Annotated in this window: 104 protein-coding genes (2 of these 104 only partly in view); 52 read left to right on the top strand and 52 right to left on the bottom strand. The window is 61.5% G+C overall.

The window, feature by feature from the left end; translation table 11 throughout:
- From kdpB to ACODTD_RS20545, 5 genes are all read left to right on the top strand, one after another.
- On the top strand, nt 1–987 hold the end of the coding sequence (kdpB, locus tag ACODTD_RS20525; protein ID WP_011335329.1) for a potassium-transporting ATPase subunit KdpB. It extends 1,080 nt beyond the left edge of the window; 987 of the gene's 2,067 nt are visible here — the last part of the coding sequence; its start codon lies off the left edge, out of view; it ends in the stop codon at nt 985–987.
- A 57-nt stretch (nt 988–1,044) separates the two neighbouring features.
- Entirely contained in the window at nt 1,045–1,590 is a 546-nt protein-coding gene (kdpC, locus tag ACODTD_RS20530; protein WP_134021228.1) for a potassium-transporting ATPase subunit KdpC, read from the top strand.
- 78 nt (nt 1,591–1,668) lie between these two features.
- Entirely contained in the window at nt 1,669–4,320 is a 2,652-nt protein-coding gene (locus tag ACODTD_RS20535; RefSeq protein ID WP_489105138.1) for a DUF4118 domain-containing protein, read from the top strand.
- A gap of 48 nt (nt 4,321–4,368) precedes the next feature.
- On the top strand, nt 4,369–5,094 hold the full coding sequence (locus tag ACODTD_RS20540) for a response regulator (protein ID WP_221616042.1): 726 nt from the start codon (nt 4,369–4,371) through the stop codon (nt 5,092–5,094).
- Between the two features lie 153 nt (nt 5,095–5,247).
- Nucleotides 5,248–5,844, top strand: a complete 597-nt coding sequence (locus ACODTD_RS20545) for an Ig-like domain-containing protein (RefSeq protein ID WP_221616043.1) — start codon at nt 5,248–5,250, stop codon at nt 5,842–5,844.
- Nucleotides 5,845–5,922: 78 nt separating this feature from the next.
- Here ACODTD_RS20545 and ACODTD_RS20550 read toward each other — a convergent pair whose 3' ends face one another.
- Entirely contained in the window at nt 5,923–6,960 is a 1,038-nt protein-coding gene (locus tag ACODTD_RS20550) for a patatin-like phospholipase family protein (RefSeq protein WP_064383337.1), read from the bottom strand.
- Between the two features lie 217 nt (nt 6,961–7,177).
- On the opposite strand from ACODTD_RS20550, the gene ACODTD_RS20555 reads away from it, so the two are divergent.
- The 3 genes from ACODTD_RS20555 to ACODTD_RS20565 all read left to right on the top strand — a co-directional run bounded on the left by ACODTD_RS20555 (nt 7,178) and on the right by ACODTD_RS20565 (nt 9,216).
- Nucleotides 7,178–7,456 carry a hypothetical protein gene (locus ACODTD_RS20555; RefSeq protein ID WP_201815737.1) on the top strand — a complete coding sequence of 93 codons (279 nt, stop codon included), beginning with the start codon at nt 7,178–7,180 and terminating at the stop codon, nt 7,454–7,456.
- Between the two features lie 76 nt (nt 7,457–7,532).
- Complete coding sequence (locus ACODTD_RS20560; RefSeq protein ID WP_489105139.1) at nt 7,533–8,300, top strand: CHAD domain-containing protein; 768 nt, start codon at nt 7,533–7,535, stop codon at nt 8,298–8,300.
- Between the two features lie 121 nt (nt 8,301–8,421).
- Complete coding sequence (locus ACODTD_RS20565) at nt 8,422–9,216, top strand: acyl-CoA thioesterase (RefSeq protein WP_011335321.1); 795 nt, start codon at nt 8,422–8,424, stop codon at nt 9,214–9,216.
- A gap of 1 nt (nt 9,217) precedes the next feature.
- On the opposite strand, the gene ACODTD_RS20570 is transcribed toward ACODTD_RS20565, so the two are convergent.
- From ACODTD_RS20570 to ACODTD_RS20580, 3 genes are all read right to left on the bottom strand, one after another.
- A complete protein-coding gene (locus ACODTD_RS20570; protein ID WP_007950951.1) occupies nt 9,218–9,583 on the bottom strand; it encodes an Mpo1-like protein in 366 nt (121 codons plus the stop codon).
- 120 nt (nt 9,584–9,703) lie between these two features.
- Nucleotides 9,704–11,185, bottom strand: coding sequence for a methyl-accepting chemotaxis protein (locus ACODTD_RS20575; RefSeq protein ID WP_011335320.1), 1,482 nt, complete (start codon nt 11,183–11,185; stop codon nt 9,704–9,706).
- A 108-nt stretch (nt 11,186–11,293) separates the two neighbouring features.
- The gene (locus ACODTD_RS20580) at nt 11,294–12,100 is read right to left on the bottom strand and encodes a TatD family hydrolase (RefSeq protein WP_011335319.1); all 807 of its coding nucleotides are present in this window, start codon (nt 12,098–12,100) and stop codon (nt 11,294–11,296) included.
- A gap of 236 nt (nt 12,101–12,336) precedes the next feature.
- On the opposite strand from ACODTD_RS20580, the gene ACODTD_RS20585 reads away from it, so the two are divergent.
- From ACODTD_RS20585 to ACODTD_RS20595, 3 genes are all read left to right on the top strand, one after another.
- Nucleotides 12,337–13,758 (top strand): MltF family protein, encoded by a 1,422-nt coding sequence (locus tag ACODTD_RS20585; RefSeq protein WP_236197128.1) that lies wholly within the window; start codon nt 12,337–12,339, stop codon nt 13,756–13,758.
- A 107-nt stretch (nt 13,759–13,865) separates the two neighbouring features.
- Complete coding sequence (locus ACODTD_RS20590; protein ID WP_007950955.1) at nt 13,866–14,300, top strand: DoxX family protein; 435 nt, start codon at nt 13,866–13,868, stop codon at nt 14,298–14,300.
- Nucleotides 14,301–14,550: 250 nt separating this feature from the next.
- Entirely contained in the window at nt 14,551–14,859 is a 309-nt protein-coding gene (locus ACODTD_RS20595; protein ID WP_011335317.1) for a hypothetical protein, read from the top strand.
- Between the two features lie 3 nt (nt 14,860–14,862).
- Here ACODTD_RS20595 and greB read toward each other — a convergent pair whose 3' ends face one another.
- Genes greB through ACODTD_RS20610 form a run of 3 tightly spaced genes read right to left on the bottom strand, consistent with a single transcriptional unit; the run spans nt 14,863 to nt 18,582 of the window.
- A complete protein-coding gene (gene greB / locus ACODTD_RS20600) occupies nt 14,863–15,360 on the bottom strand; it encodes a transcription elongation factor GreB (protein WP_064383324.1) in 498 nt (165 codons plus the stop codon).
- A gap of 34 nt (nt 15,361–15,394) precedes the next feature.
- Nucleotides 15,395–17,899 (bottom strand): ABC transporter permease, encoded by a 2,505-nt coding sequence (locus tag ACODTD_RS20605; protein ID WP_221616044.1) that lies wholly within the window; start codon nt 17,897–17,899, stop codon nt 15,395–15,397.
- Complete coding sequence (locus ACODTD_RS20610) at nt 17,899–18,582, bottom strand: ABC transporter ATP-binding protein (RefSeq protein WP_489105140.1); 684 nt, start codon at nt 18,580–18,582, stop codon at nt 17,899–17,901. The genes ACODTD_RS20605 and ACODTD_RS20610 overlap by 1 nt, the downstream gene beginning before the upstream one ends.
- A gap of 10 nt (nt 18,583–18,592) precedes the next feature.
- On the opposite strand from ACODTD_RS20610, the gene ACODTD_RS20615 reads away from it, so the two are divergent.
- The 3 genes from ACODTD_RS20615 to ACODTD_RS20625 all read left to right on the top strand — a co-directional run bounded on the left by ACODTD_RS20615 (nt 18,593) and on the right by ACODTD_RS20625 (nt 20,673).
- The gene (locus ACODTD_RS20615) at nt 18,593–19,198 is read left to right on the top strand and encodes an arylesterase (RefSeq protein ID WP_011335313.1); all 606 of its coding nucleotides are present in this window, start codon (nt 18,593–18,595) and stop codon (nt 19,196–19,198) included.
- A gap of 57 nt (nt 19,199–19,255) precedes the next feature.
- Entirely contained in the window at nt 19,256–19,549 is a 294-nt protein-coding gene (locus ACODTD_RS20620) for a hypothetical protein (RefSeq protein ID WP_003226812.1), read from the top strand.
- Nucleotides 19,550–19,701: 152 nt separating this feature from the next.
- A complete protein-coding gene (locus ACODTD_RS20625) occupies nt 19,702–20,673 on the top strand; it encodes a L,D-transpeptidase family protein (RefSeq protein ID WP_011335312.1) in 972 nt (323 codons plus the stop codon).
- A gap of 123 nt (nt 20,674–20,796) precedes the next feature.
- Here the strand turns inward: ACODTD_RS20625 and oprI are convergent, their stop codons facing one another.
- Nucleotides 20,797–21,048, bottom strand: a complete 252-nt coding sequence (gene oprI, locus ACODTD_RS20630; RefSeq protein WP_011335311.1) for an outer membrane lipoprotei OprI — start codon at nt 21,046–21,048, stop codon at nt 20,797–20,799.
- 637 nt (nt 21,049–21,685) lie between these two features.
- On the opposite strand from oprI, the gene ACODTD_RS20635 reads away from it, so the two are divergent.
- Complete coding sequence (locus tag ACODTD_RS20635; protein ID WP_007955658.1) at nt 21,686–21,967, top strand: GNAT family N-acetyltransferase; 282 nt, start codon at nt 21,686–21,688, stop codon at nt 21,965–21,967.
- Nucleotides 21,968–22,034: 67 nt separating this feature from the next.
- Here ACODTD_RS20635 and ACODTD_RS20640 read toward each other — a convergent pair whose 3' ends face one another.
- On the bottom strand, nt 22,035–23,111 hold the full coding sequence (locus tag ACODTD_RS20640) for a 3-deoxy-7-phosphoheptulonate synthase (RefSeq protein WP_007908583.1): 1,077 nt from the start codon (nt 23,109–23,111) through the stop codon (nt 22,035–22,037).
- A gap of 130 nt (nt 23,112–23,241) precedes the next feature.
- Nucleotides 23,242–23,685 (bottom strand): PilZ domain-containing protein, encoded by a 444-nt coding sequence (locus ACODTD_RS20645; protein ID WP_011335308.1) that lies wholly within the window; start codon nt 23,683–23,685, stop codon nt 23,242–23,244.
- Here ACODTD_RS20645 and ACODTD_RS20650 point away from each other — a divergent pair.
- From ACODTD_RS20650 to cysB, 5 genes are all read left to right on the top strand, one after another.
- The gene (locus tag ACODTD_RS20650; protein ID WP_011335307.1) at nt 23,684–24,070 is read left to right on the top strand and encodes a thioredoxin family protein; all 387 of its coding nucleotides are present in this window, start codon (nt 23,684–23,686) and stop codon (nt 24,068–24,070) included. The genes ACODTD_RS20645 and ACODTD_RS20650 overlap by 2 nt on opposite strands.
- A complete protein-coding gene (locus ACODTD_RS20655) occupies nt 24,067–25,023 on the top strand; it encodes a putative 2-dehydropantoate 2-reductase (protein ID WP_181457892.1) in 957 nt (318 codons plus the stop codon). The genes ACODTD_RS20650 and ACODTD_RS20655 overlap by 4 nt, the downstream gene beginning before the upstream one ends.
- A gap of 23 nt (nt 25,024–25,046) precedes the next feature.
- Nucleotides 25,047–25,952: a 5'-nucleotidase gene (locus tag ACODTD_RS20660; RefSeq protein ID WP_007955682.1), complete on the top strand. Its 906-nt coding sequence runs from the start codon at nt 25,047–25,049 to the stop codon at nt 25,950–25,952.
- Between the two features lie 98 nt (nt 25,953–26,050).
- A complete protein-coding gene (locus tag ACODTD_RS20665; RefSeq protein ID WP_007955683.1) occupies nt 26,051–26,554 on the top strand; it encodes a universal stress protein in 504 nt (167 codons plus the stop codon).
- Nucleotides 26,555–26,667: 113 nt separating this feature from the next.
- Nucleotides 26,668–27,642, top strand: a complete 975-nt coding sequence (cysB, locus tag ACODTD_RS20670; protein WP_007955684.1) for an HTH-type transcriptional regulator CysB — start codon at nt 26,668–26,670, stop codon at nt 27,640–27,642.
- 8 nt (nt 27,643–27,650) lie between these two features.
- On the opposite strand, the gene ACODTD_RS20675 is transcribed toward cysB, so the two are convergent.
- Both ACODTD_RS20675 and ACODTD_RS20680 read right to left on the bottom strand, forming a co-directional pair.
- A complete protein-coding gene (locus ACODTD_RS20675) occupies nt 27,651–28,133 on the bottom strand; it encodes a GreA/GreB family elongation factor (RefSeq protein ID WP_011335305.1) in 483 nt (160 codons plus the stop codon).
- 2 nt (nt 28,134–28,135) lie between these two features.
- Entirely contained in the window at nt 28,136–28,543 is a 408-nt protein-coding gene (locus ACODTD_RS20680; RefSeq protein ID WP_011335304.1) for a hypothetical protein, read from the bottom strand.
- 124 nt (nt 28,544–28,667) lie between these two features.
- Between ACODTD_RS20680 and earP the strand changes: the two genes are divergently transcribed.
- Entirely contained in the window at nt 28,668–29,810 is a 1,143-nt protein-coding gene (earP, locus tag ACODTD_RS20685; protein WP_011335303.1) for an elongation factor P maturation arginine rhamnosyltransferase EarP, read from the top strand.
- 48 nt (nt 29,811–29,858) lie between these two features.
- Complete coding sequence (locus tag ACODTD_RS20690) at nt 29,859–30,428, top strand: elongation factor P (RefSeq protein ID WP_007955690.1); 570 nt, start codon at nt 29,859–29,861, stop codon at nt 30,426–30,428.
- Nucleotides 30,429–30,493: 65 nt separating this feature from the next.
- Here ACODTD_RS20690 and ACODTD_RS20695 read toward each other — a convergent pair whose 3' ends face one another.
- From ACODTD_RS20695 to ACODTD_RS20710, 4 genes are all read right to left on the bottom strand, one after another.
- Complete coding sequence (locus ACODTD_RS20695) at nt 30,494–31,507, bottom strand: alpha/beta hydrolase (RefSeq protein ID WP_011335302.1); 1,014 nt, start codon at nt 31,505–31,507, stop codon at nt 30,494–30,496.
- 33 nt (nt 31,508–31,540) lie between these two features.
- A complete protein-coding gene (locus ACODTD_RS20700; protein ID WP_201815721.1) occupies nt 31,541–31,960 on the bottom strand; it encodes an organic hydroperoxide resistance protein in 420 nt (139 codons plus the stop codon).
- Between the two features lie 273 nt (nt 31,961–32,233).
- Complete coding sequence (locus ACODTD_RS20705) at nt 32,234–32,698, bottom strand: MarR family winged helix-turn-helix transcriptional regulator (RefSeq protein WP_011335301.1); 465 nt, start codon at nt 32,696–32,698, stop codon at nt 32,234–32,236.
- Between the two features lie 83 nt (nt 32,699–32,781).
- The gene (locus ACODTD_RS20710) at nt 32,782–33,738 is read right to left on the bottom strand and encodes a LysR family transcriptional regulator (protein ID WP_201815719.1); all 957 of its coding nucleotides are present in this window, start codon (nt 33,736–33,738) and stop codon (nt 32,782–32,784) included.
- A gap of 112 nt (nt 33,739–33,850) precedes the next feature.
- Between ACODTD_RS20710 and ACODTD_RS20715 the strand changes: the two genes are divergently transcribed.
- Nucleotides 33,851–34,600, top strand: a complete 750-nt coding sequence (locus tag ACODTD_RS20715) for a sulfite exporter TauE/SafE family protein (RefSeq protein WP_201815717.1) — start codon at nt 33,851–33,853, stop codon at nt 34,598–34,600.
- Here ACODTD_RS20715 and ACODTD_RS20720 read toward each other — a convergent pair.
- Nucleotides 34,590–35,444 carry a LysR substrate-binding domain-containing protein gene (locus tag ACODTD_RS20720; protein ID WP_489105158.1) on the bottom strand — a complete coding sequence of 285 codons (855 nt, stop codon included), beginning with the start codon at nt 35,442–35,444 and terminating at the stop codon, nt 34,590–34,592. The two genes, ACODTD_RS20715 and ACODTD_RS20720, sit on opposite strands and share 11 nt — an antisense overlap.
- Before the next feature lie 97 nt (nt 35,445–35,541).
- Between ACODTD_RS20720 and ACODTD_RS20725 the strand changes: the two genes are divergently transcribed.
- Nucleotides 35,542–35,757 carry a DUF1127 domain-containing protein gene (locus ACODTD_RS20725; RefSeq protein ID WP_007955702.1) on the top strand — a complete coding sequence of 72 codons (216 nt, stop codon included), beginning with the start codon at nt 35,542–35,544 and terminating at the stop codon, nt 35,755–35,757.
- Nucleotides 35,758–35,821: 64 nt separating this feature from the next.
- Nucleotides 35,822–37,042, top strand: a complete 1,221-nt coding sequence (locus tag ACODTD_RS20730) for a winged helix-turn-helix domain-containing protein (RefSeq protein WP_489105141.1) — start codon at nt 35,822–35,824, stop codon at nt 37,040–37,042.
- Nucleotides 37,043–37,059: 17 nt separating this feature from the next.
- Here ACODTD_RS20730 and ACODTD_RS20735 read toward each other — a convergent pair whose 3' ends face one another.
- Nucleotides 37,060–38,406: a class II 3-deoxy-7-phosphoheptulonate synthase gene (locus tag ACODTD_RS20735; RefSeq protein ID WP_221616046.1), complete on the bottom strand. Its 1,347-nt coding sequence runs from the start codon at nt 38,404–38,406 to the stop codon at nt 37,060–37,062.
- Nucleotides 38,407–38,556: 150 nt separating this feature from the next.
- On the opposite strand from ACODTD_RS20735, the gene ACODTD_RS20740 reads away from it, so the two are divergent.
- Nucleotides 38,557–39,312 carry a spermidine synthase gene (locus ACODTD_RS20740; protein WP_007955705.1) on the top strand — a complete coding sequence of 252 codons (756 nt, stop codon included), beginning with the start codon at nt 38,557–38,559 and terminating at the stop codon, nt 39,310–39,312.
- Between the two features lie 3 nt (nt 39,313–39,315).
- Here ACODTD_RS20740 and ACODTD_RS20745 read toward each other — a convergent pair whose 3' ends face one another.
- Entirely contained in the window at nt 39,316–40,107 is a 792-nt protein-coding gene (locus tag ACODTD_RS20745; protein ID WP_285354936.1) for a crotonase/enoyl-CoA hydratase family protein, read from the bottom strand.
- A 422-nt stretch (nt 40,108–40,529) separates the two neighbouring features.
- Here ACODTD_RS20745 and ACODTD_RS20750 point away from each other — a divergent pair, with 422 nt between their 5' ends.
- A complete protein-coding gene (locus ACODTD_RS20750; protein ID WP_285354938.1) occupies nt 40,530–42,203 on the top strand; it encodes a DEAD/DEAH box helicase in 1,674 nt (557 codons plus the stop codon).
- A 76-nt stretch (nt 42,204–42,279) separates the two neighbouring features.
- On the opposite strand, the gene ACODTD_RS20755 is transcribed toward ACODTD_RS20750, so the two are convergent.
- Nucleotides 42,280–43,047 carry a DODA-type extradiol aromatic ring-opening family dioxygenase gene (locus tag ACODTD_RS20755; protein ID WP_285354940.1) on the bottom strand — a complete coding sequence of 256 codons (768 nt, stop codon included), beginning with the start codon at nt 43,045–43,047 and terminating at the stop codon, nt 42,280–42,282.
- Nucleotides 43,048–43,149: 102 nt separating this feature from the next.
- On the opposite strand from ACODTD_RS20755, the gene ACODTD_RS20760 reads away from it, so the two are divergent.
- Nucleotides 43,150–43,803, top strand: coding sequence for a thiopurine S-methyltransferase (locus tag ACODTD_RS20760; RefSeq protein WP_011335293.1), 654 nt, complete (start codon nt 43,150–43,152; stop codon nt 43,801–43,803).
- Nucleotides 43,804–43,862: 59 nt separating this feature from the next.
- Here ACODTD_RS20760 and htpX read toward each other — a convergent pair whose 3' ends face one another.
- A complete protein-coding gene (gene htpX / locus ACODTD_RS20765; RefSeq protein WP_011335292.1) occupies nt 43,863–44,750 on the bottom strand; it encodes a protease HtpX in 888 nt (295 codons plus the stop codon).
- A gap of 304 nt (nt 44,751–45,054) precedes the next feature.
- The gene (locus ACODTD_RS20770) at nt 45,055–46,266 is read right to left on the bottom strand and encodes a pyridoxal phosphate-dependent aminotransferase (RefSeq protein ID WP_007955711.1); all 1,212 of its coding nucleotides are present in this window, start codon (nt 46,264–46,266) and stop codon (nt 45,055–45,057) included.
- Between the two features lie 225 nt (nt 46,267–46,491).
- Between ACODTD_RS20770 and msrB the strand changes: the two genes are divergently transcribed.
- The 3 genes from msrB to ACODTD_RS20785 all read left to right on the top strand — a co-directional run bounded on the left by msrB (nt 46,492) and on the right by ACODTD_RS20785 (nt 47,933).
- Nucleotides 46,492–46,887, top strand: a complete 396-nt coding sequence (gene msrB, locus ACODTD_RS20775) for a peptide-methionine (R)-S-oxide reductase MsrB (protein ID WP_011335291.1) — start codon at nt 46,492–46,494, stop codon at nt 46,885–46,887.
- A 102-nt stretch (nt 46,888–46,989) separates the two neighbouring features.
- A complete protein-coding gene (locus ACODTD_RS20780; RefSeq protein WP_011335290.1) occupies nt 46,990–47,475 on the top strand; it encodes a glutathione peroxidase in 486 nt (161 codons plus the stop codon).
- Nucleotides 47,472–47,933: a MarR family winged helix-turn-helix transcriptional regulator gene (locus ACODTD_RS20785; RefSeq protein WP_221616049.1), complete on the top strand. Its 462-nt coding sequence runs from the start codon at nt 47,472–47,474 to the stop codon at nt 47,931–47,933. Before ACODTD_RS20780 ends, ACODTD_RS20785 begins: the two co-directional genes overlap by 4 nt.
- On the opposite strand, the gene ACODTD_RS20790 is transcribed toward ACODTD_RS20785, so the two are convergent.
- Nucleotides 47,917–50,238: a hybrid sensor histidine kinase/response regulator gene (locus ACODTD_RS20790; protein ID WP_201815711.1), complete on the bottom strand. Its 2,322-nt coding sequence runs from the start codon at nt 50,236–50,238 to the stop codon at nt 47,917–47,919. The genes ACODTD_RS20785 and ACODTD_RS20790 overlap by 17 nt on opposite strands.
- Before the next feature lie 166 nt (nt 50,239–50,404).
- Here ACODTD_RS20790 and ACODTD_RS20795 point away from each other — a divergent pair, with 166 nt between their 5' ends.
- Together ACODTD_RS20795 and ACODTD_RS20800 are read left to right on the top strand one after the other, a co-directional pair.
- A complete protein-coding gene (locus ACODTD_RS20795) occupies nt 50,405–51,295 on the top strand; it encodes an ATP-binding protein (RefSeq protein WP_201815709.1) in 891 nt (296 codons plus the stop codon).
- On the top strand, nt 51,292–51,774 hold the full coding sequence (locus tag ACODTD_RS20800) for a GAF domain-containing protein (RefSeq protein ID WP_011335287.1): 483 nt from the start codon (nt 51,292–51,294) through the stop codon (nt 51,772–51,774). The genes ACODTD_RS20795 and ACODTD_RS20800 overlap by 4 nt, the downstream gene beginning before the upstream one ends.
- Here the strand turns inward: ACODTD_RS20800 and ACODTD_RS20805 are convergent, their stop codons facing one another.
- From ACODTD_RS20805 to ACODTD_RS20840, 8 genes are all read right to left on the bottom strand, one after another.
- The gene (locus ACODTD_RS20805) at nt 51,775–54,717 is read right to left on the bottom strand and encodes an HD domain-containing phosphohydrolase (protein WP_201815707.1); all 2,943 of its coding nucleotides are present in this window, start codon (nt 54,715–54,717) and stop codon (nt 51,775–51,777) included.
- 48 nt (nt 54,718–54,765) lie between these two features.
- Nucleotides 54,766–58,410, bottom strand: a complete 3,645-nt coding sequence (locus ACODTD_RS20810) for a transporter substrate-binding domain-containing protein (protein ID WP_489105142.1) — start codon at nt 58,408–58,410, stop codon at nt 54,766–54,768.
- A gap of 8 nt (nt 58,411–58,418) precedes the next feature.
- Nucleotides 58,419–59,045: a response regulator transcription factor gene (locus tag ACODTD_RS20815; protein ID WP_011335284.1), complete on the bottom strand. Its 627-nt coding sequence runs from the start codon at nt 59,043–59,045 to the stop codon at nt 58,419–58,421.
- Between the two features lie 348 nt (nt 59,046–59,393).
- On the bottom strand, nt 59,394–60,722 hold the full coding sequence (locus tag ACODTD_RS20820; RefSeq protein WP_011335283.1) for a deoxyguanosinetriphosphate triphosphohydrolase: 1,329 nt from the start codon (nt 60,720–60,722) through the stop codon (nt 59,394–59,396).
- Nucleotides 60,723–60,790: 68 nt separating this feature from the next.
- Nucleotides 60,791–61,954, bottom strand: coding sequence for an EAL domain-containing protein (locus ACODTD_RS20825; RefSeq protein ID WP_011335282.1), 1,164 nt, complete (start codon nt 61,952–61,954; stop codon nt 60,791–60,793).
- A 124-nt stretch (nt 61,955–62,078) separates the two neighbouring features.
- Complete coding sequence (locus tag ACODTD_RS20830) at nt 62,079–62,417, bottom strand: hypothetical protein (protein ID WP_011335281.1); 339 nt, start codon at nt 62,415–62,417, stop codon at nt 62,079–62,081.
- Nucleotides 62,414–62,800 carry a phage holin family protein gene (locus ACODTD_RS20835; protein WP_011335280.1) on the bottom strand — a complete coding sequence of 129 codons (387 nt, stop codon included), beginning with the start codon at nt 62,798–62,800 and terminating at the stop codon, nt 62,414–62,416. Before ACODTD_RS20835 ends, ACODTD_RS20830 begins: the two co-directional genes overlap by 4 nt.
- Nucleotides 62,801–62,802: 2 nt before the next feature.
- Nucleotides 62,803–63,117, bottom strand: coding sequence for an ElaB/YgaM/YqjD family protein (locus ACODTD_RS20840; RefSeq protein WP_007955729.1), 315 nt, complete (start codon nt 63,115–63,117; stop codon nt 62,803–62,805).
- Nucleotides 63,118–63,435: 318 nt separating this feature from the next.
- Here ACODTD_RS20840 and ACODTD_RS20845 point away from each other — a divergent pair, with 318 nt between their 5' ends.
- Nucleotides 63,436–64,644, top strand: a complete 1,209-nt coding sequence (locus ACODTD_RS20845) for an ammonium transporter (protein WP_201815703.1) — start codon at nt 63,436–63,438, stop codon at nt 64,642–64,644.
- Here ACODTD_RS20845 and ACODTD_RS20850 read toward each other — a convergent pair.
- Nucleotides 64,641–66,353 carry a cation:proton antiporter gene (locus ACODTD_RS20850; protein ID WP_221616054.1) on the bottom strand — a complete coding sequence of 571 codons (1,713 nt, stop codon included), beginning with the start codon at nt 66,351–66,353 and terminating at the stop codon, nt 64,641–64,643. The two genes, ACODTD_RS20845 and ACODTD_RS20850, sit on opposite strands and share 4 nt — an antisense overlap.
- A 190-nt stretch (nt 66,354–66,543) precedes the next feature.
- Between ACODTD_RS20850 and ACODTD_RS20855 the strand changes: the two genes are divergently transcribed.
- From ACODTD_RS20855 to ACODTD_RS20865, 3 genes are all read left to right on the top strand, one after another.
- Entirely contained in the window at nt 66,544–66,780 is a 237-nt protein-coding gene (locus ACODTD_RS20855; protein ID WP_011335277.1) for a glutaredoxin family protein, read from the top strand.
- 165 nt (nt 66,781–66,945) lie between these two features.
- Entirely contained in the window at nt 66,946–67,263 is a 318-nt protein-coding gene (locus tag ACODTD_RS20860; RefSeq protein WP_007955735.1) for a hypothetical protein, read from the top strand.
- A 69-nt stretch (nt 67,264–67,332) separates the two neighbouring features.
- Complete coding sequence (locus tag ACODTD_RS20865) at nt 67,333–68,226, top strand: pseudouridine synthase (RefSeq protein ID WP_221616055.1); 894 nt, start codon at nt 67,333–67,335, stop codon at nt 68,224–68,226.
- Nucleotides 68,227–68,308: 82 nt separating this feature from the next.
- On the opposite strand, the gene ACODTD_RS20870 is transcribed toward ACODTD_RS20865, so the two are convergent.
- Both ACODTD_RS20870 and mobA read right to left on the bottom strand, forming a co-directional pair.
- Entirely contained in the window at nt 68,309–68,530 is a 222-nt protein-coding gene (locus tag ACODTD_RS20870) for a YgdI/YgdR family lipoprotein (RefSeq protein WP_007955739.1), read from the bottom strand.
- Between the two features lie 78 nt (nt 68,531–68,608).
- The gene (mobA, locus tag ACODTD_RS20875) at nt 68,609–69,211 is read right to left on the bottom strand and encodes a molybdenum cofactor guanylyltransferase MobA (RefSeq protein ID WP_489105143.1); all 603 of its coding nucleotides are present in this window, start codon (nt 69,209–69,211) and stop codon (nt 68,609–68,611) included.
- A gap of 81 nt (nt 69,212–69,292) precedes the next feature.
- Here mobA and moaB point away from each other — a divergent pair, with 81 nt between their 5' ends.
- On the top strand, nt 69,293–69,832 hold the full coding sequence (moaB, locus tag ACODTD_RS20880) for a molybdenum cofactor biosynthesis protein B (protein WP_489105144.1): 540 nt from the start codon (nt 69,293–69,295) through the stop codon (nt 69,830–69,832).
- Complete coding sequence (locus ACODTD_RS20885) at nt 69,816–71,042, top strand: molybdopterin molybdotransferase MoeA (protein WP_041475386.1); 1,227 nt, start codon at nt 69,816–69,818, stop codon at nt 71,040–71,042. Before moaB ends, ACODTD_RS20885 begins: the two co-directional genes overlap by 17 nt.
- Nucleotides 71,043–71,098: 56 nt before the next feature.
- On the opposite strand, the gene ACODTD_RS20890 is transcribed toward ACODTD_RS20885, so the two are convergent.
- Nucleotides 71,099–71,407, bottom strand: coding sequence for a hypothetical protein (locus tag ACODTD_RS20890; protein ID WP_011335271.1), 309 nt, complete (start codon nt 71,405–71,407; stop codon nt 71,099–71,101).
- A 314-nt stretch (nt 71,408–71,721) separates the two neighbouring features.
- Here ACODTD_RS20890 and yegS point away from each other — a divergent pair, with 314 nt between their 5' ends.
- A complete protein-coding gene (gene yegS, locus ACODTD_RS20895) occupies nt 71,722–72,639 on the top strand; it encodes a lipid kinase YegS (RefSeq protein ID WP_489105145.1) in 918 nt (305 codons plus the stop codon).
- Here the strand turns inward: yegS and ACODTD_RS20900 are convergent.
- From ACODTD_RS20900 to ACODTD_RS20910, 3 genes are all read right to left on the bottom strand, one after another.
- Nucleotides 72,623–73,282, bottom strand: coding sequence for a response regulator (locus ACODTD_RS20900; protein ID WP_007955750.1), 660 nt, complete (start codon nt 73,280–73,282; stop codon nt 72,623–72,625). The two genes, yegS and ACODTD_RS20900, sit on opposite strands and share 17 nt — an antisense overlap.
- Nucleotides 73,279–74,172 (bottom strand): sensor histidine kinase, encoded by an 894-nt coding sequence (locus tag ACODTD_RS20905; protein ID WP_041475383.1) that lies wholly within the window; start codon nt 74,170–74,172, stop codon nt 73,279–73,281. Before ACODTD_RS20905 ends, ACODTD_RS20900 begins: the two co-directional genes overlap by 4 nt.
- 481 nt (nt 74,173–74,653) lie before the next feature.
- Nucleotides 74,654–75,124, bottom strand: coding sequence for a hypothetical protein (locus ACODTD_RS20910; RefSeq protein WP_011335268.1), 471 nt, complete (start codon nt 75,122–75,124; stop codon nt 74,654–74,656).
- A gap of 452 nt (nt 75,125–75,576) precedes the next feature.
- Between ACODTD_RS20910 and ACODTD_RS20915 the strand changes: the two genes are divergently transcribed.
- Together ACODTD_RS20915 and ACODTD_RS20920 are read left to right on the top strand one after the other, a co-directional pair.
- Nucleotides 75,577–76,512 (top strand): chemotaxis protein CheV, encoded by a 936-nt coding sequence (locus ACODTD_RS20915; RefSeq protein WP_003226705.1) that lies wholly within the window; start codon nt 75,577–75,579, stop codon nt 76,510–76,512.
- A gap of 90 nt (nt 76,513–76,602) precedes the next feature.
- On the top strand, nt 76,603–77,409 hold the full coding sequence (locus ACODTD_RS20920) for an MOSC domain-containing protein (protein ID WP_011335267.1): 807 nt from the start codon (nt 76,603–76,605) through the stop codon (nt 77,407–77,409).
- 71 nt (nt 77,410–77,480) lie between these two features.
- Here ACODTD_RS20920 and ppnP read toward each other — a convergent pair whose 3' ends face one another.
- From ppnP to ACODTD_RS20960, 8 genes are all read right to left on the bottom strand, one after another.
- Complete coding sequence (gene ppnP / locus ACODTD_RS20925) at nt 77,481–77,765, bottom strand: pyrimidine/purine nucleoside phosphorylase (RefSeq protein WP_007940055.1); 285 nt, start codon at nt 77,763–77,765, stop codon at nt 77,481–77,483.
- Nucleotides 77,766–77,846: 81 nt separating this feature from the next.
- Nucleotides 77,847–78,389, bottom strand: a complete 543-nt coding sequence (locus tag ACODTD_RS20930; RefSeq protein WP_011335265.1) for a 3'-5' exonuclease — start codon at nt 78,387–78,389, stop codon at nt 77,847–77,849.
- A 69-nt stretch (nt 78,390–78,458) separates the two neighbouring features.
- Nucleotides 78,459–80,420 (bottom strand): acetyl/propionyl/methylcrotonyl-CoA carboxylase subunit alpha, encoded by a 1,962-nt coding sequence (locus ACODTD_RS20935; protein ID WP_489105146.1) that lies wholly within the window; start codon nt 80,418–80,420, stop codon nt 78,459–78,461.
- Nucleotides 80,421–80,537: 117 nt separating this feature from the next.
- Nucleotides 80,538–81,335, bottom strand: a complete 798-nt coding sequence (locus ACODTD_RS20940; protein ID WP_011335263.1) for an enoyl-CoA hydratase/isomerase family protein — start codon at nt 81,333–81,335, stop codon at nt 80,538–80,540.
- The gene (atuD, locus tag ACODTD_RS20945; protein ID WP_221616059.1) at nt 81,332–82,489 is read right to left on the bottom strand and encodes a citronellyl-CoA dehydrogenase; all 1,158 of its coding nucleotides are present in this window, start codon (nt 82,487–82,489) and stop codon (nt 81,332–81,334) included. Before atuD ends, ACODTD_RS20940 begins: the two co-directional genes overlap by 4 nt.
- Before the next feature lie 29 nt (nt 82,490–82,518).
- On the bottom strand, nt 82,519–84,135 hold the full coding sequence (gene atuC / locus ACODTD_RS20950) for a geranyl-CoA carboxylase subunit beta (RefSeq protein WP_489105147.1): 1,617 nt from the start codon (nt 84,133–84,135) through the stop codon (nt 82,519–82,521).
- A 3-nt stretch (nt 84,136–84,138) separates the two neighbouring features.
- Complete coding sequence (locus ACODTD_RS20955) at nt 84,139–85,008, bottom strand: SDR family oxidoreductase (RefSeq protein ID WP_011335261.1); 870 nt, start codon at nt 85,006–85,008, stop codon at nt 84,139–84,141.
- Between the two features lie 12 nt (nt 85,009–85,020).
- Nucleotides 85,021–86,811: an acyclic terpene utilization AtuA family protein gene (locus ACODTD_RS20960; RefSeq protein ID WP_489105148.1), complete on the bottom strand. Its 1,791-nt coding sequence runs from the start codon at nt 86,809–86,811 to the stop codon at nt 85,021–85,023.
- Between the two features lie 194 nt (nt 86,812–87,005).
- On the opposite strand from ACODTD_RS20960, the gene ACODTD_RS20965 reads away from it, so the two are divergent.
- The 3 genes from ACODTD_RS20965 (at nt 87,006) to ACODTD_RS20975 (ending at nt 89,618) form a co-directional block, all read left to right on the top strand.
- On the top strand, nt 87,006–87,629 hold the full coding sequence (locus ACODTD_RS20965) for a TetR/AcrR family transcriptional regulator (RefSeq protein WP_041475382.1): 624 nt from the start codon (nt 87,006–87,008) through the stop codon (nt 87,627–87,629).
- Nucleotides 87,630–87,719: 90 nt separating this feature from the next.
- A complete protein-coding gene (locus ACODTD_RS20970) occupies nt 87,720–88,517 on the top strand; it encodes a substrate-binding periplasmic protein (RefSeq protein WP_080511040.1) in 798 nt (265 codons plus the stop codon).
- A gap of 87 nt (nt 88,518–88,604) precedes the next feature.
- Complete coding sequence (locus ACODTD_RS20975; RefSeq protein WP_489105149.1) at nt 88,605–89,618, top strand: GNAT family N-acetyltransferase; 1,014 nt, start codon at nt 88,605–88,607, stop codon at nt 89,616–89,618.
- Nucleotides 89,619–89,690: 72 nt separating this feature from the next.
- On the opposite strand, the gene ACODTD_RS20980 is transcribed toward ACODTD_RS20975, so the two are convergent.
- A complete protein-coding gene (locus ACODTD_RS20980; RefSeq protein ID WP_007955779.1) occupies nt 89,691–90,245 on the bottom strand; it encodes an RNA polymerase factor sigma-70 in 555 nt (184 codons plus the stop codon).
- 379 nt (nt 90,246–90,624) lie between these two features.
- Between ACODTD_RS20980 and ACODTD_RS20985 the strand changes: the two genes are divergently transcribed.
- Together ACODTD_RS20985 and ACODTD_RS20990 are read left to right on the top strand one after the other, a co-directional pair.
- A complete protein-coding gene (locus ACODTD_RS20985) occupies nt 90,625–103,623 on the top strand; it encodes a non-ribosomal peptide synthetase (protein ID WP_489105150.1) in 12,999 nt (4,332 codons plus the stop codon).
- Nucleotides 103,624–103,769: 146 nt separating this feature from the next.
- Nucleotides 103,770–104,582 carry an alpha/beta fold hydrolase gene (locus ACODTD_RS20990; protein ID WP_201815697.1) on the top strand — a complete coding sequence of 271 codons (813 nt, stop codon included), beginning with the start codon at nt 103,770–103,772 and terminating at the stop codon, nt 104,580–104,582.
- Between the two features lie 31 nt (nt 104,583–104,613).
- Here ACODTD_RS20990 and dsbG read toward each other — a convergent pair whose 3' ends face one another.
- Genes dsbG through dsbD form a run of 3 tightly spaced genes read right to left on the bottom strand, consistent with a single transcriptional unit; the run spans nt 104,614 to nt 107,962 of the window.
- Nucleotides 104,614–105,384, bottom strand: coding sequence for a thiol:disulfide interchange protein DsbG (gene dsbG / locus ACODTD_RS20995; RefSeq protein ID WP_085655122.1), 771 nt, complete (start codon nt 105,382–105,384; stop codon nt 104,614–104,616).
- Nucleotides 105,360–106,232 (bottom strand): TlpA family protein disulfide reductase, encoded by an 873-nt coding sequence (locus ACODTD_RS21000; RefSeq protein WP_489105151.1) that lies wholly within the window; start codon nt 106,230–106,232, stop codon nt 105,360–105,362. Before ACODTD_RS21000 ends, dsbG begins: the two co-directional genes overlap by 25 nt.
- The gene (gene dsbD, locus ACODTD_RS21005) at nt 106,232–107,962 is read right to left on the bottom strand and encodes a protein-disulfide reductase DsbD (RefSeq protein WP_489105152.1); all 1,731 of its coding nucleotides are present in this window, start codon (nt 107,960–107,962) and stop codon (nt 106,232–106,234) included. The genes ACODTD_RS21000 and dsbD overlap by 1 nt, the downstream gene beginning before the upstream one ends.
- 153 nt (nt 107,963–108,115) lie before the next feature.
- On the opposite strand from dsbD, the gene ACODTD_RS21010 reads away from it, so the two are divergent.
- The 5 genes from ACODTD_RS21010 (at nt 108,116) to ACODTD_RS21030 (ending at nt 112,574) form a co-directional block, all read left to right on the top strand.
- Nucleotides 108,116–108,796, top strand: coding sequence for a response regulator (locus ACODTD_RS21010; protein WP_201815693.1), 681 nt, complete (start codon nt 108,116–108,118; stop codon nt 108,794–108,796).
- Entirely contained in the window at nt 108,796–110,118 is a 1,323-nt protein-coding gene (locus tag ACODTD_RS21015) for an ATP-binding protein (RefSeq protein ID WP_201815692.1), read from the top strand. Before ACODTD_RS21010 ends, ACODTD_RS21015 begins: the two co-directional genes overlap by 1 nt.
- Before the next feature lie 107 nt (nt 110,119–110,225).
- Nucleotides 110,226–110,711, top strand: coding sequence for a GNAT family N-acetyltransferase (locus ACODTD_RS21020; protein WP_285354998.1), 486 nt, complete (start codon nt 110,226–110,228; stop codon nt 110,709–110,711).
- A gap of 142 nt (nt 110,712–110,853) precedes the next feature.
- Entirely contained in the window at nt 110,854–112,266 is a 1,413-nt protein-coding gene (locus ACODTD_RS21025) for an aspartate aminotransferase family protein (RefSeq protein WP_285355000.1), read from the top strand.
- Nucleotides 112,267–112,349: 83 nt separating this feature from the next.
- On the top strand, nt 112,350–112,574 hold the full coding sequence (locus tag ACODTD_RS21030) for an MbtH family protein (protein WP_011335246.1): 225 nt from the start codon (nt 112,350–112,352) through the stop codon (nt 112,572–112,574).
- Between the two features lie 70 nt (nt 112,575–112,644).
- Here ACODTD_RS21030 and ACODTD_RS21035 read toward each other — a convergent pair whose 3' ends face one another.
- Entirely contained in the window at nt 112,645–113,544 is a 900-nt protein-coding gene (locus ACODTD_RS21035) for a metal ABC transporter substrate-binding protein (protein WP_285355002.1), read from the bottom strand.
- A protein-coding gene (locus ACODTD_RS21040; RefSeq protein WP_011335244.1) for a metal ABC transporter permease crosses the window boundary here: on the bottom strand, nt 113,545–113,935 show its final stretch. The gene runs 509 nt beyond the window's last position; the window shows 391 of its 900 coding nt (coding positions 510–900); its start codon lies off the right edge, out of view — the gene reads right to left on this strand; the stop codon is at nt 113,545–113,547.

The raw sequence follows: 113,935 nt of genomic DNA on the forward strand, positions 1-113,935 counted from the left end.
GTCGAGTACCTGCGCGGCTCCAATCCGCAGCCTGAACCTTCGCCGGAAACCCTGACCGCCGTACCGTTCAGTGCGGAAACCCGCTTGTCCGGTGTCGACTATCAGGGCCGTGTGTTCCGCAAGGGCGCGGTGGATTCGCTGCTGGCCTTCCTCGGTCAACAACGCAAGGATCTGGCCCCGGCGCTGTCCCGGGAAATCGACAAGATCGCCCAGAGCGGCGGCACCCCGTTGCTGGTCTGCGCCGACGGCAAACTGCTTGGTGCGATCCACCTCAAAGACGTGGTCAAGCCGGGCATCCGCGAGCGCTTCGCCGAGCTGCGCAAACTGGGGATTCGCACGGTGATGGTGACTGGCGACAACCCGCTGACCGCTGCCGCGATTGCCGCTGAAGCGGGCGTCGATGACGTACTGGCCGAAGCCACACCGGAGAAAAAACTGGCGCGTATCCGTCACGAGCAGAACGACGGTCGTCTGGTCGCGATGTGCGGCGACGGCGCCAACGATGCTCCGGCGCTGGCCCAGGCTGACGTCGGCATGGCGATGAACGACGGCACACAAGCCGCGCGTGAGGCGGCCAACATGGTCGACCTCGACAGCGACCCGACCAAGTTGCTGGACGTGGTGCAGATCGGCAAGGAATTGCTGGTGACTCGCGGTGCGCTGACGACCTTTTCCATCGCCAACGACGTGGCCAAGTACTTTGCGATCCTGCCGGCACTGTTTGCTGCGATCTACCCGCAACTGGGTGTGCTGAACATCATGCAGTTGAGCAGCCCGCAGAGCGCGATCCTGTCAGCCATCGTGTTCAACGCTTTGATCATCGTGGTGCTGATTCCGTTGGCCCTGCGTGGTGTGCGGGTGCAGGCGGCGAGCGCGGCGGCGCTGCTGCGTCGCAATCTGCTGATCTATGGCCTGGGCGGGATTCTGGTGCCGTTCGTGGGGATCAAGGCGATCGACATGCTGTTGACGGCGTTGCATCTGGTTTGAACCTGAACAGCGGTGTGCCGGGCACACCGCTTCAAGCATGAATTCGAGGATTTTGAAATGTCCACAATGTTACGTCCGGCCCTGAGCTTGCTGGTGCTGATGACCTTGGTCACCGGCGTTGCCTATCCGCTGGTAGTTACGGGCGTCGCGCAAGTTGCCTTCCCCGAGCAGGCCAACGGCAGTCTGGTGCGCGACGCCGAAGGCAAGGTGCGTGGCTCGTCGCTGATCGCTCAGGATTTTGTCGGCGATGCCTGGTTCCATCCGCGTCCATCGGCCGGTGCCTTTGCCACCGTGTCGAGCAGCGCGAGCAACCTGTCGCCAAGCAATCCGGCGTTGGCCACTCGGGTGATCGATGACGCCAACAAGCTACAGGTGCCCGGTCAGGGTCCGGTGCCGCTGGCGCTGGTGACCACCTCCGGCAGTGGCCTCGATCCGCACTTGCCACCGGCGGCGATTGCCTATCAACTGGCGCGTGTTGCGGCAGCGCGCAATCTGCCGGTGGCGACCTTGCAGCAGTTGCTCGACGCGCACATCGAACAGCCGCTGGTGGGTCCGCCGGTGGTGAATGTGCTGGCGCTGAACATGGCGCTGGAAAAGTTGTAATGGATGGGACGCAGAGCGTCCCGGGCTGCATTCCCACGCAGAGCGTGGGAACGATCACAGGAAGAGAGAGCTTCAAGCATGAGTGACTCCGGCCGCGCCGACGCGCTGTTAGCAGAACTGCCCCGCGACGGACGCGGCCGGCTCAAGGTTTTTCTCGGCGCAGCGCCAGGCGTGGGCAAGACCTACGCGATGCTGCAGGCCGCCCACAGCCAGCTGCGCCAAGGCGTGAAAGTCATCGCCGGGGTGGTCGAAACCCACGGCCGCGCCGAAACCGAAGCGCTGCTCGGCGGCCTGCCGCAACTGCCGCTGGTGCGCTCGGAATACCGTGGCGTGACGCTCGAAGAAATGGACCTCGACGGCCTGCTCGCCGCCAGGCCGAAACTGGTGCTGGTCGACGAACTCGCCCACAGCAACGCCCCCGGCAGCCGTCACGCGAAACGCTGGCAGGACATTCAGGAGCTGCTCGCCGCCGGCATTGACGTCTACACCACGGTCAACGTCCAGCACCTGGAAAGTCTCAACGATCAGGTGCGCGGCATTACCGGCGTGCAGGTGCGCGAAACCCTGCCGGACTGGGTACTGCAAGAAGCCTACGAACTGCTGCTGATCGACCTGCCGCCCCGCGAACTGCTCGAGCGCCTGCGCGAAGGCAAGGTCTACGTGCCGGAACAGGCGCGGGCGGCGATCGATGCATTTTTCACCCAGACCAACCTCACGGCGCTGCGCGAACTGGCGATGCAGACCGCTGCCGCGCAGGTCGATAACGATCTCGCTCAGGGCTATCGCCAGCTCGGTCAGGCGGCGCCAGCGGTGCGCGGGCGCTTGCTGGTTGGGGTCGACGGCGATGCCCAGGCCGAACGGCTGGTGCGCCATGCCAGCCGGGTCGCCCAGCGTCGGCATTTGCCGTGGAGTCTGGTGCACGTCGACAACGGCAGCGTGCGCGACGAGCAATCGCGCCTGCGCCTGCAAAGCGCCCAGCAACTGGCCGAACGCCTCGGCGGCGAAGTGGTGCTGCTGCGGGCCGGTGAGGTGGCGAAAACCCTGATCCAGCATGCCGCTGAACGGCGGGCAAGTCTGGTGCTGGTCGGCCAGTCGCGACCGCGCCTGCGCAGGCGTCTGTTCGGTGGTGGGCTGGCGGCGCGCTTGCTGCGTCAGGCCCACGGTCTGGAAATCAACGTGCTGGACAGCGATCAGCAACAGCATCAACCGCGCCCGCGTTCAGCACCGACGCTGGTGTGGTTCGACTATGCGCTGGCGCTGGTCGCCACGGTATTGGCCAGTGCGCTGGCGTGGGCGGTGTCCAGCGTGCTGCCGCTGCCGAACATCTCGCTGGTGTTTCTGGCGGCGGTGTTGCTGGTGGCGGTGCGCAGCAGTCTCGGCCCGGCGCTGGCCTGTGCGGCGCTGTCGTTTCTGACCTATGACTTTCTGTTCATCCCGCCGAATTTCTCCTTCAGCATCCAGCGCGAAGAAGACGTGCTGACCTTGCTGTTCTTCTTGTTGATGGCGGCGCTCACCGGCAACCTCGCGGCCCGCCAGCGCCGGCAATTGCAGGCGTTGCGCGACACCCAGGAAGAAACCACCGAACTGCTCGACCTGTCGCGCAAACTCACTGCCGCCACTGACCGTCAGGCCGTGGTCAGCGCCGCCGCGCAGCACCTCAATGGCTGGAGCGATCTGCAACTGTGCCTGCTCAATCGCGACGGGCAGGGCGGCTGGAAAGTCGAAACCGGCGGGCCGCTGCAATTCACTGAATCCGAACGCGCTGCTGCCGACTGGGCCTGGCAACACGATCAACCGGCGGGCATGGGCACCGGCACGTTGCCGTTCGGGCGCTGGTGGTGGTGGCCGCTGTCGGTGGAAGACGGGCCGCTGGCGCTGCTCGGTGTGTGTGCCAAAGAGGGCCAGACCTTGAGCGGTCAACGCCGTCGTTTGCTGACCGCGTTGAGTCAGCCGCTGGCTCAAGCATTGGCCCGGGCGCAACTCGCCGATGACCTGGAAGCCGCGCGCCTGCACGGCGAAACCGAACAACTGCGCAGTGCCTTGCTGGCCTCGGTGTCCCACGATCTGCGCACGCCGCTGACTTCGATGCGCGGCAGCATCGACAGCCTGCTGGCGCTCGGTGAAGCGATCCCGCTGGAGGATCGCCGCGAGCTGCTCGAAGGCACCCGCGATGAAGCCGAGCGTCTCGACCGCTACATCCAGAACCTGCTGGACATGACCCGTCTCGGCCACGGCGCCCTGAAGCTGGCGCGGGACTGGGTGTCGCCGGCGGACATCGTCGGCAGTGCGCTCAATCGTCTGCGGGCGGTGTTGTCGTCGTTGCAAGTGAGCACCGATGTACCGGCCGAGTTGCCGCTGTTGTACGTGCATGCCGCGTTGATCGAGCAGGCGCTGGTGAACGTGCTGGAAAACGCCGCCCGCTTCTCGCCATCCCACGGCCGTCTGCAATTGCGCGCCGGGGCGGATGACAGCGAGGTGTTTTTCTCGGTCAGCGATGAAGGGCCGGGGATTCCGGTCGATGAGCGAGCGAAGATTTTCGACATGTTCTACACCGCCGCCCGAGGGGATCGGGGCGGGCAGGGCACGGGGCTGGGGCTGGCGATCTGTCAGGGCATGGTCGGCGCCCACGGCGGGCGGATCAGTGTCGGCGACGGCATCGACGGACGCGGCACCTGCATCACCCTGCACCTGCCCCTGCAGACGCAACCGGGGATGGACGATGAAGCCTGATCCACGCTGCGCTACTCTCTTGCCACTCTTTTGTGTTGATGTGAATTCATGAGCCAGACCGCGACCATTTTGGTCATCGATGACGAACCGCAGATCCGCAAGTTCCTGCGCATCAGCCTCGCTTCCCAGGGCTACAAAGTGCTGGAGGCCGGCACCGGCGCCGAGGGCCTGGCCCAGGCGGCGCTGAACAAACCGGACCTGCTGGTGCTCGACCTCGGCCTGCCGGACATGGACGGCCAGCAGGTACTGCGCGAGTTTCGCGAATGGGCCACGGCGCCGGTGCTGGTGCTGTCCGTGCGCGCCAGCGAAGGGCAGAAAGTCCAGGCGCTGGATGGCGGCGCCAATGACTACGTGACCAAGCCGTTCGGCATTCAGGAGTTTCTCGCCCGGGTGCGCGCGTTGCTGCGCCAGGCACCAGCGGGGGAAGCGCAGCAGGCCGCGTTGAATTTCGGCCCGCTGACCGTGGATCTGGCGTATCGGCGGGTGCTGCTCGACGGTGTCGAAGTCGCCCTGACTCGCAAGGAGTACGCGGTGCTGGCGCAACTGGCGCGGCATCCGGGGCGTGTGATCACCCAGCAGCAATTGCTCAAAGACATCTGGGGCCCGACTCACACCGAGGACAGCCACTACCTGCGGATCGTGGTCGGGCATCTGCGGCAGAAGCTGGCAGACGATCCGACCCGGCCCCGGTTTATCGTGACCGAGGCGGGTGTGGGGTATCGGTTGTTGGATAATCAGGTTCCATCGACAATCGAAATATCCGATGGGATCTGAGTGCTCTTTACCGGGTTACCGTTCATCGTGACTGTCAGTTCTGTCAGGTGCGATGCGTGAGTTGCCAGCTGTAAGTTCTCTATCGAATGATCAGGGCCATTGGTTCGGTTATTCGTTCGATCAACCTGGCGGGCCTATCGCATCGGAGTGCTTATGGACACTGATAAAAGATTTGAAATGGACGAATCGGATGTCTCGATATTGGGGACAGTTCACTGGTTGCAGGCGCATTCCGATTTGATGCCGGAAGCTTCTGCCTATACGTGTTATCAGCGACAGCCTAAGGGTGGCGAAAAACCGTACACGTACGATGTGAGCAATACCCGACGTGCTAAAGTCGACGGTTACGGCCTTGTCGTTGCGTTGAGTGCAGGTCGGGACCCGATTACTGTGACAGTTACCGAAGCAGGAGGTCAGTCGAAAAGCTACCGCTTGTTTATCCCCAACGGACATGCCTTCTTTGCCTTCGGTTCGGGCCGATTGGGCTCCTTGATTCAGGACGCGAACCGGGAACAAGTCAGGTTGGCCACTCTTGAAGATTTAAGGGTTCTGCATCAGCGTTTTGGTCGTGTGTGGCCATTGGGGGCCGGACAGTTCTGGTCGACGACGGGCTCGGCGGAGAAGCCCGAGCCTCCACCTCCACCGCCACACGAGACCGGAGTCAATTACTACACCAAGGACATGGAGAGCGGGGGTGAGCAGACCAACGACAGCGGGCATGTGTTCACCGCTTTGGGTAGGAACCTGTAGAGACTCGCCTGCGAGGACCGCAGTTGGCTTCGGGAGCTGACACCCGCTCCCGGAGCCGACTCATGCCCTTCACGCTCCTCAGTTCTGCTCGCTCTCGTAGCGATCCAGCGTATCCCTGGCAATCTCGCGACCCAGCGCAATCAGCTCCGGCGCCTTGTAGAACTCGAAGAACCGGCACACCCGCTTCGGCACGTTGATCAGGATGTCCGGCGGATACCCGGCGATCTTGTACTGCGCCAGAGAGGTCTGCATCACCTCGAAACTCTGGTTGATCAGATCAAGCAATGAAGCCGGCCCGACGTTATCGACGATGAATGATCCGGTGGCGGATTTCGGTGCGCCGTCGCGCTCTGGCGCGGCGGCCGGTTGCTGGGCTTCCGGTTCGGCGCCTTCGACCCATGGATTGATCTCCGCCGCTTCGGCACGCAGCGCTTCCTGTTCCAGCATCAGCAGTTGCTCGGCCTGTTTGCGGCGAAACGGCATCTTTGAACCCAGCGAAGTGATCAGGCTGTCGAAGCGCGTACGGAACGCGGCAGGACGCTGGATCACCGGCAGTTTGTAATGGCGCTGGTTGGTCGAGTTGAGATTGACCGCGATGATCAGATCGCAATGGCTCGACACCACCGGCACGATCGGCAACGGGTTGAGAATGCCGCCGTCCACCAGCATCCGGTTGCCCTGCATCACCGGGGTGAACAGGCTGGGAATCGCCGCCGAAGCTCGCATGGCCTGATGCAGGCAGCCTTCCTGGAACCAGATTTCCTGTTGGTTGGTGAGGTCGGCGGCTACGGCGGTGTAGGGAATGCGCAGGTCTTCGATGTTGATCTCGCCGACGATCTTGCGGATCTGGCCGAAGACTTTTTCGCCACGGATCGCACCGAGGCGGAAGCTGACGTCCACCAGACGCAGCACGTCGAGATAATCCAGGCTTTCGATCCAGTTGCGGTACTCGTCGAGCTTGCCGGCGGCGTAGATTCCGCCGACCACGGCCCCCATTGAACAGCCGGCAATACAACTGATGTCATAGCCCCGTCGTTCGATCTCTTCAATGACCCCGATATGGGCATAGCCCCGGGCGCCACCGGAGCCCAGCACCAGTGCGACACGCTTTTTCATCCAACTTCCTCCCGACAAGGTTGCACAATGCACCCATCGAGGGCCGGGCTTCAATCGGCGGGGTCGCTCGGGGCGGCGATGGCGTCGTTTTTTCGATACTTCATGACCCGTCGGCGTTATCTTTTGCAGTGCGGCGCAATGGCGGGGCCCAAGGCACTTTTTCGCTGGCGCACCGTCTTACCTGCACGACTGTTGACCTATCTCTGAGGTGTGAGTGATGAAAGCCTGGATCTGTGTGCCGTTGATTGCTTTGGCATTGGCCGGTTGCGCCGGCAAGACCGCTTATCGCGACAGCTGTGGCAGCCAGCTCGACGCGGCGTGGCATGAACTGGATCTGGCCAAGGCCGAGGGTTTCGCCGGCACGGTCAGTTACTCCAAGGCGTTGTCGTTGCTGACAGCCGCCAAGACCCAGCAGCAATTCGAGGGATTCGAAGGTTGCACCAGGAAAGCCGAAAAAGCGCGTTTCTACATTCGCGAATCCCGCGCCGGACGCTAAGCTGCTGACGTGGCGCAAGGCACCTCGTTTGCGCAAGTGCACACTCGTGCAAAGCCATTGAATTCAGGAGCAAGCGATGTCTGCGTGGGTTGATCGGCTGGTGGCTCATGTCCTGAGCCTGGAAGTGCGGCTGCTGGCCTGTCAGGCGCGTCTGTCCGCGCGGACCGACCCAGAAGCGTTGCACGATCTGCGCACCACCGTACGGCGTTTGCGCAGTCTGTTGCGACCGTTGCGCGGCTTGCCAGGTGTCGAACAGTTGGAAAGCGCGGCGGCCAGCGTCGGACAACTGACCACGCCGTGGCGCGACCGCGAGGTGCTGGCGGCGTGGTTGATCAAGCATGATCAGCCCGAAGCCGCGCAGCGCCGCATGGTGCAGATGGCCGAGGCGTACCCGACGCTGGCGGCCAGTGCCGAAGTGGCGTCGCTGCTGATGATCCTCGATGCCTTTCCGCGTTTTCTGCGCGCGTCCCAGCGCCAGGGATTGCTCAAGCGCCTGGACAAACGTATCGAAAAACGTCTGGGCAAACAATGGAAGCACCTTGACGTGGCGCTGCACGACCCGGCCCACGACCGCCATCGCCTGCGCCTGCTGATCAAGCGTGTGCGTTACGGCATTGAGGCTTACCCGGAACTCGATCGACTGCCCGAAGCCGCCTTACCCCGATTGAAATCCGCACAAGGCGCCCTCGGTGACTGGCACGATTGCTGGCAATGGCTGGCCCGCGCCGAGCTGGAGCAGGATCTGCAACCCTGCGTCGCCACGTGGCAGGCGACCATGGCCAAGGCCGAAATCAAGGCCGACCGGGTGCTGGAAAAACTCAGCGCGACCTGCTTCAAGTCCTGAAACCCGCTGGCGCGCAGCAGCGCTGTCTTATCTGTCAGTCTCTTTGACCGGAATGGACGCTGCGCCGCTCTGCCGCGCTGGTTAAGATCCGCTCATTCCCTTTTTCGTGTCCGAGGTTTCCATGCGCTTTTGCGATCTGATCGATGCTGTCCGTCGTCAACCGGAGGTCACGATTCCGGCGGAGTGGGGCCAGGGCCGGGCCAGTTTTGGCGGGCTGGTGGCCGCGCTGCAATTTGAAGTGATGCGCACCAAGGTTCCGACCGATCGGCCGGTACGTTCGCTGGCGATCACCTTCGTCGGCCCGGTCGAGCCCGAAGTGCCGGTGAGTTTTGAAGTCGAGGTACTACGCGAAGGCAAAGCGGTCAGCCAGGTGCTGGGGCGTGCTGTGCAGAACGGTCAGGTGGTGACGATGGTGCAAGGCAGCTTCGGGGCTTCGCGGCCATCGGAAGTGGCGGTTGAAGCCTATCCCGCGCCGGAAATGAAGCACTGGGACGATTGCCAGGAACTGCCGTACATCAAAGGCGTAACCCCCGAGTTCATGCGTCATCTGGCGATGCGCTGGAGCGTTGGCGGGATGCCGTTCACCGGCAATCAATCGCGGCTGATGGGTGGCTGGGTGCGTTTGCGGGGTGATGTGAAGGAAGAGTCGGTCAACGAAGCGCACCTGCTGGCGCTGGTCGATGCCTGGCCACCAGCGCTGTTGCCGTACCTGAAGAAACCGGCACCGGGCAGTACGCTGACCTGGACCATCGAATTCGTTCAGCCGTTACGCGATTTGAGTACGCTGGATTTTTGCCAATACCTGGCGGACATCGAGTATGCCGCCGACGGTTACGGCCACGTCGCCGCCAAGCTGTGGAGTGCGAAGGGTGAACTAATTGCCATGAGTCGGCAGACGGTGACGATCTTCGCCTGACTCAATGCCGGCGATGGCGTTCACGCCAAGCGCGAAACCAGCCGCCACTGAGGAAGAACCGCGGAAACGTCAGGAACTGCTCGACCAGCAGACGCGAGACGGCGTCCTTGCGATCACTGAACGGCTCGGAGGCTTGCGCCTCCAGGCTGTGGCCGTGACGCTGCAGACCCAGCGCCGCGATGATGCCGATCACGCCGATCGCCACGCTGGCCAGACTCAGGCTGAACACGCCCGAGACGATCAACAGAAACGCGACGATGAACAGCGGCACGGCAATCAGGTGCAGCACCAGATTGGTCGGGTGCTGATGGTTGTTCGGGTACGCGCGCCATTGCCACGCGGGAAGGTTGGGGTGACGTTTGCCCATGTTGCTGCTCCTCGATCCATGTTCAGTACATGGTTGAAGAATAGGCCCGGGCAGCGAGGGCGGCGAATCAAGGTTGGCTATTGAAGTGATAGGGACAATGGCCAATCTCGATGTTGCCCCCTAGAGCTTCAACTGACCGATCGCCTTGTTCAGCTCCCCGGCTAGCGTCGCCAGTTCATTGCTCGTGGTCGCCGAATCCACGGTCTGTTGCACAGTGTTTTCGGTCACGTCGCGAATGCTCACCACCGCGCGGTTCATCTCTTCGGCCACCTGACTTTGCTGTTCCGCCGCCACCGCAATTTGCGTGTTGCTCTCGCGCATTTGCGCTACCGCTCCGGTGATTTCCGCCAGCGCTTCACCGGCCTCCTGCGCCTGCTGCACGCAGTCGTCGGCCTTGTACGAACTCTCCTGCATGAAGTCCACCGCATCACGGGTGCCAGCCTGCAACGCCGAGACCATGGTGGTGATTTCATCGGTGGAGGTCTGCACACGTTTGGCGAGGTTGCGTACCTCGTCGGCGACTACCGCGAACCCGCGACCCATTTCCCCGGCACGCGCCGCTTCGATCGCGGCGTTGAGTGCCAGCAAATTGGTCTGTTCGGCGATGCTGTGGATCACGCTGACCACACCGTTGATCTTCTGGCTGTCCTCGGCCAGACGCTGGATCATCTCGGCAGTCTGCTGCACGCCGCTGGACAGGCCGGCAATCGACGTCTGCACCCGGCTCACCACTTGCTGGCCGCTGCCGGCCAGGCCGTCGGCGGTCTGCGACAGATCGCGAGTGGCGCCGGCGTGCTGGGCGATGTGGTAGACAGTCGCGGTCATTTCGTTGATCGCCGTGGCGGCCTGATCGGTTTCACTCTGCTGGCCAAGCATGCCGTGACGCACCTCGTTCATGCTCGACGCCAGTCGCGCAGCGCCGACGTCGAGTTGCCGCGCGGTGTTGGCCACGGTGGTCACCACTCGCTGATAACCGGCCTGCATCGCATTGAACGCGTTGGCCATTTGCCCGACTTCGTCCTTGCAGGCCAGCGGCACCCGGGCGGCGAGGTCGCCGGTTTTCTCCACGTGCAGCATCACGTCCTTGAGCGTATTGAGCTGGCTGAGCAGAAAGCGGATCAGTAGCTGCGAGGCACCGAGCATCGCCAGCATCAGGATGAACACCGCCACCGCGTAGTTGGCGAAGCGCTCGCTGAACACCTGGCTGAGGCTGGGGGCGTAGGCGATCACGGCGACCTGCTGGCCATCGGCACGGCTGAAGACTTCGGCGCCGAGCAGCGGATTTTCGCCGAACAACGGCAAATGACTGATCTCGATCCAGCCGCTGCTGTCGGTTATCTCCAGCAGCGGTTGATCGTTGAGGCGCGGCGCTTCACCGCGTTTAAACGTCAGTACCTGATCGGATTTGGGCAGCGCCTGCCCGACCGGCCAGGCCTTGAGCAATTGCGCCTGGGCCTGGGCCGAGGTTTGCGCGGCGTGGCTGCGGGCCTGTTGTTCGAGCTGCACGGCGTACAGCACCAGCAACAGGGTGGTGACAAAGGCGACCGCGTTGACCGCCCAGAATTTGTATTTCAGCGAGATATTGCTAAGCCAGGCACCCATGGAGGTCTTCTCTGATAGCGGAAACAGTTTTGGCAAGGTGCCATTATTGTGCCGCTACCCAGGCGTCCGGTTCTTGATATGCATCAACAACCGATGCATCTGCCTCTTTCAGGGCAGGATAGGTAAACCGTAGAACGCCCGTGCGCACGCGGTTGTGTGGGCGGCCAGGTCTGCTTCGGTTTCGCCTCGATGCAACGCGACTTCACGCAACACTTCGGTCAGGTACGCTGGCTCGTTGCGCCCGTTTTTCGGCTTTGGCCGCAGTGTGCGCGGCAGCAGATATGGCGCATCGCTTTCGAGCATCAGTCGACCGCGCTTGATCTCCTTCACCAGCGGATGCAAATGGGTGCCGCGACGCTCGTCGCAGATCCAGCCGGTGATGCCGATGTGCAGGTCCAGGTCGAGGTAACTGAACAGCGCTTTCTGTTCGCCGGTAAAGCAATGCACCACGGCGGCCGGCAACTGATCGCGGAAGTCACGGAGGATTTCCAGCAGGCGCTGGCTTGCATCACGTTCATGCAGGAACACCGGCAGTTGCAGTTCGGCAGCCAGCGCCAGATGCTCTTCGAGGACTTTTTCCTGCTGCGGGCGCGGCGAGAAATCGCGGTTGAAATCCAGTCCGCATTCGCCCACCGCCACCACGTTCGATTCCTGCAACAGACTGCGCAGACGCCTTGCGCTGTCGGCGTTCCAGTCACTGGCCGAATGCGGGTGAATGCCGGCGGTAGCAAACAGTCGCTGACCGTCCGGATCCAGTTGCTGGCACAGCTCCAGCGCCTGTTCGCTGCCCTCGACGCTGGTGCCGGTCAGCACCAGTTGGCAGACCCCGGCAGCGTAGGCGCGGTCGAGCACGGCCTGGTGTTTGTCGGCGAAACTGGGGTTGGTCAGGTTGACGCCGATATCGATGAGTTGCATGGTGCTACCTCGGGCCGAAGGCCGGAAAGCATATCAGAGCTGTAGATTTATAAGAAAAGCCAAGAACTACAACGGCTTATGGCTGTCTGTTGAGGCCGCGAGGCAGGCTGGGCTGGCAGAGTTGCCATCACTGTGCCAGTCTCTCGCACTTTATCAGCGCTCCAGGCGCTCTGTTTTCGTCGGTGTTTTGCGACCGCTCGGCGGTGAAAACGCCCCGTATTCTTTCCGGAGAGTGGATGGTTCGTCCCTCGGTTTTGCTCCTGCTGTGTGGTTCGCTGCTGCTGCCGATGACGGCGGTCGCGCGGCTGCCCGGACCGCTGCAAGCCGTGCCGGCGGCCAAGGTTCGCGACTTGACCGAAATCCGCAGCAGCCGCGTGCTGCGGGTGCTGGTCAACCAGAGCCGCAACAGCTCCGGCGAAGTCCAGGGCCAGGCCATCGGCATCGAATACCACCGGCTGCGCGCCTTCGAGCAATACCTCAATGGCCACGCCCGCGACGGCCAGGAAATCACCCTCAAGATCATCCCCAAAGCCAAGGATCAATTGCTCGGCGCGCTGCAGCGTGGCGAAGGCGATCTTGTGGCGCCGGGCGAACTGCTCGAGCTGCAACCGGGCCACGCGGTTGCCAGCAGCGAGCCGATCGCCAGCAACGTGCCGCTGGTGCTGGTCGGCATCAAGGGTGAAAAACGCTACACCAAGGTCGAGCAACTGGCCGGCAAAACCCTGGCATTGCCCACCGGCAGTGCGGCGGGGGAGGCGGTCAGCCAGCTCAACCAGAAACTGGCGCTGCACAAACTGGCGCCGATCAAGATCGAATGGGTTGATCCAACGCTGGCGGTCGAGGATGTGCTGGAAATGGTTCAGGGCGGGATCTTCCACCTGACCATCGTCGAGCAACCGATTGCCGAGCGGTGGGGCAAGATCCTGCCCAAGCTGCGTTTCGACCGTCAGGTGATGATCAGCGAACCGGGCGAGGAATACTGGTTCGTGCGCCGTGATGCGTCGATGTTGCGGGCCAGCATCGACCGCTTTCTGACCGGCTACAAAAAGCCGTCGAACGAAGATGCGGCGTTTCTGCGGATCTACCGCCGCCTCTATCAAGTGCACTATCCGTTGGCCAAGGCTGACCGTCAGCGTCTGGAAAAGCTGCGCCCGACCCTGCAGAAGCACGCCGAAGCGCAAAACATGGACTGGCTCAACCTGGCGGCGCTGGCGTTCAAGGAGTCAGCACTGCAACCCGGCGCGCGCAGTGGCAGCGGCCCGACCGGGCTGATGCAGATCACCCCGTCGGCGGCACAGCGAGTCGGCGTCAACAATATCCAGAATCTCGATGCGAATGTGCAGGCCGGGGCCAAGTACCTGGCGATGATCCGCCGCAAGTTCTTCAACAGCCCCAAGCTCAACGAGCGTGAACGCATGGCGTTCACCCTGGCCGCTTACAACATCGGCCCGGAGCGGGTGCAGGGCATGCGTGCCGAGGCGCGGCGTCGCGGCCTGAATCCCAACCAATGGTTCTTTCAGGTCGAGCGCATCGCCATGGAGCAGGTGGGAATGGGCGCCGTCAGCTATGTTAATAGCGTGAACAAGTATTACTTGGCGTTCGACCGGGAGCGGGAGTCGTTGGAGCCCGGGGGGCAGAAAGTTGTCTCACGCAAATGATCAAATAAGTTGATTGTTATGGCGGAATTTTTGCGCTTTTAACATGAAAATAACTGATTAATATAGCGGCCAACCAATAAGCACTTCTGACAACAAGGAAACGCAACATGAGCTCTCTGATCAACAAGGTTCTGTTCACCCGCGCCGGCTACGGTCTGACCATTCTGCGCATTGCCGTCGGCGTGATCTTCGCCGCCCACGGTTCGCAGAAACTCTTCGGCCTGTTCGGTGGCTACGGTCTGGCAGGCACCGCGCAATACATGGAAAGCATCGGCCTGACCCCGGGTTACCTGATGGCTACCCTCGCCGGCGGCACCGAGTTCTTCGCCGGTCTGGCGCTGATCATCGGCCTGCTGGTTCGCCCGGCGGCGCTGGGTCTGACCTTCCTGTCGCTGGTGGCGATCTTCACCGTGCATATCAGCAACGGTCTGTTCATGGCCAACAACGGTTACGAGTTCGCTCTGGCCCTGCTCGGCGGCAGCCTTGCGGTGCTGATCGAAGGCGCCGGCAAGCTCTCGGTGGATCGCGCCATCGCCGGTTGACCGCTCTGGCTCAAGCAAAAGGCCCGCATTGTGCGGGCCTTTTTTGTTGCGGCTGATTCTTGACACTGGCCGGTCACGTTCTCTAGGATGCCGCTCATGCGCCGATTTAAACAGCTACTTGCGGGGCGCCAGGTGACTATTCTTCAGTTGCCGTCAGAAGCCGGAACAGGGCTTCGAAATACCGCTAAAGCGCTGGTTCGGTGTTGCCTCTCACCTGCCATGCAGACTTTTGAGGCAGAGACACGACACGATGAATGCACTACGCCCTCCAGCACGTCCCGCGCCGATCACGGCACACATCACCCAGCGCAATCCGAAAATCCTGCTTGGCGGCAAACATCAGCCGACGCTGTTGCGTTATCTCGATGGCTGGCCACGTCGCAGCGGTGGTCCTGCCGCGTTCCTGATCCAGTTCGTTGAAGACGGTGAGTCGCTGGCGCGTTTTGCCGATGACAGTTTCGATCTGGCCGTCATTCAGGCCCCGAGCCGTGAAGAGGCGCCGGAAATGATTCGCCAACTGACCCGCGTCGCACGCCAGGGCCTGATCACCCGGCGCTGAGCGTCAGGGATATTCGATCGCCACGATGTAGACGAACTGTTCGCCGGTCGGCGTCTGTACCCGAACTTCTGCATCCAGCGCCTTGCCGATAAGGGCGCGGGCCAGCGGTGAGTCGATGCTGATCAGGCCGAGCTTCAGATCCAGTTCGTCCGGGCCGACGATACGATAGCGCGACTGTTTGCCGTCCTCGTCTTCGATGGTCACCCAGGCACCGAAATAGACCTTGTTCGGATCACTGGGTTTTTCGCTGACCACTTTCAACGCCTCAAGGCGTTTGGTGAGAAAGCGCACGCGGCTGTCGATCTCGCGCAGCATTTTCTTGCCGTAGGTGTACTCGGCATTTTCCGAACGATCACCCTGAGCCGCCGCCTCGCTGACTGACTGCGTCACCTGCGGGCGGCGCACGTGCCACAGCTCATGGAGTTCGGCGCGCATCCGCGCTTCACCTTCAGGGGTGATCAGCGCAGTGCCGGCGGTGCGGGGAGGGCGATAACGGCTCATGGCAACTTCTTTTGATCAAGACGGCTGGAGTCTATCAACCCTCGCGCAACACTGTCAGCGGGCTGGCGTTCAGCGCACGCCGTGTGCCGAATACCCCGGCGCCACCAATCAGCGCCGCGCCGATCAACGGCAACAGCAGCAACCACGGATGGGGATGCCATGGCAGGTCGAAGGCGAAGCGATACAGCAACAGACTCACCACTTCCGAACCGATCGCCGCGAGCAATCCGCTGACCGCGCCGAGCAAACCGAACTCGATGCGTCGCGCCTTGATCAACAACTGCCGCTCGGCACCCAGCGCACGCAACAGTGCGCCCTGGCGAATGCGTTCATCCAGCGTTGCCTGCAAACCGGAAAACAGCACCGCCATCCCCGCCGCCAACACAAACAACAACACATACTCCACCGCCAGGGTGACCTGGGCGAGGATGCTGCGCAGCTGTTCGAGCAAGGCTTCGACCTGCAGAATGGTCACTGCCGGGAATGCTCGCGACAGCTCGACAATCTGCTGATCGTGACCGGGCGCCAGATAGAAGCTGGTCAGGTAAGTCGCCGGCAGATCCTTCAAGGTGCCGGGCTGGAAGATCATGAAGAAGTTCGGCTGGAAGTTGTCCCAGTTGATCTCCCGCAGGCTGGTGACCTTCGCTTCACGATTGACCCCGCCGACGCTGAACACCATGTGATCGCCCAGCTTGAGCTTGAGACTCTCGGCCACCTTGCCTTCAACCGAGACGCCCGGAACGTCGTCCGAAGGTTGCCCGGCCCACCACGAACCGGCGGTGATCTTGTTGCCGGCCGGCAGGTCGGCCGCCCATGTCAGGCTCAGGTCGCGCTGGATGGCGCGGTCGCCGGCCGAATCCTTACTGACGATTTGCTGCACCGCTTCGCCATTGATGCTGATCAACCGTCCCGGCACCACCGGATACAAAGGAGCGGCCTGGGCCGAGACATTGATCAGGTGATCGGTAAAGGCCTGTTTGTCCGCCGGCAGGATGTTCAGGGCGAAATAGTTGGGGGCGTTTTTCGGCAGCTGGTTTTGCCAGGTGTCGAGCAGTTCGCCACGCAGCAAGGCGATCAGCGCCATGGACAGCAGGATCAGCCCGAAGGCCAATGACTGGCCGGCGGCCGCCAAAGGATGACGCAACAACTGACCCAACCCGAGACGCCACGGCAAGGACGCGCGCGCCAGCAGACGACGCAGGCTTTGCAGCAGCAACAGCAGCAAACCGCCGAGCACCAGCGCGGCGACCACACCGCCGCCGAGCAGGGCGAATGTCAGCAGCAGATCCAGACTCAGGCGCCACATGATCAGCCCGAGCGCACCGAGTGCCGCGCCGTAGACCATCCAGGTGCTCGATGGAATCGGCAGCATGTCCCGGCGCAATACTCGCAATGGCGGAACCCGGCCCAGTGCGGCGAGCGGTGGCAGGGCGAAACCTGCCAGAGCGACCAGTCCGGTGCCGATTCCGGCGAGCGCCGGCAGCAAGCCTCCCGGCGGTACGTCGGTCGGCAGCAGATCATGCAGCAGCGCGAACAATCCCAATTGCGCGAGCCAGCCGAGCAGGGCACCGCTGAGGCTGGCGAGCAGGCCGAGTACCGTCAGTTGCAGACTGAACAGCACCAGGGTTTCCCGGCGCGACAGACCCAGGCAACGGAGCAGGGCGCTGGCATCGAAACGCCGACTGGCGAAGCGGTTGGCCGACAACGCGACCGCCACACCGGCCAGAAGCACGGCGACCAGGCTGGCCATGTTCAGATAGCGTTCGGCCTTGCCCAGTGCGCCGCCGATCTGCCGGTTGCCATCGCGGGCATCCTGAATTCGCTGGTTGGCGGCAAGGCCCGGTTTGATCAGTTGGCGATAGGTTTCCAGCGCCTGCGGCTCACCGCGCCACAGTTCGCGGTAGCTCACCCGGCTGCCGGGTTGTACCACGCCGGTCGCGGCGAGGTCGTCAAGGTTGATCAGTACTCGTGGCGTGAGGCTGTAGAAGTTGCCGGCGCGATCCGGTTCGTAAGTCAGCACTCGCGTCAGTTTCAATGTCTTCATGCCGACGTCGATGCTGTCGCCGATCTTCAGGTCCAGCGCCGTCAGCAGGCGCGCTTCGACCCAGGCTTCACCGGGCTGCGGCTCGCCTCCGGCTTCCTCTGTCGCGTAAGGAGCGGGAGCGCTTTTCAGTTCGCCGCGCAGCGGATAGGCGCGGTCGACGGCTTTGATACTGGAGAGCTGAATGCCGTTGTCCGTGGCGATGACGCTGGAAAACTCCACCACCTGCGCATGATCCAGGCGCAGCTCGGTGCCGCTCCGGATCTGTTCCGGGCGGGCCGGCGAGCTGCCTTCGAGCGACAGGTCGGCGCCTAAAAACTCGGTCGCACGCAGCATCATCGCGCCGTTGAGACGGGCACCGAAATAGCCGATCGCGGTACTCGCCGCGACCGCCACGACCAAGGCGAAAAACAGCACCCGCAGTTCACCGGCGCGGGCATCGCGCAGCAGTTGGCGCAGGGCGAGACTGAACAGACGCAACAGCGGCAGACGTGCCATCAAGGCTCCAGAGGGGCGACCAACAGGCCGGCTTCAAGACGGATCAGGCGCCGGCAACGATGGGCCAGGCGTTCGTCGTGGGTCACCAGCACCAGGGTGGTGCCGCGTTCCTTGTTCAATTCAAACAGCAAGTCGCTGATGCGCTCGCCGGTGTGGCTGTCGAGGTTGCCGGTGGGTTCGTCGGCGAACAGCACATCGGGCTCGGCGGCGAACGCCCGGGCAATCGCCACACGCTGCTGTTCACCGCCGGAGAGCTGACGTGGCGAGTGCGTCAGGCGCTGGCCGAGTCCGACCCGTTGCAGTAACTCGGTGGCGCGGCTTCGCGCGTCTTTGCGGCCGTCGAGTTCCAGCGGCAGCATGACGTTTTCCAGCGCGTTGAGGCTGTCGAGCAGCTGGAAAGATTGAAAGACGAAACCCACGTGTTCGGCGCGAATGCGTGCGCGCTGGTCTTCGTCGAGATGACTCAGGGCTTGTCCGGCGAGCGTCACTTCGCCGCTGCTTGGCAGATCAAGGCCGGCGAGCAGGCCGAGCAGGGTGGATTTGCCGGAACCGGACGCGCCGACGATGGCCAGGCTGTCGCCCTTGTTCAGTTCCAGGCTGAGTTCGTGCAGGATGGCCAGTTCACCTTCCGCGCTGGGAACCACTTTGCTAAGGTTCTTCGCGGTGAGAATGCTTGCGCCCATGGAGAATCCGATGCGTGTGTGGTTTTTGAGTGCTGGCCTGGCCTTGATGTGCATGGCCCAGAACGCAGCGGCGGGTACAGTCCTGATCGTTGGCGATAGTATCAGCGCCGGTTTCGGACTGGATACCCGGCTGGGGTGGGTGTCGTTGCTCGAACAGCGGCTCAAGAGCGAAGGTTTTGACGACAAAGTGGTCAATGCGTCCATCAGCGGTGACACCAGTGCCGGAGGCCAGGCGCGGCTGCCGGCGCTGCTTGCAGAGCACAAGCCGGAACTGGTGATCCTCGAATTGGGCGGCAACGATGGCCTGCGCGGAATGCCGCCGACGCAATTGCAACAAAATCTTGCTTCGATGATCGACAGCTCCCGTCAAAGCGGTGCCAAGGTGCTGTTGCTCGGCATGCAGTTGCCGCCCAATTACGGCAAGCGCTACACCGATGCCTTCGCCGAGGTCTACGGCAAACTCGCCGAGGAGAAAAAAATCCCGCTGGTGCCGTTTTTTCTCGACGGTGTGGGCGGGCATCCGGACTTGATGCAGGCCGACGGTCTGCACCCGGCGGCCGGGGCTCAGGGCAAGTTGCTGGAAAATGTCTGGCCGACGCTAAAACCGCTGTTATGAGGCTTTTCTAGCGGCAGGCTTTCGGCTAATGTGGCGCCCCCTAATTTGGAGCCCCCGATGCCGCGCCCTGCCTGGTCCCTGTTCGCCTACCAACTGATCGAGCCTGACGAACAGCTGGATCTGTTCGCCTGCCAGGAAGTGCGGGTGCATCTGGTGACCCGTCAGCTGGAACTCGGTGGTTCGGCTGACCGAACCCTGTGCGGCAGTCTGCTGCCGGCGCAACCGCGCTGGTCCAGCGTGGATCGCCGGGTGTTCCAGGATCAGCGCCTGTGCTCGCTGTGCCGGGCGATCCTCGAATCGCAGAAGCGCGGCACCTCGCCGATCTGGCCTGAGCTGCGTTTCGAACTTTAAACGCAACCGTTCTTTCGAATGCAGTTTGGGCGAGCGGCAGCTTCAACCATGAAGAGTGATGCCAGCCCATCGGCGCATCTCCCCGAATTCTCTGGGCGCGGTGTACAATCGCGTTCTTATTACCCTTGTCGATCTTGCGAAGGATTCTCCGGATGTTGCCGCGTTTTCCTGCCGTCACCCGCTGCCTGTCTCTTGCCGCCCTGTGTGTGGCCGGTCCCGTTGCCGCACTGGAGTTTCCACTGCCACCGCCTGGTGAAGACATCATCGGCCAGGTGCAGGTGATCAAGGCCAAGTACGAAGACACCTTTGCCGATCTGGGCACCACCTACGATCTGGGTTATTCGGAAATGGTCGCGGCCAACCCGGGCGTCGATGCCTGGTTGCCGGGCGCCGGCACCGAAGTGGTCCTGCCGACCCGTTTCATCCTGCCGCCGGGGCCGCGTGAAGGCATCGTGATCAACCTGGCCGAGTACCGCCTCTATTACTACCCGAAAGGCCGGAACGTGGTGTACACCTTCCCGCTGGGTATCGGCCGTGAAGGCTGGGGCTCGCCGATCGCTCACACCACGATTACCGCGAAGACGCCGAACCCGACCTGGACGCCGCCAGCTTCGATCAAGGCTGAACATGCTGCCGATGGCGATCCGCTGCCGAACGTGGTGCCGGCCGGTCCGGACAACCCGCTGGGGCCGTTCAAGTTCACCCTGGGCACGCCGGGCTACCTGATCCACGGCTCGAACAAGAAGTTCGGTATCGGCATGCGCACCAGTCACGGCTGCTTCCGCATGTTCAACAACAACGTGCTGGAAATGGCCAGCATGGTTCCGGTGGGGACTTCGGTACGGATTCTCAACGACGCCTACAAGTTCGGTCGCAGTGGCGGCAAGATCTATCTGGAGGCGCACACGCCGATCGATGACAAAGGCAACCCGTCGGTGGTCGACAAGCACACCGCCGTGATCAACGCGATGCTCAAGCGCGAAGACATCACCAACAACCTTCGCATGAACTGGGATGTGGTGCGTGATGTGGTGGCGGCCGAAGATGGCCTGCCAACCGAAATCGGCACACCGAACACCTCGGCGCCGATGGTCTCCAGCGCACCGATCGACCTGCAGCAATAAGCTGGAAGACAAAACCCGCCGAGGCTTGCGCCGTGGCGGGTTTTTTATTGCCCGCAGAAAACTGCAGGCACAAAAAAGCCGACCCGAAAAACGGGTCGGCTTGATAACAATCCCGAAGGACTATTACTTGCGGCTAGCTTTTTCCAGCATGCGCAGAGCACGCTCGTTAGCTTCGTCAGCAGTCTGTTGTGCTTTTTGAGCAGCAGCCAGAGCTTCATCAGCTTTACGGTAAGCTTCGTCTGCACGAGCCTGGGCGCGAGCAGCTGCGTCTTCAGTAGCGGTCAGACGTGCTTCGGTTTCTTTCGATGCGCTGCTGCAACCGGTAGCCAGAACTGCGGCCAGAGCCAGAGCAGAGAATTTCAGAACGTTGTTCATCGTGTTCCCCTTCAAGGACTTTCAATTAAGTGGCTGTCTCCTCCGATTGAGGAAATAGCCGGCGTACATACTACCCATTACTTGTAGTAAGTAAACTGACGTGAGGCAAGAAGCAAAAAAAATTGTAGGCGTTGATTCTTTTTCGAGCAACTTTTAACTGGGCTGTATAAAAAATATCCAGCTGTAAGCCCCGAGATGAGCGAGTTAATGAGAAAAAGTTCCCGTTGCTGTGCGCTGTTTTGCAGGTAGTGGCCGAAGTCTGTCTATATGGATTCGTCCACACTTTTGTTGCGAATCTGCGCAGCGCCTCGCATATCTTTGTCCATGTTGAGGTGACTTTAAAACAGGCGGCTCGTCTTAAGTCTCAACATCCGGCGATGTTCAGCCTTTCGGCTCGGGAAGATCGTCTCCCGAACCGGCCCTGAGTCCACCGGAACTGCCCCGTCAATCCGCATGTTGACGAGCGTACCTTGAGCATTTTCGCCAATGGTGCCTACTATTTGATACGTGCTCGGGTTGCGCGAGATCGGTGCAGTTCTTCTCGGTGTCCATCAGGCACGGGGTGGCGTAGATGTTCCTTCGCCGGGAAAACATCGGTAAGGTAGGGGTCAGAATTCGAGACCCGCGAGGAGTAGTGATGAGCGAGGCGTTGTCCATCCACCATGACCAGGCTGGTCATCAGTTCGAGACCAATGTGGACGGTCATCGTGCCTACCTGACCTATATGGATCTGGGGAAACAGACCCTGGATATCTACCGCACCTTCGTGCCCAACGCCTTGCGTGGCCGAGGCATCGCGGCAGCCCTGACCGAGCGGGCGTTGCAGTACGCCGATGAAATGGGCTACACAGTCATTCCATCGTGCTCCTACGTGGAGCGCTACATGGAGCGTCATCAGCGGCGCACCGCCAAGATCTGACTGACCTCACCGCACACACAAAAACGCCGGGCAATGCCCGGCGTTTTTTATGCCTGTGAAACGCCTGTCAGCTGCGCTGACGTTTCGGCAGGACATCCTTGAGCTTGGCGTGCATGCTGCGCAAGGTGTTTTCGGTAGCGGACCAGTCGATGCACGCATCGGTGATCGACACGCCGTATTGCAGGTCGGCGAGGTCTTTCGGGATCGCCTGGCAGCCCCAGTTCAGGTGACTTTCGACCATCAGGCCGATGATCGACTGGTTGCCTTCGAGGATCTGGTTGGCGACGTTCTCCATCACCAACGGTTGCAGGGCCGGATCCTTGTTGGAGTTGGCGTGGCTGCAGTCGACCATGATGTTCGGCTTGATCTTCGCCTTGTTCAGCGCCTGCTCGCACAGGGCGACGCTGACCGAGTCGTAGTTCGGCTTGCCGTTGCCGCCGCGCAGCACCACATGACCGTAGGCGTTGCCTTTGGTGGTGACGATCGACACGCCACCTTCCTGGTTGATACCCAGGAAACGGTGCGGGCTGGAAACCGACTGCAAGGCGTTGATCGCCACAGTCAGGCCGCCGTCGGTGCCGTTCTTGAAGCCGACCGCCGAAGACAGGCCGGAAGCCATCTCGCGGTGGGTCTGGGATTCGGTGGTACGGGCGCCGATGGCCGACCAGCTGATCAGGTCCTGCAGATACTGCGGGGAGATCGGGTCGAGGGCTTCGGTTGCGGTCGGCAGGCCTTTCTCGGCCAGGTCCAGCAGCAACTGGCGACCGATGTGCAGACCGTCCTGGATTTTGAACGAGTCATCCAGGTACGGGTCGTTGATCAGGCCTTTCCAGCCGACGGTGGTCCGTGGTTTCTCGAAATACACGCGCATGACCAGATACAGGGTGTCCGAGACTTCTGCCGCCAGCACCTTCAGGCGATCGGCATATTCGTGGGCAGCCTTGATGTCGTGGATCGAGCAGGGGCCGATCACCACGAACAGACGATGGTCGGTGCCATCGAGAATGTTGCGGATGACCTCGCGACCCTTTGTGACGGTGCGCAGGGCAGCGTCGCTCAGAGGGATATCACGCTTGAGCTGATCGGGAGTGATCAGGGTCTCGTTGGAAGCGACGTTCAGGTCGTTGATCGGTAAATCAGCCATCGTTTACTCGTCAGGTCACGGGTGCCGGCCGCCAGCGATCCCCGCGCGGCGGAGCACAGCGGATTTAAGCGCGTCGGGGAGCCGAACCTTATCGCGTTAGACGCCTGCTAGACAATGGGCAAGTCACTGTTCAGTCCAGCACAGGCTGCGCAAACGCCTTGCGAACGGTGTCGTGGGAGAACTCGTCGGCGTGTTGTTCGACCCATTGCAGGGCCAGGGCCTGAATATCCTGGAGGTCGTCGTGGGCGTCGTTGAGTCGGCAATAGCGTTCGATCTGACACACCTGCTCACCCATTCGCGCGCTGAACAGCGTCTGTTCGTCGGTGAAGGCGATGCCCACCAGATAGCCTTTCTTGCGACGCAGGCACCAGGCCACGTAGCCCGGATAACAGATGTCGGCATTGAGAGTCGGCATGCGCACCTGCAGCGCGGTGCCATGGCGCCAGGCACGGTGGTAATTGCAAGCGATGCCGCCGAGGCTGATAGTGTGCAGCCGTTGACGCGAAATACACTCCGGTGTGAGCAAGGTCAATTCAACGGGCACATCATCCGGATGAGGAATAAACCGTCCCATGAGCACAGACTCCCTGTGTCGGCCATTTGACATTGTTTCCCCCAGTATAGTGGTCGAATCGCAACTGACCGATTTTGACGCCGACCAACGGCTGCTGGCGATGAATGGCGTTTCGCTGGTGATCTTCACCAGCGTCGGCTGCGCCAGTTGCCGCTATGCCCGCGAAGTGTTGCCGGGACTTGATCTTGCCGTCGATCGCGTGTGCTGGATCGATGCCGGTGACAACGGCGGACTGGTCGAGCGTTATCAGGTCTTTCATTTGCCGGCGCTGTTTGTGGTGCGTGACGGCGAGTTCTTTGGGGCTGTGCACACGCGTCTGAATGTCGATGAGCTGAATGCAGCCGTGACGCAGGCGCTAGGTCGAATTGCAGAGGAGTTGCCGTGATGGGAGCAGTGAAAAAACCGGTGGTGGGGATTATCGGCACCGGCGCCATCGGAGGGTTCTACGGGGTGATGCTGGCCCGGGCCGGGTTCGATGTGCACTTTTTGTTGCGCAGTGAATTTTCCGCAGTCGCCGAGCGCGGCTTGCAAGTGGACAGTGCTGTGCATGGCGCATTGGCGCTGAACCCGGTGCAGGCTTATTCGTCGGCTGAAGACATGCCGCCCTGCGACTGGCTGCTGGTTGGCGCCAAGACCACCAGCAATGCCGGGTTGGCGCCGTCGATCATTCAGGCGGCGAAGCCCGACGCGAAAGTGCTGGTGCTGCAAAACGGCCTCGACGTCGAAGACAGTTTGCGTGCGTTGCTGCCCGATTCCCTGCATTTGCTGGGCGGCTTGTGCCTGATTTGCGTTCATCGCGAGGGGCCGGGCCAGATCACCCACCAGGCGCTGGGCGCAGTGAACGTCGGCTATCACAGCGGCCCGGCAGCGGATGACGCGGCGCGCATGGCAATCGTCGAAGAGGGCGCCAGCCTGTTCCGCGCCGCCGGTCTTGATTCCCAGGCGATGCCGAACCTGCATCAGGCGCGCTGGCAGAAACTGGTGTGGAACATTCCCTACAACGGCCTTTCGGTGTTGCTAGGCGCCGGCACCACGCCGTTGATGGCCGACACGGACAGCCGCGCATTGATTCAGGCGCTGATGGCTGAAGTGGTGCAGGGCGCCAAGGCCTGCGGCCACGACATGCCACCCGGTTACGCCGAATACCTGTTCATGATGACCGAGAAAATGCCCGATTATTGGCCGAGCATGTACCACGACTTTTTACACAAGCGACCGCTGGAGCTGGAGGCGATCTACGCTCGTCCTTTGGCGGCGGCGAAAGCGGCAGGCTGCGAGTTGCCGCGAATCGAATCGTTGTATCGCACATTGAGCTTTATCGACCGGCGCAACGTTTAAACCGGTCGCACTGGGGGAAAGGCATGGCCAAGAACATCGATGACAAACTGGTGCTGGCGATCTCGTCCCGTGCCCTGTTCGACCTGAGCGAAAGCCACAAGGTGTATGAGTCGAGCGGCGTCGAAGCCTACCGGCAATATCAGATCGATCACGAAGACGAAATTCTCGCGCCGGGCGATGCCTTTCCGCTGGTGGAAAAACTCCTCAACCTGAACAGTCGTCTCGGCCGCGCCCGGGTCGAGGTGATTCTGGTGTCGCGCAACAGCGCCGACACCGGCCTGCGTGTTTTCAACTCCATTGGTCACTACGGCCTGGCGATCTCCCGTGCGGCGTTCGTTGGCGGCCGCAGTCCTTATCCGTATCTGAAGGCTTTCGGTTGCGACCTGTTTCTCTCCACCCATGCCGAAGATGTGCGCGCTGCGCTGGATGCCGGTTTCGCGGCGGCGACCATTCTGTCCGGCGGCGCCAGTCGCGCGGCCAGCGATGAATTGCGTATTGCCTTCGACGGTGACGCAGTGCTGTTTTCCGATGAGTCGGAGCGCGTCTATCAATCCGGTGGCCTCGAAGCCTTCCAGGCCAAGGAGCGTGAATCCGCTCGCGAACCGTTGCGCGGCGGACCGTTCAAGGGCTTTCTTGCGGCGCTCAACCTGTTGCAGCGCGAGTTCTCCGATGAGGAGTGCCCGATCCGCACCGCCCTGGTCACCGCGCGTTCGGCGCCGGCCCACGAGCGGGTGATCCGCACCTTGCGCGAATGGGACATTCGTCTGGACGAGTCGCTGTTTCTCGGTGGCCTGACCAAGTCGGCATTCCTCGAAGCCTTTGCGGCCGATGTGTTTTTCGATGATCAGGCCGGCCACTGCGAGCTGGCCCGGGAGGTTGTGGCAACCGGTCACGTGCCCCACGGCATCAGCAACGAACCGGCGGTCTAAAGCCCTCGTGGTTCAAGACGTTGCGTCGCACGTCGTACTCGCCAAGGCACTGCTAAGCTGAATCAAATCTCCGCCATGTTGGCTTGCGAGGAGGTCATATGATTCGTTCGATGCTGTATGCCACTGACCTCGGTCTGTACGCACCGTTAGTGATGCAGCATGCCCTGGCGATGGCGCGAACGTTCAATGCCGACCTGTACGTAGTGCACGCAGTGGAACCCATGGGGCTGTTCGCCGAATCGGTGTTGCAGAGCTATCTCGACGAACAGGCATTGAACGAATTTCACAGTCAGGGTCTGAAAACGGTCATTGCCAATATCGAGCAGCGGGTGCTCGACAGTTTTCGCGAAGAACTGGGGGATGAGGGCGAGCAGGACCTGCAGCGGATACGCGCGGTGCGGGTGCTGCAGGGCGATCCGTCACAGGTGATTCTCGATCAGGTGCAGAAACTCTCTGTCGATTTGCTGATCGTAGGAAGTCACAGCCACGGGGTCGGGGCGGAAACACCTTTGGGGCGAACGGCGGCCCGGCTGCTGCAATTGTCCAAGGTGCCGGTTTATCTGGTGCCGCTGGTGGAGCGTCGCCGTCGGGAGGATCGCTGAAGCGGGAATAATGGCACTTTGATAAAAAAGTTCTAGATTTATTCTTCAAACCATTAATATAGTTATATACCGTCGCTGATGCCCGTGGCGTCTACCTGCTTTGAGGGATTCATATGAAGCTTCAACAACTGCGCTACATCTGGGAAGTGGCGCACCACGACCTCAACGTTTCCGCTACAGCCCAAAGCCTCTACACCTCGCAACCGGGCATCAGTAAACAGATCCGTCTGCTGGAAGACGAACTGGGCGTCGAAGTGTTCGCCCGCAGCGGCAAGCACTTGACCCGCGTCACTCCGGCCGGCGAGCGTATCATCACCACTGCCGGTGAGATTCTGCGCAAGGTCGAAAGCATCAAGCAGATCGCCCAGGAATTCTCCAATGAGAAGAAAGGCACCCTGTCGATCGCCACCACCCATACCCAGGCACGTTATGCACTGCCGCCGGTGATCAGCAATTTCATCAAGCAATACCCGGACGTGGCGCTGCATATGCACCAGGGTTCGCCGATGCAGATCGCCGAAATGGCCGCTGACGGCACCGTCGATTTCGCCATCGCCACCGAAGCGCTGGAGCTGTTCGGCGATCTGGTAATGATGCCGTGCTATCGCTGGAACCGTTGCGTGGTCGTGCCTCAGGGCCACCCGCTGACCAAGCTGCCGAAACTGACCCTCGAAGCGCTGGCCGAATACCCGATCGTGACTTACGTGTTCGGTTTCACCGGCCGTTCGAAACTCGACGAAGCCTTCAGCCATCGCGGCCTGACGCCGAAAGTGGTGTTCACCGCTGCCGACGCCGACGTGATCAAAACCTACGTGCGTCTGGGCCTGGGTGTCGGCATCGTGGCGAAAATGGCGGTCGACACCAAGCTGGATAACGATCTGGTGGTGCTCGATGCCAGCGAACTGTTCGAGTCCAGCGTGACCAAGATCGGTTTCCGTCGCGGTACTTTCCTGCGCGGCTTCATGTGCGACTTCATCGAGAAGTTCGCGCCGCACCTGACCCGCGAAGTCATGGCCAAGGCCATTCAGTGCCACAACAAGCAGGAGCTGGAAGAGCTGTTCGAAGGCGTCGAACTGCCGGTTCACTAAGCCCCTGTCTACAGCACCTCGGTGACAGCAAACTGTTGCCGGGTGCCCGCCACCAGAATCTCCACCTCGTCCCCCTCAAACTTGCCCAGCAGGCTTTTGCCCAGCGGCGAGCGGGGGGTGATGACGGTAATCGGCTGGCCCACCACGTCGACTTTCACGCCCGCCGCATCCGGCGCCAGAAACAGCCATTGCTCGCGACCCTTTTCATCCTCCAGACCGAGCAGGGCGCCGACTTCAATCCCTCGTTGAGCGTCATACGCGCGCAGCGTCAGGTTCTGGCACAGCGCCAGTGACTGTCGAATTTCCTCGACCCGTTTCGCCTGGCCTGCCGCCAGGTACGACGCCTCGAGTCCCAGGGTGTCGTACTTGTTTTCGGCGATGTTCTCTTCGTGGGTCGCGGTTTCGTAAGCGGTTTGCGCCGCGCGTTCGGCGATGTCGAGATCGACGCGCAGCTTGTCGAGAATCAGTTGGTGAACCGTCTGTTTATTCATGATCAATCGCAGAATTGCAGGACATTGGCGCGGCTCTTTTCGCTAGGGGCCGTCTGATCCTGTTGCAGCCAGAACTGGCATTTGGGGTTCGACAGGTTGCGTGTGCTGCCACGGGCCTGATCCAGGCGTGCCTGTTGCTCGTTCTTGCGCAGGTTTTCTTCGTACTGCTCGAACAGGCGGTTTTGTGGTTCAGGTTCTGGCTGTGGCTGGGCGGCCACCGGAGGCTTGCTCAGTTGTTGCACCGCCTCCGCCACGGGTTGCAACTGACGGCTGAAGAGTAAAGAAGCGAGCCAGCATGTCAGCGCGATGGCCAGGAAACCCAGCCACACACCCAGGGCAATGCTGCCGGTCAATTGCAGCGCGCTAAGCTGAACAGGCAAGGGGCGACGCGGGTTGGGACGATAGGGCATGACTGCCTCCTGGCGGATGAGTGCGGGCGGGAGTCGATTGTCGCACGAAGATTAATTGTCGTCGGCTCTTCTGCATGGAGGGATTTATGCGGACAATCGGTGCTTTTGCCAACGGGAGCCTTGAATGCCGCAACTGAACACCCGCTGGGACATTTTTTGTACGGTCGTCGACAACTACGGCGACATCGGCGTGACCTGGCGTCTGGCCCGACAACTGGTCAGCGAGCACGCAGTGGCGGTGCGACTGTGGGTCGATGATCTGCGCGCTTTCGAACGCATTTGTCCCGAAATCGACATCGGCCTCGATCAGCAATGGCAGCAGGGCGTCGAAGTCCGGCACTGGCCAGCCGAGTGGCAGGAGGCCGATGCGGCCGACGTGGTGATCGCTGCGTTTGCCTGCCAGTTGCCAAGCGTCTACATGGACGCCATGGCCGCAAGGGAAGAACCGCCGTTGTGGATGAACCTCGACTACCTCAGTGCCGAAGACTGGGTGGTCGGGTGTCACGGACTGCCGTCGGTGAAGTACAAGTCGGTGCAGAAGTACTTTTTCTTTCCGGGATTTCAGCCTGGAACTGGCGGCTTGTTGCGTGAAAGGGGTTTGCTGGAGCGGCGTCAGCAGTTTCAGCAGGATCCCAAGGTGCAGCGACAATTCTTGCACGGTCTGGGGATCGTTCCTGCTCCCGATGCGCAACTGATCTCGCTGTTTGCCTACGAGAATGCCGGACTCGCCAGCTGGCTTGATGTGCTCGCGGCTGACTCGACGCCCACTCATCTGCTGGTGCCGGAAGGGCGGATTCTCGGTGATGTCGCCCGTTGGCTCGGGGTCGAGTCGCTGGCGGTCGGGGCGACGCATGTTCGTCAGTCGCTGACCGTGCAGGTGCTGCCGTTCGTCCGTCAGGATCAATACGATCAATTGCTCTGGTGCTGCGATTTCAACGCGGTGCGCGGCGAGGATTCGTTTGTCCGGGCGCAGTGGGCTGGCCGTCCCATGTTGTGGCACATCTATCAGCAGGACGAAGACATCCATCTGGACAAGCTCGACGCCTTCCTTGCGCTCTACACAAAACGCCTTTCGCCCGCTGCCGCCGAGGCGATGAACGGTCTCTGGCGTGCCTGGAGTGCCGGGCAGCCTATCGGCGACCACTGGCTCGAGGCCCGCAAACACTGGCCCGAACTGCAGGAAAATGCCCGCGCGTGGTGTCTGGAACAGGCCTTGCAGGCGGATCTTGCGACGGCGCTGGTACAGTTTTACCGAAATTGGATATGATACGCGGCCTAGATTTTTGTAAATCCCATCCAAATTCGGATATTCGCAATGAAAACTGGTAAAGAACTCAAACCCGGTACCGTGATCCGTATCGACAACGATCCTTGGCTGGTTCAGAAAGCTGAATTCACCAAGTCGGGCCGTAACAGCGCGATCATGAAGACCAAGCTGAAGAACCTGCTGACCGGTTACAAGACCGAAACCGTTTACGGTGCGGACGACAAGCTGGACGACGTGATCCTGGATCGCAAAGAAGCGACCCTGTCCTTCATCAGCGGTGACTCCTACACGTTCATGGACACCACCGACTACACCATGTACGAGCTGAACGCCGAAGACATCGAAAGCGTTCTGCCATTCGTGGAAGAAGGCATGACCGACGTTTGCGAAGCCGTATTCTTCGAAGGCCGTCTGGTTTCCGTAGAGCTGCCGACCACCATCGTGCGTCAGGTCGACTACACCGAAGGTTCCGCTCGCGGCGACACTTCCGGCAAGGTGATGAAGCCTGCCAAACTGAAGAACGGTACCGAGCTGTCGGTTGCTGACTTCATCGAAATCGGCGACATGATCGAGATCGATACCCGCGAAGGCGGTTCCTACAAAGGCCGTGCCAAATAAGCACTGCTTTTTGTGGAAAGAAAAAGCCCGACCATCGAGTCGGGCTTTTTTGTGCCTGATGAAAATTACTTCTTCAGGTGCTGCTTCAGTTCTTCCGAGGCCTGCAGCATCGCCGAGCGCACTGCCGGCACCTGGCTGACCACGTTGAGCAAACCGTAGTCGTGGATCATGCCGTTGTAGCGCACCGAGGTCACCGGCACCCCGGCTTCGTCGAGTTTGCGGGCGTAGGCTTCACCTTCGTCACGCAGCACGTCAGCCCCCGCAGTCTGCACCAGCGCGGGCGGCAGACCTTTCAATTGCGCGGTGGTTGCCCGCAGCGGCGAGGCGTAGATCTCGTTCCGCTGGTTGGCGTCGGTGGTGTAGTTGTCCCAGAACCACTTCATCATATTGCGAGTGAGGAAGTGCCCCTCGGCGTACTGGTTATACGAACCAGTGTCGAAATTGGCATCGGTCACCGGCCACAGCAGCACCTGGAATTTGATCGCCGGAGTGCCTTTGTCTTTGGCCATCAAGGCGACGACTGCCGCCATGTTGCCGCCGACGCTGTTGCCCGCCACCGCCAGACGCTTGCCGTCGACGTTGATTTCTTTGCCGTGTTCGGCCACCCATTTGGTAGCGGCATAAGCCTGGTTGATCGCCACCGGGTAATGCGCTTCCGGTGAAGGGGTGTAATTGACGAACACCGCCGCCGCACCCGAGCCGACCACCAGATCCCGCACCAGACGTTCGTGAGTCGGGAAATCCCCCAGCACCCAGCCGCCGCCGTGGAAGAACATGAACACCGGCAGCTCGCCCTTGACCCCGGCCGGCCGGACGATGGTCAGGCTCAACGGTTGGCCATCGACCTGGATGGTTTTCTCGCTGACGTCCGCCTTGGGCAGCGTCAGTTTGACCCCGGACTGCGCGCCCGTCAGCACGGCGCGGGCCTCCTTGGGTGTCAGCTGTTCCATCGGTTTGCCGGTGCCGGCATTCAGCACATCGAGAAACGCCTGAGTGTTGTGTTCAACCTCCCCGGCAAATGCGCTGTGGATGGACAGGGCGAGAAGGGTACCGGTCAAGACTTTGCTGAAAGTGTTCATGTTCATTTCCTGTACGGGCCTGAGCGTCAGTGATTACACGGTGACGTGCAGACGCACATCGACGTTGCCACGGGTGGCGTTGGAGTACGGGCAGACCTGGTGGGCTGCGTCGACCAGGCTTTGTGCGTCAGCCTGTTCCAGACCCGGCAGGCTGATGTGCAGGTCGATGTCCAGACCGAAGCCGCCAGGAATCTGGCCGATGCCGACGTGAGCGGTGATCGAGGCCTCGTCCGGGATTTTGCGTTTGGTCTGGCTGGCGACGAATTTCAGGGCACCGATGAAGCAGGCCGAGTAGCCGGCGGCAAACAGTTGCTCAGGGTTGGTAGCCGCGCCACCGGCACCGCCGAGTTCCTTCGGGGTGGCCAGTTTGACGTCGAGGATGTTGTCGCTGGAGATCGCACGACCGTCACGGCCGCCAGTGGAAGTTGCGATTGCGGTGTAGAGAGTTTGCATGGTGTGAGCCTCATCAAGTGTGGTTTGTTGCGCTAATTGTTTGCGCGCTAACTAGGTGCGAAGTGAATGTACTGCGCAAATATTTAGCGCGCAAGATAAATTTTTGAAGAGAGCGGGAATTGGCACTTGGATCGGGCAGGGTCGTGATCTCAAGTTTTTGATATAGAAGGTTTTTTTGAATCTGAAACGAGAGGAAATTTTTTTCGAGGATAAGCGGGGGAAGGTGCGATACGCCTGCGGGCGCAAGGCAGCGCCCACAGGAAAGGGGAACCTTTAAGTGAGGCTGTCCTGCAAATGACCCCGCAAGGCCTGCAACTCGGCTTGCAGGTTTTGCAGGCGCTCCAGCGTGAAGCCGCTGGCCCCCAGGATGCATTGCGGCACGGTTCGGGCCTTGTCTTTCAAGGCGCGTCCCTGGGCAGTCAGTTCAACGATCACCACACGCTCATCTTCCCGGCTACGGGTTCGGCTGAGCAATCCTTCACCTTCCAGACGCTTGAGCAATGGGGTCAGCGACCCTGGATCGGTCAGCAGGCGCGTGCTGATTTCTCCGACGGTCAAACCATCCTTCTCCCACAGCACCATCATCGCCAGGTACTGCGGATAGGTCAGACCAAGCGCTTGCAGCAGTGTCTTGTAGACCTTGGTCATCATCAGCGAAGTGGAATGCAGGGCGAAGCAGGCCTGATTGTCGAGCAGCAGGTCTTCGCAATGATCGGTGGTGCTACGGTCGGTGGTCATGTCGGTGCCTTGAACGGTAATGCAGATGAATCTAGCGCTCGAATCTTTAATGCGCCAGACAATTGTCCCCGGTGGTGAATTGGTCAGTGCCGGCCCAGCTCCCGTTGCAGGGCCAGATCCCACGGCGGCACGGGGCTGAACCGGGTCTTGAGGTACTCCAGCAACAGGCGGCTGCGGGAGCTGGCCTGCTGTTGCAGCCGCAGCGCGTAAATGCCGGCGCTTTCCGGCGTTGGCAGGCCATTTTCACAGAACAGCGGCAGCAACTCGCCACGCAACAGGTATTCGCTGGCCAGCCAGGTCGGCAGATGCGCAATCCCAAGCCCCGCCAGTGCGCCGCACACCAGCGCCTCGGCGTTGTTGGCGCTCATGCGCACCCGCGCCGGGCGGTGCAGTTGCATCTGCCCGTTCTGTTCGAAGCGCCAGGCGAAGGGCGGAGCGAGGCCGTCCCAGTCGAGGCCGTCATGCTCGCTCAATTGCGCGGGTTCGCTCGGCACACCGCGGCGCTTGAGATAGTCGGGGCTCGCGCAGGCGATACGGACTATGCTCGCCAAAGGGGTGGCCACCAACCGGGTATCGGCCATCTGCCCGGCGCGCAACACCAGATCGACCTTGCCCAGGTTCGAACCGTCCATATCGACAAAGCTGTCGATCAGATGCAGTTGCACGTCGAGCCCCGGATACAGCACCAGAAAATCGGCAATTACCGGCGCCAGATGCCGCCGCCCGAAGGCTGCCGGCGCATCCACCCGAATCAGGCCTTCCGGGGCGCTGCTCAGGGACACCGCTTCGGCCCGGGCCAGTTGCAACTCGGCCACAATCCGCCGCGCCCGTTCGGCAAATGCCAGACCCGCCGGCGTGGCCCGCACCGCATGGGTACTGCGGATGAACAGCTGACTGCCGACAGCGCTTTCCAGACTGTCTATGCGCCGGGCAACGGCGGATGGCGTCAGCGGATGTCGCCGTGAAGCAGCAGAAAAGCTGCCGCTCTCCAGCACATCGAGAAACAGCCCGAGTTGTTCGGTCAATTGATTGGGATTCATGAATCAGTCCAGTGCCTATGCGGATTTGGCACAGCCATTGTGCGTTGCTGTGCGTTTCCGTGCCAGCGCCGACTGCGTACGATGAGCTGACTGACGTATGAGGAATTCTGCTGTGATCGAGTTTTTGCTGTACCTGATGTTTGGCGCCGCCCTCGGTACTTTGGGCGGAATTTTCGGCATCGGTGGTGGCTTGATCGCCATTCCGCTGCTGGGCGTGTGGTTCGGGCTTGATCAGCAAATCGCCCAAGGCACGGCGCTGGTGATGGTGGTGCCGAACGTGATGCTCGCGCTGTGGCGTTATCACCAGCGCAACCGCATCGAACTCCGCCATGCGTTGCCGCTGGCGGTGATGGGATTCTGCTTTGCCTGGATCGGCTCGATCTGGGCCGTGGGCATCGACGCGCAGACCATGCGTATCGGTTTTGTCGCGTTCCTTGTGGCGTTGTCGGCCTACAACCTGGTGCGCATGTTCGGCGCGCGTCCGGCAGCGACGTCGGAGATGCGTTATTCATGGCCGTGGCTGGGCGTGCTCGGTGCGGCGTCGGGCACCATGGGCGGTTTGTTCGGTGTCGGCGGGGCGGTGGTGGCAACGCCGGTGCTGACCAGTCTGTTCGGCACCACTCAGGTGGTCGCTCAGGGTCTGTCGCTGGCGCTGGCATTGCCGAGCACCGGCGTCACGCTGGTGACGTACGCGGTGCACCACGAAGTGGACTGGATGATCGGCCTGCCGCTGGCCATCGGCGGTCTGGCCAGTATCAGTTGGGGCGTGAAAGTGGCCCACGCGATGCCGGAAAAACTCCTGCGTGGGCTGTTCTGCGGGTTCCTGGTGCTTTGCGCGGTGATGCTCGCCTTTAAAGTTTGAAGCCTTCGATGATGTGCTCGGCCAGGCATTCGGTGATCGGCGAGGGATTGTTGAGGTTGCGGATCAGCATGATGCTGGCCTCGGGCAGCAGCGGCAGATTTTCGGCATCTCCAAGAATCCGCATGTCGGGGGTAATCAGGCTTTCCAGCTGCGCGGTGATCGCCAGGCCGGCGCTCACCACCGCCATCAATGCCGACAGGCTGGTGCTGTTGTAGGCGATCCGGTATTCGCGGCCCATAGCGTCCAGCGCATTGCAGGCCCACAGGCGACAGAAGCAATCACTGTTGAACATTGCCAGTGGCAACGGCGTCTGCTCGTGGGCGCTGAAGTTCTGCGCCTCGGCCCAGACAAAACGCTCCTTGCGCAGCAGTTGGCCGATCTCGTTGCCTGGCTCGCGGGTGACGATCGACAGATCCAGGTCCGTGCGTTGCAGCAATTGCTTGGTCGACTCGCAATGCACTTCGATCTGGATCAGCGGATAGAACTGGGCGAAGCGCGACAGGATTCCCGGCAGAAACCGCATCACGTAATCGTCCGGCGTGCCGATCCGCACCGTGCCGACCATGTGCGGCTCGCGCAGGGTGTTGAACACTTCGCTGTGCAATTTCAGGATGCGACGCGCGTAACCAAGCAACACCTGGCCTTCGGCGGTCAGGCGCACCTGACGTCCGTCGCGCTCGAACAACTGGCGCTGCAACACGTCCTCTTCCAGACGCTTCATCTGCATTCTCACCGCCGATTGGGTGCGGTTGACCATTTCGCCGGCGCGGGTGAAACCGCCCTGATCGGCAATCGCGACAAAGGTGCGCAGAACATCGGTATCGATACTGGGGTACGCCGACAATTGATGAATCTCCGTGATGCATGCCATCAGAAACATTCGTTGGATTGATCGTAGCGCCGGCGCGAGACTTGAGCCATCCCTAAAGGAGGGCAACACGATGAAAGGTCAAAAACTGTATGTGAGCGATGAAAGAGTGCCGGTCCATCTGATTTCCGATCTGCTGCACAAGTTTAGCCGCTGGTACGAACTTCACCGCGAACGCGAACTGCTCGCCAGCCTGAGCGACGAAGCGTTGAAGGACATCGGGGTCAGCCGTGCCGATGTCGAACATGAGTCGGTGCGGCCGTTCTGGGACGATCCGATGCATAAATGATGAGGCCATTGCTACACAAACCACTTTCAAGTGAGGTAGGTTGCGAGCAGACATGGAGGTACACATGCCCGCGACACTGTCCTTTTCCCTTAAACAGGCTCGACGTCTGGCACTGGCTGCCCAAGGGTTTCACGGGCGCCAGCCGCCGGCTGTCAAGGCCATGCACCTCAACCGGCTGATCGAACGCCTCGGTCTGTTGCAGATCGACTCCGTCAACGCCGTAGTGCGCTCGCACTACCTGCCGCTGTTTTCTCGTCTTGGTTCCTATTCTTCCGATTTGCTCGACCAGGCTGCCTGGAGTTCGGGGCGACGTCGTTCGCTGTTCGAATACTGGGGCCATGAAGCGTCGCTGCTGCCGTTGTCGATGTACCCGCTGATGGGTTGGCGCATGCAGCGGGCCAGGCGCGGTGAAGATATTTATCAGCAACTGGCGCGGTTTGGTCGCGAGCAACAGGACACCATTCGCCGGGTGCTGGCGTCGGTCGAAGAGCAGGGCGCATTGGGCGCCGGCAGCCTGTCGACCCGCCAGGAAAAGGCCGGACCGTGGTGGGACTGGAGCGCGGAGAAGCACGCGTTGGAATGGTTGTTCGCTGCCGGCGAAGTCACTGTGGCCGGGCGTCGTGGTTTCGAGCGGTTGTATGACTTGCCGGAGCGGGTGATTCCGGCTTCTGTGCTGCACCAGCCACTGCTCGATGAAGCCGAGGCGCAACGCGTTTTGCTGTTGCATGCAGCGCAGGCGTTGGGTGTCGGCACGGAAAAGGACCTGCGTGACTACTTCAGGCTGAACCCCTCCGATGCGCGCCCGCGCCTGGCGGAACTGGTCGAGGACGGACAACTGCTGACCTGCGAAGTCGCCGGATGGCGCCAGATTGCTTATTGTCTGCCCGAGCCGAAAGTCCCGCGCAAGGTCGAGGCCAGTGCATTGCTGTCGCCGTTCGATTCACTGATTTGGGAGCGCAGCCGCACCGAGCGGCTGTTCGATTTCCGCTATCGGCTGGAGATCTACACGCCGCAGGATAAACGGGTCTACGGCTATTACGTGTTGCCGTTCCTGCACAACGAACGGATCGCTGCGCGGGTTGATCTGCGCGCCGAACGGACGGCTGGGCGGTTGGCGGTGCATGCGGTGCACGAGGAAGAAACCGGACTGGATGACGCGGGGATGCTGGCGCTGGCGCTGAACCTGCGGCGCATGGCGGACTGGCTGGGGCTTGAGCAGGTGCAGCTCAATTGTCAGCGGGAAAGTGCAGGGAGGTTGCGGATGGCGCTGGCTCAAATTGACTGAGCCCGCGCCATCGCAATTCAGCGTTTGACCTGTTTCAACGTCTCGGCAATCAAGAACGCCAGTTCCAGCGACTGATCGGCATTCATCCGTGGGTCGCAGTGGGTGTGATAGCGATCCGACAAGCCATCTTCAGTGATCGGCCGCGCGCCACCGATGCACTCGGTGACGTTCTGCCCGGTCATCTCGATGTGGATGCCGCCGGCGTAGCTGCCTTCCGCTTCGTGAACCTGGAAGAACTGCTTCACCTCGCCAAGGATCTGCGCGAAGTCGCGAGTCTTGTAGCCGCTGCTGGCCTTGATGGTGTTGCCGTGCATCGGGTCGGAGCTCCACAGCACCTGCTTGCCTTCACGCTGCACCGCGCGAATCAGCGCCGGCAGGTGATCGCCGACCTTGTTCGCGCCCATCCGCGCGATCAGGTTCAGACGACCCGGATCGTTGTCCGGGTTGAGCACGTCGATCAGGCGGATCAGGTCGTCGGGGTTCATGCTCGGGCCGACTTTGACCCCGATCGGGTTGTTCACCCCGCGCAGGAACTCAACGTGGGCGCCGTCGAGCTGACGGGTGCGGTCGCCGATCCACAGCATGTGCGCTGAGCAATCGTAGTAATCGTTGGTCAGGCTGTCGCGGCGCACGAAGGCTTCTTCGTAGTTCAGCAGCAGCGCTTCGTGGGCCGTGAAGAAACTGGTCTCGCGCAGTTGCGGCGAGCTGTCCATGCCGCAGGCGCGCATAAAGGCCAGGGTTTCATCGATGCGGTCGGCGAGGTGGCTGTACTTCTCCGCCAGCGCCGAGTTGGCGATGAAATCGAGGTTCCACTTGTGCACCTGATGCAGGTCGGCAAAACCGCCCTGGGCGAAGGCGCGCAACAGGTTGAGGGTGGCGGTGGACTGGTGATAGGACTGCAGCAGACGCTCCGGATCCGGTACGCGGCTGGCGGCGTCGAAACCGATGCCGTTGACGATGTCGCCCCGGTAGGCCGGCAGGGTCACGCCGTCGATGGTTTCGTCGTTGGCCGAGCGCGGCTTGGCGAACTGGCCGGCCATGCGCCCGACCTTGACCACCGGGCAGCCGGCGGCGAAGGTCATGACGATCGCCATTTGCAGCAATACTTTAAAAGTGTCGCGAATCTTCGCGGCGGAGAACTCGGCGAAGCTTTCCGCGCAATCGCCGCCCTGCAGCAGGAACGCCCGGCCCTGGGTGACTTCGGCAAACTGACGGCGCAGCTCGCGCGCTTCGCCGGCAAACACCAGCGGCGGGTAGCTGGCCAGCGTCTGCTCGACCTGGCGCAGATGCGCGACGTCGGGGTATTGGGGTTGTTGCTGGATCGGCAGGGCGCGCCAGCTGTCAGGGCTCCAGGGTTGGCTCATCACGGTCTCTAAGGTTCTACGCACGGACGGCCATGTTAGCAGCAATTAGTGCGTGACCTGCTCCCGCCGCTTCGCCGACAATCGCCGCTTTGCCACGGCACCACAGCGGTGCCATCGCGTCACCGCGCCCGGTGACCACCAGGAGACGAAATGACTGAGGAGCGCGTCGAGCTGTTGCTCGCCGAGGTACAGGATGAGTTCGGCGTGATTCGCGTGCTGGAAGTGGCCGACTACCGCTTTCTGGAGTTCGGCGATGCGATCGAGCAAAGCTGTGTGTTCACCGCCGACCCGAGCTGGCTGGAGTATGACTACACCCGGGCGATGCTGATCGGCGCGTTGTGCCACGAGCAACCGGAGAGCGCGCTGTTTCTCGGGTTGGGCGCAGGAACGCTGACCCAGGCCTGCCTCAAGTTCCTGCCGCTGGAAGATGTCGAAGCCATCGAGCTGCGCCCCGACGTACCGCGTCTGGCCATCGAATACCTCGGGCTGGATGACGATCCACGGCTGTACATCCGCGTTGGCGATGCTCTTGAACTGCTGCCGACAGCAGAACCGGCGGATCTGATCTTCGTTGATCTGTACACCGATGTCGGCCCCGGCGCCGGGCACCTTGCGTGGAATTTCCTCGGTGACTGTCAGAAACGGCTGAATCCCGGTGGCTGGCTGGTGATCAACCAATGGGCCACCGATGATGGCAAACCCTTGGGCGCGGCGCTGCTGCGCGGGCTCTATCACCGGCATTACTGGGAGCTGCCGGTGAAGGAGGGCAACGTGATTCTGATCGTGCCGGCGGATCTCGATCAGGTGCTGGACATGCAGGCGCTGACCGCCCGGGCTGAAGCGCTGGCGCCTAAGCTGGGCTACTCGTTGCAGACGTTGATCAACTGCATACGTCCGGCGACCTGATCTTCAAAGGCCTTTGAAAACGCCGGGCCTGCGCTCCACCAGCGAGCGCACGCCTTCCTTGGCATCTTCGGTGGCCAGCAACTTCTTCACCAGCGGCGGCAAGCTTTTAGCCGCCGCAGTCTCACCTTCATAGCGCGCCTGACGCGCCGACATCAGCGTTGCCTGCACGCCCAACGGCGCCTGCCGGGCGATGCGTTCGGCCAGTTCGATGGCGCGCGGCAGCAGATCCTCGCTGGCCATGACTTCCTGCACCAGACCCAGACGTAACGCATCATGGGCATCGAATTCATCACCGGTCAGCAACCAGCGCATGGCATTGCCCCAGCCGGCAATCTGATGGAAACGCAACGTCGCACCACCAAACGGAAAGATTCCACGCTGCACTTCCATCTGGGCGAAGCGGGTGTTGCTGGCACACAGGTTGATGTCGGCGGCGAGCATCAACTCGATGCCGATGGTCAGGCAGTAACCCTGCGCAGCGACGATCACCGGTTTGCTGACCCGTGGTCCGACGAAAACGCCGCACGGATCGCAACCGCCGGGCGGCACCTGCCAGCCTTGGGCGAGGGCAGAACTGGCGTTGACCAGATCGAGCCCCGCGGTGAAATGCTCGCCATGCCCGAACACCACCGCCACCCGTGCGTTACTGTCGGCCTCGAATTCGCCATAGGCCAGGGCCAGGTCGTTGAGCAGGTCTAGGTCGAAGGCGTTGCGCTTGGCAGCGCGGTCCAGACCGATCAAATGCACATGACCGTGGCGCGCACGGCTCACGCGGCCGGGGCAGGGCTGATTCATGGGTGTTTCCTCGCAGGGGAAGAAAGGGTGCAGCGACCAGATGCCGCACGTCGGTGAATCGTTTAAGCGCCATCGCCCGCAGGGCCGGGCCCTTTGAAAAATAGACCTTTGCCCGATTATCCGCAAAACCCCGTTACACAGCGGTGACAACTGCATTTCGCCGATAAAAAAAGCTCCCTTTTTAGGCAAATTCCGGTATAGTGCGCGCCGGCCTTTAACCGGGCCGCGTTTAGGTAGCGCAATTCCCCGAAGTCAGCTTCGGCTGCACGTCCGCACTGCGGGCTCTTCCTTGACGATTCTTTTTCATTCATTCGTTTTCGCAAATCCCCGCCGACAAAGCTGCCAGGGCGACTCTTGAGTCTCAACACGGCATGTGCAGCTTTGGAGCATGGGTCTTTGCGGATGCACTTAGAGGCAGACCCATGACCCAGGAAATCGGCGGCTTCGCCGCTCTTGAACTTCATCCCAATATTGTCGCTGCAGTAGTCGCTACCGGCTATGAAGAGCCTTCGGCCATTCAGCAGCAGTCGATCCCGATCATCCTCGCCGGTCACGATATGATTGGTCAGGCGCAAACCGGTACCGGTAAAACCGCTGCCTTTGCCCTGCCTATCCTGCACCGCATTGATCCGTCCAAGCGCGAGCCGCAAGCTCTGATCCTGGCCCCAACTCGTGAGTTGGCGCTACAAGTTGCAACCGCTTTCGAAACCTACGCCAAGCAAATGCCGGGCGTGACTGTTGTGGCTGTCTACGGCGGCGCGCCGATGGGCCCACAATTGAAAGCAATCCGTAATGGCGCACAGATCGTTGTCGCCACTCCGGGCCGTCTGTGCGACCACCTGCGTCGCGACGAAAAAGTGCTGCAGACCGTGAACCACCTGGTTCTCGACGAAGCAGACGAAATGCTCAAACTGGGCTTCATGGACGACCTCGAAGTGATCTTCAAGGCCATGCCGGAAACCCGTCAGACCGTATTGTTCTCGGCGACCCTGCCGCAATCGATCCGTGCCATCGCCGAGCGTCACCTGCGCGATCCAAAGCACGTGAAGATCCAGAGCAAGACCCAGACCGTTACCGCGATCGAACAGGCTCACCTGTTGGTTCACGCTGACCAGAAGACCTCTGCCGTTCTCAGCTTGCTGGAAGTGGAAGATTTCGACGCTCTGATCATGTTCGTGCGCACCAAGCAAGCGACCCTGGATCTGGCCAGCGCCCTCGACGCCAAAGGCTACAAAGCCGCCGCGCTGAACGGCGACATCGCCCAGAACCAGCGTGAGCGCGTGATCGACTCGCTCAAGGATGGCCGTCTGGACATCGTTGTGGCGACCGACGTAGCCGCCCGTGGTCTGGACGTTCCACGCATCACCCACGTGTTCAACGTGGACATGCCGTACGATCCGGAATCCTACGTGCACCGTATCGGCCGTACCGGCCGTGCCGGTCGCGAAGGCCGCGCGCTGCTGCTGGTGACGCCGCGTGAGCGCCGCATGCTGCAGGTGATCGAGCGTGTGACCGGTCAGAAAGTTGCTGAAGTGCGTCTGCCGGACGCCCAGGCCGTTCTCGATGCTCGCATCAAGAAACTGACCAACAGCCTGTCGCCGCTGGTGGCTGACGCCGAATCGACTCACGGTGATCTGCTGGATCGCCTGACCGCTGATATCGGTTGCACCCCACGCGCCCTGGCTGCCGCACTGCTGCGCAAGGCCACCAATGGTCAGGCGCTGAACCTGGCAGCGATCGAGAAGGAACGTCCACTGGTGCCGAACAGCACGCCACGTGGCGACCGTCCTGAGCGTTCCGGTGATCGTCCGGACCGTGGTGACCGCGAGCGTCGTGCTCCGATGCCACTGGGCGAAGGCCGTGCACGTTGCCGTACCGCGCTGGGCGCGCGTGACGGTATCGCGGCGAAAAACCTGCTGGGCGCCATCCTCAACGAAGGTGGTCTGGCACGTGAAGCCATCGGTCGCATCCAGGTGCGTGACAGCTTCAGCCTCGTCGAGCTGCCGGAAGATGGTCTGGACAAACTCCTGACCAAGCTGAAGGACACTCGCGTTGCCGGCAAGCAGCTGAAACTGCGTCGCTACCGCGAAGATTGATCCGCCTCTGGGCTGATTGATCGAACATAAAAAATCCCCGACTGGTTCGGGGATTTTTTTGCCTGCGATTTGGGCATTAGCCGAAGCGGTAGATGTCCATGCCCAGCGCGCCCATGGTGAAGCCTTGATGGGCAATGCTGAAGTCGCCGCCGGCACCTTGGGCGAAGTAAAGCGGCAGCAGATGTTCATCACTTGGATGGCTGCGCACGGCGTTCGGTGCCTGCTGGCGGTAATCGTGCAATGCGGCTTCGTCGTTGGCAGCCAGTTTGTCGACAATCCAATCGCGGAAATCCCGGGCCCACGGCTCGACGCTTTCCGGGCCGGCGTGCCAGTCCAGTTCTCGCAGGTTGTGGGTGATGCTGCCGGAGCCGATCAACAGAATGCCCTGTTCGCGCAGTCTGGCCAGCGCCTGGCCGACGCGGTTCTGCAACGCCGGGCCGCCACGGCTGGGCAGGGAAACCTGAACCACCGGGATATCGGCCTGCGGGTACATCAGCGACAGCGGCACCCACACGCCGTGATCGAACGGTCGTTGCGGGTCGAGGCGCGCCGGCAGGTTGTTGGCAGTCAACAGGTCGGCAACCTCGCGGGCCAGTTGCGGATTGCCCGGGGCCGGATATTGCACTTCAAACAGCGCGCGAGGGAAACCGCCGAAGTCGTGCCAGGTTTCCGGTTGCGGATGGCTGCTGACCAGCAGTTCATGGCTTTCCCAATGGGCGGAAACGATGATGATGGCTTTCGGGCGTGGCAGTTCGGCCGCCAGCCGCGCCAGTGCCGGGCCACTGGCGCCGGGCTCCAGCGCCAGCATGGGCGAGCCGTGGGAGATAAACAGGCTGGGAAACATGGAAGGGTTCCTGAGCGTTAAGATGGCTCATCTTCAGTCAGTTCATTGATCTAATTCCAATATAAGTTTTAACGCCTTTTGATCGAATTCCTGGGAGGATGCATGCAGCCGGAGTTTTGGCACAAGAAGTGGGAATCGAACCAGATCGGCTTTCACCAGCTTGAGGTGAACCCGTATTTGCAGCGGCACTGGCCCGATCTGGCCATCCCGGTGCAGGCGCGTGTGTTGGTGCCGTTGTGCGGTAAAAGTCTGGATCTGCTGTGGCTCGCCGGCCGTGGTCATCAGGTGCTGGGCGTCGAGCTTTCGGAAAAGGCAGTGGAAGACTTTTTCCATGAGCAGCAATTGCAGCCGCAGGTGAGCGAGCAGGGCGACTTCAAGGTTTATCGCGCCGACGCGGTCGAGTTGTGGTGCGGGGATTTCTTCTCGCTGACGATGGCTGACGTGGCGGGTTGCACCGCGTTGTATGACCGTGCGGCAGTGATTGCCTTGCCGCCAGCGATGCGCGAGCGTTATGCGGCGCATCTGCAGAGCATTCTGCCGGCGTGTCGAGGGCTGTTGGTGACGCTGGATTATGACCAGTCGCAGATGCCAGGGCCGCCATTTTCCGTAGACGATGCCGAAGTGCAGCGTTTGCTGGGCAGTGTCTGGCGCGTCGAGATGCTGGAGCAGCAGGATGTACTCGGTGACAGCTGGAAGTTCGTGCAGGCCGGCGTAACCCGGCTTGAGGAACGGGTTTACCGGATTCGCGGGGTGTAAACGACAGGCAAAAAAAGGCCCGCATCACTGCGGGCCTTTTCATTGGTGCGCCGGTTTGATCAACCGCGACGACGCAGGGCGTCGATACGCTCTTCCAGCGGCGGGTGGCTCATGAACATGCGGGCGAACCCTTGTTTGATGCCACCGTTGATGCCGAAGGCGTTCAGGGTGTCCGGCATGTGCACCGGCAGGCCCTGTTCGGCGCGCAGGCGTTGCAATGCGTTGATCATCGCGCCGGTACCGGCCAGGCGGGCACCGGCATCGTCGGCACGGAACTCGCGCTTGCGCGAGAACCACATCACGATTGCGCTGGCCAGAATGCCCAGTACCAGTTCGGCGAAGATGGTCGCGATGTAGTAGGCCATGCCCTGGCCTTCTTCGTTCTTGAAGATCACCTTGTCGACGAAGTTGCCGATGATCCGCGCGAAGAACATCACGAAGGTGTTCACCACGCCCTGGATCAGTGCCAGGGTAACCATGTCGCCATTGGCCACGTGACCGATCTCGTGAGCCAGCACGGCCCGCACTTCGTCTTCCTTGAAGCGCTCGAGCAAGCCCTGGCTGACCGCAACCAGTGCGTCGTTCTTGTTCCAGCCGGTAGCGAAGGCGTTCGCTTCGTAGGCCGGGAAAATCCCGACTTCGGGCATCTTGATTCCGGCTTCCCGGGACAGTTGCTCGACGGTTTGCAGCAGCCATTGCTCGTGACGAGTGCGTGGCTGGGTGATGATCTGGGTGCCGGTGCTCATCTTCGCCATCCACTTGGAGATGAACAGCGAGAACAGGGAACCGGCAAAACCAAAGACTGCACAGAAAACCAGCAGCTGACTGAGGTTGAGATCAACCCCGTTGGCCGCCATGAACCCGTTGAAGCCAAAAAGGCTCAGGGTGATGCTGGCTATCAGCACGACCGCCAGGTTAGTGGCCAAAAACAGCAGGATGCGCATCATGGTTGTAGAAGTCTCCTCAAGCTAAAGATGTAGCGTACTGCGGGGTATATAAGGTGCGGCACCTGGCGATTCAACCGAGTGACTATTTCAAACTGTGTCCTACACCGGATTTGCCGGGCTATGGGACATTTCCCACTTCTAAATCCGGTATGGATGACAGGCACGCGCCACCCGGTCTCATTGCGTCAGGCACGCATGATTCGTATGAGTCGCAAGTGTAGAAGGTGCTGGAGTAGGGGCGCAGCAGAAGTGTTGCTGAATCAGACAGTGCGCAACGTTCGGGCCGTTGCGCACTGAGCGCCGGTTACTGGCGGTAGGACTTGAGGAAGTTGCCGATGCGACCGATGGCCATGTCCAGGTCATCGACCCGCGGCAGGGTGACCACGCGGAAGTGGTCAGGCCACGGCCAGTTGAACGCCGTGCCCTGCACCACCAGCAGCTTCTCGGAGAGCAGCAGGTCGAGCACGAATTTCTCGTCGTTGTGGATCGGGCAGACTTTCGGGTCGATCTTCGGGAACGCGTACAGTGCGCCCATCGGCTTCACGCAGCTAACGCCGGGAATGTCGTTGAGCAGCTCCCAGGTGCGGTTGCGCTGTTCCAGCAGGCGACCTTGCGGCAGTACCAGATCGTTGATGCTCTGATAGCCACCCAGGGCGGTCTGGATCGCATGCTGGCTCGGCACGTTGGCGCACAGGCGCATGTTGGCCAGCATGTCGATGCCTTCGATGTAGCTGTGAGCGTTGTGTTTCGGCCCGGAAATGGCGATCCAGCCGGAACGGAAACCCGCCACGCGATACGACTTGGACAGGCCGTTGAAGGTCAGGCACAGCAGGTCCGGGGCCAGCGAAGCGGTGCAGATGTGCACGGCGTCGTCGTAAAGAATCTTGTCGTAGATTTCGTCGGAGAACACCACCAGATTGTGCTGGCGAGCCAGTTCGAGCATGCCCAACAGCACTTCCTTCGAATACACCGCGCCGGTCGGGTTGTTCGGGTTGATGATCACCATCGCCTTGGTGTTCGGGGTGATCTTGGCCTTGATGTCGGCCAGGTCCGGGAACCAGTCGGCGCCCTCGTCGCACAGGTAATGCACAGCGTTACCGCCGGCCAGGCTCACGGCTGCGGTCCACAGCGGGTAGTCTGGCGCCGGCACCAGCACTTCGTCACCGTTGTTGAGCAGTGCCTGCAGCGACATCACGATCAGCTCGGACACGCCGTTGCCCAGATAGATGTCTTCGATGCCGACACCTTCGACCTGCTTCTGCTGGTAGTACTGCATCACCGCCTTGCGCGCGCTGAACAGGCCTTTGGAATCGCTGTAGCCCTGGGCGGTCGGCAGGTTGCGGATCACATCCTGGAGAATTTCGTCTGGCGCTTCGAAACCAAAGGGTGCCGGGTTGCCGATGTTCAGCTTGAGGATGCGATGGCCTTCCTCTTCCAGGCGTTTGGCGTGCTTGAGCACCGGGCCGCGAATGTCGTAGCAGACGTTGGCGAGCTTGTTCGATTTGCTGAACTGCATGGCGATGTGATCCCGAAAATGAACGATCCAGGCGGCGGGTGGACAACCGTGCTGGGAATCCTGCGTCTTCACACAGGCAAGTGTCTCGAGCGGCGGTTTCCAACAATCCGTTTGAATGCGCAGGAACCCGCTGCCAGACTGGCGTGTGACGAGGCGCAATCATACGTGCCGCCCGATCCGTGGAAAAGGTACAGATCGGGCTTTTTCAGCCGCTGAGGTGTGATGATGGAAAAGATTGAAAAGACCCTGGAAGAATGGCGGGCGATGCTCGACCCCGAGCAGTTCAACGTGTGCCGCCTGAGCGCCACCGAGCGACCGTTCTCCGGCAAGTACAACGCCACCAAGACCGATGGCGTCTACCACTGCATCTGCTGCAACGAACCGCTGTTCGACTCCAAGACCAAATTCGACTCCGGCTGCGGCTGGCCAAGCTTCTACGCGCCGATCGGCGACAACGCCATGACCGAAATCCGTGACACCAGCCACGGCATGATTCGCACCGAAGTGAAATGCGCCAAGTGCGATGCGCACCTTGGCCACGTCTTCCCTGACGGCCCGCCGCCGACCGGCCTGCGTTACTGCATCAACTCGGTGTGCCTGGACCTGGTGCCGCGCGAGTAGTCGATACGGGCGATCCACGGGTCGCCTTTCGAATAATTAAATTGCACGCAATTCAATTGCTCGCTATTTTTGCCGCTTATCCATTTTTCAAGAGTGCGCACCATGAGCGATAACCTGCTGAATATTCCGTGCACCACCATCAAGGGCGAGCAGAAGACCCTCGCCGATTTCGCCGGCAAGGCGGTGCTGGTGGTTAATACCGCCAGCAAATGCGGTTTCACTCCGCAGTACAAAGGCCTTGAGGAACTGTGGCAGACCTACAAGGATCAGGGCCTGGTGGTGCTGGGTTTTCCGTGCAATCAGTTCGGCAAGCAGGAGCCGGGCAACGAAGGCGCCATCAGCGAGTTCTGCGAGCTGAACTACGGTGTCAGCTTCCCGCTGTTCAAGAAGATCGAAGTCAACGGTACTGGCGCGCATCCACTGTTCGTGCAGTTGAAGAAGCGCGCGCCGGGCGTGCTGGGCTCCCAGGGCATCAAGTGGAACTTCACCAAATTCCTGATCGGCAAGGACGGCCAGTTGGTCAAGCGCTTCGCCCCGGCCACCAAGCCGCAGGATCTGAGCCGTGAGATCGAAGCCCTGCTCAAATGAACAACCTGTCCGCCGATTCGCTGAAACTCGACAGTCAGCTGTGCTTCAAGTTGTACGCCGCGTCGCGGGCGGTGATCCGTGCCTACAAACCGATGCTCGATCAGCTCGGCCTGACCTATCCGCAATATCTGGCAATGCTGGTGTTGTGGGAATGGCAGCAAACTGCGCCGGAGCAACCGACAGTCAAGGCGCTGGGTGAGCGTCTGGCACTGGACTCCGGCACGCTGACGCCGCTGCTCAAGCGATTGGAGCAACTGCAACTGGTTCAGCGTCAGCGCTCGACGCGGGACGAGCGCGAGGTTCATCTCAGCCTCACGCCGCAGGGGCAGGCGCTGCGTGAACAGGTCGGGCCGTTGAAGGCGCGGCTGTTGTGCGACAGCGGGGTTGATCTGGACCGGCTCAATGACTTGCGTAGCGGTCTTGATCACTTGCTGGGGCAGATCAAAGCACTGTCGTAGTCGGAATCCACTGGTCCAGCAGCGCCGCCAATTCTTCACGACGGAACGGCTTGGCCAGATAGTCGCTCATGCCCGCCGCCCGGCAACGTTCGCGCTCCTCGGACATGGCGTTGGCGGTCAGGGCGACGATCGGCAGATGCGGCCAGCGTCCGCTTTGACGAATCTGGCGGCTGGCTTCGTAACCGTCCATCACCGGCATGTTGCAGTCCATCAGTACCAGATCGAACTCGTCGTGTTCCAACTGATCCAGCGCCTCCACGCCATGGGCGGCAACCACCACATCGCAGCCGAGTTTGCCCAGCATGCCCTTGGCCACCAGTTGATTGACCGGGTTGTCCTCCACCAGCAGTACCCGACCGCGCCGCTGCGACGGCACGCTTTCGAGGCGTGCGCGGTCGATGGTGGTGAGGTCCGGCTGCAGTGTCCGACGCAGATTCTGATACAGCGCGTTGCGGGCCAGCGGTCGAGCCTGCTGCTGCAATGGGGCAAGGGCAGTGGCTTCTTCACCCGGCATGAAACTGCCATAAGCCGTCACCAGCAGAATCGGCGCCGTCATCGCCGGACGCAGACCGAACAGGCATTCGGGGCAATCGGTGATGATGACGTCGGGGGACAGGCCGAGCAGCGGGTCGTCGAGGGTTCGCTGTTCGTAGGTCAGCCCCCAGACCGGCAGCAGGCTTTCCAGCAGCTCCGCCAGCCCGCTGACCGCGTTGGTGATCGCCAGCACCTTTCCGTGCAACGGGGGTGGAATCACCGCGCGGGTGTGGCAGGGCAGTGGCAGCTCAGCGCAGAACTGACTGCCGAAACCCACTTCGGAACTGATGGTCAGACGCCCCTGCATGGCTTCGCACAGGTTATAGGTCAGTGCCAGACCGAGCCCGGTGCCGCCGTACTGGCGAGTGATCCCGGCACCCGCCTGGGTAAACGGCTGGAAAATCTTCACCTGCGCTTCCTGGGCGATGCCGATGCCGGTGTCGCAGACCTCGATCCGGACGCCGTCCTTCCAGGTGGACAAACGCACATCGACCCGGCCGAAACGAGTGAATTTCAGGGCATTGGACAGCAGGTTGCTGACGATTTGCCTGACCCGGGTCGGATCGCCAAGCACCAGCGCCGGGAAGTGCGGATCGATCAGGCAGGTCAGTTCCACACTCGGCGCCGCGTTTTGCGACAGCAGGTTGGCAGTGTCTTCGATCAGTGAGCCGAGATCGAAGGGAATGTGTTCGAGCTCCAGCTGCCCGGCATCGAATTTGGACAGGTCGAGAATGTCGTTGAGCAATTCCACCAATACCTTGCCGGAGTCGTGGGCGATGGACAGTTGTTGCTGCTGTTCGGCGTTGAGCGGACCATCGAGCGACAGAGCGATCATTCCCAGCAAGCCGTTGAGCGGGGTACGGATCTCATGGCTCATGTTGGCGAGGAATGCCGAGCGAGCCTCGGCCATGTCCAGTGCCGTACTACGGGCCACTTCCAGTTCCTGGTTGGACTGGCTGAGTCGCGCGTTGATCGCCTTGAGCTCGGCGGTACGCGCCGAGACGATGTCTTCGAGTTGTGCGAGGTAGTCGGTGAGACGGTTTTCCGCATTGCGCCGTTGCTGGATTTCCGTGGCGATGTTCTCGAACTGCTGATTGGCAACTTTGACCAGCACGCCGATCTCGTCATTGGCGTGCCCGCCCGGACATTCCAGGGTGGTCGGCTCGGCACTGCGCGGGTCGCGGCCGCTGAGTTCACGGATCACTCGCACCAGGGGTTTGGTCAGCATCACGTAGAACAGCGCGAGCAGGATCCCGGTCAGGATCAGGCTGCGGGCGAAACCGTTGAGCAGCGTGACTTCCGCGCGGCGCAGAAAGCGGCTGCCAAAGGCGAAGGTATCGACTTCCAGGCTCAGGGTGCCGAGGGATTCGTTGGGCAAGTGATCGAGATAAAGACGGTCTTCGAACTGACGTTTGGCGCCAAACAGGAAGTCGCTGATCATCCGGTAGCCGCTTTGCAGCTCCGGACGTTTGACGCTGGCCAATACGGTCTGGTTGTTATCGGTGAGTCTTGCAGAAATGATGGCCGGCGAGCGCAGCAGGCCCAGGGTCAGCTCCTGCGCCAGTTCGGCATCGATGTTGTAGGCGATGCGTGAGGCCGGGTTATGGCTGATTTCCAGCAAAGACAGGATTTCACGGTTGATGGACGCGTCTTCACTGGCATAATCGATGCCGATTTGCAGCAGGCTGAGCAGCGTGCCCAGAATGAACCCGACCAGCACGGTAAGCCGCGCCTGTTTGTACGACAGCCGGTGGGTGAATTTGATATCCATGGGGTGTTGAACCACTTCCGTTTCCCTTCGCTGCTCAAGCATAGTCGATCATGCACGGATTCCGGGGTTCCCGAAGCGCCTTGTAACAAGGCCCGGGACAGGTTTCGGACGCTGTCTGTCTTTGCTGCACCGCCATCATCACTGTGAACGAGCCCGAGGAGAAGACGTGGATTCCCGATTGAATGCTTTTCTTGAGCGCGCCGAGTCGGTTCTGGCGCGGATCGAACCGCTATTGCCGGCTCCACGCCCGGTCATCGACTGGGGCACCTGCCTCGCCGCACGCTGGCAGCGTGACGGGCGCAGCGGTTATCTGCTGCCGCTGGAAGTCAGCCTCGACATGCGCCTGTCGGACTTGATCGGCGTCGACCGCCAGCTGGAGCAACTGGGCCGCAACACTCAGCAATTTCTCGACGGCATGCCGGCCAACCATGCGCTGCTGTGGGGTTCGCGCGGTACCGGTAAATCGTCGCTGGTCCGCGCGCTGCTGGCTGAACACGCCAAGGCCGGTTTGCGTCTGATCGAAATCGAGCGCGATCACCTGGCGGACCTGCCAAGGGTGGTGGCGCAGATCGCCAAGCTGCCGCAGCGTTTTGTGCTGTTCTGCGACGACCTCTCGTTCGAGTCCGGCGAAGGCGACTACCGCGTACTGAAAAGCGTGCTGGACGGCTCGCTCGAACAGGCGCCGGACAACGTGTTGCTTTACGCCACCTCCAACCGTCGTCATCTGGTGCCGGAAAAGGAGAGCGACAACGAAAACTGGAAGCGCGTCGATGGTGAGCTGCATCCGAGCGAAGCGGTGGAAGACAAGATCGCGCTGTCGGATCGCTTCGGCCTGTGGCTGTCGTTCTATCCGTTTACCCAGGAACATTTCCTCAACGTCGTCGAGCACTGGATCGGCCAGTTGGCCGCCAAGGCCGGTCTGGACTGGCAGCGCGACGAACAACTGGACATCCTCGCCGTGCGCTGGGCAACCGGCCGTGGCAACCGCAACGGACGTTGCGCTCACCAATTCGCCCGTTACTGGGTGGGACTGAAATTGTTGGAGCACAAGGCATGATTGATTTGCAACAGAGCGGCCAAGGCCTCGAAGGTTATGGCATGTTGGCCGCGCAACTGGAGTCGCTGCTGGCGGACGAACGCGATTTCATCGCCAACGCCGCACAGTTTTCGGCGTTCCTGTTCAACCAGCTCGATGACCTGAACTGGGCCGGTTTCTACCTCAATCGCAACGAAGAGCTGGTGCTCGGTCCGTTCCAGGGCCAGATCGCCTGCGTGCGCATTCCGTTCGGTCGCGGTGTGTGCGGCGCGGCGGCTGCCAGCCTGCAGACACAACGGGTCGAAGACGTTCATGCGTTTCCTGGCCATATCGCTTGCGACAGTGCGTCGAACAGCGAACTGGTCGTGCCGTTGGTCAAGGACGGCCGTCTGATCGGCGTGCTCGACCTCGACAGCCCGAAGCTCGCGCGTTTCGGTGCCGACGATCAGGCCGGGATCGAACAACTGGCGGCGATTTTCCTGCGCCTGACCGACTGCTGATCACGCCGCCAGGCCTGCCTTGAGCAGCACGGCCGCCGGGTCCACGGCATCGATCTGCCGTGGATCGAGAAACCGTGTGGCGTACTGCAGATACACGCCATCGCGGATGAACAGCTCGAACAACTCGGCATCGATGTGCGCTTCACGGCACATGGTGGCCATGATCCCCAGCGCCTCACTGAGGGACTTGGCCTTCTTGTATGGACGGTCGGCGGCGGTCAGGGCTTCGAATATATCGGCAATCGCTATCATGCGCGCCGGCAGGCTCATGTCCTCGCGTTTCAGGCGCTTGGGATAACCGGTGCCATCCATCTTTTCGTGATGCCCGCCGGCGATTTCCGCGACGCTGTTCAAATGCCCGGGGAAGGGCAGATGACTGAGCATCAGGATCGTCTGCACCATGTGGTGGTTGATGATGTAGCGTTCTTCGCGGGTCAGCGTGCCCCGGGGGATGCTCAGGTTGTACAGCTCGCCGCGATTGTATTTGTAGGGCGGCACGTCGAGCTTGAATCCCCACGGATTGTCCTCCGGAATCAACTCGCCTTCGGCGCGTTCCAGCAGATGCTCCGGCTTGTCTGCCAGCAACGGTTCGGTGACCGGCAAGTGCGGTGCCGGGGTGCGTGCCTGACGCCGGTTCTCTTCCCATGACAGGCCCAGCCGATCATCCAGCGTGCGCGTCCAGGTACGTCGGGCGATGCCTTGCAGACGTTGCAGGTCGGCCTCGGCCATCGCTTCACTGCCCAGATTGCAGTGGGCGACGAATGCAAAATCATCATCCAGCGCTGTCAGGGTTGCGTCGCGCAGATCGGCCAGTTGCCGCTCTTCGCCGCCCATGGCCAGGGCTTGCCAGTAGCTGACCCAGGCGTCGCGCTTGAGCACTTCGAAGCGGGTGCGGATTTCGTGCAGGCGATCGTTCAGGGTTTCCAGTTTGGTGGCTTTGTCGACCACGTATTCCGGGGTCGTGACTTTGCCGCAATCGTGTAGCCACGCGGCGATGTGCAAGGCCTCCCATTCATCTTCGTTCGGCTGGTAAGCGCTGAAGGCCGGCGCCTGACTGGCTGCAGCGGCCTGGGCGAGCATCAGGGTCAGTTCCGGCACGCGCTGGCAATGCCCGCCGGTATAAGGGCTCTTGGCATCGATGGCGCCGGCCAGCAATTGAATGAACGCGTCCAGCAATTGTTTCTGCCGGGCTTGCAGGCGCTGGCTCTCTATACTCACCGCCGCCGCCCCGGACACTGCTTGCAGGAAGGCGATGCGGTCGGGCCGCAGCTTTTCCAGATCACTCGCCGTGCCGCTGTCATTGATCAGCAGCACCAGCAGGCCGACGGTTTCGTTGTGCCGGTTATGCAAACGGATACCGATCAGATGAACCCTCGGTGACGCCATGGCCAGCAGCACTTTGCGCAGATCGGTGGCCTGTTCGAAGCCCAGATTGCTCACGACTGTGTCGGCGCTCGCCAATTGCCGAAACCATTCGGGCCCCTGAGTAGCGTCAAGGTTGCGTCCCTGAATGTCGAACGCGGTCAGGGCTTGAGAGGCGCCATCGACCACCAGTCCGTAGGGCTCCATGCGATTGCCGTCGTTCTCCCGCAGATAGATCAGGCCCGCCTGAGCCTGGGCGATCTGCACGGTCTCGAACAGGGCCCGCTGCAGCAGCGGTTCGAAGCGGGTTTCAGCAGTCAGGCTGTCGGTGATCCGAAAGAAGCTGGCCAGGGTGTCCTTCATGCGCGCCATCGACAGGCTCAACTGGTCAATCTCCAGTACCAGCGATCGACGGGTCACGGGAAAATTGAAATCGAAACTGCGGATCGCATCGGCTTCCTTGACCAGTGCGTGTAGCGGTTTGACCAGAATTCGCGAGATCAGCCACCCGAGCGGCAGGCATAGCAGCAGAGTAGCCAGCGTGATCAACGCGCCCTGCCAGCGCATGCGATAGGCGTCGACCAGCAACTCGTCCTCCGGCACCAGCAACGCCATTTGCAAACCTTTCGGCCCGCCTTCCTGCAACTGGCTGCGGGCGACGATCCATAGCCGGCCGTCGGCCTTGAGTCGATTGCCCTGATGGCCGGACAACAAGGCGTCAAGGGCGGGGCTCAAGTCGGCAGCCTTGGCCAGACGCGCCGTTCGGTCATCGACGATCAGCCGGCTGCTGTCGGGGTAGGCCACGGCGTTGCCATCGGCATCGAACAGGACGATTTCCGTGGCCGGCGTCACCACGTGTTTGATCAGGGTTGCGGAGAGTGCATCAAGGGTCAGGTCGGCGCCGATCACTGCGCCATCACCGCTGCGCCGGGCCAGCGTCGTGCCGACGTTATGGGTGGAAAAAAAGACGTAGGGTTCGGTAGTGATCTGTTCGGTCTGCTGCCGTGCGTTGATGTACCACGCTCGGCTGCGGGGATCATAAGGATCGTCGGGGTTGTCCTGCCGGCCGACCGGGGACAGTGCCTGGTCGAAGAACAGCGACTGCGAATGCGCCTGACCGCTGGCGTCATGTTCGATGCTCCAGACCTGAAACGCCGCTGCGTCCGGTGCCTTGAGCAGGGTTTTCAGCGCCGGCGTGCGCAAAGGACGAACCATGAAGAAGTCGCCGTTGCCATACCCCAGGTACAGCGAGGCCAGATCCGGATTGTCCGTCAGGGACTGGCTGAACGGCTTGAGCAGCGCCAGGCGTGGTTCGAGGCCGGAAGAGCGGGCGGCGGGATTGTCCGCCAGCAGGCTCAGCAGGTGTCTGATCGGTTCATAGGTGGCCTGCAGATCGAGGCGCACATCCTGCTCGATGCGGTTGAACAGCTTTTCGCTGCTCGACAGGATGATCTGCGTGGTCTGCCGATAGTTGAACAGACCCAGCACCACCCCGGTGAGCAAAAGCAAAAAGGTGAACATGACGCTGATGTGCACATGCAGCGGAAACCGGCGTTGTTCCGGGCGCAGTGGGCTGGGCATTGCGGACTCTCCGTGTAGGTAAGCACACTGCTCAGCGTCCAAGCATAGTTAAGCCCGGGTCACTTTGCTTTGACTGATCCGGTTCAGTTGCTGTTCCAGTGCCTGCTCCAGTTCCAGGATGGCGAGACGGCTGGCCTGGCAGCGACGCTCGATCTCATCCCCCGGCAGCGCTTGCTGACAAGCCTGTTCAAGCGCCTCGCAACTGTCGATCAGGCGCGAGGCCTGGACAATGCGTGCGGCCCCCTTGATCTTGTGGGCGATGATGGCCAGTGCGGGGGGATCCCGGGTGAGGGAGAGGGCCTGCAATTCCTGTCGGTCAAGGCGACTGCTGTTGAGCAGCTCTGCGAGCAGGCGGTGAGTCTGGGAGGGGTTGCCTCCGGTGAGCAGTGTGAGGCCTTGCAGATTGAACACCGGCGCACGGAACAGCGGCTGAACACTGTTGACCCATTCGCTCAGGCTGTTCAGGCTCAGGGGTTTGAACAGGCAGTCGTTCATGCCCGCCTGTTTGCAGCGCAGGATCTCTTCCGGCTGGGCATTGGCGGTGAACCCCAGCACCGTGCAGGCAGGGCGTCGGGTGAGCGTTTCGTGCTTGCGAATGGCCCGGGTCAGATCGTAACCGTTCATGACGGGCATGTTGCAATCGGCGATGACCAGATCGAATTCGCCGTTCTTCCATTGTTCCAGCCCTTGCTGGCCATCTTCGGCGATACAGAAACGATGGCCGAGGTATTCCAGCTGCTGGCACATCAGCAGCCGATTCGCAGGATGGTCATCGACCACCAGAACGGTCAACGGGATGAGGGATGCCTGAATCTTCGGTTCGTCCTCTGCTCTCGCCACTTGTGCAGGCAGGATGACCACCGGCAGCGAAACACTGACTTGGGTGCCGATTCCCGGCAGGCTGCTCAACCGCAGTTTTCCACCCATCATTTCACACAGGTTGCGGCTGATGACCAGCCCCAGGCCTGCGCCGCTGAAGGTTCGCTGCCCGCCGTTGGCGGCTTGGGCAAAGGGTTCGAACAAACGCGACTGATCCTGCGTCGTGATCCCGATGCCGCTGTCCTGTACGGTCAACTGCACCATCGAGCGTTCCGGATCATCCGTGGGTAGAACATCCAGCGTGATTCTGATGTGTCCTGCTTCGGTGAACTTGATGGCATTGCTGATCAGATTCGACAACACCTGCTTGAAGCGCAGCGGGTCGAGGTGAACATCGACATTCAATTCAGGCGGAGAGACGGACACCGCCAGTGAGAGCTGCTTCTGCCGGGCGAGACCTTCGAAGATTCTGACCACCGAGCCCACGGTATCGATCAGGTTGATTCGCTCGGGGGTCAAACTCAGCCGCCCGGATTCGATGCGGGCAATGTCCAGGATGTCGCCGATCAGGCCCAGCAGGTCCTTGGCCGAGTGGTACGCCGTTTCGATGCCGGAGCGATCCGGGTGATTCTGATCCATGCGCTTGAGCGTCAGTTCGAGCATGCCGATCACGGCGTTCATCGGGGTGCGGATCTCATGGCTCATGGTCGCCAGAAACGTACTCTTGGCCCGGTTGGCATCGTCTGCTCGTTCCTTGGCTGCGCGGAGTTCATCGAGCAGTTCGCGGCGTTCACTGATGTCGATCCAGCCGCCAATGATCCCCTGGACTTCACCGCTGGAGTCCCGGTACGGCAGGATCCAGTGATAGATCGTCAGCTGCCGGTTGCCGATCTGCAGCGGCCGGTCAAGCACCAGCGGTCTGCCCTCCGCCATCACCCGTTGATAGTCGGCCTGATATGTCTGGGCCTCGAAAGCATTGTTCAATGCACCCTGCATCACGCTTTTGCCGATGACGTCTTCGCGCCGGGCATTGAACGCCTGGAGATAACTGTCGTTGCAACTTTGCAGAAGACCCTGTCGGTCACGCACGTAAATCGGGTGGGGCGTGCCGTTGACCAGTGAACCCATGAATTCCAACTGGTCATTCAACGCCCGTTCGGCTGCCTTGCGCTGTTTGATCTGACGGCGCATGTAGGCATTCCAGAGCAGCGACAGGAGTAACAGCAGGCAGGCGCCGCCGATCACCTGATAGAAAAAGCGCTGGTATTGGCGCCAGGTGCCTTGCGAAACACTTGAGTAGCCACGCCAGCGCCCGTTGATGATGCCCAGTTCTTCGGGCGTGATGCTCATCAGTGACTTGTCGATGATCGAGCTCAGTTCTGTGTTGTCCCGCGCAGTCGCCAGTGAGAACGCCGCCTGTCGGGTGCCGATGGTGGTGGTGATCTGCAGGGGATGTTCGAAGGTTCGCGATGCAATGAAGTAGTTTGCGATGACCAGGGAGTTCACTGCGCCTTCGACCTGGCCTTCGTCAAGCAGCGCCACGGCACTGAAGGTATCTGGCGTTTCGATCAGTTGAATGCGTGGAAACTCGCTGCGCAGGTATTCGATCATCGGATTGCCCTGAGCGATCGCCAGACGCTTGCGTTTGAGTTGCCCAAGGTGCGTGGGACTGTCGGCGGCCTTTCGGGTCAACAGTACGTATGAATTTTCCAGGTAGGGGCGGCTGAAGTTCAGGGTTTCCTCGCGCTGGGCGGTAGGCAGCAGGGCTGCGATCAGGTCAGCCTGGTGATGCTCGACCTGCTTGATCATTTCGGCGTCACTGCGGCTGCGGCGGATTTCGAAGCGCAGTCCGGTGCGCAACCGGATGAGTTCGAGCAAGTCGGCGCTGATGCCGCGAAAATTGCCGTCACTGTCAAAGAACGTCAGAGGTGCGAACGCTTCGTTGACCACTACCCTCACGACCGAATGTTTTTTCAGCCATTGCTCTTCACGTTTGGTCAGTTGCAATTTCTGGTCGGTCAGAAGTGTGTCGCTGCCGACACTCCAGCGCTTGGCGATGTTTTCGCGCTCGCTGCCCGGTACGGCCTTGAGCACGGTATCGATGATGGCGAGCAGCTGTGGATTGTTGCGATGCACGGCAAAGCTGAAACCGTGGGCCTCGTGCTTGCCGAAATTGGCCATGCGAATGTTGTTCAGGTATCCCTTGCTGATCATGTAGTGGGTGGAAATGGTGTCACCGAGAAACACGTCTGCCTGATCGAACGCTACCGCATTGATTGCGTTCTGATAGGACGGATAGGAGGTGATGAGCGCTTTGGGATACATCGCCTTGACATCGTCCAGCGGCAAGTAGTGATACAGCATGCTCAGCCGCATGCCTGCCAGGCCTTCGGTCAGTGTTCGGGTTTCGCCCTCGCGCGTCACAAGCACCGGTTGATCGATGGCGTAGGGCCTCGACAGCACGATATCGGCGTTCTCTGCTTCAAATCCGTTGGCGGTGCCGAGCATGTCGATGTGACCGTCGATCAATGCCCGTATGGCGGCTTCCCGCGAGGCGAAACGTTTGACTCTAATCGGCAGACCGATCGCCTGACCAACGAGTACGGCGTAATCCGCCGTGAAACCTTCGTAGTCGTGCCCGCTGGCTGTCATGTCGAAGGGCGGATAGTCTGGAGCGGAAGTCCCCAGAATCAACTCATTGCGAGTGTGTGCCCACGCCACCTGCGATGGGTCGAACAAAGCCTGCACCGACCGGTCGGCCGACCGACCAAGCAGGGTGAAGTCTTGCGAGGCGGGTGATGCGGCGGTTGAAGAGGTGCAGAAACCCAGACATGCACTCCATGCAATCAGAAAACTCATTAAACGGCTGGACATGTTGACTCTCACACGAGTGCGTTACGTTTGGCCATTTCGATAAGTTCTACGAGAGACTTGGCTTTGAGTTTTTGCATCAGTCGTTTTTTATAAGTGCTTACAGTTTTGTTACTGAGAAACATGCCTTTTGCAATTTCCTTGTTCGTGCGGCCCTGGGCAAAGAGTTGCAAGACCATAAGTTCCCGGTCATTGACGGATTTGAAGAGTTCCAGTTCTGCATAACGCACGTCATCGTGACGAACAGGGTTCAAGGCCTGGCTGGGAAAATAGTTGTAGCCGGAAAGGACAGCCTTGATCGCACTGACCAGTTCGCTCAGGTCTTCCTGTTTGCAGACATAACCCGATGCACCTGACTGCATGCAACGAATGCCGAACAGGGTCGGGCATTGCGCAGTCAATACCAGCGTCTTGAAGGGCGAACTCATGGCGTTGAAGCGGGCCAGGACTTCCAGGCCATCGAGCTTGGGAATGCTGATGTCGAGAATGATCAGGTCGGGCATGCATTCGCGAACCATCTGCATGGCATCGACACCGTTATCGGTTTCTCCAACGACTTTATAACCTTCATGTTCCAGCAGCATTCGAACGGCAAGGCGGATGACCGGGTGATCGTCGACAATAAAAACGGAGTTCATAATCAAATCCCATACGAGCGCAAATAAAGGGCGAACCTTAGCTCAGATGAATGAACGCTCGCATGAACTGACGGGGGGGTAGTGGCAATCTAGGAGAAATCCTACAAATATAGAGGAATCAGACTACGTGTTAACTGGGTTTGACGTAGGTAGGGACGTGAGATGTTCAAAGTTTGTTCTTGAATAAGTTTATAGATGCCGGCGGGATTTAAAGGGATGAGGCTGAATTGAGTGTTGCTGCTTTTGACTTTGAGCTTCCTGAACAAGTACCAGAAGAAGGGTTTGTAGTTTCGCTTGCGCCTCACCACGCCCGACCGATCCCCTTGCAGATCGGTCGGGCGGCAGGCGTCAAGGGCTGGAGCGCCCGGTCATTTCCAGCGCCATGTCACTGGCGTAGCTGTCGGTCATGCCGGCGATGAAGTCGATCATGCGCAGGAACGACGCGTGCAGAGGACCGTGCGGGTCCGGCGCGTTGTTGCCCAGCAAATCGAGAATCCGGCGGCTCTTGAACGATGGCGTGCGGCCATTGTGCTGTTCCAGGGCGGCACCACAGAAGGCGTTGAGCAAAATCTCCAGGGTCGTATAGGCGCCGATCTCGTGGAGGGTCTTGCGCTTGTCCTGGAAGATTTTCTTGCGGGCGATGTCCTTGGCGTTCAACACGCAACGCTTGGCCGGGCCGTGCATGTGTTCCACCAGATCCCCCGACAGCGTACCGGCCAGCAATGCGTCCTGTTGTTCGACGAAGGCCCGGGCGGCGGCGTTGGTCAGGTGCTCGATGGCTTTGCCGCGCAAGATCGCCAGTTTGCGCCGGCGCGAATCCTGCGGGCCGAGCTGGCGATAGGTTTCCGGCAGATCATCGCCGACCAGACCGAGCAGCAGCGACTCGACTTCGGCGTACTCCAGCAGCTCCATTTCCAGGCCGTCTTCCAGATCGATCAGGGCGTAGCAGATGTCGTCTGCGGCCTCCATCAGATACACCAGCGGATGGCGCGCCCAACGCTGCTCTTCCAGCTGCGGCAGACCCAGCTTATGGGCGATCTGCTCCAGCAACGGCAGCTCGCTCTGGTAGCAGCCGAACTTGTGCTTCTTGTAACCGAGGGAGTCGGCGTGACGGGCCGTCCACGGGTACTTCAGATAGGTGCCGAGGGTGGCGTAGGTCAGTCGGGTGCCGCCGTCGAACTGGTGATACTCCAGTTGCGTGAGCACCCGGAAGCCCTGCGCATTGCCTTCAAAGTTCAGGAAGTCACCGCGTTCGGCGTCACTCATCGCATCCAGCCACCCGCGCCCCGCAGCCTGCTGGAACCAGTGACGGATCGCGTCCTCCCCGGAATGGCCGAACGGCGGGTTGCCGATGTCGTGCGCCAGGCAGGCCGATTGAACCACCATGCCCAGATCGCTCGGCTCGCACCATTCGGGTAGAGCGCGGCGCAGGGTTTCGCCGACACGCATGCCCAGCGAACGGCCGACGCAACTGACTTCCAGCGAGTGGGTCAGGCGCGTGTGAATGTGATCGTTGCTCGACACCGGATGCACCTGGGTCTTGCGCCCCAGGCGGCGGAAGGCGCCGGAGAAAATGATGCGGTCATGGTCTTTATGGAACGGGCTGCGGCCAAGTTCCTGCGGGCTGTGCAACGGTTTGCCGAGACGTTCGCGGTTGAGCAGGGTATGCCAATCCAAGGCTGATTCTCTCCGTCTGGTGACTGATTCCCTAGCTTCCCGGTTCAGGCTGGCATCTGCAAGCGCAACTACAGCCCCGCGGCATCGATGTCGATCAGCAGCAGGCGCTCGCCGTTATCGAAGAACTGCCCGGCAGTCAGGCAATACTGGTTGCTGGTGGCATCGCGATAGGTGTTGGAAAGGGTCAGGCGCCGTTCCTCCCAGCCCTCGGCCAGCAGGTGATAGAAGTAAGGGCGCCACGACCAGTTGTGGCCCAGGTAGCGGTTGTCGGCTACCCAGCCGCTTTGTCGCCATTCCAGATTCGGCGTCAGTTGGGTGCCGTGACGGTCGCACTGATAAAAGCGCAGCAGCCAGGGAAAGGCGTCGAGTTGCGGCAGGGCACTGAGCGGGGCGCGGGCCTGGGCCCAGGTTTGCAGGATGGTCATGAGTTCGCTGAGTTGCTGGCGCATGAACATCAGCTTGCTGCGTTCGGCCAGTTTCTGGCGCACGTAAGACTGGCGCAGCTCGGCAAAGCACTCGACGAAGTCATCCGCACCGAAAAACGCCTCCTGCGCCCGGGCGAACAGAAAACCCTGCACGTAACGCGAACCGCACTCCAGAGCGAAATTGAGTTGCGCCGCAGTTTCCACGCCTTCGGCAATGATCCAGCAGCCGGTTTTTTCGGCCATTTGCGCGAGGGCCTTGACCACATCACTGCTCGGCCCGCCAAGTGCCGCAGCCTGGAACAGGCGCATGTCGAGTTTGAGAATGTCCGGTTGCAGCGCCAGCACTCGATCGAGCTGCGAATAACCGGCGCCAAAATCGTCGATGGCGATCCGGGCGCCGGCATCGCGATAGCGTGCCACGACTTCGCTCAGGCGCTGACTGTTACCGCCGAGTTCGGTGATCTCGAAAACAATCCGTTGCGGGTCGATACCATGCCGGGCGAGCTGTTTCAGGCTCGGCAGTGCCTGGTCGGCCCGCAAGCGACTGATCCAGCGCGGTGACATGTTCAGGCTGAGAAACCAGTCCGGCGGCGCTTCGTGCAGTCGGCTCAGCGCGTTGTCGCGGATTTGCCGGTCCATTCGGCGCAGTGCGATGGCAGGCGTGCGCGGGTCGGCGAACAGCGGTCCGACCGACGCCAGTTGGCCATCGGCCTGGCGCAGTCGACCCAGTGCCTCGACCCCTGCAATGCGTCCGGTGGCGGTATCGATGAACGGTTGAAAGCAGGCGAGCGGTTGCCCGTCGATCACGGGGCCTCCTTGTCGTTCTTGTTCTGGTTGAATTCTGCCGGCCGGATAGGCAAGCGGGATTGAACCTCCGGATAAGAGATTCAATCCCGCCGGTATTGCAAGAATGCAGCCAGATGCGAGGGGATCAGCGCTTGCTCGAACTCTGCATGACCAGCTTGATCAGCGGAGCGAGGCTGCTGCCCAGGCGGATCAGTCGGGTCAAACCGCCGACGCCACCGCTCTTTGCCCCTTTACCTGTGATGAAACCCAGTAGCGTCACAGCCGCCATGCCCCACAACGGCGCGTGCTTGATGCCGAAACCGCCTTGCAGGTTTTGCGTCATGCCACGCATGCGTTGCAGAGGTTGCAGGACCTGGCCGGTTTCGTGGCGGATTTCCTGACGATGCATTTCCATGCGCAAACGGATCAGTGCCTTGCGCATTTCCCGGCGTGAGCTGTTGTGCGGAAGTTCAGGCAGGCTCATGGCAGCAGGCGCTCCCGGTCATTGGCCAGTTCTTCCAGCGTGCCGTGGAAGGGCGAGGATTCATCGAAGATTGCGGCCTTCAGACGCAGCGCACAAAAGATTGCCGCCAGGGTGTAGAACACGCACAGACCAATGATTGCAGCCAAGCGATACGTATCCCAGAACACGATCAGTACGAGGGTCGACAGGCCGACCAGCAACAGCAGCGCAAACACCAGCGCCAGGCCGGCGAACAGCAACAGGCTGACGGTGCGTGCTTTCTGTTCCTGCAGTTCGATGCCGAACAGTTCGACGTGGCTGTGCAGCAGGCCGAGAACGGCAGCACCCAGACGACGCGTGGAGGAGGCGGTGCCCGAGTTCGGGCCGGATTCACCGATCGACATGATCAGCGCCGCGTGGCCAGCAGGCCGATCAGAAAGCCGACGCCGGCGGCGATGCCCACCGATTGCCATGGGTTGGCCGATACATATTCCTCGGTGGCGGTGACCGCAGCCTGACCGCGCTCGCGCAGGGTGTCTTCGGTCAGCTTCAGGGTTTCACGTGCGCGCAGCAGGCTTTCGTGGATCTGTTCGCGCAGCTCGTCAGCCTGATCACCGGCCAGCGTGGCGGTGTGTTCCAGCAAGCGTTCAGTGTCGCTGACCAGAGTCTGGAAGTCGTTCATCAGGATTTCTTGAGCAGTCTTTGCCTTGATGCTGGCCATGGGGGATCTCCGTAAGTGGCGTTCTGAAGCGGTGTTCTGAAGCGTTCGAGTATGAGCCAAGTGTGAAGGTTCAGTACAAGTGCTTGGTACAGCTTTTGCTGTGTCGTGGTGCGTCGACCGGTGGCAGTGCGCTGTTGCCGGGCGCGAAACCGGGCAGAGCAAGGCCCGGATGATGAGGGTTCATGTCAGCCCATCGACCTTGTGCGCCAAAGCGGTTCACCGGACTACCGGATCAGTGATCGCGCAGTCGCAACTTGGTGCATGAAATGTGCGCATGAACCGCTTTGGTGCCTTTTTCAGCCTTGGGTCTGCCTCCTCATGGAAAATCTGCAAAGCGCTGTGGACACGCTGGTTCACAGTTCCAACACGTTGTTCATTCTGATCGGTGCGGTCATGGTGCTGGCCATGCACGCCGGGTTCGCATTTCTGGAGGTCGGAACGGTTCGCCAGAAAAACCAGGTCAACGCACTGTCGAAGATTCTCAGTGACTTTGCGGTGTCGACGCTGGCTTATTTCTTTATAGGCTATTGGCTTTCGTACGGGGTGACCTTCTTGCATCCGGCGGCGGTGCTCAGTGCCGATCATGGTTATGGACTGGTGAAGTTTTTCTTCCTGCTGACCTTTGCGGCGGCGATCCCGGCGATCATCTCCGGCGGCATCGCCGAGCGGGCGCGTTTTGTGCCGCAGTTGTGCGCCACGGCGCTGATCGTGGCGTTCATCTACCCGTTTTTCGAAGGGATGATCTGGAACGGCAACTACGGTCTGCAAGCCTGGCTGACCGCACAGTTCGGCGCCCCTTTCCATGATTTTGCGGGTTCGGTGGTGGTGCATGCCATGGGCGGCTGGCTGGCGCTGGCGGCGGTGTTGCTGCTCGGCCCGCGCAACGGACGCTATCGCGATGGCAGGCTGGTGGCGTTCGCGCCCTCGAGCATTCCGTTTCTGGCCTTGGGGTCGTGGATCCTGATCGTCGGCTGGTTTGGCTTCAACGTGATGAGCGCGCAAACCCTGCAAGGGGTCAGCGGACTGGTGGCGGTCAACTCGCTGATGGCTATGGTCGGCGGCACGGTGGCGGCGTTGATCGTCGGGCGCAACGATCCGGGCTTCCTGCACAACGGCCCGTTGGCCGGGCTGGTGGCGGTGTGTGCCGGTTCCGACCTGATGCACCCGGTCGGCGCGCTGGTGACCGGCGCGATTGCCGGCGCCCTGTTTGTCTGGTGCTTTACGGCGGCGCAGGTCAAATGGCGCATCGATGACGTGCTGGGTGTCTGGCCGTTGCACGGTCTGTGTGGCGTGTGGGGCGGCATTGCCTGCGGGATCTTCGGCTCGACCACGTTGGGCGGACTCGGCGGCGTCAGCCTGATCAGCCAGTTGATCGGCACCGCCCTCGGTGTGGCGGTGGCGCTGATCGGCGGTTTCGCCGTCTACGGTTCGATCAAGGCGCTGCATGGTCTGCGCCTGAGCCAGGAACAGGAGTACTACGGCGCCGACCTGTCGCTGCACAAGATCGGCGCGGTGAGCCAGGACTAGGTTTCCTCATCGTCGGCTCCGGGGTAAAAGCCGTGAAGCAGGCGATAACGATCGATGCGCACCTGATCGACTTTCTCCTGCACCCGGTGCGCGGGAAACCCCAGCAGGATCAGGGCATGGGAACCGAGCATCAGGCTCGACTCCAGCAGTTCCGGCACCACTTCGCTGGCGCCGGCTGCTTTCAGCTCGGCCGACTGGCTGTCGTCCCGGGTGCGCACCAGGATCGGCACTGTCGGGTTGAGACGTCGAGCCTCCTTGAGAACACGCAGGGCCACGTCGGCTTGATCCACAGCAATCACCAGCAACCTGGCGCGCAGCAAACCGACGGCGGTCAGCAGATCGCCGCGGGTTGAATCGCCGTAGTGGACGTCGCGCTCGGCGGTGGCGGCTTCCTGAATTCGCACCGGATCGTTGTCCAGCGCGACGTAGGATTGCCCGGCATTGCGCATGAAGCGTCCGATCGACTGGCCGACGCGGCCGTAACCACAGATCACCACATGCCCGTCGAACCCGGCATTGAGGGCACTGATTTCCTCGATCTGTGCTTCCTGATTGGGTTTGCGGTGCAGGGCGGCGGCGATGCGCGGAGCGGCGCGTAACAGCAGGGGCGTCAGCAGCATCGAGCAGAAGGTGGCGGCGAGCAGCAGAGCACCGAGTTCGGCTGGGAGCAGCCGGGTCTGCTGCATCTGCGCCATCAGGGCGAAGCAGAACTCACCGCCCTGGGCGAGGGCGAGGCCGCTGCGCCAGGCCGTTTCACTGTCGCTGCCGCGCCATTTCACCAACAGCGCCACCACCAGACCTTTGATAACCAGCAATCCCAGAGTCATGCCGATAATCAGCAGGCTGTGGCTGGCGAACAGCTGCAGGTCGATCAGCATGCCGATGCTGACGAAAAACAGTCCCAGCAGAATGTCGCGAAACGGCCGGATATCGGCCTCGATCTGATGCCGGTAATGGCTCTCGCCCAGCAGCATGCCCGCGAGGAACGCGCCGAGGGCCGGAGACAGGCCCAGCAGGTGGGTCAGCCAGGCCGTCAGCAACACAATCACCAGGGCCAGCAGCACGAACAGCTCCGCCGAGCGCGACGCCGCGACTTCCTGGAACAGGCGGGGCAGCAGCCAGCGGCTGGCCAGCAACAAACCGAAGAACAGCAATACGGTCTTCAACAAGGTCAGGGGCAGCGCCCAGTACCAGGCCTGATCACTGCTCCCGGCAAATACCGGCACCAGCGTCAACAGCAACACGGCCACCACGTCCTGGAACAACAGGACGCCTACCGCGTTCTGGCCGTGGCTGCTGAAGATTTCGCCGAGACTGCCCAGCTCCTTGGTCACAATCGCCGTGGATGATAGCGAGAGGCCGGCGCCCAGCAGCAAGGCTGGTGTGGCGGGCATGCCCAGCAACATCAGCACGCCTCCCAGCAGGAGTGTGGTGATCAGCACTTGCTGGCTGCCCAGACGGAAAACCACCTGGCGCAGGGCAATCATTTTCGACAGGGAGAACTCCAGCCCCAGGGAAAACAGCAGAAACACCACGCCCAGTTCGGCAAGATCCGGCAGATGTTCGCTTTCATTGATCCAGTCGAATGCCTTCGGCCCGACCATCAAGCCCACGCACAGGTAACCCAGCACAGGCGGCAGGCGCAGGCGTCGGAACAGGGCAATCATCACCAGGGACGACGCCAGAATGATCAGCAGATTGGCAAACACAAGACACTCCGGGACAGGTCAGGCTCTTCAAGCGTAGAGGTAAAAAACACCGGAGCATCGCGTAAATGGCGATTTTGTGGGCTGATTTACATCAGGGTTTTACGAGGGGCGGGATCGAACCCGGAGGGTGGGTCGACGGGCTTTGCGGGCAAGCCTAGAATGATCACTCGATTTTTGGGGTTGAGCGCACATGCTTCCTGAATGCCAGTTGTTCGGCACCCTGGGGTGCCATTTGTGTGAGGTCGCGGAGGCCGAACTGATGCCTTTTGTCGAGCATGGTCTGCTGGTGGAACTGGTGGATATTGCTGACGACGAATCGTGGTTCGAGGCCTACAGCCTGCGGATCCCGGTCTTGCGCAGGGTCGATACCGGCGCGGAATTGGGGTGGCCGTTCAACGCCGATCAGGTGGTGGCATTCCTGCGTTAATGGTCTTTTCTCTTCTGCGTTGATGGCGCTCGTCACCTTCGTTCAATCACGGCTTGGCACTTTTCGGGTTATTCGGTTACTGTATGCGCATACAGTAATCGAGTTTACCTGCCATGTTGCTTCCGGGCATTTGTCAGGGCAAGCCGGATGTCAGAGGGAGCAGTCGTGGTCAATGTCGAACAGTTGAAAAGCAGCGTGAACGGGATGTCGGTTGACGTGGTGCGCGAGGCCGTCCACGAATTGCGTCTGGACGGTCTGGTCACGGAAGGCAAGACTCCCTTCAACAAGCTGCATTTCAACACCTGCTTTGCCGAGATCGAGGCCTTGTTCCAGCGTGCCGGTTATCACAAACAACTGGATGTAGTCGGATATCAGGGGCTTTTGTACGCCTTGTACGATCCGGGCCGTTGGGACGCCGTGGATGTGTTGCGCTGGCTCAAGGAGTTCACCGAAGCGGCGGCGCTCAAATCGATTCCCGCCTGATTCTGCACTAGGTCTGCTGCGCCCGGTGTTGGATAATGCCACTCTGCTCTGAAGCTTCGAGTTCTCCGCATGTCCAACGCACCCACATTTTCCGCAGCACAGAATCAGGCCAGCACGCTGTATCTGCCCCCCGGTAGCTGGCAGACAGTGCTCGACTGCCTGTGTGAGCATTTCAGTGCCATCGGGCGTGATCAATGGCTGGATCGAATCGCCCGGGGCCGGGTGCTCGATGGCCAGGGTCAGCCGATTGCACTGGACTTGCCCTACAAGGAAGGGCTGCGCATTCATTATTTTCGTGAAGTGCCGGATGAAAAGCCGATCCCGGTGGTCGAGTCGATCCTGTATGCGGACGACCATCTGGTGGTGGCCGACAAGCCGCATTTCCTTCCGGTGACCCCGGCGGGCGAATATGTCGAGCAGACGCTGCTTCGCCGATTGATCCGGCGCCTGGACAATTCCCATCTGGTGCCGCTGCACCGAATTGATCGGCACACGGCCGGATTGGTGATTTTCTCTGCCAACCCACAGACGCGGTCGGCGTATCAGTCACTGTTTCCGACACGGCAGATCGAAAAACGCTATGAAGCCATTGCGGCTGCGCTGCCTGGGCTGGATTTTCCGTTGGTACACAAGAGTCGCATGGTCGACGGTGAACCGTTTTTCCGCATGCAGGAGGGGCCGGGTGTAAGCAACACCGAAACGGCGGTGGAGGTTCGTGAAAAGAACGGCGAACTCTGGCGTTACGGCCTGTATCCGGTGACCGGAAAGAAGCATCAGTTACGTGTGCACATGACGGCGCTGGGGGCGAGCATCTGCAATGATCCGTTTTACCCTGAAGTGCTCAAAGACGTTGAAGATGATTACGCCAATCCGCTCAAGCTCCTGGCGCAGGGGTTGCGATTCATCGACCCGGTCACGGGGCAGGTGCGCGAATTTGAGAGCCGGATCACGCTGGACTGGTGATCCGGGTATCGACCCTTTTCTGCCAGACACGAAAAAGCCCGCATATTGCGGGCTTTTCTGTATCCGCTGTCGAACTGAAGACTTACAGCTCTTTGACAGTGCGGATCTGATCCTTGTTGATGCGGGTGTGCTTGCCGTCCAGTTGTTCGAACTCGTAGAAGCCCGAATCTTCATCATACTTGGGGGCGTCGACAGCCTGGATTTCGCGACCGTCATTCAAGGTGATCACTGTTGGCGAAGCGCAACCGGCGAGAGTGGCGAGGCCCAGTGCGAGCATGAAAGTGGCGAGGGTCCGTTGAGTCATGAGTGTGTCTCCGAAGGGAAATTCTTTTGGTTACTGAGCTTGAGACGTATACAAGGCGTGCAAGTTCCTTGAATGCTGTCAGTCTGACACAGTGTTGTGCGAACTCAACAGTTCAGGGGTGTTGAGATTGGCCAGGCGTGGATCGTTGTCAGGGCAAACCAGGGCCTGGGCATCAAGATTGCGCATCACCCGGCCGGGGCTGCGCTCTCCTGCGTTCCAGGCATTTTCGAATGCCGGCAGGAGTGCCACCGGGATCACGCAAAGCAGTGGTTCCCAGTGATCGTCATGTCGCAACATTAAAGGTTTTTCAGAATTCAGACCGGCCGCCTCCCGCATGTTGTGCAGCAGCGCAAGGTCGATGCGCGGGACATCGCAGGGCAGTACCAGCAGATGGGTGTGGCGCGCGGCTTTCAAGCCGGCACGAATACCGGCCAATGGTCCGGGAAAGTCCTCCTCGTCATCGCTAACCAATCGGTCGGCGAACGGCGCATAGCGTTCACGATTGCGGTTGCAGGAGATGATCAGGTCATCCGTCAACGGCCGAACCTTGCGATGCAGATGTGCGATCAGTGGTTCACCGTGCCATTCCACAAGTCCCTTGTCCTGGCCACCCATTCGTTGTCCGCGTCCACCGGCCAGCAACAGAATGGAGCAGGGGGGTAATGGCGTGTTCGAAGTCATGGCAGCTCTCCGCAGGGGCGGCGAAAAAAGGGGGCGCTGTGATATAACACCAGGCTGTTTCTCATACAACTGGACGAGCCTATGAAAGCCAAGGCTGATGTACCTTTCGTGCCGCTCAATATCGCGGTGTTGACGGTCAGCGACACCCGCACCCTGGAAACCGACACCTCCGGCCAGGTCTTCGTCGACCGGCTGAGCGCCGCGGGCCACCATCTGGCGCAGCGGGTGCTGCTCAAAGATGACCTGTACAAGATTCGTGCGCAAGTCGCCCACTGGATTGCCGAAGACGTCGTGCAAGTGGTGCTGATTACCGGCGGAACCGGTTTTACCGGTCGCGACAGCACCCCGGAAGCGGTCGCTTGCCTGCTGGACAAACAGGTCGACGGTTTTGGTGAGCTGTTTCGCCAGATCTCGGTGCCTGACATCGGCACCTCCACCGTGCAATCCCGGGCTTTGGCGGGACTGGCCAATGGCACGCTGGTCTGCTGCCTGCCTGGCTCGACCAACGCAGTGCGCACCGGTTGGGATGGCATCCTCGCCGAGCAACTGGACTCACGCCACCGCCCGTGCAATTTCGTCACTCATTTGAAACAGGCGGCGCCTTGTGAATCCCGTGGGTAAGCCGGGCAAGACTGGCAGCCTGATGCCTGTCGAAGCAGCATTGACGCGGTTGCTGGAAATGGCCGAGGGCTCGCGGATTGTCGAGAGTGAGTTTTTGCCTCTAGCGCAGGTTCAGGGGCGGGTGCTGGCGCAGGATCTGGTTTCGACGCTGGATCTGCCGCCATGGCCGAACAGCGCCATGGACGGTTATGCCTTGAATCTGGCCGACTGGACCGGCGAGCCGTTGCCGGTCAGCCAGAAAGTCTTCGCCGGACAGGCACCGGAACCCTTGAAACCACGCACCTGTGCCCGGATCTTTACCGGCGCGCCGGTGCCAGCCGGTGCAGACTGTGTCGAGATGCAGGAAAACGTCGAGATTCATGCCGACGAGCGCGTGAGTTTCACCGAGACGATGGTGTCCGGGCAGAACATTCGTCCACAAGGCCAGGAAACGACTGTCGGTGAGTTGGTCTTGCCTGCCGGAACCCGGCTGGGTCCGATCGAGCAAGGGCTGGCTGCGTCGCTGGGATGCGCTGGGCTCGAGGTGGTTCGTCGGGTTCGTGTGGCAGTGCTGTCCACGGGGGACGAGCTGGTTGAGCCGGGCACGCCACTCGGGCCGGGACAGATCTACAACAGCAACCGGGTGTTGTTGTGCAGCTGGTTGCAGCGCCTCGGATGTGAAGTGGTGGATGCCGGCATTCTGCCTGATGACCTGTCCACCACTCGGGCGCGACTTGGGGAGTTGCAGGACGTAGACCTGATTCTGTCGACAGGTGGCGTGTCGGTCGGGGAAGCGGATTTCCTCGGAATCGCTTTGAGGGAAGAAGGCGAGCTGACACTCTGGAAACTGGCAATCAAACCCGGCAAGCCGCTGACGGTCGGGCATTTTCGTGGAGTTCCGGTGATTGGATTGCCGGGAAATCCTGCCTCGACACTGGTGACTTTTGCTTTGTTGACCCGACCTTATCTGTTGCGTCTCCAAGGCGTGCAGGATGTCGAGCCGCTGAAGTTTTCAGTTCCTGCAGGATTTGTCTGGCCTCAGGCCGGTAACCGCCGTGAATTTCTGCGTGGGCGCCTGGAGCAGGGACAAGCGATTATCTACCGTAACCAGAGTTCGGGTGTTTTGCGCAGCGCTGCCTGGGCTGAGGGGCTGGTGGAAGTGCGGGAAGGGCGAGTATTGGTCAAGGGAGACCAGGTGCTATTCATTCCACTCAGCGAGCTCCTCGGTTGATTGCAGGCATTTGAAAGGCAGGCACAGTCGCTAAACGATGCCTGCCTTTCAGCGGGTCAACGGCTGAGCAGTGTGACGAGTTGATCGAACCGGCTGTTGGCAATCCAGCCCAGCAGTCCGAGCACCATCGCTGTCGCACCTGCCGAGTAGGCAAGACGATGTTTGATGGCTTTGACGTCTCCTCTGACTTCGTCCATATCGCGTCGAATGTACTTGAGGTGAGTTTCCAGCTCGGTGACACGCGGTTCCATATCGTTTTCTCCAGTATTTCTGGCGCTGCATTTGAATTCGTCTTTAAGGCTGGCGCGACTTTCGGAGAGAGAGGCAACCGGACTCACGGATAATCTTGCTTCATGGCTTTGCATGGAAAAAACCGCCTGATGCGATGGGGTTCTGTCGGCAAATGCCGGAATGCAAATTATCGAAAGTCCTGAAACTGTATGCACTCATTACATGCACATCCTTGTGTAATTGAATTGAAGATTGCTGACGCTGCGACACGTTGTACCAATGAGCGGGCTTGGTCAATTGAGCCGATTCCTTACGTTCTGTACGAAAAATTACAGGCATGTAGGACAGGCAGAAGGAGCTTCAGGAATTAATCAGAACGTGTGCGACTTTTTTACCCGCGTTGAGGGTCAAGATGTTTCGTACTGATTCAATTCCGGGAGTAACCGCAATGAGTGAACGTAAGGCACTGTTGATTCTGCATGGCAAGCAGGCACTCAACGAGGCGGTTCGTGCCGCTGTCGAGAACAAGCGAAAGCAGGGTTGGAAACTGGCTGTGCGCCTGACCTGGGAGGCCGGTGATGCCCAGCGGCTGGTGGAGGAGGCACTGGCGGCGGGATACCGTCAGATCATCGCCGGTGGTGGGGATGGCACTCTGCGCGACATCGCCGAAGCGCTGGCGAAGCAACCGGGCAAGGCCAGTCTGGTGCTGTTGCCGCTGGGAACAGCCAACGACTTTTCCCGCGCGGCGGCTATTCCGCTGGAGCCGGCCGAAGCGCTCGAATTGCTTGAGGCGCCCGCCCATGACATTGATCTGGGTGAAGTCGGCGGGCAGATCTTCCTGAACATGGCCACCGGCGGATTCGGCAGCCAAGTAACAGCCAACACGTCGGAAGATCTGAAGAAAGTGCTGGGCGGTGCGGCCTATCTGTTCACCGGTTTATCGCGGTTCAGTGAGCTGCATGCTGCTTATGGTGAATTGCAGGGGCCGGATTTTCACTGGCGTGGCGAGCTTCTGGCGCTGGGGATCGGCAATGGCCGTCAGGCCGGTGGCGGACATGTGTTGTGCCCGGAAGCGCTGGTGGACGACGGTCTTCTGGATATCAGCATCCTGCCGGCGCCACAGGAACTGGTCGGCACGCTGAAAAATCTGCTCAGTGACGGGTTCGGCATCGACAACATGTTCGTGCGTACCCGGTTGCCGTGGGTTGAAATCAAGGTCGCTGAAGGGCTTTGCATCAATCTCGACGGTGAGCCACTGCAAGGCGACAGTCTGCGGTTTGCAGCGCGTCCGGGGGCGTTGCGCGTGCATTTGCCCAACGACTCGCCGCTATTGGGCGCAACACACCGGATCAGTCATCCAGACTGATGATCTGTTCGCGCACGGCAAACAGCACCAGACCCGCCACATCGTAGATCTGCAGGCGTTTCATGATCTGCGAACGGTGGGTTTCGACCGTCTTGATGCTCAAGCCCAGCCCGTTGGCGATTTCCCGCGTGGACTTGCCGCGCACGATGAGGCGCAGGATTTCCAGTTGGCGTGCTGTCAGGTTGTGCGACTCGGCGACTTCCGGTTGCTGCTTCAGGTTACGGGTCAGCGCCTGGTTGATCACGGTATGGGCGATGGCTGGGCTCAAGTAGCGCTCGTTGTTGCGCAGCGCTTCGAGTGCATGTTCGAGCTCGGTGGCCGTGGTGTCCTTGAGCAGGTAGCCGTGAGCGCCGGACTCCAGCGCCTGCATGATCAGCGCGGGGTCGGTGTGCATCGACAGAATCAGCACTTTGGCGTGCGGGCGTACGCGTCTGAGTCGCTGCAGGGCTTCCAGACCGCCGGTTTCTTTCATGGAAATGTCCAGCAACACTATATCGGGAGACAGCAGCTCGACCATTTCGAGCAGCTGCGAGCCGTCATTGGCCTCGCCGATGACCGCATAACCGGGAATATCCAGCACCAGGGCGCGCACGCCGGCCCTGATCAGCGAGTGGTCATCCACCAGAAGTAAGTTACAAGTCAACGCATAACCTTATTCGTACTGGCCCGCTCGAGTGCACGGGGCGCCCAGGGGAATAGTGCTTCGATTTGAGTACCTTTGCCGGGCTCGCTGGTCACACTGAGTGTGCCGCCCAGTTGCTCGATGCGTTCGGCCATCCCGGCCATGCCCCGTTGTCCTTCACGACCTGGATTGGCCGCCGGGGAAAATCCCAGACCATCATCGCTGATCAGCAGGGTCAGACCCTGCGGCAGGCGTTGCACGCGGATCAACAGGTTTTTGGCCTGCGCGTGGCGAAGGATGTTGGTCACCGCTTCCTGAGTGATGCGAAAGGCGGCGACGGCCATTTCTTCGGGGATTCCATTCAGGCGCTGCTGGCAGTCCAGACTCCAGTGCACCGAAGTATTGGTCAGTACCTTGAGCAGGTGTGCACGCAGGCTCGCTTCCAGACCAAGGCTGGTCAATTGCCGCGGGTTGAGAATGGCCGAAACGTCGCGCACTTTATTGAGGGTTTCTTCCAGCGTCTCGCAAAGTACCGAACAGTGTTCCTGCATGTCCGCGGGCAAGCGACGCTTGAGCCATTCGCTTTGCAGTTTGGCGGCCGTCAGCAACTGGCCGATATCGTCATGCAGTTCACGGCTCAGGCGATGGCGCTCGTTTTCCTGGACTTCCAGCAAACGGTCGGCCAGTTCCTGAGGCTGGAACTTGATGGATTTGCGCGACAGGCGATGTTGTGTCCAGACGCAGCCCGCAGCCGCCACATTGATCAGCAGCAGGCCGAGCGGCAGCTGCGCTGACAATCCATAGGTCAACAGACTGCCCAGAGCCGAGCCTGTACACAGCAGAAGTGTGAACCTGCGGGCATTTTCTCGGGAGGGAGGCCATGTGGTGATTGACTTGAGGCTGGCGTACATAGCGGATGGAGCCAATGGATGTTCGCTGCGGGCAGACCGGTCAGAAAGGCTGGCGGTCTCTGTCTGGAAAACTGTCATTCAGGTTGTTGATTTCAAAATGGTTCAGTGATCGATAATTGAGCGCCAAGTTCGGTGGTGACCGATCATCGAAGTCACAAGCCATTAACTGAAACAACTAACGGGCGGCATAATACCACTTAACATACCGTTGGTCGCGTTTGGCCTATATGTCCAAAGAGTCAGGAAACAGGCCATGTTGGACGAAGGTTCCATAATGGAAAGTTGAAATACCTGATCCGATAATTATCGATGCGGTCGCAAGTTTTCTTTTACACAGGAAAACCCTGATATCAGCAGAGGGTAGTCTGCATTCAGTGAGCGTAATTATTTATTGGGGGGTGTCGCAGGCAGGCATGAACTATTCATTAGCGACATTCGACTGCGAAAGCTGACCGGCTCAAACGGCCCAAGGCGTGCCCGATTACGCTTGCCGTTCCGACCAGGCTACGAGGGTCAGGGACTTGCCAGTGTGCGGCAATTGAAAGTGGGTCTGGCCGACCTGGCAGGCAAAGGCTTCGATCAGCGACGCCTGCTCGCTTTCATCCAAGCCTAATTGGCCGGTACTCGGGTCAACCAGTTCCAGTTGCCAGGCCATCAGGGTGAAGCAGTCTTTCAGTGCTTCCAGGGCCTGCGCATGCAGATCCACATGATCCTGAACCTGGGTGAGCAGGCCATGCAGGTGCAGGGAAAATTCGGATATCGCCTCAAGTGCCAGGGCATCGGCCTTGTTTGCCAATTTGAGGAGAGTACTGAGCATGCAGTCAATCGCGTCCCTGTCATTGCTGATCAGCTGCAAGTGACTGAGGCATTCTTCAGACTTGGCCAGGAGCGTTTCAGCCTCGACGAGAAATTCGGGGAACCGCTGCGCCCAGTCACTACGGTCGTTCGGCATGCTTATCTCCACCACGTCATGTCTGATGAGGGAATGCCGTGTGTGTCGACGATCGTGAACCGTCGCGAGACCGCGCCCCGGTGTGCATTGGCACAGACCTGGGGTTTCAAGAGGATGTGTTTCCACTGAACTGCGATCGCACACAATAGCCTGACTCCGTTCATGCAATGAGAATGGCGTCACATTAATGGCTATTGGATATCGCGAACATCAGGTTGGGCCTGATTGTCACTAGGGGATTCCCTTAGGCACGGGAACCTGTGGCGCAAATCGGGGTCGCGCCGAAGAGAATGTAGCAGATGATTTCACCGAGCCAGTAAAGCATGATGTTAATGTGACATCAATGCTTGTGCATGGCATTTTGTTGGTGATTTGTGACGGGATCAAGATCCGCCAGATTCAGCCGATAACCCCCAATAGTGAATTCATCAGAACAAGCCCAGGAGTCATTGATGGCCGGCATTCTCGACACGGTAGACCAACGCACGCAACTGGTGGGTGAGAATCGCCTGGAAATTCTCATGTTTCGACTGGCCGGACGCCAATTGTTCGCGATCAACGTGTTCAAGGTTCAGGAAGTCCTGCAACTGCCGAAGCTGACCCTGATGCCCCAGCGTCACCCGTTTGTCTGCGGTGTGGTCAACCTGCGTGGCCAGACGCTGCCAGTGATCGACCTGTCCCAGGCGATCGGCATGCGCCCGCTGGTGCCGGGCCCGAACAGCACGATCATCGTCACCGAGTACAACCGTTCGGTGCAGGCGTTTCTCGTCGGTGGCGTGGACCGCATCGTCAACATGAACTGGGAAGCCATTCTGCCGCCGCCGACCAGTGCCGGTCGCCAGCATTACCTGACAGCCATCAGTAAGGTCGACGATCAACTGGTGGAAATCATCGACGTCGAGAAAGTCCTCGCCGAAATCGTGCCGTACAACGCCAAGGTCTCCCGCGACAAACTGGACGACCCGGTGCTGGAACGCGCCCGTGGCCGCGAAGTGTTGCTGGTGGACGACTCCAACGTGGCGCTCTCGCAATTGCGCGACACCCTCGGCCAGTTGGGCGTGAAGATGCACATCGCCAGCGACGGCCTGAAAGCCCTGAACATGCTCAAGGCCTGGGCGGACACCGGGGTGAACATGACCGACAAACTGCTGATGGTGTTCACCGACGCCGAAATGCCGGAGATGGACGGCTATCGCCTGACCACCGAAATCCGCAACGACCCGCGCCTGCGTGGCCTGTATGTGGTGCTGCACACTTCGCTGTCTGGCAGCTTCAACGATTCGATGGTGAAGAAGGTCGGGTGCGACAATTTCCTCTCCAAGTTCCAGCCGGACAAATTGGTCGACGTGGTGCGCCAGCGTTTGATGCTCGACGAAGTACCGGCCTGATCAACCTGTCGAGGCTGACCTCGCGTCAGCCTTTGATTCGCTGACAAAGCTCGTATAGGGTGGCGTTTTTGACCCACCAGGGAGCTGGCCATGCTGCGTCTGAGCGCGCTTTATCGTTACCCGTTGAAATCCGCCAAGGGCGAGGTCCTGCAAGGGATTGGCCTGGACAAACTGGGGCTTGAGGGCGACCGACGCTGGATGCTGGTGGACGAGGCCAGCGGACGGTTCCTGACCCAGCGTGCCGAAGCGAAAATGAGCCAGCTCTCGGCGCTATGGAATGCCACTGGCGGCCTGACGCTCAGCGCGCCGGGGCATTCGGCAATCGATGTCGCCTTGCCTGGCGGTGACGACGACCTGCGTGGCGTAACCATCTGGCGCGATACCTTGCGCGTACCGGATGCCGGTGAGGAGGCGGCCCGTTGGGTCAGCGATTTCATCGGCAAACCGACGCGCCTGGTGCAAGTGCCGCTTGAACGCGCTCGTACGACTCAGGCCGGGTACGGCAACGACGACGATCAAGTGGCGTTCGCCGACGGCTTTCCACTGTTGCTGATTGGTGAGGCATCACTGCAACACCTGTCGCAGGAAGTCGGGCGCCCTCTGGAAATGCTGCGGTTCCGGCCGAATCTGGTGATCGAAGGCAGTGATGCTTACGCCGAGGATGGCTGGAAGCGGATTCGGATCGGCGATGTCGAGTTCCGCGTGGTCAAGTCCTGCTCGCGGTGCATTCTCACCACGATCGATCCGCAGACCGGTGAGCGCAGCGCTGACCGCGAGCCGCTGGCAACCTTACAGAAGACCCGCGCCCAGGCCGACGGCGCGATGTTTGGCCAGAACCTGGTCAATGACAGCAATGGCCGGCTTGAAATCGGCATGCCGGTGGAAATCCTCGAATAACCGCTCCTGAAACGAAAAATGCCCGTGTCCTTGGACACGGGCATTTTTCATGACCGCAGGAAACCGGGGTTTCAGCCGCGGTATTCGCATAGGTAGGCGGTGTCGACGGCGACTTTCAGCTGGAACTTGCTGTTGGCTGGCACGTTGAACTGGCTACCGGCAGCGAAAGTTTCCCAGTCGCTGCTGTCCGGCAGTTTGACGGTCAGTGCGCCCGAAACCACGTGCATGATTTCACGCTGGCTGGTGCCGAATTCGTATTCGCCCGGGGCCATGACGCCGATGGTCGCAGGGCCTTCAGCAGTGCCAAAAGCGATCGACTTGACGGTGCCGTCGAAGTACTCGTTGACTTTAAACATGGGCGATTCCTCTCGAAAAGGGCTTAAAAGGGTCAAAAAGGGGCGGCCAGTATGCACAAGGCTCCGGGCGTCGTCATCTGTCTAGAGTGGCAATACCAGTGGCAACAGGCGTGCGGTATTGCGCGCATCCTCCAGCGCTCGATGCTGCTGGCCGGTGAACTGCATGCCCGCCAGTTGCAACGCGCCATTGAGGCCCAGCGGCCGTTCGAGGCGTCGGGCCTTGGCAAAGCGCTGTTTCAGGTTCATGTGCGGCACCCGGCTCAGCGCGCTGTCGAGTTGCAGTCGCTGCCATTCCTGAAGCAACTGCTTGCGGTCGTAATCGCCCCAACTGGCCCAGCCTTCAAGGCGCGTCTGGTGCTGACCGAGCCAGCGCTCGAAGGCCGGCCACACTTCGCTCAACGGCTGCGCCGCGTCGATGTTGGCCTGGGTGATGTGCGTGAGTTCGCGGCAAAACGGCGTCAACAAGGGGCGCCGCGTCGGTTTGACGAAGCGCTGAAAGTGATCCTGCTCGCGACCCGCGCGATCCACCAGGGTCGCGCCGATCTCGATGATCTCCATTTCCGTAACCGGCCAGCCACCCTCATCGGTGGTGGCTTCCAGATCTATGACCAGCCAATGGGGCATCGCAGGGTTCCTGATTTCCGCGTCCTGATTATTCAGAGCGTAGTCAAACCTTGCGAATGCGCGCGGCGACTACTCGACCTGCAACAGAACCTGACGATTTTTTACCTGATCGCCGACCTTGACCTGCACCCGCTTGAGCACGCCGTCGATGCCGGCCTTGAGCGGATGCTCCATTTTCATCGCTTCCAGCACCACCAGCAGTTGGCCCTTGCTGACCGTGCTGCCTTCGCTGACGAGCACATCGATGATGGCGCCATCCATCGGGGCTTTCAACGTGCCGGAACTGACGCTGGTCTGACTGTCGATCACCGCGTGAGTTCGATCCACCAGGTGCAGGCTGCCGGGATGGGTGAACAGCCAGAGCTGCTCGTCGCACAGGCGATAAGCGCGGCGCTGGCGCAGGCCATCGACCTCCAGCGTCACGGCCCCGGCGGTGTGCTCGATCAGTTTGAGTTCGATAACGCGCTCCGCAACCTGCACTTCAAACGTGTTGTCCGGGCTGGCGCGCAGTTGCACGTTCCAGTCGCGGGCGTCGAGACCGATGCGATAGAGCAACGGCGCACCGGCGTTGTTGCGCCATCCGGACAACGTGGCGCGGTGTTGCTGTGCGGCGGATCGGTAAAACAGCAGCACCGCGATGGCCAGCTCTTCGTTACTGGGCGAATAGGCGTGCAGGCAATCGTGATCGGCGAAATGTTGAGGGATGAAGCCAGTACCGAACTCGCCGCTGATGAATTGCGGATGCTGCAACAGGCTGGCGAGCAACCGCTGATTGCTTTGCACGCCAAGCAACACGCTGTCCTGCACCGCGCATAGCAGTTTGCGCCGGGCCTCTTCACGGGTTGCGCCATGAGCAATCAGTTTGCCGAGCATCGGGTCGTAGAACGGTGAGATCGACTGCCCTTCGATCAGCCCGTGATCAATCCGTGAGCCGCGATCCAGTGCCGGCGCCCAGGCTTCGACACGCCCGGTCTGTGGAAGAAAACCCTGGGTCGGATCTTCGGCGTAGAGGCGCACTTCCATCGCGTGGCCATCGAGTTTCACCTGTGCCTGGGTCAGCGGCAGCGGCTGACCTTCGGCGATCGACAGTTGCCATGCCACCAGGTCCAGCCCGGTAATCAATTCAGTCACCGGGTGCTCGACCTGCAACCGGGTGTTCATCTCCAGAAAGTAGAACCGGCCATCAGTGTCGAGCAGGAATTCTACAGTGCCGGCACCGACATAGTTCACCGCACGCCCGGCCTTGAGTGCCGCTTCGCCCATCGCCTGGCGCAGTTCTTCGGTCATCACCGGGCAGGGCGCTTCTTCAATGACTTTCTGATGGCGGCGCTGAATCGAACAGTCGCGCTCACCGAGGTAGATCAGCTGGCCGTGGTGATCGCCGAACAGCTGAACTTCGACATGGCGCGGCTCGATCAGCGCCTGTTCGAGGATCAGTTCATCGCTACCGAATCCGTTCAAGGCTTCGGAGCGCGCCGTGCGCAATTGCGCCGGCAATTCTTCGGCGCTGTGCACCAGCCGCATGCCGCGTCCGCCACCGCCGGCGCTGGCCTTGATCATCAATGGATAACCGATGCGTTCAGCTTCGCGTGTCAGGGTTGCGTCGTCCTGCTCGGCACCTTGATAGCCGGCGATACATGGCACACCGGCGGCGAGCATGGCGATTTTCGATTGGCGTTTGCTGCCCATCAGTTCGATGGCTTCGACGCTGGGGCCGATGAAGGTCAGGCCGGCCTGTTTGCAGGCGCGGGCGAATTCGGCATTTTCCGAGAGAAAACCGTAGCCCGGATGGATGGCGTCGGCGCCGCTGCGGCGGGCGGCGTCGAGAATGGCCGGGATGTTCAGGTAGGACTGTTGCACGGGTGCCGGACCGATGTTCACGGCCTCGTCCGCCATTTGGACATGCAGTGCGTCAGCGTCGGCATCGCTGAAAACGGCGACGGTGCGATAACCGAGGGCCTGGGCGGTGCGCTGGATGCGGCAGGCGATTTCACCGCGGTTGGCGATCAGGATTTTATGGATGACGGGCATGGTGGTTTTTCCTGAATGTTGGCGGTGGATTGAAGGGCCTCATCGCGGGCAAGCCCGCTCCCACAGGATTCAGTGGTGCTCACAAAAACTGTGGGAGCGGGCTTGCCCGCGATGCTTCTAAGGGGCCCACCTCGGTTTGCGCTTTTGCACAAACGCCATCGTGCCTTCGATGCCTTCGGCACCGGTCACCGCTTCGCTGAACCACTGCGCGGCTTCGTCCAGCAGTTCACTCGACGGCTGGCCGGCGCTGGCCAGCAGCAGTTTTTTCGTCACGGCATTCGCTTCGGGGGCGCAGCACAGGACATGGTCGAGCACTTCATCCAGTCGCTCGGCGAGCGCCTGTGGATCCTGCTCGACAAAATGCACCAGCCCCAGACGCCGGGCCTGATGGCCGTCGAAACGGGCGGCGGTCAGGGCCAGGCGTCGGGTCTCGGTCAGGCCGATGCGCTGCACCACAAACGGCGCGATCTGCGCCGGTAGCAGGCCGAGACTGGTCTCCGGCAAACCGAATTGCGCCTGATGATCGGCGATGGCGATATCGCTGACACAGGCCAGCCCGAAGCCGCCCCCGAGCACCGCGCCCTGCAACACCGTGATCAGCACTTGCGGCGTGTGCTGCGCTTCTTCCAGCAACAACCCGAACGCTCGGTTCAATTCGCGATAGGCATCGCTGCCCTGGGCGCGGGCGTTGGCCATGTCCTTGATGTCGCCGCCGGCACAGAAATGCCCGCCGGCACCGCTGAGCACCAGTGCGCGAACGCTGCGATCATCGCGCACGCTGGCCAGCACGGCGCGCAACTCGGCGACCATTTGCAGGCTCATGGCGTTGCGGCTTTCCGGGCGATTGAGGGTGATGTGCAACACGCCGTTGTGCCGTTCCAGCAGCAGCGTCTGGCAATCGGGCAGGGCGCTCATTTCTTTTTCCCCGGCAGAATGCCCATCAGTTTGCAGATGATGCCCAGCATGATTTCGTCGGCGCCGCCGCCAATCGATACCAGCCGCACGTCGCGGTAGGCGCGGGCCACCGGGTTGTCCCACATGAAGCCCATGCCGCCCCAGTATTGCAGGCAGCTGTCGCTGACTTCACGGCCGAGGCGTCCGGCCTTGAGCTTGGCCATCGAGGCCAGTCGGGTGACGTCCTGGCCTTTCACGTACTGCTCGGTGGCCTGATAGACCAGCGCCCGCAGGCATTCGATTTCGGTCTGCAATTCGGCGAGGCGGAAGTGGATCACCTGGTTGTCGATCAGCGCATTGCCGAAGGTCTTGCGTTCCTTGCAGTACTCGATGGTGCTGTCGACGCAGTATTCCAGGCCCTTGATCATGTTGGCCGCGCCGAACAGGCGTTCTTCCTGGAACTGCAGCATCTGCATCATGAACCCGGCGCCCTCATGGCCGATGCGATTGCGCTGGGGCACGCGCACGTTGTCGAAAAACACCTGGGCGGTTTCCGAGCTGCGCATGCCGAGCTTGTCCAGGTGCGAACTGAGGCTGATACCCGGCGTGTTCATCGGCACCATGATCAGCGATTTGTTGATGTGCGGCTTGTCGTCCGAGGTGTTGGCCAGCAGGCAGATGAAGTCGGCGCTCGGCGAGTTGGTGATCCACATCTTGCTGCCGTTGATCACATAGTCGTCGCCATCCTTGCGCGCGGTGGTCTTGAGCCCGGCGACATCGGAGCCGGCGCCGACTTCCGAGACACCGATGCAGCCGACCTGCTCGCCAGTGATGGCTGGGCGCAGAAACTCTTCGCGCAACTCATCGGAACCGAAGCGGGCGAGGGCCGGAGTGCACATGTCGGTCTGCACGCCGATCGACATCGGAATGCCGCCGCAGTGGATGGTGCCGAACTCTTCGGCCGCGACGATCGAATAGCTGTAATCCAGACCCATGCCGCCGAATTTTTCCGGCTTGGAAATCCCCAGCAGACCGAGGTCGCTGGCCTTGCGGAAAATCTCGTGGATCGGAAAGCGCCCGGCCTTTTCCCATTCATCGACATGGGGGTTGATCTCGTGCTCGACGAACTGGCGGACGGTGCGGCGCAGAGCTTCGTGTTCCGGGGTGAAGATCATTGTTGTTGTTCTCCTTTGATCCGAGGCGATCAGAACCGGCTGACGCCGAAGCTGTTGGGTTGCAGCCTGCGTACGTCGGCTTCGTGGCAGATGTCCAGCAGGTAGCCGAGCAGGGTGCGGGTGTCGCGCGGATCGATCAGCCCGTCATCCCACAGGTTAGCGCTGCCGTAGAGGGCGGTGGACTGGCTGTCGAGTTTCTGCGCGGTGACCTGCTCCAGCATGTCGAGCATTTTCGGGTCGGGCACCAGGCCGTCCTTGAGCTGTTTGGCTTCGGTGACGATGCGCAACACCTTGCCGGCCTGGGCGCCACCCATCACGGCGGTGCGGCTGTTGGGCCAGGCGAAGATGAAACGCGGATCAAGCCCGCGTCCGCACATCGCGTAGTTGCCCGCGCCGTAGGAGCCGCCGACCACTATCGTCAGTTTCGGCACCCGCGCATTGGCCACGGCCTGGATCAATTTCGAGCCATGCTTGATCACGCCGTGCTGTTCCGATTCGGTGCCGACCATGAACCCGGTGGTGTTGTGGAAAAACAGCAGCGGCGTCTGGCTCTGGTCGCACAGTTGAATGAACTGCGCCGCCTTGCTCGCGCCGTTGGGCGTGATCGGGCCGTTGTTGCCGATGAAACCGCAGGCGCGGCCCTGAATTTTCAGGTGGCCACAAACGGTCTGCTGATCGAACTCGCCTTTGAATTCCAGGAAGCGTGATTCATCGGCGATCCGCGCAATGATTTCGCGCACGTCGTAGGGTTTTTTCGGGTCGTCCGGGATCAGCCCGAGGAGTTCGTCGATGGGGTACAGCGGCTCTTTGAATTGCGGCTCGGGCAGCCACGGTATTTGCTCGTTCCAGTTCAGCAGGCTGACGATTTCCCGCACCTGACGCACGCCGTCGGCATCGTTTTCGGCCAGGTATTCGGCGGTGCCGGCGACTTGCGCGTGCATCTCGGCACCACCCAGTTCTTCGTCGGTGGCGACTTCACCGGTTGCGGCTTTAAGCAACGGCGGGCCGGCAAGAAACAGCTTGGCCTTGCCGCGCACCACCACCACGTAATCCGACAGCCCCGGCTGATACGCGCCGCCGGCGGTGGCCGAGCCGTGCACCACGGTGATCTGCGGCAGCCCCATGGCCGACATCCGCGCCTGATTGGCAAAGCTGCGTGCGCCTTCGACGAAAATCTCCGCCGCGTAATTGAGGTTGGCGCCGCCGCTTTCGGCGAGGGTGATGACCGGCAGTTTGTTTTCCTGGGCGATCTGTTGCAGGCGCAGGGATTTTTTCAGGCCCGACGGTGAGATCGTCCCGCCCTTGATCGCGCTGTTGTTCGCCACGATCAAGGCGCGCACACCGGACACGTAACCGATGCCGGCGATCAAGCCACCACCCGCCGAGCTGCCGTCCTTGTCGTCGTGGAGTTTGTAGCCGGCCAGGCTCGCCAGTTCGAGGAACGGCGCGCCGGGGTCGAGCAGCAGATTCAGGCGCTCACGGGGCAGCAATTGTCCGCGTTTGTCGAATTTCGGTTTGGCTTCGGCAGCCTTGTTCAGCAGGTTCTGTTCGAGCTGCTGGACTTGCTCGATGGCGGCGAGCATCGCTGCGCGATTGCGGGCGAAGGCTTCGCTGTGCGGGTCGAGTTGGGACTGGATCTGCGGCATGGCTTACTCCTTGTCCTTCAAAACGTCTGGCATGTAGGCCCGGTGAAAACCGTTGAAGGATTCGCTGTGGGTCGCCTTGTGCAACGGCCATGCGCGGTTGCCCAGGCTGGCCGCGCCGTCGATGCGCAAGGTGCTGCCGCTGATGAACGCGGCAGCCGGGCTGAGCAGAAACACGATCGCCGCGCTGACCTCTGATTCGGTGCCGATACGCTTGAGCGGCACGTGTTCGCGCAGGGTCGGGATCACGGCTTTGAACGCACCTTCATAGGTGTCCATGCCGCTGGACGCGATCCAGCCCGGCGCCACCGCATTCACCCGAACCCCGGCATAACCCCATTCGAACGCCGCTGTTTTGGTGAAGTTGTCCATGCCCGACCGTGCGGCGCCGGAGTGGCCCATGCCGGGCATGCCGCCCCACATGTCGGCGAGCATGTTGACGATGTTGCCGCCGTGTTTGCTCATCGATTGATTGAACACTTCCCGGGCCATCAGGAAGCCGCCGACCAGATTGGTGCGCAGTACGGTTTCGAAGCCTTTCTGATTGATCGAGGCCAGGGGCGACGGGTACTGCCCGCCGGCATTGTTGACCAGTCCGTGGATCGGCCCGTGTTCACGGATCAGTTCGCTGACCAGCGCCTTCACCGCTTCTTCGTCACGGATATCGCAGGCCTGCCAGTGCGCCCGACCGCCGTCCTCGGCAATTTCGGCGGCGACGGTTTGCAGCTTTTCCGGTTTGCGCCCGACCAGCACCACGTTGGCCCCCAGCGCCGCCAGTTCATGGGCGGTGCAACGCCCGATGCCACTGCCGCCCCCGGTGACGATGACGGTCTGACCGCTGAACAGATCAGCCCTGAAAATCGATTCGAACGCCATGCTGCCAATCCTCTAGTCGAACTGTTCGGCGATGCTTTGCGGCACCGGGATCTGGATTTCCAGTAATTGCTGGGCGAAAGCCTTGCCTTGCGGGTCGATGCGCAGGCTCGCCACGCCGCCGCCACCGAGGGCGTTTTCCAGCAGGAAGTTGAGGCTGTGGGTGCCGGGCAGATACCAGCGTTCGACCCGGCCGTGAATCGGATCGAGGACATGGCTCATCCAGTCGACGACCACCGCCGGGGTCAGCGCCTCGGCGATCCACGGTAGGTATTCCGGACGACGCGGCATGACGCCAATGTTGCTGTGATTGCCCTTGTCGCCGGAACGCGCCACGGCCAGTTTCACCAGCGGCACACTCGCGTCGGCGCGGCCCTGGGGTTTAGGCGTTTCGTGGGGCAGGGGCAGATCCTGACTGTCGAGGGTGGCGGGGGCGGGCAGGGTGAACGGGTGAGATTCGCCGGCGATGTCGATCTGCAAGGTGCAGGCGCTTTTGTCGATCAGGAACGAGAACAGCCGGATCAACGGATACACCGTCGGCCGCCCGCCGACGATGCCGGTCAGGCCCGGCGCCATGCCGGTGGCGGCCTGGGCGATCTCGCGGGAGAACAAGATCAGCGCCTGTTTGTTCGGGTGGCGCACGGCGAGTTTGATCACCACTTCGCGGCTGTCCCGGCGCTGGCCGTGAGGGCCGTAGGTGGCTTCGCTGCCGAGCAGTTCGACATCGGTTTCGGTGTACGGTCCCAAGCCTTTTTGTTCGAGCATTTCCGAAGTCTTGTCGAGGATCGCCCGACTGACGCGCCGGGCTTTTTCCGCGGCATCGATGCCGGCGATCAGGCAACTGGCGGTGCAGCGGAAACCATCCGGATACGTGGCGCTGACCTTGTATTGGTCGCTGGGCGGCAAGCCTTTGGCGCCGTGGACCCGGACGGCGTTTTTGCCTTGTTGCTGGAGTTTGACCTGGCTGAAATCGCAGACCACATCGGGCAACAGATAGGCCTGCGGATCACCGATTTCGTAGAGCATCTGCTCGCCGACGGTCAGCGGCGTGACCAGCCCGCCGGAGCCTTCGGGTTTGCTGACGATGAACTGGCCGTCGGCGTTGACTTCGACGATCGGAAAGCCGATGTGCTCGTAATCCGGCACGTCGCGCCAGTCGGTGAAATTACCGCCGGTGCATTGCGCGCCACATTCGATGATGTGCCCGGCCAGGGCGGCTTGCGCGAGTTTGTCGTAGTCATGCCACGACCAGCCGAATTCATGCACCAGCGCGGCGCTGACCACCGCGCTGTCGACCACCCGGCCGGTGATCACGATGTCGGCACCCAGGCGCAGGGCTTCGACGATGCCCGGCGCGCCGAGGTAGGCGTTGGTCGACACGCACATCGGCGGCAGCGGGGCGCCGCTGAACATTTCCGTAATGCCTTGGGAGGCGAGGTGTTTGAACTGGGGTTGCAGGTCATCGCCCGACAGCACGGCGATTTTCAGTGCTACGCCAGCCTTGTCGCAGGCCGCTTGCAGGGCGGCCGCGCAGGCCTTGGGATTGACCCCGCCGGCATTGCTGATGACGCGAATGTTCTGTTCGGCCAATAGCGGCAGCAGGGGCGTGAGGACTTCGATGAAGTCGGCGGCAAATCCGGCCTGCGGATCCTTCATGCGCGCGCCTGCCATGATCGACATGGTTATTTCGGCCAGGTAGTCGAAGACCAGATAATCCAGCTGTCCCCCGGCCACGAGCTGCGCAGCGGCGGTCGAAGTGTCTCCCCAGAATGCGCTGGCGCATCCGATGCGAACCGTGGTGGGCATTTTGATCTCCGACTCAGCAACCTGTGACAGAAGTGCATCGAGGCTACCAAGCAAGCGCTTGGTTTGTAAACACCTGAAGTTTTCTTCTGCCCAAGCGCTTGCTTGGTCGCGGGTGGCGGCTTAAATTGCCCGCGCAACCCCGCCGTTTCTGCGGCGTACGGCACACTTGAATGATCGACTGTAGGAGACAATGGGTGGATGAGCAAAAAGCCCTGAGGGTCATGCGTGAACTGGTCGATGCCGGCCAGCTGACCGATCCGGACAGCGCTCGCGGCAAACTGCTGCAAGTGGCGGCCCACCTGTTTCGCAACAAGGGCTACGAGCGCACCACGGTGCGCGATCTGGCCGGTGCCGTGGGGATTCAGTCCGGCAGCATCTTTCATCACTTCAAGAGCAAGGATGAAATCCTGCGCGCAGTGATGGAGGAAACCATCCGCTACAACACCGCGCTGATGCGCGCAGCCCTTGCCGAAGCCGCCGATGTGCGTGAGCGGGTGCTGGCGCTGATCCGCTGCGAATTGCAGTCGATCATGGGCGGCAGCGGCGAAGCGATGGCGGTGTTGGTGTATGAGTGGCGCTCGCTGTCCGAAGATGGCCAGGCCAAAGTGCTGGCGCTGCGAGACATTTATGAAGACCTCTGGCTGCAAGTGCTGGGCGAGGCCAAGGAGGCGGGGTTCATCCGTGGCGACGTGTTCATTACCCGACGTTTTCTCACGGGGGCGCTGTCCTGGACCACCACCTGGTTCCGTGCCGGCGGCAGTCTGAGCCTGGATCAACTGGCCGAAGAGGCGCTGATTCTGGTGCTCGAAGAGCGCTAGGCGCTTTCTATCGGGCCGGGAAACTGGCTAACTTGGCGAAACCGCCTAGCTTGAATGCATGATCGGTACTTTTTCGGGGAGTGGGGTGTTTTGAAGTCTTCGCCAATTCGGATGGCCGCCGGGCTGATGCTCGCAGCGCTGGCTGCATTATGGGTATTGCCCGCTCCGGCGGCGCAAGTGGTTCGGGTGGGCGCGGCGCATTTTCCGCCCTACACCATTCGCCCGGAAAACGGCGCCGACACCGGCCTGCTGCCGGAACTGGTCGCGGCTTTGAACAGCGCCCAGAGCGACTATCGTTTCGAACTGGTGCCCACCTCGATCCCTCGCCGGTTCGGTGATTTCAAGGATGGCCGCACCGACATGGCAATCTTCGAAAATCCGGAGTGGGGCTGGAAGGACATCCCCCACACCACCGTCGACATGGGTCTTGAGGACGCGGAGATTTTCGTCGCGCAGAACAAACCCGGACGCCAGCAGAATTACTTCGCCGATCTCAAGGGCAAACGGCTGGCGCTGTACAGCGGTTATCACTATGAATTCGCCAATTTCAACGCCGATCCCAAGTACCTCGCAGAAACCTACAGCGCCACGCTGACCTATTCCCACGACAGCAACCTGCTGATGGTCTTGCGCGGGCGCGCGGACATTGCCTTGGTGACTCGCTCGTATCTGTTCGATTACTTGCTGCGCAACGAAAAGGTGCGTGACGAGTTGCTGGTGTCCCAGCGTATCGACCAGATCTACCACCACTATGCGATTCTCAGTCCGAAGGCGCCGATCACCGGCGAAGCGTTCGGCAGGCTGCTGCAAGGCCTGCGCGACAACGGGCAGATGCTGAAGATCTTCGATCCGTACAAGATTGCGGTGGTGCCGGTAGCGCATCAATGACCGGCGGTTTTGGCCGAACGGCCTAAATTTCCCGCCCCGGCTCACGTCCCATCGTTGAACTGTCGACGATTATCGTGAGCCCGACCCATGTCCAATCTGAATGACCTGACTGCCCTGGCCCTGCCTTCGGGCAGCCAACTGGTAGCCGATGCCACCGAAAGCCGTCTGAGCCTGAGCCTGGAAGGGCAACCGCTGATTCGCCTGCGCCTTGATCGTGAAGGTCAGGGGCCGATCCAGATCGATGAACGCTACGCACTGCCGCCGGGCCAGGCGCTGTGGGCAGCCTGTTATTGGCTGTTTGCCCGGGATCCGGCGTGTCAGCGATTGATCTGGCAACTGGATCAGGCGCCGACCGAAGCCTTGCTCAGTGGTTTGCTGGTGAGCACTGAAGTGGCGGGTGAATATCGCTGTGAGCGCACGCTGTTCTGGCAACTGCCGCAGCCGTGGCTCGGCACCTCGCTGACCGGCAGTTATCCGCAGCAGATGGTTATCAGCAACGGCAAGCGCCATCCGTTGCGACCGGTGAAACCGCGCGGTGAGGTTTATCGGCGCTTCGATGCGCGCCTCGGTGCCTGGATTTCCCTGCGAACGGTGGAGATCGAGCAGGATCTGGCGCGTTTCAATCGCTGGCAGAACAGCCCGCGAGTCGCCAGTTTCTGGCAGGAAGAGGGCAGCCTCGAACAGCATCGCGAGTACCTGAGCAAACTCGACGCCGATCCGCACACGCTGACCCTGATCGGTTGTTTCGATGATCAGCCGTTTGCCTATTTCGAAGCCTACTGGGCCAAGGAAGATCGCATCGCGCCGTTCTACGATGCCGACAATTACGATCGCGGCATTCACATGCTGGTCGGGGAAGAAAATCATCGCGGCCCGCACAAGGTGGCGAGCTGGCTGTCGGCGCTGGTGCACTACCTGTTTCTGGATGATCCGCGCACTCAGCGTGTGGTCGCCGAGCCACGTGCCGACAACGCGAAGATGATCGGCCACATGCATAACCAGTGCTTCCACTGCGACAAGGAATTCGACTTCCCGCACAAGCGTGCGGCACTGATGATCCTTGGGCGCGAACGGTTCTTCGATCGGTGCACGCTGGTGTGACATTTCGCTGACAACAAAAAAGATCGCAGCCCTTCGACGAAGGCTGCGATCTTTTTTTTGCGGCCGTTTTTATCAGCGACGGTTCGCGGACACTGCATCGGCGCGGCTGCCGGATACCTTGCGGCAATGCACCAGCGCATCACGAATCATGAAGTTGACCAGGGTCGGCGAAACGCCGAGTTCCTTGGCGATGTCCTTCTGCGGCACGCCGTGCAGACGGTACATCTCGAACGCATAGCGGGTACGGACCGGCAGCTCGGTCAGCGCGTCGGCGATGTGTTCCAGGGTCGAGAAATTGATGTGCGAGGTTTCCGGCGAAGCGCCCTGAATGACCACGTTCAACCCTTCCTCCTCGGGGCCGGCGTACTTCTGCTCCAGCGCCTGTTTGCGGTAGTGATCGATCGCCAGGTTGCGCACGATCTGGAACAGATAACTCAGCTGGGCCTTGATCGACGACGTGATCGGCGGGGCCGATTGCAGTCGGAAGAACGCATCCTGCACCACATCTTCGGCGCGTGACCGGCAGCCGGTAATGCGGGCTGCAATCTTGACCAGAATCAGTCGATTGTCGACGAATGCCTGAAGTAGCGGTGAATCGCACCTGCTTGTGGATACTTGTTCCGTCATGGAAATCACCTTGCTGCCAATAGGTTAGTGGGACGCCTGGGGGCGGGGTCGTCCTACACATCGAGCGACAAATTATGTTGAATGATAATGATTGTCAATTGAGAAAGAGAACTAATGATCCATAACAGTGCGAACTGAGAACTGCGACACGCCGCCGCACTTGCCCAAGCGCCCAGCCACGTTGGCGATCCAGCCTGCCGACTAATTATTTCAAGACGTCATCCGTTCTCATTGGTGAATGGATCCGGGGACGCAGCCCCGGACCTACCGCATTCCAATGCCTTGCACGGTCGGCGAAGACCGTGTCCCGCATGCCTTGCACAGGCATGCCGCAGCCAACCCGATTCCACCAGCAAGCCGATTTCAGGCAGGAAACCTCATGACCGACGCGTTCGAACTCCCCAGCACCCTGGTCCAAGCCCTCCAGCGCCGCGCGGCCCTGACGCCGGATCGGCTGGCCCTGCGCTTTCTCGCCGAAACCGAGGAGCAGGCTGTGGTGCTCAGTTATCGCGAACTCGATCAGCGCGCGCGCACTATCGCTGCGGCGTTGCAGGCCGAGGCCGGATTCGGTGATCGCGCGGTGTTGCTGTTTCCGAGCGGTCCGGATTACGTCGCGGCGTTCTTCGGTTGCCTGTACGCGGGCGTGATCGCGGTGCCGGCTTATCCGCCGGAATCGGCCAAGCGTCACCATCAGGAACGCCTGCTGTCGATCATTGCTGACGCCGAGCCGCGCTTGCTGCTGACCAGCGCCGACCTGCGCGACGCTCTGCAGCAAATCGAAGGCGCGCCGCCGCTGTTGTGCGTCGACACTCTCGACGCTGAGCTGGTCGAACGCTGGGTCGAACCGACCTTGCCGCAAGACCACGTCGCCTTCCTGCAATACACGTCCGGCTCGACCGCGCTGCCCAAGGGCGTGCAGGTCAGCCACGGCAACCTGGTGGCCAACGAGCTGCTGATTCGCCACGGTTTCGGCATCGACGTGAACCCGGATGACGTGATCGTCAGCTGGCTGCCGCTGTACCACGACATGGGCCTGATCGGCGGTCTGCTGCAACCAATCTTCAGTGGCGTGCCGTGCATCCTGATGTCGCCGGCGTACTTCCTCGGACGGCCGTTGCGCTGGCTCGAAGCGATCAGCCAATACGGCGGCACCATCAGTGGCGGCCCGGACTTCGCTTATCGTCTGTGCAGCGAGCGGGTCAGCGAATCGGCGCTGGAACGCCTCGACCTGAGTCGTTGGCGCGTGGCCTATTCCGGCTCCGAGCCGATCCGTCTCGACACCCTCGAACGCTTCGCCGAGAAATTCACCGCGTGCGGTTTCAGCGAAGACAGCTTCATGGCGTCCTACGGTCTGGCCGAAGCGACCCTGTTCGTCGCCGGCACACCGCGCGGCACCGGGATTCCTGCACTGCGCGTCGATGATCAGGCTCTGGCACAGAACCGTGCCGAAGCGGGCGAGGGCAGTCCGATCATGAGCTGCGGCATCAGTCAGCCCGATCATGCGGTGCTGATCGTCGAGCCGAACACCCTCGAAGAACTGTCCGACAACGCCGTGGGTGAAGTCTGGGCCGCCGGCCCGAGCATCGCCCTCGGCTACTGGCGCAACCTCGAGGCGACTGCCAAGACCTTCGTCCAGCACGCCGGCCAGACCTGGCTGCGCACCGGTGACCTGGGCTTCATGCGCGACGGTGAACTGTTCATCACCGGTCGCCTGAAAGACATGCTGATCGTGCGCGGCCACAACCTCTATCCGCAGGACATCGAAAAGACGGTCGAGAACGAAGTGGAGGTGGTGCGCAAGGGCCGTGTCGCGGCGTTTGCGGTCAATCAGAATGGCGAGGAGGGCATCGGCATCGCGGCGGAAATCAGCCGCAGCGTGCAGAAAATCCTCCCGCCCGAAGCATTGATCAAATCCATTCGCCAGGCCGTGGCCGAGGCGTATCAGGAAGCACCGAGCGTGGTTGTGCTGCTCAATCCGGGCGCATTGCCGAAGACTTCCAGCGGCAAGCTGCAACGTTCGGCCTGCCGCAATCGCCTGGCCGACGGCAGCCTCGACAGCTACGCGGTGTTCCCGTCGACCACCGCTGAAACCAGCGAGTCGACGGCGTCCGTCTCCGAACTGGAAACCGTGATCGGCAAGATTTGGGCCGAGCAACTGAACGTCAAACAGGTCAATGGCGACGATCATTTCTTCCTGCTCGGCGGCAACTCTATCGCCGCGACTCAGGTGATCGCCAAGGTCCGTGAGGAGTTGGGCCTGGAGCTGAACCTGCGTCTGCTGTTCGAAGCCCCGACCCTGTCCGCGTTCGCCGCCGCCGTGGCGCAGCAGCAACAGGACGGCGGCAGCGCCCAAGGCGAAATCACCGCACTATCGCGCAACGAAGCGCTGCCGCAATCCCTGGCACAAAACCGTCTGTGGATCACCTGGCAGCTCGACCCGCAAAGCAGCGCGTACAACATTCCCGGCGCCCTGCGCCTGCGTGGCGAACTGGACGAGGACGCCCTGCGCGCCAGTTTCCAGCAACTGATCGAGCGCCACGAATCCCTGCGCACGCGCTTCTTCGAACGCGACGGTGTGGCCCTGCAACAGGTCGAAGCGGCGGGCGAGTTCAACCTGCAACTGATCGACATCAGCGACCTGCCGGCCAGCGAGCGTGAAGCCCGCGCACAACAGATCCGCGAGGACGAAGCCCGCACCCGGTTCGATCTGGAGAAAGGCCCGCTGCTGCGGGTGACGCTGGTTCGCCTCGACGATGAAGATCACCAGTTGCTGGTGACGCTGCACCACATCATCGCCGACGGCTGGTCGCTGAACGTGTTGATCGACGAGTTTTCGCGCCTGTACGCCGCCGCTTCCCAAGGCCAGCGTGCCGAACTGGCGCCGCTGCCAACCCAATACGCCGACTACGGCAGCTGGCAGCGCCAATGGCTGGCGCAGGGCGAGGGCGAACGGCAACTGGCGTACTGGAAAGCGCAGTTGGGCGATGAGCATCCGACCCTGGAACTGGCGACCGACCATCCGCGTTCTGCCAAACAAATTCACAGCGCCGCACGCCACAGCGTTCGTCTGGGGATCAGCCTCAGCGACGCCATTCGTCAGACCGCTCAGGCCTATCAATCCACGCCATTCATGCTGCTGCTCTCAGCCTTCCAGAGCCTGTTGCATCGCTACAGCGGCCAGCGCGACATCCGCATCGGTGTGCCCAACGCCAACCGTCCGCGCCTGGAAACCCAGGGCCTGATCGGCTTCTTCATCAACACCCAGGTGCTGCGCGCCGACGTCGATTCGCATCTGCCGTTCACCGAACTGCTGGCGCAAACCCGTCAGGCTGCACTCGGTGCTCAGGCGAATCAGGATCTGCCGTTCGAACAACTGCTTGAAGCCTTCCCGCAGGCCCGCGAACAAGGTCTGTTCCAGGTCATGTTCAACCACCAGCAACGCGACCTGAGTGCGCTCAAGCGTCTGCCGGGCGTGCTCGCCGAGGAGCTGCCGTGGCACAGCCGCGAGGCCAAGTTCGATCTGCAACTGCACAGTGAAGAAGACCGCAACGGTCGCCTGACGCTGTCCTTCGACTACGCCGATGAGCTGTTCGACGCCACGACCATCGAACGCCTCGCCGAGCATTTCAGCAACCTGCTGCGTGCAGTCTGCGAACGTCCGGAACAAGCCGTCGGCGATCTGCAACTGCTGACCGCCGCCGAACACTCTCAGCAAACTGCGTGGAGCGTCGCCCCGTGCACCCCGGCGCAACAATGGCTGCCGGAACTGCTCAACGAACAAGCGCGGCAGACGCCTGAGCGCACCGCACTGGTATGGGACGGCGGCAGCCTCGACTTCGCCGAACTGCACACTCAGGCCAACCGTCTCGCCCATTACCTGCGCGACAAAGGCGTCGGCCCGGACGTGTGCGTGGCCATCGCTGCCGAGCGTTCGCCGCAATTGTTCATCGGTCTGCTGGCGATCATCAAGGCCGGTGGCGCCTACGTGCCGCTGGACCCGGAATACCCGGCCGAGCGCCTGGCCTACATGCTCAGCGACAGCGGCGTCGAACTGCTGCTGACCCAGACTGCATTGCTCGACCGCTTGCCGGCCAGCGAAGGCGTCAGCGTGATCGCCATGGACACCCTGCACCTGGAAAACTGGCCGAGCCAGGCACCGGGCCTGCACCTGCACGGCGACAACCTCGCCTACGTGATTTACACCTCGGGCTCCACCGGCCAGCCGAAAGGCGTGGGCAATACTCACGCGGCGCTGGCCGAGCGTCTGCAATGGATGCAGAACACTTATCGCCTGAACGACACCGACGTGCTGATGCAAAAAGCGCCGATCAGTTTCGACGTGTCGGTGTGGGAGTGCTTCTGGCCGCTGATCACTGGCGCGCGCCTGCTGATCGCCAGCCCCGGTGAACACCGGGATCCGCATCGCATTGCGCAATTGGTTCAGCAGTACGGCGTGACTACGCTGCACTTCGTGCCGCCGCTGCTTTCGCTGTTCATCGACGAACCGTTGAGCGCCGAGTGCACCAGCCTGCGTCGCGTGTTCTCCGGCGGTGAAGCGCTGCCGGCGGAACTGCGCAACCGCGTGTTGGCGCAACTGCCGGCGGTGCAACTGCACAACCGTTATGGCCCGACCGAAACCGCGATCAACGTCACTCACTGGCATTGCAGCGTGGCCGATGGCGAGCGTTCGCCGATTGGCCGTCCGCTGGGTAACGTGGTTTGTCGCGTGCTCGACAGCGATCTGAATCCAGTGCCGGCCGGTGTGCCGGGTGAGCTGTGCATCAGCGGCATCGGCCTGGCCCGGGGTTACCTCGGTCGGCCTGCGCTGACCGCCGAGCGTTTCGTGGTCGATCCGCTGGGCGAGCAGGGCGCGCGTCTGTACCGCACCGGTGACCGTGCGCGCTGGACCCACGATGGCGTGATCGAATACCTCGGCCGTCTCGATCAGCAGGTCAAACTGCGCGGCTTCCGCGTTGAGCCGGAAGAAATCGAAGCCCATCTGCTGGCTCAGGACGGCGTGGCGCAGGCTGCCGTGCTGGTGCGTGAAACCGTCGCCGGCCCGCAACTGATCGGCTATTTCACCGCCACCGACGCCAGCGAAGATCAGGACGCGCAAACTGCTCGCCTGAAATCCGCACTGGCCGCCGAGCTGCCGGAATACATGGTCCCGGCGCAACTGATGCGTCTCGACGCAATGCCCCTGAGCCCGAGCGGCAAACTCGACCGCCGCGCCTTGCCCGAGCCGCAATGGCAGGTGCGCGAACACGTCGAGCCGGTCACCGAGCTGGAACAGCAGATCGCTGCGATCTGGCGCGAAGTGCTGGGCCTGAAACAGGTCGGCCTGCGCGACGACTTCTTCGCCCTCGGCGGCCACTCGCTGCTGGCCACCCAAATCATCTCCCGCACCCGGCAGGCCTGTGACGTCGAGCTGCCGCTACGCGCCTTGTTCGAGCACAGCGAACTCGGTGAATTCGCCGAGCAGATCCGCCAGATCCAGGCCAGCGGCCGCACCAACAAACAGCCGCCGATCGACAAGGTTGATCGCAGCAAACCGGTGCCGCTGTCCTACTCGCAGCAGCGCATGTGGTTCCTCTGGCAGATGGAACCGGACAGCCCGGCGTACAACGTCGGCGGCATGGCGCGCCTGCGTGGCGTGCTGGATGTCGGGCGTTTCGAGGCAGCATTGCAAGCGTTGATCCAGCGTCACGAAACCCTGCGCACCACGTTCCCGAGTATCGACGGCGTGGCCCGTCAGCAGGTGCATGCCGAGACGGGCGTGCGCATGGACTGGAAGGATTTCTCGAAATTCGCCGCCGATGTGCGCGAGCAGAAAGTCCAGCAACTGGCCGACGACGAAGCGCACCTGCCGTTCGATCTGGAAACCGGTCCGCTGCTGCGCGCCTGCCTGGTCAAGACCGCCGAGCAGGAGCATTACTTCGTCCTGACCCTGCACCACATCGTCACCGAAGGCTGGGCGATGGACATCTTCGCCCGTGAACTCAGCGCGCTGTACGAAGCGTTCGTCGACGACCGCGAATCGCCGCTTGAACCACTGCCGGTGCAGTACCTCGATTACAGCGTGTGGCAGCGCCACTGGCTGGAATCCGGTGAGCGTCAGCGGCAGCTCGACTACTGGACTGCGCAACTGGGCCGCGAACATCCGCTGCTGGAATTGCCGGGCGACCGTCCTCGTCCACCGGTGCAAAGCCACCAAGGTGAATTATTCCGTTTCGACCTCAGCGACGATCTTGCCGCGCGGGTTCGGGCGTTCAACGCGCAGAACGGCCTGACCCTGTTCATGACCATGACCGCCGCCCTCGCGACCTTGCTTTACCGCTACAGCGGCCAGACCGATCTGCGCATCGGCGTGCCGGTGGCCAACCGTATCCGCCCGGAAAGCGAGGGCCTGATCGGTGCGTTCCTCAACACTCAGGTGCTGCGTTGCCAGCTCGACGGCCAGATGTCGGTCGGCGAATTGTTCGAGCAGGTGCGTCATACCGTGATCGAAGGGCAGTCCCATCAGGATTTGCCGTTCGATCATCTGGTTGAAGCCCTGCAACCACCGCGCAGCGCGGCGTACAACCCGCTGTTCCAGGTGATGTGCAACGTGCAGCGCTGGGAATTCCAGCAAAGCCGCATGCTCGCCGGCATGACCGTCGAGTACCTGGCCAACGATGCACGGGCGACCAAGTTCGACCTCAACCTGGAAGTTACCGATCTCGACCATCGCCTCGGTTGCTGCCTGACGTACAGCACTGATCTGTTCGACGAACCGACCATTGCACGCATGGCCAGGCACTGGCGCAATCTGCTTGAAGCGTTGATCGCCGACCCGCAACAGCGTCTCAGCGAACTGCCGTTGCTCGATGCGCCTGAACAACAGCAATTGCTCGACAGCCTCGGCGTCGAGCCGGGCGAGCGTCGTCTCGATCAGTGCATTCATCATCTGTTCGCCGAGCAGGCACTGGCGCGCAAGGACGCACCGGCCCTGACCTTCGCCGGGCAGACCCTGAGCTACGCCGAACTCGACGCCCGCGCCAACCGTCTGGCCTGGGCCCTGCGTGAGCGCGGTGTCGGCCCGCAAGTGCGGGTCGGTCTGGCGCTGGAGCGTTCGCTGGAAATGGTCGTCGGCCTGCTGGCGATCCTCAAGGCCGGCGGCGCCTATGTGCCGCTGGACCCGGAATACCCGCTCGACCGCCTGCATTACATGATCGAAGACAGCGGCGTCGGCCTGCTGCTCAGCGACCGGGCGATGTTCAAGGCCCTCGGCGAACTGCCGTCGAACGTGGCGCGCTGGTGCCTGGAAGATGACAGCGCCGCGCTGGCCGATTACCCGGCTACCGAGCTGCCCTTTATCAGCCTGCCGCAGCATCAGGCGTACCTGATCTACACCTCGGGTTCCACCGGCAAGCCGAAAGGCGTGGTGGTGTCCCACGGTGAAATCGCCATGCATTGCCAGGCTGTGATCGAACGCTTCGGCATGCGTCCGGACGACTGCGAGCTGCATTTCTATTCGATCAACTTCGACGCCGCCACCGAACGTCTGCTGGTGCCGCTGCTCAGCGGCGCGCAGGTGGTGCTGCGTGCGCAGGGTCAGTGGGACGCGGAACAAATCTGCGGGCTGATCCGCGAACATCGGATCAATATCCTTGGTTTCACCCCGAGCTACGGCAGCCAGTTGGCGCAGTTCCTCGCGACGCAAAACGACACTCTGCCGGTGCGCATGATCATCACCGGCGGCGAGGCGCTGACCGGCGAGCACCTGCAACGAATTCGCGCAGCGTTCAAGCCGAGCCTGTTCTTCAACGCTTATGGCCCGACCGAAACTGTGGTCATGCCGCTGGCCAGCCTTGCGCCGGAAGTATTGGAAGAGGGCGCCGGCAGTGTGCCGATCGGCAGCGTGATCGGTGATCGCGTGGCCTACATTCTCGACGCCGATCTGTCGCTGGTGCCGCAAGGCGCGACCGGTGAATTGTTTGTCGGCGGCGCCGGTCTGGCGCTGGGGTATCACGAGCGTGCGGGCATCACTGCCGAACGTTTCGTCGCCGACCCGTTTGCCGCCGATGGCGGGCGCATGTACCGCACTGGCGACCTGGTGCGCCAGCGCGCCGATGGCTTGGTGGAGTATCTGGGGCGGATTGACCATCAGGTGAAGATCCGCGGTTTCCGGATCGAACTGGGCGAGATCGAAACCCGCCTGCTCGATCACGACTCGATCCGCGAAACGGTGGTGCTGGCGCTGGATGCACCGAGCGGCAAGCAACTGGTCGGCTATCTCGTGACCGAGGTCGCTTCGCGAAGCGAAGCCGAGCAGGCCGAACTGCGCGAAGCCCTCAAGTCGCACCTGAAGACGCAACTGCCGGACTACATGGTGCCGACCCATCTGATTCTGCTGGCGAGCATGCCGCTGACCGCCAACGGCAAGCTCGACCGCCGCGCGTTGCCAGCGCCGGATCCGGAGCTCAATCGCCAGGATTACGTGGCGCCGAGCAACGAGCTGGAGCAGGCCCTGGCGCAGATCTGGTGCGAAGTGCTCAACGTCGAGCAGGTCGGTCTGAACGACAACTTCTTTGAACTGGGCGGCGACTCGATTCTGTCGATTCAAGTGGTCAGCCGTGCGCGTCAGCAAGGCATTCACTTCAGCCCGCGCGATCTGTTCCAGCACCAGACCGTGCAGACACTGGCTGCTGTCGCCAGTCGTACTGAAACCGTCACCGCCGAGCAAGGTCTGGTGTCCGGCGAATCGCGTCTGACGCCGATCCAGCACTGGTTCTTCGATACCGAGATTCCCGAGCGTCAGCACTGGAACCAGGCGTTGCTGCTGGAGCCGACGGTTGCGCTGGAACCGCATCGTCTGGAGCAAGCGCTGTTGGCGGTGATCGAGCAGCATGACGCCTTGCGTCTGCGCTTCAGCGAGGTCAACGGCGCATGGCAGGCAACCCATCAACCGGTCACCGATGCCGCCGTGCTATGGCAAGTCCGCGTGCCGTCGATGGACAAGTGCGCCGCGCTGTTTGGCGATGCTCAGCGCAGTCTCGACCTCGCCCACGGCCCGCTTTTGCGTGCCGTGCTGGTCGATGGGCCGGACACTCAGCAACGGCTGTTCATCGCGATCCATCACCTGGTGGTCGACGGTGTGTCGTGGCGCGTGCTGCTCGACGATCTGCAAAACGTGTATCGCCAACTCGACGCCGATCAGTCGGTGAAACTGCCGGCGAAAACCAGCGCCTTCAAGGACTGGGCGGCGCGCTTGCAAGCTTACGCCGGCAGCGAATCCCTGCGTGAAGAACTGAGCTGGTGGCAAGCGCAACTGGCTGGTCCGAATGCCAATTTGCCGTGCGAACACCCTGAGGGCGGTCGCGAGAATCGGCATGCGCAAACCGTCAGCGTGCGTCTGGATGGCGAGCGCACCAGGCAACTGCTGCAACAGGCACCGAGCGCCTATCGCACGCAGGTCAATGACCTGTTGCTGACCGCGTTGGCCCGTGTGCTGTGCCGCTGGAGCGGTCAGCCGTCGGCGCTGATTCAGCTGGAAGGCCACGGCCGCGAAACCCTGTTCGACGAGATCGACCTGACTCGCACCGTCGGCTGGTTCACCAGCGCTTATCCGCTGCGCCTGACCCCGCACAACATCGAAGAGGCTGCCGGGCAGGGCGCTTCGATCAAGGCGATCAAGGAACAGCTGCGCGCCGTGCCGCACAAAGGTCTGGGCTATGGCGTGCTGCGTTATCTCGCCGATGATGCCAGCCGTCAGAGCATGGCGGCGTTGCCGAATGCGCCGATCACGTTTAACTACCTCGGCCAGTTCGACCAGAGTTTCGGCAGCGATGCGCTGTTTCGTCCGCTCGACGAGCCGGTCGGTGCCGCCCACGATCCGCACGCATCGCTGCCGAACGAGTTGAGCGTCGACAGTCAGGTGTACGGCGGGGAACTGCTACTGCGCTGGACCTTCAGCGCCGAACGCTACGACGCGCAGACCATCAACGAGCTGGCCGATGCCTACGTCGGCGAGTTGCAGAGCCTGATCGAACATTGCCTGCAGGACGAGGCCGGTGGCCTGACGCCGTCGGACTTCCCGCTGGCAAAATTGACCCAAGCCCAGCTCGACGCACTGCCGGTGCCGGCGGCACACATTGAAGACGTGTACCCGCTGACGCCGATGCAGGAAGGCATGCTGCTGCACACCTTGCTCGAGCCGGGCACCGGTCTGTACTACATGCAGGATCGCTACCGCATCAACAGCGAACTCGACCCCGAGCGTTTCGCCCAGGCGTGGCAAGCGGTGGTCGCCCGTCACGAAGCGCTGCGTGCCTCGTTCTGCTGGAACGTCGGCGAAGACATGCTGCAAGTGATTCATACGCCGGGGCGCACGCCGATCGAGTACCTGGACTGGAGCGCCATCGCTGACGCCGAGCAGGAGCCGAAACTGCAAGCGCTGCTCAAGGCCGAACGCGAAGCCGGGTTCGATCTGCTCAATCAGGCACCGTTCCACCTGCGCCTGATCAAGGTCGGCGCGGCGCGTTACTGGTTCATGATGAGCAACCATCACATCCTGATCGATGCCTGGTGCCGTTCGCTGCTGATGAACGATTTCTTCGAAATCTACACCGCGCTGGGCGAAGGTCGTGAAGCGCAACTGGCGGTGCCGCCGCGCTACCGCGATTACATCGGCTGGCTGCAACGCCAGAGCCTGGCCGAGGCGCGTCAGTGGTGGCAGCGGAACCTGCAAGGTTTCGAGCGCACCACGCCGATCCCGAGCGACCGTCCGTTTCTGCGTGAACACGCCGGTGAAAGTGGCGGCATGATCGTCGGCGACCGCTACACCCGACTGAATGTCGAGGACGGCGCCCGTCTGCGTGAACTGGCCCAGGCCCATCAACTGACCATCAACACCTTCGCCCAGGCGGCGTGGGCGCTGGTATTGCGACGCTTGAGCGGTGATCGCGACGTGCTGTTCGGCGTGACCGTGGCCGGGCGTCCGGTGGAAATGCCGGAGATGCAACGCACCGTCGGCCTGTTCATCAACAGCATCGCGCTGCGGGTGAAGATCCCGGCGGACGATCAGCGCGCCAGCGTGCGTCAGTGGTTGAGCGCTCTGCTCGACAGCAACATGCAACTGCGCGAGTACGAATACCTGCCACTGGTGAACATCCAGGAACAAAGCGAACTGCCGAAAGGCCAGCCGCTGTTCGACAGCCTTTTCGTGTTCGAAAACGCCCCGGTAGAAGTCTCGGTGCTGGACCGCGCGCAGAGCCTCAACGCGACCTCGGACTCGGGCCGTACCCACACCAACTTCCCGCTGACCGCCGTTTGCTATCCGGGTGATGACCTCGGCCTGCATCTGTCCTACGACCAGCGTTACTTCGACGAGTCGACCATCGAGCGCATGCTCGCTGAGTTCAAGCGTCTGTTGCTGGCGCTGGTCGATGGCTTCCATGGCGACATGGCCGACCTGCCGCTGCTGGGCCATGAGGAACAGGACTTCCTGCTCCACGGCTGCAACCAGAGTGAGCACGACTATCCGCTGGAGCAGAGCTACGTCGAGCTGTTCGAAGCCCAGGTCGCGCAACATCCGCAACGCATTGTCGCCAGTTGCCTTGATCAGCAACTGAGCTATGCCGAGTTGAACCAGAACGCCAACCGTCTCGGCCACGCACTGGTCGCGGCCGGGGTGCAGAGGGATCAACCGGTGGCGCTGCTGGCTGAACGGAATCTGGATCTGCTGGGTATGATCATCGGCAGCTTCAAGGCCGGTGCCGGTTACCTGCCGCTGGATCCGGGACTGCCGAGCCAGCGTCTGCAACGGATCATCGAGCTCAGCCGCACGCCGGTGCTGGTGTGCACCGAAGCTTGCCGTGAACAGGCGACGACCTTGCTGGATGAATTCAGCTGCGCCAACCGTCCACGCCTGCTGGTGTGGGAAGAGGTTCAGGCGGGCGCGGTGTCGTCGACGAATCCGGGGATCTTCAGCGGGCCGGACAACCTCGCCTACGTGATCTACACCTCGGGCTCCACCGGGTTGCCGAAAGGCGTGATGGTCGAGCAGCGCGGCATGCTCAACAACCAGTTGAGCAAGGTGCCGTACCTGAATCTGAGCGACGCCGATGTGATTGCCCAGACTGCTTCGCAAAGCTTCGACATTTCGGTCTGGCAGTTCCTCGCCGCGCCGCTGTTCGGTGCGCGGGTGGACATCGTGCCGAACACCATCGCCCACGATCCGCAAGGCTTGCTGGTGCATGTGCAGCAGCAGGGCATCACCGTGCTGGAAAGCGTGCCGTCGTTGATTCAGGGCATGCTCGCTTCGGATCGCCTGAGCCTCGACGGCCTGCGCTGGATGTTGCCGACCGGTGAAGCGATGCCGCCGGAACTGGCGCACCAGTGGCTGCTGCGTTACCCGGAGATCGGTCTGGTCAACGCCTATGGCCCGGCGGAATGCTCGGACGACGTGGCGTTCTTCCGCGTCGACCTGGCCTCGACTCGCGGCAGTTACCTGCCGATCGGTACGCCGACCGACAACAATTTGCTGTACCTGCTCGATGGCGCGCTGGATCTGGTGCCGCTGGGTGCGGTGGGTGAGTTGTGTGTGGCGGGAACCGGGGTCGGTCGCGGTTATGTCAGCGATCCGCTGCGCACCGCGCCGGTGTTCGTGCCGAATCCATTCGGTGCGCCGGGCGAGCGTCTGTACCGCACCGGTGACCTGGCGCGCCGTCGCAGTGACGGGGTGCTGGAGTACGTCGGCCGGGTCGACCATCAGGTGAAGATTCGCGGTTACCGGATCGAACTGGGTGAAATCGAGGCGCGTCTGCACGAACAACCGGAAGTCCGTGACGGCGCGGTCGGTGTGCAGGAAGGCGTCAACGGCAAGCATCTGGTTGGCTACCTGGTCGCCGCAGATTCTGCGCTGAACCAAAGCGAACGTCTGGAGCGAATCAAGCAGCGCTTGCGCGCCGAACTGCCGGAATACATGGTGCCGCTGCACTGGTTGTGGCTCGACCGGTTGCCGCTCAACGCCAACGGTAAACTTGATCGCAAAGCCTTGCCGGCGCTGGAGATCGGCCAGTTGCAAAGCCAGGATTACCTGGCGCCGCGCAGCGAGCTGGAGCAGACCCTGGCGGATATCTGGGCCGAGGTGCTGAAGGTCGAGAAGGTCGGGGTACGCGACAACTTCTTCGAACTCGGCGGCCATTCGTTGCTGGCCACGCAGATTGCCTCGCGGGTGCAAAAAGCCTTGCAGCGGGATGTACCGCTGCGAGCGATGTTCGAGTGCAGCACGGTGGAGGAACTGGCCGGGTACATCGAAGGGCTGGCGGCCAGTGACATTACCGAGGAGAAGGTTGATCGACTGAATGATCTGATGGCGGAGCTGGAGGGGCTGTAAAGCACAGCCCGCGGCAATGGCTACCGAAACGAGTTTCGCTGTGGCCGTTGTCGCAAATCGGGCTTTGTAATCCTTTCATATCATTGACGGCCGAGGCGCGCCCGCTCAGTCTTCGTGCTCCAGTTTCTTTGCCACGGGGGGTATCCATGCCTTTTTTCACGGTTGACGGACAGGCGCTTCACTACATTGATCAAGGCACGGGCCCGGCGGTGCTGTTGGCCGGCAGTTACCTGTGGGACCAGGCCATGTGGGCCCCGCAAATCGCAGCGTTGTCGGCGCACTATCGGGTGATTGCACTGGATCTGTGGGGCCACGGCGAATCCGGTCGCTTGCCTGAAGGCACCGCTTCGCTGGACGACATCGCCCGTCAGGCACTGGCCTTGCTCGATCATCTGGACATCGACCGGGTGACCCTGGTCGGGTTGTCGGTCGGCGGCATGTGGGGCGTGCGTCTGGCGTTGTCGGCGCCGCAGCGGCTCAACGGTCTGGTGCTGATGGACACTTACGTCGGCGTCGAGCCGGAGCCGACCCGCCAGTACTATTTCTCGCTGTTCAAACAGATCGAGGAAAGCGGCGGGATCTCCGAGCAACTGCTGGATATCGTGGTGCCGATCTTCTTCCGTCCGGGCATCGATCGAGCATCGGCGCTGTATCAGGACTTCCGCGCAAAACTCGCCGGCTATTCCGCCGAACGCCTGCGCGACAGCATCGTGCCGATGGGGCGCATCACCTTTGGCCGTGATGACCTGTTGCCGCGTCTGGGCGAGCTGAATGCGGCCACCACGCTGGTGGTCTGCGGCGATCAGGACAAGCCACGCCCGCCGTCGGAAGCACGGGAAATGGCTGAGCTGATTGGCTGTCCGTGTGTGCTGGTGCCGGAGGCGGGGCATATCTCCAATCTGGAGAATCCGTCGTTCGTGACCGACACGCTGCTGAAGTTTCTGACTGAGCTGAAGTAACGAAAACGCCCACGCATTGCGTGGGCGTTTTTTATTTCGGGCCGAGAATCTTCGCCAGTTTGTCCGGCGTCGGCGCGCCTTGCTGTTGTTGCAGCTCGCCCTTGTCGTCCATGTAGAAGATCGCCGGGGTGGCCTGCAAGTCCAGGTCTTCCATCAGCTGCATGTTCGCTGCGAGTTTGGTCTGCACGGCGACCGGAATGTCCTTCAAGGCCTTGAGGGTGCTGGCCTTGCCTGCCTTCTCGTGATCTTCCAGGGCTTTGCTCGGATCCTTGGCGGCGAGCAGGGCGGCGGCTTTGGCCGGGCTGTCTTCGCGGATGATGCCGACCATGATGTGTCGCAGCTGCACCTTGCCGGCCTTGACCCAGGGACGGGCCTGTTCCCAGAACATGTTGCAGTACGGGCAGTTCGGGTCGCTGAACAGGTACACCGTGCGTGGTGCATCCTTGTTGCCGTCCTGAATCCAGTTGCTGGCCTCGAACTTGGCCCAGACTTCCTTGGCCATCGGCGCGTAGACCAGTTTTTGCAGCGGCGCGCTGCTCAGGTCGTTGCCGTCGGCGTCGTACAGGTTGCCCAGCAGCACGTGCTTGCCGTCCGGCGTCAGGTACAGCGCCATGCCACGGTTCTGGTATTGCGCGGCGTAACCACGCAAGCCGTCCGGCGCGTCGAACTGGCCGACGATTTTTGCGCCTTTGGCTTCAATCTTCTTGATCGCTTCAGGCAATTCTTCGGCGGCCTGTACCGACGGCAAGTGCAGCAGGGCTGCGCTCATGGTCAGCGTCAGCAGGTGGCGGAGGCGGGGCATGGCAGTTTCCTTGAAGAAGAGGTGGCCGGATTCGGGCTGGAAGCCGGGGTGTCGAAGTTTTCCAGGGCGCGGGCCAGGCTGGCGTTCGACAGCTCGCCCAGATGGCTGCCCAGCAGACGACCGTCCGGGCTATAGAACAGCGTAGTCGGCAGGGCCATGGAGCCCACGGCCTGGCCGAGGCGTCCGCTGCGGTCGAACAGCACGTTGTTCAGGCTCAGGCCCTGGGTTTCGAGAAAAGTCGCAACGCTTTGCATGCTTTCGGCCTGGTTGACGAACAGGAACGTCAGGTCCGGGCGTTGTTGCTGGGCGTTTTCCAGCACCGGCATTTCCCGTCGGCACGGCGGGCACCAGGTGGCCCACAGGTTGATCACCAGCGGCCCGCCCTGATAGTCGGTGAGTTTCACGGTTTCCCCGGCGGCGTTGCGCAGGGTGATGTCCGGCAGGCGCGTGCCTTGCTCGTAGATGTTCAGCGACAGGGTCGCCAGCACCCAGAACGCCACACCGCTGACCACGCCGAAGCCCAGCGGTCGACGCAAACCCGGCCGGCGCCAGCCGCGATACAGTGCCGCCAGCAACAGCGCGATCACCCCCGGCCAGGCGAGAAAACCGCCGTCGCGCAGGTCGATGATCTGCCACAGATCGTTGCGATAGTGGCCCCAGTACATGGCGACAAACGCCATGCGCGCCGCCAGCATGCCGAGCAGAAACAGGCTGAACAGCGCCGACTCGGGGTTGTCACCGCCGCGCTTGGCCACCCGCCAGCCGACGAAGGTCGCCAGCGCCAGCGCGCTGATCAGCAGCAGATGGTTGAGGGCGATGGCAAAGGTGCCGAGGGTGAAGGTCAGCATTAACGGGCGTCTCGGGTGGTGGTCCAGCGTTGCAGGAAAGTATCGGCATCGACCTCGCCGGTGATGCGCTGGCTGCGGCGCTCTTCGCCGTCGGCGCCGATCCACACGAAACTTGGTGGCCCCGGCACTTTATAACGGCCGAGCAGTTCGCGGCTGGCGGCATTGTCGGCGGTGACATCGAGTCGGAGCAAGCGCACATCACTCAGGGCCTGCATCACCCGCGCCTGGCCGAACACCTGTTTCTCCATGACTTTGCACGACACGCACCAGTCGGCGTAGTAGTCGAGCAGCACCCACTGGCCCTGCGCTTTGGCGGTGTCGAGCTCGCGTTGCAGGGCAGCGGGATCCTTGATCGTCGTGAAGGCTTCGTGGCCGTTCGGGGCCGCCGTGCCGACGCGGCCGGCGCTGTATACCTGCAGCGGCTGATACGGGTCTTCACTGCCGCCCGCCGCACCGACCACCAGCAGACTGCCCCACAGACCCAGCAACAGCGAACCGGCACCGAACAATTGCGCTACGCGACCAAAGCCCTCGGACTGTTTCCAGGCGCTGTAAGCGGCGATCAACAGCAGCGCGCCGCACAGACCCAGCCACAGCGACGGATCCAGCACCGGTCGCAGCATCAGCAGCGCGGTGGCGAGGAACAGGAAGCCGAACACGCCTTTGAGCAGATTCATCCACGCGCCGGGCTTGGGCAGGAAGCGATTGCCGACCGTCACCAGCAACAGCAGCGGCACGCCGATGCCGATGCCAAGGGCAAACAGGATCAGGCCGCCGTGCAGTGCGTTGCCGCTTTGCGCGATGTAGAGCAGGGCGCCGGCCAGCGGTGCGGTCATGCACGGGCCGACCAGCAGACCGGACAGCGCGCCTAATACGCCGGCGCCGACCAGGCTGCCACCGCGCTGACTGCGCGAGGCGTGTTCCAGTCGATCCCGCAGGGCCACCGGCAATTGCAGCTCGAAGAAGCCGAACATCGGCAGCGCCAGAACCACAAACACGGCCGCGAACGTCCCGAGCAGCCACGGGTTCTGCAACCACGCCTGCAGGTTCGCCCCCAGCAGCGCGGCGATGACGCCCATCGCCGCATACACCAGCGCCATGCATACCACATAGCTGCCGGCCAGCGCGAAACCGCGACGCGGCGTGGCGCCGCTGCCCACGACCATGCCCGCCAGAATCGGCAGCATCGGCAGCGAGCACGGCGCAAACGCCAACAGCAGACCGAGACCGAAGAACACCAGCAGACTCCAGCCCAGCGAGTGCTGTTGCAGACCGCTGGCCAGTGCCTGATCCGGTGCTTCATCTGTCGTTGCTGCGGCTTTGCCGCCGAGGTCGATCACTCGCGTCTGCGGGGGATAGCAAAGACCGGCGTCGGCGCAGCCCTGATAACTGACCTTGATCTGGCCTTGGGCGGCTGCCGGGATTTTCAGCTCGAGGCCTTGACGATAGACCGGTTGCTCGCCGAAATACTCGTCGCTGTGGGACTCGCCTTCGGGCAGGGCCGGGACGTTTTGCGTCGCCAGCCCGTCGAATTTCAGACGCTTCTGATACAGGTAGTAGCCGTCGGCGATTTGCCAGAACAGTTGGGTCTCACCGGAATCCAGACGTTCCGAGGTCAGCACGAATGCCTTGTCGACCGGCAGAAACTCCGGTTTTGACGCAAAGGGATCATTCCCTGCCTGGGCCAGACTCGAAATCAACAGTGCAAAAAACAGAAAAAAATGACGCATGGAGGAGCCTTGTCCCTGTGCAATTGAGGGGCACAGTGGCGGGCGGCGATTAACCGATGATTAACCGCGACGCCCTTGTCGGTGTGGCGTTCGGGGCATAATGTCGGCTTAATCGGCCAGCGGCCTAATCAGCACTTTTCTACGGGACTCACCATGCACGTACTGGTTTGCGAAGACGATGAGTTGATCGCCAGCGGGATCGTCGCCGGGCTGACGGCGCAAGGCCTGACGGTCGAGCACGTCAACACGGCCTCCAAGGCGCGGGCGATTCTCAAGGTTGCCGAATTTGACGTGATGGTGCTCGATCTCGGGCTGCCGGACGAAGATGGTCTCAAGTTGCTGCAACAACTGCGTCAGCAAGGCCTGGAGATTCCGGTGCTGATCCTGACTGCACGGGATTCGGTCACGGATCGGGTCGACGGCTTGCAATCCGGCGCCGACGACTACCTGCTCAAGCCGTTCGACTTGCGTGAGTTGTTCGCCCGTCTGCAAACCCTGCTGCGTCGGGTAGCCGGGCGCAGCGTCAACCTGATCGAACACGGTGCGCTGACCTACGACCCGAGCAGCCGCGAAACCATGCTGGCGGGCCGCCCGGTGGACCTGTCCCGTCGCGAGCAATCCCTGCTGCAAGCCTTGCTGCACAACCGTGGCCGGGTGCTGTCCACCGAGCAGTTGAAGGACAGCGTCTACGGTTTCAACGATGAACTGGAGAGCAACGCGCTCAACGTGCACATCCATCACCTGCGCAGCAAACTGGGTAAAGGCATCGTCGAAACCGTGCGGGGTCTGGGCTATCGCCTGGGCCCGGCCGATGGCGGGGAACCTGACAAGTGATGAGTCTGCGCCTGCGCCTGAGCCTGACCCTCGGCGCCGCGTTCGCGCTGATCTGGGCCCTGGCGGCCGCCTGGATGCTCAGCGACCTGCGCAACCAGATGATGTTTTCCCTCGACCAGCGCCTGGTGGCGTCGGCGCGGATGGTCGCCGGCTTGCTGGAACAATTGCCGGCCATTCCGAGCAAAGGCGAGGGTACGCATTTCAGCGCCGAGCAACTGAACATTCCGGGCGGCATGGCCTGTCAGGTCAGCTCGCTGCGCGGAGAAATCCTCGCTCGCAGCCACAATAATCCGGAACAGGCACTGGAAGCGCAGAAAATGGGTTTCCACGATCAGATGATCGATGGCGCGCCTTGGCGCAGCTTCACCCTGGCTCGGGGCGATGTGCGAATTACCACCGCCGACCGGGTGATCGAGCGCGAAGCCCTGAACATGTCGATCCTGCTGGCGGCCTCGGTGCCGGTGGGCGTGGCGTTGCTCGGCTGCCTGTGCCTGTTGTGGCTGGGGATCGGCCAGGGCCTGGCGCCGCTCAATCGCTTGCGTGAAGCCTTGATGCGCCGCAACGCCGACTCGCTTGAGCCGTTGCAGTTGCAGTCATTCCCCAGTGAACTGAAACCGCTGCTCGAAACCCAGAACCAGCTGTTCCAGCGCATCGGCAAGACCATCGAACGTGAACGTCGCCTGACCGGCGATGCCGCCCATGAACTGCGCAGCCCGCTGACCGCAATCAAGACCCACCTGCAAGTGGCGCGCATGACCGAGGGCAGCGCTCGCGATCAGTCCCTGGCCCGGGCCGAGGAGGGCGCCGACCGTCTGCACCGGACCCTTGAGCAATTGCTGTTGCTGGCGCGGGTCGAGGGCAGTCTGTCGTTCGACGACGGTGTGCAATGCAGTGCCGAGCAGGTGGCGAAACTGGCGATTCAGGACTCGGCCAGCGACCAGCGCCAGCGCATCAGGCTGCACCTGCCAGAACGCTTGTCCGGTGCGCCCCTGCAAATGCCGGCGGTGCTGTCGATCGCAGCCTTGCGCAACCTGCTGGACAACGCCCTGCGTCATACACCGACCGACGGGGCGGTGGAGCTGAGCCTGGAAACCACCGCCAATCGCGTGCGTTTCGTGGTGCGCGATCACGGGCCTGGCATTGCCCCGGACGATCTGCAACATCTGACCCAGCGCTTCTGGCGCAACGGCCAGAGCACCGGCTGCGGACTGGGGTTGGCGATTGTCCAGGCGATCGTTCAGCGTTGCGCCTGCACCCTGCATTTCGATAGCCGCCCGGACGGTTTGCGGGTCGAGTTGACCATGCCGCTGCAATCGGTCTGACAGTTACTCAGGCACATCAAATGTAACCTCTCTCCATTAGTCATCCGCCGGCCGCGACGTTATTGTCGCCCCAGCCTTTGACTCAATGGATTGAGGGAAACAGCGCCATGGAAGCACCCATCTACATCTGTCCCGCCACCTCCGCCGACGCCGGCATCATCAGTCGGATCCTCGAACGCTCGATCCGCATCGGTTGCGCGCTCGACCATCGCAACGATCCACAACTGGTCGACCGCTGGGTCCTCCGACAATCGGCGGAACATATCAGCGGCTGGCTCGCTGATCCGCATCTCTATCTGAATATCGCGCTTCTTCACGATAAACCGGTCGGCGTCGGTATGGCCGCAGCCAATGGCGAGGTCACGTTCTGTCACGTGCAGCCGGAGTGGTTTCGCCGGGGTGCGGGTCGCGCGCTGATGGGCGATCTCGAGGGTTGGCTGAGGATTCGTGGCCGTCCTTGTGTCACGCTCGTCAGCACGCGAACCGGCGAGGCGTTCTGCCGGCGTCTGGGGTATCGCGAAGCGGCGTCTGCCTTCACGCATCACGGCGTTTTGAGCCTGCCGATGCACAAGCCGCTGGCATTGTCGGCCTGACAGTCGATCAAGGGTGTAAATCCTCGACACGCTGGTGCGTTTCCAGAACAGGAAAACCAGCATGTGCGCCCCGCGACCGGGACGCGCACCTGCCCGGTATGCAGTTTTGGTCACTATCCATAGCGTATTGAGGGGTCGAGAGATGTCAGTCGCCACCAGCCTTATCGAAGAGTCGTCGGCCCGGATCGCCTCCGCGCCGGCGGAAACGCTGTATCAGTTCAATGAGTCACCGTTGCTGGCCCGTCAGAGCCAGCAGGAATCCAATGCCCGCAGCTACCCGCGGCGGATTCCGCTGGCGTTGAAGCGCGCCAAAGGTCTTTACGTCGAAGACGTCGAGGGCCGCACTTTCATCGATTGCCTTGCCGGTGCCGGCACTCTGGCGCTGGGGCATAACCATCCGGTGGTGATCCAGGCGATCCAGCAGGTACTGGCCGATGAACTGCCGCTGCACACTCTGGACCTGACCACGCCGGTGAAGGATCAATTCGTTCAGGACCTGTTCGGCCTGCTGCCACCTGCACTGGCCAAGGAAGCGAAAATCCAGTTCTGCGGCCCGACCGGCACCGACGCGGTGGAAGCCGCGTTGAAACTGGTGCGCACCGCCACCGGGCGCAGCACCGTGCTGTCGTTCTCCGGCGGTTACCACGGCATGAGCCAGGGCGCCTTGAGCCTGATGGGCAGCCTGGGCCCGAAAAAGCCGCTGGGTGCGCTGCTCAGCAGTGGCGTGCAATTCATGCCGTTCCCGTACGACTACCGTTGCCCGTTCGGCCTCGGTGGCGCGGCGGGTGTGAAGGCTAATCTGAGCTACCTGGAAAACCTGCTCAATGATCCAGAGGCTGGCGTGCAATTGCCGGCAGCGGTGATCGTCGAAGCGGTGCAGGGCGAGGGCGGTGTGATCCCGGCTGACATCGAGTGGCTGCGCGGTCTGCGCCGTATCACCGAAAAGGCCGGCGTGGCGCTGATCATCGACGAAATCCAGAGCGGTTTCGCCCGCACCGGCAAGATGTTTGCCTTCGAGCACGCCGGCATCATTCCGGATGTGGTCGTGCTGTCCAAAGCCATCGGCGGCAGCTTGCCGCTGGCGGTGGTGGTGTATCGCGAATGGCTCGACACCTGGCAGCCGGGCGCCCACGCCGGTACGTTCCGTGGCAACCAGATGGCGATGGCTGCCGGTTCCGCGGTGATGCGTTATCTGGTCGAGCACAAGGTCTGCGAACACGCTGCCGCCATGGGCGAGCGCCTGAGTGAGCACCTGCGCATTCTGCAGCGCGATTTCCCGCAACTGGGCGACATTCGCGGTCGTGGTCTGATGCTAGGTGTCGAACTGGTCGATCCGAACGGCACGCCGGACGCACTGGGCCATCCGCCGGCGTTTGCGCGTCTGGCGCCGCTGGTTCAGCGTGAATGCCTCAAGCGCGGGCTGATTCTGGAGCTGGGCGGGCGCCATGGTGCAGTGGTGCGGTTCCTGCCGCCGCTGGTGATCACCGCTGCGGAAATCGACCGCGTCGCCGAGATCTTCGGCCGTGCACTCAGCGCGGCGACCGCCGCCCTGTAAATTTTTCGCCGCGTCGAACGTTCTTTCTACATACCCGGCTGCACCCGTCGTGCAGCCCACCCTTACAGCGATGGAGACACAGCATGACGTCAGTATTCGACCGCGAGGATATCCTCTTTCAAGTCGTGGTCAACCACGAAGAGCAGTACTCGATCTGGCCGGACTACAAGGCCATCCCGGAAGGCTGGCGCACCGTGGGCAAGAGCGGCCTGAAGAAGGAATGCCTGGCCTACATCGAAGAGGTCTGGACCGACATGCGCCCGCTGAGCCTGCGCCAGAAGATGGAAGCGCAAGCGGCTGCCCAGTAAGTCATCAGCCAAAAAGAAACCCGCTGGACTGGAAACAGTCAGCGGGTTTTTTCATGTCCAGAGGACTGGCTTACGCGCCGCTCAGGCCCTTGAGCAGCGCATCCACATTGCCTTCCAGCTCTGCCACCGGATCCGCCGCATCGGTGCTCAACACCAGCAGATGACTGCCCGATTCGGCAATCGCCGATTTCACCGCATCCGACGGCTGGCGATGGTGCAGCACCACTGCTACGTCGTTGTCTTTCAGGGTCGCGGTCAGTTTTTTCAGATCTTCCGGCGTCCATTCGGCATCCGGTCGCGCGTCCTGTCCGATCAACTCCAGATTCAGGCTGCCGATCAGGTAACCGAAGTGATCGCTCAGGCTCATGACGCTCAGGTTGTCGGCACTGGCCAGGCGCGCCTCGCTGTCGGCACTGAGTTTCAGCAGGCGCTGCTTCAGCGCCGCCAGATTGGCTTCGATCTTCGGTTTGTCCTTCGGTGCCAGGCGCACCAGATCCGCCGCCATCACATCGGCCATGCGCCCCATGTTGTTGCTCGCCAGCCACGGTTGACTGTTCAGGCCGTCGACCTTGAGCCCCGGTTGCACGGCAATGCCGGGCAGGGCGCCGTCCACCGGGCGGGCGGCGTCGACTTCGACGATGCGGATGTTGCTGCGACGGGCGATCGGGTACAGCGGATCATCGGCCCACAGCGAACGCACGCCGATCACCGCATCGGCGCCGGAGGCCAGTTTGCTCAGCGCCGGGGCGCCGCGACCGGTGAAGTAGGCAGTCTGACGGCTGCCCGGCAGATTCGCCGGCGCCGCGCGCTCGAGGCTGATGCCGGTGCCCTTGAGCAGGACTTCGCCCAGACCGTAAGTGATGGGCAGCGAGGCCAGCACCCGCAACGGTTTCTCGGCAGCCAGCAGGGGGCTCGAAACCGCGCCGCTGAGGGCGATGGCCAGGGTCAGTTGTCGCAATGAAAAAGCCATTTATCCAAGGTTCCCTTTCAGACTGGGGACGACGCCCCGGGCAATCGCGGCGAGGGCGAAGGCGATACCGGCGACCAGAATGATCGCGGCGCCGGACGGAATCGGCAGGTCGAACACGATCGGCGCAAGAATCCCGCACAGGGTACTGACCGTGGCGATCAGCACAGAGCACCAGAAAAAGCCCTTGAGCGACTGGCTGAGCAGACGCGCTGCCGCCGCCGGAATCACCAGCAGCGCACCGACCAGAATCGCACCGATGACTTTCACCGCTGCAACCGTAATCAGCGTCACCAGAATCACGAACAGGTAATCCAGGGTCTTCACGGCGACGCCGCGTACCGCCGCCAGTTGCGGGTTGAAGCTGGCGAGCATGATCCGGTTGTACAGCGGC

It is taken from the genome of Pseudomonas sp. FG35, from assembly GCF_057809295.1.

Bases quoted from the DNA above. Each gene is read 5' to 3' on its own strand.
- ACODTD_RS20540 (WP_221616042.1), top strand. From the start codon at position 4,369: ATGAGCCAGACCGCGACCATTTTGGTCATCGATGACGAACCGCAGATC.
- ACODTD_RS20800 (WP_011335287.1), top strand. From the start codon at position 51,292: ATGATTGATTTGCAACAGAGCGGCCAAGGCCTCGAAGGTTATGGCATG.
- ACODTD_RS20680 (WP_011335304.1), bottom strand. From the start codon at position 28,543: ATGCCCTATCGTCCCAACCCGCGTCGCCCCTTGCCTGTTCAGCTTAGC.
- ACODTD_RS20855 (WP_011335277.1), top strand. From the start codon at position 66,544: ATGCTTCCTGAATGCCAGTTGTTCGGCACCCTGGGGTGCCATTTGTGT.
- ACODTD_RS20605 (WP_221616044.1), bottom strand. From the start codon at position 17,899: ATGGCACGTCTGCCGCTGTTGCGTCTGTTCAGTCTCGCCCTGCGCCAA.
- ACODTD_RS20920 (WP_011335267.1), top strand. From the start codon at position 76,603: ATGCTGCGTCTGAGCGCGCTTTATCGTTACCCGTTGAAATCCGCCAAG.
- ACODTD_RS20730 (WP_489105141.1), top strand. From the start codon at position 35,822: ATGCCCGCGACACTGTCCTTTTCCCTTAAACAGGCTCGACGTCTGGCA.
- ACODTD_RS21035 (WP_285355002.1), bottom strand. From the start codon at position 113,544: ATGGCTTTTTCATTGCGACAACTGACCCTGGCCATCGCCCTCAGCGGC.
- ACODTD_RS20585 (WP_236197128.1), top strand. From the start codon at position 12,337: ATGGTTCGTCCCTCGGTTTTGCTCCTGCTGTGTGGTTCGCTGCTGCTG.
- ACODTD_RS20845 (WP_201815703.1), top strand. From the start codon at position 63,436: ATGGAAAATCTGCAAAGCGCTGTGGACACGCTGGTTCACAGTTCCAAC.
- ACODTD_RS20675 (WP_011335305.1), bottom strand. From the start codon at position 28,133: ATGAATAAACAGACGGTTCACCAACTGATTCTCGACAAGCTGCGCGTC.
- mobA (WP_489105143.1), bottom strand. From the start codon at position 69,211: ATGACTTCGAACACGCCATTACCCCCCTGCTCCATTCTGTTGCTGGCC.
- ACODTD_RS20870 (WP_007955739.1), bottom strand. From the start codon at position 68,530: ATGACTCAACGGACCCTCGCCACTTTCATGCTCGCACTGGGCCTCGCC.
- ACODTD_RS20790 (WP_201815711.1), bottom strand. From the start codon at position 50,238: ATGGATATCAAATTCACCCACCGGCTGTCGTACAAACAGGCGCGGCTT.
- ACODTD_RS20745 (WP_285354936.1), bottom strand. From the start codon at position 40,107: ATGAATCAGCCCTGCCCCGGCCGCGTGAGCCGTGCGCGCCACGGTCAT.
- ACODTD_RS21000 (WP_489105151.1), bottom strand. From the start codon at position 106,232: ATGCTGACCTTCACCCTCGGCACCTTTGCCATCGCCCTCAACCATCTG.
- ACODTD_RS20760 (WP_011335293.1), top strand. From the start codon at position 43,150: ATGCAGCCGGAGTTTTGGCACAAGAAGTGGGAATCGAACCAGATCGGC.
- ACODTD_RS20840 (WP_007955729.1), bottom strand. From the start codon at position 63,117: ATGGCCAGCATCAAGGCAAAGACTGCTCAAGAAATCCTGATGAACGAC.
- ACODTD_RS20640 (WP_007908583.1), bottom strand. From the start codon at position 23,111: ATGGCTGATTTACCGATCAACGACCTGAACGTCGCTTCCAACGAGACC.
- dsbD (WP_489105152.1), bottom strand. From the start codon at position 107,962: ATGCGTCATTTTTTTCTGTTTTTTGCACTGTTGATTTCGAGTCTGGCC.
- ACODTD_RS20740 (WP_007955705.1), top strand. From the start codon at position 38,557: ATGACTGAGGAGCGCGTCGAGCTGTTGCTCGCCGAGGTACAGGATGAG.
- ACODTD_RS20705 (WP_011335301.1), bottom strand. From the start codon at position 32,698: ATGACCACCGACCGTAGCACCACCGATCATTGCGAAGACCTGCTGCTC.
- ACODTD_RS20755 (WP_285354940.1), bottom strand. From the start codon at position 43,047: ATGTTTCCCAGCCTGTTTATCTCCCACGGCTCGCCCATGCTGGCGCTG.
- ACODTD_RS20990 (WP_201815697.1), top strand. From the start codon at position 103,770: ATGCCTTTTTTCACGGTTGACGGACAGGCGCTTCACTACATTGATCAA.
- ACODTD_RS20750 (WP_285354938.1), top strand. From the start codon at position 40,530: ATGACCCAGGAAATCGGCGGCTTCGCCGCTCTTGAACTTCATCCCAAT.
- dsbG (WP_085655122.1), bottom strand. From the start codon at position 105,384: ATGCCCCGCCTCCGCCACCTGCTGACGCTGACCATGAGCGCAGCCCTG.
- oprI (WP_011335311.1), bottom strand. From the start codon at position 21,048: ATGAACAACGTTCTGAAATTCTCTGCTCTGGCTCTGGCCGCAGTTCTG.
- ppnP (WP_007940055.1), bottom strand. From the start codon at position 77,765: ATGTTTAAAGTCAACGAGTACTTCGACGGCACCGTCAAGTCGATCGCT.
- ACODTD_RS20980 (WP_007955779.1), bottom strand. From the start codon at position 90,245: ATGACGGAACAAGTATCCACAAGCAGGTGCGATTCACCGCTACTTCAG.
- ACODTD_RS20660 (WP_007955682.1), top strand. From the start codon at position 25,047: ATGGCCAAGAACATCGATGACAAACTGGTGCTGGCGATCTCGTCCCGT.
- kdpC (WP_134021228.1), top strand. From the start codon at position 1,045: ATGTCCACAATGTTACGTCCGGCCCTGAGCTTGCTGGTGCTGATGACC.
- ACODTD_RS21025 (WP_285355000.1), top strand. From the start codon at position 110,854: ATGTCAGTCGCCACCAGCCTTATCGAAGAGTCGTCGGCCCGGATCGCC.
- ACODTD_RS20830 (WP_011335281.1), bottom strand. From the start codon at position 62,417: ATGAGCCTGCCTGAACTTCCGCACAACAGCTCACGCCGGGAAATGCGC.
- earP (WP_011335303.1), top strand. From the start codon at position 28,668: ATGCCGCAACTGAACACCCGCTGGGACATTTTTTGTACGGTCGTCGAC.
- ACODTD_RS20725 (WP_007955702.1), top strand. From the start codon at position 35,542: ATGAAAGGTCAAAAACTGTATGTGAGCGATGAAAGAGTGCCGGTCCAT.
- ACODTD_RS20645 (WP_011335308.1), bottom strand. From the start codon at position 23,685: ATGGGACGGTTTATTCCTCATCCGGATGATGTGCCCGTTGAATTGACC.
- ACODTD_RS20580 (WP_011335319.1), bottom strand. From the start codon at position 12,100: ATGCAACTCATCGATATCGGCGTCAACCTGACCAACCCCAGTTTCGCC.
- ACODTD_RS20975 (WP_489105149.1), top strand. From the start codon at position 88,605: ATGTCCAATCTGAATGACCTGACTGCCCTGGCCCTGCCTTCGGGCAGC.
- ACODTD_RS20555 (WP_201815737.1), top strand. From the start codon at position 7,178: ATGAAAGCCTGGATCTGTGTGCCGTTGATTGCTTTGGCATTGGCCGGT.
- ACODTD_RS20735 (WP_221616046.1), bottom strand. From the start codon at position 38,406: ATGAGCCAACCCTGGAGCCCTGACAGCTGGCGCGCCCTGCCGATCCAG.
- msrB (WP_011335291.1), top strand. From the start codon at position 46,492: ATGGAAAAGATTGAAAAGACCCTGGAAGAATGGCGGGCGATGCTCGAC.
- ACODTD_RS20590 (WP_007950955.1), top strand. From the start codon at position 13,866: ATGAGCTCTCTGATCAACAAGGTTCTGTTCACCCGCGCCGGCTACGGT.
- ACODTD_RS20620 (WP_003226812.1), top strand. From the start codon at position 19,256: ATGCCGCGCCCTGCCTGGTCCCTGTTCGCCTACCAACTGATCGAGCCT.
- ACODTD_RS21030 (WP_011335246.1), top strand. From the start codon at position 112,350: ATGACGTCAGTATTCGACCGCGAGGATATCCTCTTTCAAGTCGTGGTC.
- ACODTD_RS20865 (WP_221616055.1), top strand. From the start codon at position 67,333: ATGTCCAACGCACCCACATTTTCCGCAGCACAGAATCAGGCCAGCACG.
- ACODTD_RS20985 (WP_489105150.1), top strand. From the start codon at position 90,625: ATGACCGACGCGTTCGAACTCCCCAGCACCCTGGTCCAAGCCCTCCAG.
- ACODTD_RS20905 (WP_041475383.1), bottom strand. From the start codon at position 74,172: ATGTACGCCAGCCTCAAGTCAATCACCACATGGCCTCCCTCCCGAGAA.
- ACODTD_RS20665 (WP_007955683.1), top strand. From the start codon at position 26,051: ATGATTCGTTCGATGCTGTATGCCACTGACCTCGGTCTGTACGCACCG.
- ACODTD_RS20545 (WP_221616043.1), top strand. From the start codon at position 5,248: ATGGACACTGATAAAAGATTTGAAATGGACGAATCGGATGTCTCGATA.
- ACODTD_RS20650 (WP_011335307.1), top strand. From the start codon at position 23,684: ATGAGCACAGACTCCCTGTGTCGGCCATTTGACATTGTTTCCCCCAGT.
- ACODTD_RS20550 (WP_064383337.1), bottom strand. From the start codon at position 6,960: ATGAAAAAGCGTGTCGCACTGGTGCTGGGCTCCGGTGGCGCCCGGGGC.
- ACODTD_RS20930 (WP_011335265.1), bottom strand. From the start codon at position 78,389: ATGCCCCATTGGCTGGTCATAGATCTGGAAGCCACCACCGATGAGGGT.
- ACODTD_RS20910 (WP_011335268.1), bottom strand. From the start codon at position 75,124: ATGCCGAACGACCGTAGTGACTGGGCGCAGCGGTTCCCCGAATTTCTC.
- ACODTD_RS20595 (WP_011335317.1), top strand. From the start codon at position 14,551: ATGAATGCACTACGCCCTCCAGCACGTCCCGCGCCGATCACGGCACAC.
- ACODTD_RS21015 (WP_201815692.1), top strand. From the start codon at position 108,796: ATGAGTCTGCGCCTGCGCCTGAGCCTGACCCTCGGCGCCGCGTTCGCG.
- ACODTD_RS20615 (WP_011335313.1), top strand. From the start codon at position 18,593: ATGCGTGTGTGGTTTTTGAGTGCTGGCCTGGCCTTGATGTGCATGGCC.
- ACODTD_RS20785 (WP_221616049.1), top strand. From the start codon at position 47,472: ATGAACAACCTGTCCGCCGATTCGCTGAAACTCGACAGTCAGCTGTGC.
- ACODTD_RS20935 (WP_489105146.1), bottom strand. From the start codon at position 80,420: ATGCCCGTCATCCATAAAATCCTGATCGCCAACCGCGGTGAAATCGCC.
- cysB (WP_007955684.1), top strand. From the start codon at position 26,668: ATGAAGCTTCAACAACTGCGCTACATCTGGGAAGTGGCGCACCACGAC.
- ACODTD_RS20575 (WP_011335320.1), bottom strand. From the start codon at position 11,185: ATGGGTGCCTGGCTTAGCAATATCTCGCTGAAATACAAATTCTGGGCG.
- ACODTD_RS20700 (WP_201815721.1), bottom strand. From the start codon at position 31,960: ATGCAAACTCTCTACACCGCAATCGCAACTTCCACTGGCGGCCGTGAC.
- ACODTD_RS20635 (WP_007955658.1), top strand. From the start codon at position 21,686: ATGAGCGAGGCGTTGTCCATCCACCATGACCAGGCTGGTCATCAGTTC.
- ACODTD_RS20835 (WP_011335280.1), bottom strand. From the start codon at position 62,800: ATGTCGATCGGTGAATCCGGCCCGAACTCGGGCACCGCCTCCTCCACG.
- ACODTD_RS20690 (WP_007955690.1), top strand. From the start codon at position 29,859: ATGAAAACTGGTAAAGAACTCAAACCCGGTACCGTGATCCGTATCGAC.
- ACODTD_RS21020 (WP_285354998.1), top strand. From the start codon at position 110,226: ATGGAAGCACCCATCTACATCTGTCCCGCCACCTCCGCCGACGCCGGC.
- ACODTD_RS20535 (WP_489105138.1), top strand. From the start codon at position 1,669: ATGAGTGACTCCGGCCGCGCCGACGCGCTGTTAGCAGAACTGCCCCGC.
- ACODTD_RS20695 (WP_011335302.1), bottom strand. From the start codon at position 31,507: ATGAACACTTTCAGCAAAGTCTTGACCGGTACCCTTCTCGCCCTGTCC.
- ACODTD_RS20815 (WP_011335284.1), bottom strand. From the start codon at position 59,045: ATGAACTCCGTTTTTATTGTCGACGATCACCCGGTCATCCGCCTTGCC.
- ACODTD_RS20780 (WP_011335290.1), top strand. From the start codon at position 46,990: ATGAGCGATAACCTGCTGAATATTCCGTGCACCACCATCAAGGGCGAG.
- htpX (WP_011335292.1), bottom strand. From the start codon at position 44,750: ATGATGCGCATCCTGCTGTTTTTGGCCACTAACCTGGCGGTCGTGCTG.
- ACODTD_RS20560 (WP_489105139.1), top strand. From the start codon at position 7,533: ATGTCTGCGTGGGTTGATCGGCTGGTGGCTCATGTCCTGAGCCTGGAA.
- greB (WP_064383324.1), bottom strand. From the start codon at position 15,360: ATGAGCCGTTATCGCCCTCCCCGCACCGCCGGCACTGCGCTGATCACC.
- ACODTD_RS20770 (WP_007955711.1), bottom strand. From the start codon at position 46,266: ATGCAGTTCAGCAAATCGAACAAGCTCGCCAACGTCTGCTACGACATT.
- ACODTD_RS20810 (WP_489105142.1), bottom strand. From the start codon at position 58,410: ATGTCCAGCCGTTTAATGAGTTTTCTGATTGCATGGAGTGCATGTCTG.
- ACODTD_RS20940 (WP_011335263.1), bottom strand. From the start codon at position 81,335: ATGAGCGCCCTGCCCGATTGCCAGACGCTGCTGCTGGAACGGCACAAC.
- ACODTD_RS20625 (WP_011335312.1), top strand. From the start codon at position 19,702: ATGTTGCCGCGTTTTCCTGCCGTCACCCGCTGCCTGTCTCTTGCCGCC.
- moaB (WP_489105144.1), top strand. From the start codon at position 69,293: ATGAAAGCCAAGGCTGATGTACCTTTCGTGCCGCTCAATATCGCGGTG.
- ACODTD_RS20610 (WP_489105140.1), bottom strand. From the start codon at position 18,582: ATGGGCGCAAGCATTCTCACCGCGAAGAACCTTAGCAAAGTGGTTCCC.
- atuD (WP_221616059.1), bottom strand. From the start codon at position 82,489: ATGATCTTCACCCCGGAACACGAAGCTCTGCGCCGCACCGTCCGCCAG.
- ACODTD_RS20915 (WP_003226705.1), top strand. From the start codon at position 75,577: ATGGCCGGCATTCTCGACACGGTAGACCAACGCACGCAACTGGTGGGT.
- ACODTD_RS20805 (WP_201815707.1), bottom strand. From the start codon at position 54,717: ATGCCCAGCCCACTGCGCCCGGAACAACGCCGGTTTCCGCTGCATGTG.
- ACODTD_RS21010 (WP_201815693.1), top strand. From the start codon at position 108,116: ATGCACGTACTGGTTTGCGAAGACGATGAGTTGATCGCCAGCGGGATC.
- ACODTD_RS20710 (WP_201815719.1), bottom strand. From the start codon at position 33,738: ATGAATCCCAATCAATTGACCGAACAACTCGGGCTGTTTCTCGATGTG.
- yegS (WP_489105145.1), top strand. From the start codon at position 71,722: ATGAGTGAACGTAAGGCACTGTTGATTCTGCATGGCAAGCAGGCACTC.
- ACODTD_RS20955 (WP_011335261.1), bottom strand. From the start codon at position 85,008: ATGGCGTTCGAATCGATTTTCAGGGCTGATCTGTTCAGCGGTCAGACC.
- ACODTD_RS20570 (WP_007950951.1), bottom strand. From the start codon at position 9,583: ATGGGCAAACGTCACCCCAACCTTCCCGCGTGGCAATGGCGCGCGTAC.
- atuC (WP_489105147.1), bottom strand. From the start codon at position 84,135: ATGCCGCAGATCCAGTCCCAACTCGACCCGCACAGCGAAGCCTTCGCC.
- ACODTD_RS20565 (WP_011335321.1), top strand. From the start codon at position 8,422: ATGCGCTTTTGCGATCTGATCGATGCTGTCCGTCGTCAACCGGAGGTC.
- ACODTD_RS20890 (WP_011335271.1), bottom strand. From the start codon at position 71,407: ATGCAAAGCCATGAAGCAAGATTATCCGTGAGTCCGGTTGCCTCTCTC.
- ACODTD_RS20960 (WP_489105148.1), bottom strand. From the start codon at position 86,811: ATGCCCACCACGGTTCGCATCGGATGCGCCAGCGCATTCTGGGGAGAC.